The sequence below is a fragment of the Priestia sp. 3CA3 genome (assembly GCF_056836725.1).
Genome location: NZ_JBXENJ010000006.1, coordinates 230,687 through 346,029 on the forward strand (window position 1 = coordinate 230,687; position 115,343 = coordinate 346,029).

The 115,343-nt window shown below is 37.8% G+C and carries 118 protein-coding genes and 1 riboswitch (2 of these 119 running past the window's edge); of the genes, 23 read left to right on the plus strand and 95 right to left on the minus strand.

The window, feature by feature from the left end:
• The 3 genes in view from bshB2 to AC1VNJ_RS17590 are tightly spaced (at most 46 nt apart) and all read right to left on the minus strand, a layout consistent with a single transcriptional unit that may run on beyond the window.
• Positions 1-68, minus strand: the 5' portion of a protein-coding gene (gene bshB2 / locus AC1VNJ_RS17580; RefSeq protein WP_013056715.1) for a bacillithiol biosynthesis deacetylase BshB2. Its footprint begins 595 nt before the window's first position; only the first 68 of its 663 coding nucleotides appear in the window; it begins with the start codon at positions 66-68; its stop codon lies beyond the left edge, outside the window.
• Between the two features lie 23 nt (positions 69-91).
• Positions 92-439 (minus strand): YojF family protein, encoded by a 348-nt coding sequence (locus AC1VNJ_RS17585; RefSeq protein WP_013056714.1) that lies wholly within the window; start codon positions 437-439, stop codon positions 92-94.
• Positions 440-485: 46 nt separating this feature from the next.
• Positions 486-1,373 (minus strand): 5'-3' exonuclease, encoded by an 888-nt coding sequence (locus tag AC1VNJ_RS17590; RefSeq protein ID WP_098626773.1) that lies wholly within the window; start codon positions 1,371-1,373, stop codon positions 486-488.
• A gap of 243 nt (positions 1,374-1,616) precedes the next feature.
• On the opposite strand from AC1VNJ_RS17590, the gene AC1VNJ_RS17595 reads away from it, so the two are divergent.
• A complete protein-coding gene (locus tag AC1VNJ_RS17595) occupies positions 1,617-1,928 on the plus strand; it encodes a hypothetical protein (RefSeq protein ID WP_016763842.1) in 312 nt (103 codons plus the stop codon).
• 50 nt (positions 1,929-1,978) lie between these two features.
• On the opposite strand, the gene AC1VNJ_RS17600 is transcribed toward AC1VNJ_RS17595, so the two are convergent.
• On the minus strand, positions 1,979-2,779 hold the full coding sequence (locus tag AC1VNJ_RS17600; protein WP_028413633.1) for a GIY-YIG nuclease family protein: 801 nt from the start codon (positions 2,777-2,779) through the stop codon (positions 1,979-1,981).
• Entirely contained in the window at positions 2,779-3,708 is a 930-nt protein-coding gene (gene panE, locus AC1VNJ_RS17605; protein ID WP_482641118.1) for a 2-dehydropantoate 2-reductase, read from the minus strand. Before panE ends, AC1VNJ_RS17600 begins: the two co-directional genes overlap by 1 nt.
• Positions 3,709-3,959: 251 nt before the next feature.
• Here panE and AC1VNJ_RS17610 point away from each other — a divergent pair, with 251 nt between their 5' ends.
• Positions 3,960-4,880 carry a CobW family GTP-binding protein gene (locus tag AC1VNJ_RS17610; RefSeq protein ID WP_014460454.1) on the plus strand — a complete coding sequence of 307 codons (921 nt, stop codon included), beginning with the start codon at positions 3,960-3,962 and terminating at the stop codon, positions 4,878-4,880.
• A gap of 32 nt (positions 4,881-4,912) precedes the next feature.
• On the opposite strand, the gene AC1VNJ_RS17615 is transcribed toward AC1VNJ_RS17610, so the two are convergent.
• Complete coding sequence (locus AC1VNJ_RS17615; RefSeq protein ID WP_013056708.1) at positions 4,913-5,071, minus strand: hypothetical protein; 159 nt, start codon at positions 5,069-5,071, stop codon at positions 4,913-4,915.
• 294 nt (positions 5,072-5,365) lie between these two features.
• Between AC1VNJ_RS17615 and AC1VNJ_RS17620 the strand changes: the two genes are divergently transcribed.
• Positions 5,366-5,692 carry a MerR family transcriptional regulator gene (locus tag AC1VNJ_RS17620; protein WP_013082852.1) on the plus strand — a complete coding sequence of 109 codons (327 nt, stop codon included), beginning with the start codon at positions 5,366-5,368 and terminating at the stop codon, positions 5,690-5,692.
• Between the two features lie 91 nt (positions 5,693-5,783).
• On the opposite strand, the gene rarD is transcribed toward AC1VNJ_RS17620, so the two are convergent.
• The 17 genes from rarD to AC1VNJ_RS17705 all read right to left on the minus strand — a co-directional run bounded on the left by rarD (position 5,784) and on the right by AC1VNJ_RS17705 (position 20,040).
• Positions 5,784-6,710: an EamA family transporter RarD gene (rarD, locus tag AC1VNJ_RS17625; protein WP_482641119.1), complete on the minus strand. Its 927-nt coding sequence runs from the start codon at positions 6,708-6,710 to the stop codon at positions 5,784-5,786.
• A gap of 256 nt (positions 6,711-6,966) precedes the next feature.
• Positions 6,967-7,611 carry an alpha/beta hydrolase gene (locus tag AC1VNJ_RS17630; protein ID WP_482641166.1) on the minus strand — a complete coding sequence of 215 codons (645 nt, stop codon included), beginning with the start codon at positions 7,609-7,611 and terminating at the stop codon, positions 6,967-6,969.
• An 85-nt stretch (positions 7,612-7,696) separates the two neighbouring features.
• Positions 7,697-9,655: a transposase gene (locus tag AC1VNJ_RS17635; protein WP_482641120.1), complete on the minus strand. Its 1,959-nt coding sequence runs from the start codon at positions 9,653-9,655 to the stop codon at positions 7,697-7,699.
• Entirely contained in the window at positions 9,648-9,899 is a 252-nt protein-coding gene (locus AC1VNJ_RS17640; protein WP_482641121.1) for a hypothetical protein, read from the minus strand. Before AC1VNJ_RS17640 ends, AC1VNJ_RS17635 begins: the two co-directional genes overlap by 8 nt.
• A 277-nt stretch (positions 9,900-10,176) precedes the next feature.
• Complete coding sequence (locus AC1VNJ_RS17645) at positions 10,177-10,746, minus strand: cob(I)yrinic acid a,c-diamide adenosyltransferase (RefSeq protein ID WP_028413636.1); 570 nt, start codon at positions 10,744-10,746, stop codon at positions 10,177-10,179.
• Positions 10,743-11,168: a bifunctional adenosylcobinamide kinase/adenosylcobinamide-phosphate guanylyltransferase gene (locus AC1VNJ_RS17650; protein WP_033578770.1), complete on the minus strand. Its 426-nt coding sequence runs from the start codon at positions 11,166-11,168 to the stop codon at positions 10,743-10,745. The genes AC1VNJ_RS17645 and AC1VNJ_RS17650 overlap by 4 nt, the downstream gene beginning before the upstream one ends.
• On the minus strand, positions 11,120-11,734 hold the full coding sequence (locus AC1VNJ_RS17655; RefSeq protein WP_028413638.1) for a histidine phosphatase family protein: 615 nt from the start codon (positions 11,732-11,734) through the stop codon (positions 11,120-11,122). The genes AC1VNJ_RS17650 and AC1VNJ_RS17655 overlap by 49 nt, the downstream gene beginning before the upstream one ends.
• Positions 11,692-12,465 carry an adenosylcobinamide-GDP ribazoletransferase gene (gene cobS, locus AC1VNJ_RS17660; RefSeq protein ID WP_028413639.1) on the minus strand — a complete coding sequence of 258 codons (774 nt, stop codon included), beginning with the start codon at positions 12,463-12,465 and terminating at the stop codon, positions 11,692-11,694. The genes AC1VNJ_RS17655 and cobS overlap by 43 nt, the downstream gene beginning before the upstream one ends.
• Positions 12,462-13,022, minus strand: coding sequence for a bifunctional adenosylcobinamide kinase/adenosylcobinamide-phosphate guanylyltransferase (locus AC1VNJ_RS17665; protein ID WP_028413640.1), 561 nt, complete (start codon positions 13,020-13,022; stop codon positions 12,462-12,464). The genes cobS and AC1VNJ_RS17665 overlap by 4 nt, the downstream gene beginning before the upstream one ends.
• On the minus strand, positions 13,019-14,098 hold the full coding sequence (gene cobD / locus AC1VNJ_RS17670) for a threonine-phosphate decarboxylase CobD (RefSeq protein WP_482641122.1): 1,080 nt from the start codon (positions 14,096-14,098) through the stop codon (positions 13,019-13,021). Before cobD ends, AC1VNJ_RS17665 begins: the two co-directional genes overlap by 4 nt.
• Positions 14,073-15,059 (minus strand): adenosylcobinamide-phosphate synthase CbiB, encoded by a 987-nt coding sequence (cbiB, locus tag AC1VNJ_RS17675; protein ID WP_033578767.1) that lies wholly within the window; start codon positions 15,057-15,059, stop codon positions 14,073-14,075. The genes cobD and cbiB overlap by 26 nt, the downstream gene beginning before the upstream one ends.
• 4 nt (positions 15,060-15,063) lie before the next feature.
• Complete coding sequence (locus AC1VNJ_RS17680) at positions 15,064-15,672, minus strand: adenosylcobinamide amidohydrolase (protein WP_048021298.1); 609 nt, start codon at positions 15,670-15,672, stop codon at positions 15,064-15,066.
• Positions 15,673-15,760: 88 nt separating this feature from the next.
• A complete protein-coding gene (locus AC1VNJ_RS17685; protein ID WP_028413644.1) occupies positions 15,761-16,720 on the minus strand; it encodes an ABC transporter substrate-binding protein in 960 nt (319 codons plus the stop codon).
• A gap of 259 nt (positions 16,721-16,979) precedes the next feature.
• Positions 16,980-17,112: riboswitch (cobalamin riboswitch) on the minus strand.
• Between the two features lie 90 nt (positions 17,113-17,202).
• Positions 17,203-17,517: a thioredoxin family protein gene (locus AC1VNJ_RS17690; RefSeq protein ID WP_013056696.1), complete on the minus strand. Its 315-nt coding sequence runs from the start codon at positions 17,515-17,517 to the stop codon at positions 17,203-17,205.
• Between the two features lie 188 nt (positions 17,518-17,705).
• Entirely contained in the window at positions 17,706-18,308 is a 603-nt protein-coding gene (locus AC1VNJ_RS17695; protein WP_028413645.1) for a YpjP family protein, read from the minus strand.
• Positions 18,309-18,688: 380 nt separating this feature from the next.
• Positions 18,689-19,474: a class I SAM-dependent methyltransferase gene (locus tag AC1VNJ_RS17700; protein WP_482641123.1), complete on the minus strand. Its 786-nt coding sequence runs from the start codon at positions 19,472-19,474 to the stop codon at positions 18,689-18,691.
• 128 nt (positions 19,475-19,602) lie between these two features.
• Positions 19,603-20,040, minus strand: a complete 438-nt coding sequence (locus AC1VNJ_RS17705; RefSeq protein WP_013056693.1) for a BrxA/BrxB family bacilliredoxin — start codon at positions 20,038-20,040, stop codon at positions 19,603-19,605.
• A gap of 240 nt (positions 20,041-20,280) precedes the next feature.
• Here AC1VNJ_RS17705 and AC1VNJ_RS17710 point away from each other — a divergent pair, with 240 nt between their 5' ends.
• Positions 20,281-21,165: a polysaccharide deacetylase family protein gene (locus AC1VNJ_RS17710; protein WP_098626770.1), complete on the plus strand. Its 885-nt coding sequence runs from the start codon at positions 20,281-20,283 to the stop codon at positions 21,163-21,165.
• Between the two features lie 30 nt (positions 21,166-21,195).
• Here the strand turns inward: AC1VNJ_RS17710 and AC1VNJ_RS17715 are convergent, their stop codons facing one another.
• The 6 genes from AC1VNJ_RS17715 to AC1VNJ_RS17740 all read right to left on the minus strand — a co-directional run bounded on the left by AC1VNJ_RS17715 (position 21,196) and on the right by AC1VNJ_RS17740 (position 27,915).
• Positions 21,196-22,320: a conserved virulence factor C family protein gene (locus AC1VNJ_RS17715; RefSeq protein ID WP_034269350.1), complete on the minus strand. Its 1,125-nt coding sequence runs from the start codon at positions 22,318-22,320 to the stop codon at positions 21,196-21,198.
• Positions 22,321-22,383: 63 nt separating this feature from the next.
• Positions 22,384-24,282, minus strand: coding sequence for an ABC-F family ATP-binding cassette domain-containing protein (locus AC1VNJ_RS17720; RefSeq protein ID WP_034269353.1), 1,899 nt, complete (start codon positions 24,280-24,282; stop codon positions 22,384-22,386).
• The gene (locus tag AC1VNJ_RS17725; RefSeq protein ID WP_033578763.1) at positions 24,263-24,916 is read right to left on the minus strand and encodes an HD domain-containing protein; all 654 of its coding nucleotides are present in this window, start codon (positions 24,914-24,916) and stop codon (positions 24,263-24,265) included. The genes AC1VNJ_RS17720 and AC1VNJ_RS17725 overlap by 20 nt, the downstream gene beginning before the upstream one ends.
• A 124-nt stretch (positions 24,917-25,040) precedes the next feature.
• Positions 25,041-25,517 carry a glutathione peroxidase gene (locus AC1VNJ_RS17730; RefSeq protein WP_028413651.1) on the minus strand — a complete coding sequence of 159 codons (477 nt, stop codon included), beginning with the start codon at positions 25,515-25,517 and terminating at the stop codon, positions 25,041-25,043.
• Positions 25,518-25,578: 61 nt separating this feature from the next.
• Positions 25,579-26,097: a hypothetical protein gene (locus AC1VNJ_RS17735; protein ID WP_033578762.1), complete on the minus strand. Its 519-nt coding sequence runs from the start codon at positions 26,095-26,097 to the stop codon at positions 25,579-25,581.
• Between the two features lie 129 nt (positions 26,098-26,226).
• Positions 26,227-27,915: a formate--tetrahydrofolate ligase gene (locus AC1VNJ_RS17740; RefSeq protein ID WP_098626769.1), complete on the minus strand. Its 1,689-nt coding sequence runs from the start codon at positions 27,913-27,915 to the stop codon at positions 26,227-26,229.
• 351 nt (positions 27,916-28,266) lie between these two features.
• On the opposite strand from AC1VNJ_RS17740, the gene metA reads away from it, so the two are divergent.
• On the plus strand, positions 28,267-29,178 hold the full coding sequence (metA, locus tag AC1VNJ_RS17745) for a homoserine O-acetyltransferase MetA (protein ID WP_098112517.1): 912 nt from the start codon (positions 28,267-28,269) through the stop codon (positions 29,176-29,178).
• Between the two features lie 205 nt (positions 29,179-29,383).
• Here the strand turns inward: metA and AC1VNJ_RS17750 are convergent, their stop codons facing one another.
• Positions 29,384-30,109, minus strand: a complete 726-nt coding sequence (locus tag AC1VNJ_RS17750) for a hypothetical protein (RefSeq protein ID WP_028413655.1) — start codon at positions 30,107-30,109, stop codon at positions 29,384-29,386.
• A gap of 103 nt (positions 30,110-30,212) precedes the next feature.
• Between AC1VNJ_RS17750 and AC1VNJ_RS17755 the strand changes: the two genes are divergently transcribed.
• Positions 30,213-30,458, plus strand: a complete 246-nt coding sequence (locus tag AC1VNJ_RS17755) for a hypothetical protein (protein ID WP_028413656.1) — start codon at positions 30,213-30,215, stop codon at positions 30,456-30,458.
• 10 nt (positions 30,459-30,468) lie between these two features.
• Here the strand turns inward: AC1VNJ_RS17755 and AC1VNJ_RS17760 are convergent, their stop codons facing one another.
• The 4 genes from AC1VNJ_RS17760 to AC1VNJ_RS17775 all read right to left on the minus strand — a co-directional run bounded on the left by AC1VNJ_RS17760 (position 30,469) and on the right by AC1VNJ_RS17775 (position 32,790).
• Positions 30,469-30,666 (minus strand): hypothetical protein, encoded by a 198-nt coding sequence (locus AC1VNJ_RS17760; RefSeq protein ID WP_482641124.1) that lies wholly within the window; start codon positions 30,664-30,666, stop codon positions 30,469-30,471.
• Positions 30,667-31,267: 601 nt separating this feature from the next.
• The gene (locus AC1VNJ_RS17765) at positions 31,268-31,510 is read right to left on the minus strand and encodes a hypothetical protein (protein WP_014460479.1); all 243 of its coding nucleotides are present in this window, start codon (positions 31,508-31,510) and stop codon (positions 31,268-31,270) included.
• 596 nt (positions 31,511-32,106) lie between these two features.
• Positions 32,107-32,295 (minus strand): hypothetical protein, encoded by a 189-nt coding sequence (locus AC1VNJ_RS17770; protein ID WP_014460480.1) that lies wholly within the window; start codon positions 32,293-32,295, stop codon positions 32,107-32,109.
• A gap of 84 nt (positions 32,296-32,379) precedes the next feature.
• Complete coding sequence (locus tag AC1VNJ_RS17775; RefSeq protein ID WP_482641125.1) at positions 32,380-32,790, minus strand: hypothetical protein; 411 nt, start codon at positions 32,788-32,790, stop codon at positions 32,380-32,382.
• A 160-nt stretch (positions 32,791-32,950) separates the two neighbouring features.
• Here AC1VNJ_RS17775 and AC1VNJ_RS17780 point away from each other — a divergent pair, with 160 nt between their 5' ends.
• Positions 32,951-33,682 carry a polysaccharide deacetylase family protein gene (locus tag AC1VNJ_RS17780; RefSeq protein ID WP_049164204.1) on the plus strand — a complete coding sequence of 244 codons (732 nt, stop codon included), beginning with the start codon at positions 32,951-32,953 and terminating at the stop codon, positions 33,680-33,682.
• A 465-nt stretch (positions 33,683-34,147) separates the two neighbouring features.
• A complete protein-coding gene (locus AC1VNJ_RS17785; RefSeq protein ID WP_013056680.1) occupies positions 34,148-34,312 on the plus strand; it encodes a hypothetical protein in 165 nt (54 codons plus the stop codon).
• Positions 34,313-34,435: 123 nt separating this feature from the next.
• Here AC1VNJ_RS17785 and AC1VNJ_RS17790 read toward each other — a convergent pair whose 3' ends face one another.
• Positions 34,436-35,131: a peptidoglycan-binding protein gene (locus tag AC1VNJ_RS17790; protein ID WP_154991428.1), complete on the minus strand. Its 696-nt coding sequence runs from the start codon at positions 35,129-35,131 to the stop codon at positions 34,436-34,438.
• Positions 35,132-35,266: 135 nt separating this feature from the next.
• Positions 35,267-36,016, minus strand: a complete 750-nt coding sequence (locus AC1VNJ_RS17795; RefSeq protein WP_048021311.1) for a Cof-type HAD-IIB family hydrolase — start codon at positions 36,014-36,016, stop codon at positions 35,267-35,269.
• Positions 36,017-36,261: 245 nt separating this feature from the next.
• On the opposite strand from AC1VNJ_RS17795, the gene AC1VNJ_RS17800 reads away from it, so the two are divergent.
• A complete protein-coding gene (locus tag AC1VNJ_RS17800) occupies positions 36,262-37,104 on the plus strand; it encodes a sulfurtransferase (RefSeq protein WP_482641126.1) in 843 nt (280 codons plus the stop codon).
• A gap of 75 nt (positions 37,105-37,179) precedes the next feature.
• Here AC1VNJ_RS17800 and AC1VNJ_RS17805 read toward each other — a convergent pair whose 3' ends face one another.
• The 4 genes from AC1VNJ_RS17805 to AC1VNJ_RS17820 form a co-directional block, all read right to left on the minus strand.
• On the minus strand, positions 37,180-37,824 hold the full coding sequence (locus AC1VNJ_RS17805) for a FusB/FusC family EF-G-binding protein (protein WP_063247258.1): 645 nt from the start codon (positions 37,822-37,824) through the stop codon (positions 37,180-37,182).
• Between the two features lie 135 nt (positions 37,825-37,959).
• Positions 37,960-38,238 (minus strand): CD3324 family protein, encoded by a 279-nt coding sequence (locus AC1VNJ_RS17810; protein WP_285852074.1) that lies wholly within the window; start codon positions 38,236-38,238, stop codon positions 37,960-37,962.
• A 366-nt stretch (positions 38,239-38,604) separates the two neighbouring features.
• A complete protein-coding gene (locus tag AC1VNJ_RS17815) occupies positions 38,605-38,733 on the minus strand; it encodes a YuzL family protein (protein WP_013056674.1) in 129 nt (42 codons plus the stop codon).
• Between the two features lie 65 nt (positions 38,734-38,798).
• The gene (locus tag AC1VNJ_RS17820) at positions 38,799-39,479 is read right to left on the minus strand and encodes a class I SAM-dependent methyltransferase (RefSeq protein ID WP_482641127.1); all 681 of its coding nucleotides are present in this window, start codon (positions 39,477-39,479) and stop codon (positions 38,799-38,801) included.
• 104 nt (positions 39,480-39,583) lie between these two features.
• Here AC1VNJ_RS17820 and AC1VNJ_RS17825 point away from each other — a divergent pair, with 104 nt between their 5' ends.
• On the plus strand, positions 39,584-39,808 hold the full coding sequence (locus AC1VNJ_RS17825; RefSeq protein ID WP_013056672.1) for a DUF3892 domain-containing protein: 225 nt from the start codon (positions 39,584-39,586) through the stop codon (positions 39,806-39,808).
• Between the two features lie 12 nt (positions 39,809-39,820).
• Complete coding sequence (locus AC1VNJ_RS17830) at positions 39,821-39,967, plus strand: hypothetical protein (RefSeq protein WP_013056671.1); 147 nt, start codon at positions 39,821-39,823, stop codon at positions 39,965-39,967.
• Between the two features lie 303 nt (positions 39,968-40,270).
• Here the strand turns inward: AC1VNJ_RS17830 and AC1VNJ_RS17835 are convergent, their stop codons facing one another.
• From AC1VNJ_RS17835 to AC1VNJ_RS17845, 3 genes are all read right to left on the minus strand, one after another.
• Positions 40,271-41,146: a helix-turn-helix domain-containing protein gene (locus tag AC1VNJ_RS17835; RefSeq protein ID WP_482641128.1), complete on the minus strand. Its 876-nt coding sequence runs from the start codon at positions 41,144-41,146 to the stop codon at positions 40,271-40,273.
• A gap of 248 nt (positions 41,147-41,394) precedes the next feature.
• The gene (gene ribD, locus AC1VNJ_RS17840) at positions 41,395-42,486 is read right to left on the minus strand and encodes a bifunctional diaminohydroxyphosphoribosylaminopyrimidine deaminase/5-amino-6-(5-phosphoribosylamino)uracil reductase RibD (protein ID WP_311265299.1); all 1,092 of its coding nucleotides are present in this window, start codon (positions 42,484-42,486) and stop codon (positions 41,395-41,397) included.
• Positions 42,483-43,226, minus strand: a complete 744-nt coding sequence (locus tag AC1VNJ_RS17845) for a GTP cyclohydrolase II (RefSeq protein WP_033578753.1) — start codon at positions 43,224-43,226, stop codon at positions 42,483-42,485. Before AC1VNJ_RS17845 ends, ribD begins: the two co-directional genes overlap by 4 nt.
• Before the next feature lie 362 nt (positions 43,227-43,588).
• Between AC1VNJ_RS17845 and AC1VNJ_RS17850 the strand changes: the two genes are divergently transcribed.
• The gene (locus AC1VNJ_RS17850) at positions 43,589-43,912 is read left to right on the plus strand and encodes a winged helix-turn-helix transcriptional regulator (protein ID WP_154991431.1); all 324 of its coding nucleotides are present in this window, start codon (positions 43,589-43,591) and stop codon (positions 43,910-43,912) included.
• A gap of 118 nt (positions 43,913-44,030) precedes the next feature.
• Here the strand turns inward: AC1VNJ_RS17850 and AC1VNJ_RS17855 are convergent, their stop codons facing one another.
• The 4 genes from AC1VNJ_RS17855 to AC1VNJ_RS17870 form a co-directional block, all read right to left on the minus strand.
• Entirely contained in the window at positions 44,031-45,242 is a 1,212-nt protein-coding gene (locus AC1VNJ_RS17855) for an MFS transporter (protein WP_154991432.1), read from the minus strand.
• A 273-nt stretch (positions 45,243-45,515) separates the two neighbouring features.
• Entirely contained in the window at positions 45,516-46,571 is a 1,056-nt protein-coding gene (locus AC1VNJ_RS17860) for a tartrate dehydrogenase (RefSeq protein WP_482641129.1), read from the minus strand.
• Between the two features lie 149 nt (positions 46,572-46,720).
• Complete coding sequence (gene zwf / locus AC1VNJ_RS17865; RefSeq protein ID WP_176344177.1) at positions 46,721-48,220, minus strand: glucose-6-phosphate dehydrogenase; 1,500 nt, start codon at positions 48,218-48,220, stop codon at positions 46,721-46,723.
• A 125-nt stretch (positions 48,221-48,345) separates the two neighbouring features.
• A complete protein-coding gene (locus AC1VNJ_RS17870; protein ID WP_098626764.1) occupies positions 48,346-49,257 on the minus strand; it encodes an AEC family transporter in 912 nt (303 codons plus the stop codon).
• 256 nt (positions 49,258-49,513) lie between these two features.
• Here AC1VNJ_RS17870 and AC1VNJ_RS17875 point away from each other — a divergent pair, with 256 nt between their 5' ends.
• On the plus strand, positions 49,514-51,031 hold the full coding sequence (locus tag AC1VNJ_RS17875) for an alpha/beta hydrolase (protein WP_098626763.1): 1,518 nt from the start codon (positions 49,514-49,516) through the stop codon (positions 51,029-51,031).
• 23 nt (positions 51,032-51,054) lie between these two features.
• Here the strand turns inward: AC1VNJ_RS17875 and AC1VNJ_RS17880 are convergent, their stop codons facing one another.
• A complete protein-coding gene (locus AC1VNJ_RS17880) occupies positions 51,055-51,234 on the minus strand; it encodes a hypothetical protein (RefSeq protein ID WP_482641130.1) in 180 nt (59 codons plus the stop codon).
• 120 nt (positions 51,235-51,354) lie between these two features.
• The gene (locus tag AC1VNJ_RS17885; protein ID WP_226313324.1) at positions 51,355-52,044 is read right to left on the minus strand and encodes a DUF421 domain-containing protein; all 690 of its coding nucleotides are present in this window, start codon (positions 52,042-52,044) and stop codon (positions 51,355-51,357) included.
• 139 nt (positions 52,045-52,183) lie between these two features.
• Here AC1VNJ_RS17885 and AC1VNJ_RS17890 point away from each other — a divergent pair, with 139 nt between their 5' ends.
• A complete protein-coding gene (locus AC1VNJ_RS17890) occupies positions 52,184-52,810 on the plus strand; it encodes an NUDIX hydrolase (protein ID WP_482641131.1) in 627 nt (208 codons plus the stop codon).
• A 4-nt stretch (positions 52,811-52,814) separates the two neighbouring features.
• Here the strand turns inward: AC1VNJ_RS17890 and AC1VNJ_RS17895 are convergent, their stop codons facing one another.
• The 7 genes from AC1VNJ_RS17895 to AC1VNJ_RS17925 all read right to left on the minus strand — a co-directional run bounded on the left by AC1VNJ_RS17895 (position 52,815) and on the right by AC1VNJ_RS17925 (position 59,895).
• Positions 52,815-53,213 carry a PaaI family thioesterase gene (locus tag AC1VNJ_RS17895; protein ID WP_098626762.1) on the minus strand — a complete coding sequence of 133 codons (399 nt, stop codon included), beginning with the start codon at positions 53,211-53,213 and terminating at the stop codon, positions 52,815-52,817.
• A gap of 194 nt (positions 53,214-53,407) precedes the next feature.
• On the minus strand, positions 53,408-53,881 hold the full coding sequence (locus AC1VNJ_RS17900) for an SMI1/KNR4 family protein (protein ID WP_482641132.1): 474 nt from the start codon (positions 53,879-53,881) through the stop codon (positions 53,408-53,410).
• 101 nt (positions 53,882-53,982) lie between these two features.
• Positions 53,983-55,131, minus strand: a complete 1,149-nt coding sequence (locus AC1VNJ_RS17905; RefSeq protein WP_482641133.1) for a suppressor of fused domain protein — start codon at positions 55,129-55,131, stop codon at positions 53,983-53,985.
• Positions 55,132-55,161: 30 nt separating this feature from the next.
• The gene (locus AC1VNJ_RS17910; protein ID WP_482641134.1) at positions 55,162-55,629 is read right to left on the minus strand and encodes a DUF6985 domain-containing protein; all 468 of its coding nucleotides are present in this window, start codon (positions 55,627-55,629) and stop codon (positions 55,162-55,164) included.
• 182 nt (positions 55,630-55,811) lie between these two features.
• A complete protein-coding gene (locus tag AC1VNJ_RS17915) occupies positions 55,812-57,965 on the minus strand; it encodes a DNA topoisomerase III (protein ID WP_482641135.1) in 2,154 nt (717 codons plus the stop codon).
• Positions 57,966-58,230: 265 nt separating this feature from the next.
• On the minus strand, positions 58,231-59,529 hold the full coding sequence (locus AC1VNJ_RS17920) for an arsenical efflux pump membrane protein ArsB (RefSeq protein WP_014460502.1): 1,299 nt from the start codon (positions 59,527-59,529) through the stop codon (positions 58,231-58,233).
• Between the two features lie 15 nt (positions 59,530-59,544).
• Entirely contained in the window at positions 59,545-59,895 is a 351-nt protein-coding gene (locus tag AC1VNJ_RS17925; RefSeq protein ID WP_482641136.1) for an ArsR/SmtB family transcription factor, read from the minus strand.
• A 293-nt stretch (positions 59,896-60,188) separates the two neighbouring features.
• Between AC1VNJ_RS17925 and AC1VNJ_RS17930 the strand changes: the two genes are divergently transcribed.
• A complete protein-coding gene (locus AC1VNJ_RS17930) occupies positions 60,189-60,875 on the plus strand; it encodes a hypothetical protein (RefSeq protein ID WP_482641137.1) in 687 nt (228 codons plus the stop codon).
• Between the two features lie 72 nt (positions 60,876-60,947).
• Positions 60,948-61,649 (plus strand): hypothetical protein, encoded by a 702-nt coding sequence (locus tag AC1VNJ_RS17935; RefSeq protein ID WP_482641138.1) that lies wholly within the window; start codon positions 60,948-60,950, stop codon positions 61,647-61,649.
• A 145-nt stretch (positions 61,650-61,794) separates the two neighbouring features.
• Here the strand turns inward: AC1VNJ_RS17935 and AC1VNJ_RS17940 are convergent, their stop codons facing one another.
• Both AC1VNJ_RS17940 and AC1VNJ_RS17945 read right to left on the minus strand, forming a co-directional pair.
• A complete protein-coding gene (locus AC1VNJ_RS17940; protein ID WP_155010198.1) occupies positions 61,795-62,571 on the minus strand; it encodes a YibE/F family protein in 777 nt (258 codons plus the stop codon).
• Positions 62,568-63,560 carry a YibE/F family protein gene (locus AC1VNJ_RS17945; protein ID WP_034264529.1) on the minus strand — a complete coding sequence of 331 codons (993 nt, stop codon included), beginning with the start codon at positions 63,558-63,560 and terminating at the stop codon, positions 62,568-62,570. The genes AC1VNJ_RS17940 and AC1VNJ_RS17945 overlap by 4 nt, the downstream gene beginning before the upstream one ends.
• Before the next feature lie 552 nt (positions 63,561-64,112).
• Between AC1VNJ_RS17945 and AC1VNJ_RS17950 the strand changes: the two genes are divergently transcribed.
• Positions 64,113-64,679, plus strand: coding sequence for a peptidoglycan-binding domain-containing protein (locus AC1VNJ_RS17950; RefSeq protein ID WP_482641139.1), 567 nt, complete (start codon positions 64,113-64,115; stop codon positions 64,677-64,679).
• Positions 64,680-64,903: 224 nt separating this feature from the next.
• Here the strand turns inward: AC1VNJ_RS17950 and AC1VNJ_RS17955 are convergent, their stop codons facing one another.
• The 4 genes from AC1VNJ_RS17955 to AC1VNJ_RS17970 all read right to left on the minus strand — a co-directional run bounded on the left by AC1VNJ_RS17955 (position 64,904) and on the right by AC1VNJ_RS17970 (position 67,889).
• Positions 64,904-65,224, minus strand: coding sequence for a 2Fe-2S iron-sulfur cluster-binding protein (locus AC1VNJ_RS17955; protein ID WP_034264498.1), 321 nt, complete (start codon positions 65,222-65,224; stop codon positions 64,904-64,906).
• Positions 65,225-65,364: 140 nt separating this feature from the next.
• Positions 65,365-65,544, minus strand: a complete 180-nt coding sequence (locus tag AC1VNJ_RS17960; RefSeq protein WP_033578739.1) for a hypothetical protein — start codon at positions 65,542-65,544, stop codon at positions 65,365-65,367.
• A gap of 267 nt (positions 65,545-65,811) precedes the next feature.
• Positions 65,812-67,119, minus strand: a complete 1,308-nt coding sequence (locus AC1VNJ_RS17965) for an MFS transporter (protein ID WP_034264501.1) — start codon at positions 67,117-67,119, stop codon at positions 65,812-65,814.
• A 212-nt stretch (positions 67,120-67,331) separates the two neighbouring features.
• The gene (locus AC1VNJ_RS17970) at positions 67,332-67,889 is read right to left on the minus strand and encodes a YdhK family protein (RefSeq protein ID WP_034264504.1); all 558 of its coding nucleotides are present in this window, start codon (positions 67,887-67,889) and stop codon (positions 67,332-67,334) included.
• A 228-nt stretch (positions 67,890-68,117) separates the two neighbouring features.
• On the opposite strand from AC1VNJ_RS17970, the gene AC1VNJ_RS17975 reads away from it, so the two are divergent.
• Positions 68,118-68,546: a YhfM domain-containing protein gene (locus AC1VNJ_RS17975; protein ID WP_482641140.1), complete on the plus strand. Its 429-nt coding sequence runs from the start codon at positions 68,118-68,120 to the stop codon at positions 68,544-68,546.
• Positions 68,547-68,683: 137 nt separating this feature from the next.
• On the opposite strand, the gene AC1VNJ_RS17980 is transcribed toward AC1VNJ_RS17975, so the two are convergent.
• The 17 genes from AC1VNJ_RS17980 to uxaC form a co-directional block, all read right to left on the minus strand.
• Positions 68,684-71,101 (minus strand): heavy metal translocating P-type ATPase, encoded by a 2,418-nt coding sequence (locus tag AC1VNJ_RS17980; protein ID WP_482641141.1) that lies wholly within the window; start codon positions 71,099-71,101, stop codon positions 68,684-68,686.
• Positions 71,102-71,186: 85 nt separating this feature from the next.
• Positions 71,187-71,393, minus strand: coding sequence for a copper chaperone CopZ (copZ, locus tag AC1VNJ_RS17985; protein WP_482641142.1), 207 nt, complete (start codon positions 71,391-71,393; stop codon positions 71,187-71,189).
• A gap of 14 nt (positions 71,394-71,407) precedes the next feature.
• Entirely contained in the window at positions 71,408-71,740 is a 333-nt protein-coding gene (locus AC1VNJ_RS17990; protein ID WP_014460516.1) for a metal-sensitive transcriptional regulator, read from the minus strand.
• Between the two features lie 113 nt (positions 71,741-71,853).
• On the minus strand, positions 71,854-72,534 hold the full coding sequence (locus tag AC1VNJ_RS17995) for a response regulator transcription factor (protein WP_155008187.1): 681 nt from the start codon (positions 72,532-72,534) through the stop codon (positions 71,854-71,856).
• A 1-nt stretch (position 72,535) separates the two neighbouring features.
• A complete protein-coding gene (locus AC1VNJ_RS18000) occupies positions 72,536-73,912 on the minus strand; it encodes a sensor histidine kinase (protein ID WP_047751142.1) in 1,377 nt (458 codons plus the stop codon).
• Positions 73,913-74,459: 547 nt separating this feature from the next.
• The gene (locus AC1VNJ_RS18005) at positions 74,460-74,879 is read right to left on the minus strand and encodes a universal stress protein (RefSeq protein ID WP_028413689.1); all 420 of its coding nucleotides are present in this window, start codon (positions 74,877-74,879) and stop codon (positions 74,460-74,462) included.
• A 226-nt stretch (positions 74,880-75,105) separates the two neighbouring features.
• On the minus strand, positions 75,106-75,303 hold the full coding sequence (locus AC1VNJ_RS18010) for an IDEAL domain-containing protein (RefSeq protein WP_013082792.1): 198 nt from the start codon (positions 75,301-75,303) through the stop codon (positions 75,106-75,108).
• Between the two features lie 344 nt (positions 75,304-75,647).
• Positions 75,648-77,144: a CoA transferase gene (locus AC1VNJ_RS18015; RefSeq protein WP_098999857.1), complete on the minus strand. Its 1,497-nt coding sequence runs from the start codon at positions 77,142-77,144 to the stop codon at positions 75,648-75,650.
• 243 nt (positions 77,145-77,387) lie between these two features.
• Positions 77,388-77,633, minus strand: coding sequence for a DUF2164 domain-containing protein (locus AC1VNJ_RS18020; protein WP_013082790.1), 246 nt, complete (start codon positions 77,631-77,633; stop codon positions 77,388-77,390).
• Positions 77,634-77,750: 117 nt separating this feature from the next.
• Positions 77,751-79,115 (minus strand): glycoside-pentoside-hexuronide (GPH):cation symporter, encoded by a 1,365-nt coding sequence (locus AC1VNJ_RS18025; RefSeq protein WP_482641143.1) that lies wholly within the window; start codon positions 79,113-79,115, stop codon positions 77,751-77,753.
• 95 nt (positions 79,116-79,210) lie between these two features.
• Positions 79,211-81,160, minus strand: coding sequence for a beta-galactosidase (locus AC1VNJ_RS18030; RefSeq protein ID WP_482641144.1), 1,950 nt, complete (start codon positions 81,158-81,160; stop codon positions 79,211-79,213).
• Positions 81,161-81,770: 610 nt separating this feature from the next.
• The gene (locus AC1VNJ_RS18035; protein WP_482641145.1) at positions 81,771-83,168 is read right to left on the minus strand and encodes a glycoside hydrolase family 28 protein; all 1,398 of its coding nucleotides are present in this window, start codon (positions 83,166-83,168) and stop codon (positions 81,771-81,773) included.
• Between the two features lie 42 nt (positions 83,169-83,210).
• On the minus strand, positions 83,211-84,701 hold the full coding sequence (locus AC1VNJ_RS18040; RefSeq protein ID WP_034264545.1) for a UxaA family hydrolase: 1,491 nt from the start codon (positions 84,699-84,701) through the stop codon (positions 83,211-83,213).
• 12 nt (positions 84,702-84,713) lie between these two features.
• Positions 84,714-86,177 carry a tagaturonate reductase gene (locus AC1VNJ_RS18045; protein WP_049164154.1) on the minus strand — a complete coding sequence of 488 codons (1,464 nt, stop codon included), beginning with the start codon at positions 86,175-86,177 and terminating at the stop codon, positions 84,714-84,716.
• A 117-nt stretch (positions 86,178-86,294) separates the two neighbouring features.
• The gene (locus tag AC1VNJ_RS18050; RefSeq protein ID WP_028413696.1) at positions 86,295-87,308 is read right to left on the minus strand and encodes a LacI family DNA-binding transcriptional regulator; all 1,014 of its coding nucleotides are present in this window, start codon (positions 87,306-87,308) and stop codon (positions 86,295-86,297) included.
• A gap of 102 nt (positions 87,309-87,410) precedes the next feature.
• On the minus strand, positions 87,411-88,793 hold the full coding sequence (locus AC1VNJ_RS18055; protein WP_028413697.1) for a glycoside-pentoside-hexuronide (GPH):cation symporter: 1,383 nt from the start codon (positions 88,791-88,793) through the stop codon (positions 87,411-87,413).
• Between the two features lie 47 nt (positions 88,794-88,840).
• Positions 88,841-90,262: a glucuronate isomerase gene (gene uxaC / locus AC1VNJ_RS18060; RefSeq protein ID WP_223546529.1), complete on the minus strand. Its 1,422-nt coding sequence runs from the start codon at positions 90,260-90,262 to the stop codon at positions 88,841-88,843.
• Between the two features lie 513 nt (positions 90,263-90,775).
• On the opposite strand from uxaC, the gene AC1VNJ_RS18065 reads away from it, so the two are divergent.
• Together AC1VNJ_RS18065 and AC1VNJ_RS18070 are read left to right on the plus strand one after the other, a co-directional pair.
• On the plus strand, positions 90,776-90,970 hold the full coding sequence (locus AC1VNJ_RS18065) for a twin-arginine translocase TatA/TatE family subunit (RefSeq protein WP_033578725.1): 195 nt from the start codon (positions 90,776-90,778) through the stop codon (positions 90,968-90,970).
• Positions 90,971-91,080: 110 nt separating this feature from the next.
• Entirely contained in the window at positions 91,081-92,172 is a 1,092-nt protein-coding gene (locus AC1VNJ_RS18070) for an AI-2E family transporter (RefSeq protein WP_482641146.1), read from the plus strand.
• Between the two features lie 61 nt (positions 92,173-92,233).
• Here AC1VNJ_RS18070 and AC1VNJ_RS18075 read toward each other — a convergent pair whose 3' ends face one another.
• Complete coding sequence (locus AC1VNJ_RS18075) at positions 92,234-92,584, minus strand: VOC family protein (protein WP_028413699.1); 351 nt, start codon at positions 92,582-92,584, stop codon at positions 92,234-92,236.
• Positions 92,585-92,960: 376 nt separating this feature from the next.
• Here AC1VNJ_RS18075 and AC1VNJ_RS18080 point away from each other — a divergent pair, with 376 nt between their 5' ends.
• Complete coding sequence (locus AC1VNJ_RS18080) at positions 92,961-94,391, plus strand: hypothetical protein (protein WP_028413700.1); 1,431 nt, start codon at positions 92,961-92,963, stop codon at positions 94,389-94,391.
• A gap of 900 nt (positions 94,392-95,291) precedes the next feature.
• Positions 95,292-96,431 (plus strand): hypothetical protein, encoded by a 1,140-nt coding sequence (locus tag AC1VNJ_RS18085; RefSeq protein ID WP_108674624.1) that lies wholly within the window; start codon positions 95,292-95,294, stop codon positions 96,429-96,431.
• Between the two features lie 631 nt (positions 96,432-97,062).
• Here the strand turns inward: AC1VNJ_RS18085 and AC1VNJ_RS18090 are convergent.
• The 12 genes from AC1VNJ_RS18090 to AC1VNJ_RS18145 all read right to left on the minus strand — a co-directional run bounded on the left by AC1VNJ_RS18090 (position 97,063) and on the right by AC1VNJ_RS18145 (position 110,553).
• Positions 97,063-97,191 (minus strand): DUF3231 family protein, encoded by a 129-nt coding sequence (locus AC1VNJ_RS18090; protein WP_323874009.1) that lies wholly within the window; start codon positions 97,189-97,191, stop codon positions 97,063-97,065.
• Positions 97,192-97,278: 87 nt separating this feature from the next.
• Positions 97,279-98,439 (minus strand): Ger(x)C family spore germination protein, encoded by a 1,161-nt coding sequence (locus AC1VNJ_RS18095; protein ID WP_482641147.1) that lies wholly within the window; start codon positions 98,437-98,439, stop codon positions 97,279-97,281.
• Positions 98,439-99,962, minus strand: a complete 1,524-nt coding sequence (locus tag AC1VNJ_RS18100; RefSeq protein WP_482641148.1) for a spore germination protein — start codon at positions 99,960-99,962, stop codon at positions 98,439-98,441. Before AC1VNJ_RS18100 ends, AC1VNJ_RS18095 begins: the two co-directional genes overlap by 1 nt.
• Complete coding sequence (locus AC1VNJ_RS18105; RefSeq protein ID WP_482641149.1) at positions 99,949-101,046, minus strand: GerAB/ArcD/ProY family transporter; 1,098 nt, start codon at positions 101,044-101,046, stop codon at positions 99,949-99,951. Before AC1VNJ_RS18105 ends, AC1VNJ_RS18100 begins: the two co-directional genes overlap by 14 nt.
• A 194-nt stretch (positions 101,047-101,240) precedes the next feature.
• Positions 101,241-101,813 carry an HTH-type transcriptional regulator Hpr gene (locus AC1VNJ_RS18110; protein ID WP_048021363.1) on the minus strand — a complete coding sequence of 191 codons (573 nt, stop codon included), beginning with the start codon at positions 101,811-101,813 and terminating at the stop codon, positions 101,241-101,243.
• A 232-nt stretch (positions 101,814-102,045) separates the two neighbouring features.
• Positions 102,046-103,260 (minus strand): cystathionine gamma-synthase family protein, encoded by a 1,215-nt coding sequence (locus AC1VNJ_RS18115; protein WP_063247235.1) that lies wholly within the window; start codon positions 103,258-103,260, stop codon positions 102,046-102,048.
• A gap of 145 nt (positions 103,261-103,405) precedes the next feature.
• Positions 103,406-103,588, minus strand: a complete 183-nt coding sequence (locus tag AC1VNJ_RS18120; RefSeq protein WP_176544759.1) for a hypothetical protein — start codon at positions 103,586-103,588, stop codon at positions 103,406-103,408.
• A gap of 129 nt (positions 103,589-103,717) precedes the next feature.
• Positions 103,718-105,595, minus strand: a complete 1,878-nt coding sequence (locus tag AC1VNJ_RS18125; RefSeq protein ID WP_098626750.1) for a sigma-54-dependent Fis family transcriptional regulator — start codon at positions 105,593-105,595, stop codon at positions 103,718-103,720.
• 264 nt (positions 105,596-105,859) lie between these two features.
• Positions 105,860-107,239 (minus strand): dihydrolipoyl dehydrogenase, encoded by a 1,380-nt coding sequence (lpdA, locus tag AC1VNJ_RS18130; protein ID WP_311265307.1) that lies wholly within the window; start codon positions 107,237-107,239, stop codon positions 105,860-105,862.
• Positions 107,240-107,255: 16 nt separating this feature from the next.
• On the minus strand, positions 107,256-108,482 hold the full coding sequence (locus AC1VNJ_RS18135) for a dihydrolipoamide acetyltransferase family protein (protein ID WP_165635855.1): 1,227 nt from the start codon (positions 108,480-108,482) through the stop codon (positions 107,256-107,258).
• A gap of 25 nt (positions 108,483-108,507) precedes the next feature.
• Positions 108,508-109,542 carry an alpha-ketoacid dehydrogenase subunit beta gene (locus tag AC1VNJ_RS18140; RefSeq protein ID WP_028413711.1) on the minus strand — a complete coding sequence of 345 codons (1,035 nt, stop codon included), beginning with the start codon at positions 109,540-109,542 and terminating at the stop codon, positions 108,508-108,510.
• A gap of 18 nt (positions 109,543-109,560) precedes the next feature.
• Complete coding sequence (locus tag AC1VNJ_RS18145; protein ID WP_375547057.1) at positions 109,561-110,553, minus strand: thiamine pyrophosphate-dependent dehydrogenase E1 component subunit alpha; 993 nt, start codon at positions 110,551-110,553, stop codon at positions 109,561-109,563.
• 456 nt (positions 110,554-111,009) lie between these two features.
• On the opposite strand from AC1VNJ_RS18145, the gene AC1VNJ_RS18150 reads away from it, so the two are divergent.
• Positions 111,010-112,344 carry an ArsB/NhaD family transporter gene (locus AC1VNJ_RS18150; RefSeq protein WP_013082773.1) on the plus strand — a complete coding sequence of 445 codons (1,335 nt, stop codon included), beginning with the start codon at positions 111,010-111,012 and terminating at the stop codon, positions 112,342-112,344.
• A 79-nt stretch (positions 112,345-112,423) separates the two neighbouring features.
• Here the strand turns inward: AC1VNJ_RS18150 and AC1VNJ_RS18155 are convergent, their stop codons facing one another.
• The 3 genes from AC1VNJ_RS18155 to AC1VNJ_RS18165 form a co-directional block, all read right to left on the minus strand.
• Entirely contained in the window at positions 112,424-113,800 is a 1,377-nt protein-coding gene (locus AC1VNJ_RS18155; RefSeq protein WP_049164121.1) for an NCS2 family permease, read from the minus strand.
• Positions 113,801-114,055: 255 nt separating this feature from the next.
• Positions 114,056-114,382: a Na-translocating system protein MpsC family protein gene (locus tag AC1VNJ_RS18160; RefSeq protein ID WP_014460548.1), complete on the minus strand. Its 327-nt coding sequence runs from the start codon at positions 114,380-114,382 to the stop codon at positions 114,056-114,058.
• A 37-nt stretch (positions 114,383-114,419) separates the two neighbouring features.
• A protein-coding gene (locus tag AC1VNJ_RS18165; protein WP_049164117.1) for an NAD(P)-binding domain-containing protein crosses the window boundary here: on the minus strand, positions 114,420-115,343 show its 3' portion. It continues 513 nt past the right edge of the window; the window shows 924 of its 1,437 coding nt (coding positions 514-1,437); its start codon lies beyond the right edge, outside the window; it ends in the stop codon at positions 114,420-114,422.

Genomic DNA, 115,343 nt, shown 5'->3' on the forward strand with positions numbered 1-115,343 from the left:
ATCATTCCTGCTGCTCCATATGCTTCATCGTCAGGATGCGGAAATACAATTAATAATCTTTCTTCCATGTTCTATTCTCCTCTCTTTTCTGTTATGAAAACGGATGTTCACTTAATTGAAGGGCAACTGCTAAACGACCTTCAAAGTCATGCCCTGCTAAAAGAAGTCTGCCTTCTTCATCAATTTCCCAATCTGTTAATCCCTCTGCATAAATCCATCCTAAATCAATTTGAAGACCTACACGATAAGGACCTTCTCCAGTTATCTTTCCGTTTGAAATAGTGACTTTACCATTGCGAATAAAAGCCCCAACTGTCATTACTTTTTCATTTACGTGTGAAGCATATGCACCGTTTGTCGTTTCAAGGTGTACATATACGTCTTTATTTAAAAATGTTTGTATTTTTTTTTGAACTGTTTCTTTATGAATTGGTTGCACGCTTGTTACTCCTTTCTCATGTTCATAAATTGTATTGTACTAAAAATCAGGAGCGAATCCTAATGTTTAGTTCTAGACTTTGAATTTCTTTATTCCATCGTTCATAATCATACATAAATGTTAATTCTCCCCAATTCAACATACTGATTTCTTGAATGTCTATAATAATCTCAGCGAGTTCACGGCTAAGCATACCTAGTTCTTTTCCTTCTGCTAGCTTTTTTTTGTAACGATTAAAAGCTGGATCTAATTGTTCAATTTGTGCATAAATTTCATGGATAGAGCCATATTGTTGAATAAGAGGCAGTGCGGCTTTTTCTCCTACACCTGGAACGCCCGGAATATTATCAGATTTGTCACCAAGCAATGCTTTTACGTCCACCCATTGACGAGGATGAATATTATATTCTTCTTGAAAGTGCTTAAAGCCATAAACAAGATCGCCAACCTGCTTTTTAGCAATAATTTGCGAAATATGTTGATCTAGGAGCTGAAGCAAGTCTCGGTCGTTGCTATAGATGTACCCTGGACTTTGCTTTTCCTTACTCCACTTGCTTGCAAGTGCTCCAATTAAATCATCTGCTTCATAAGAAGACAATGACATTTGATAAATGCCTACTGTATCAAAAAATTGCTTTAACGTTTCGTACTGCTGAATCAGCGGATCAGGCAGCTCTGCTCTTGTTTGCTTATATAAAGCGTATGTATCTTTACGTTTTGTATCCTCGCGTTTAACATCCCAAGCGACGAAAATATGGCTTGGCTCATATTGGTGAATCAATGCATGCATTTTTTGAATCGTTACTCTCAGGGCATTCGTAAATTGGCCCTTACTGTTTCTTGTCAACGCTGCTTCATCTCTTCCATAAGAAGTAGCAAAATAACAGCGGCTTAATAAATTAAATCCATCAATTACTAATAGTGTTTCGTTCACATAGTCACGTCCTTTGAAAACTTTGCTCCTTTAGCTTTTAGAGCAAACATACTATAGCACTTGTTCTTTGCACGCGTCAATGAAGTGCACAAAGCTCAAAACCCGCCCATTTTTTTCTCTCAATGTAAATGTAGTATAAAGATGTTAAATTGTTGTTATGATTTATTCGTTTGACTTTTAGAACTTTTGACTATCCTATAAAATGAGGATGAAAGATCAATCCTACAAATGAAGGTGAAAAAAGTGAATAAAAACACGATGATTAAAACATTAAAAGTTATATCTGTTGTGTCGCTTCTCGCTTTGTTATTTATCATTGCTTATGATCGTTCCATGTCTACATCCATGATTATTTTGTTCAGTTCGCTCATTTTCTTTGTATTTGTACTTAGCGACTTTTTTTTCGATCGCAAGCCGTGGGGATTAAAAGGCCTTCAATTATATATATCACTGATGTTATTCATCATTGCCATTTTTGAAATGCATCAAGTTGTCAGTTCACTTTGCGTTATTTCCATTATGGCTCTACCAAAAGTTATTGACGAATTAGCTTAAGCGCGAATGATAAATGATAAAATCCATGATCACAATGATCATGGATTTTATTACGTTTTGAGTAATTTTTCAGAGATGCGAAGAGCTTCTTCTATACCAAATTTACGCACTAAACTGATGGCTTCCTTTATTTCTCTCTTTTTCAAATCATGAGTCGGATTTAAATTTAACAACACTTGAATAACAACTAAATCCCGCATCGTAAACATCATATTCTTTTTCATATCTCGCTGAAATGTATACTGTTCTTTTAAGAGCCGGTCACTTATTGCTAACACTTTCGACTCCGGAAGATGTAGCTGCGCTCCTGCTTCTTGACAAGACCACAATTTTTTCACTCGATCTTCAGCATTCATATTTGCGACTCGTGCATATGTAATATCGCTGTTTTCTTGGCGAATCTCTATCTCTTTTAACGTTGGCTTTAGCACCGTTTTTCGCTTAGAGACTTTTTTCTTGTTAACTCCTGTATCCCTGAGGACTCTGCCGTGAACGGTGTAAATGTCGTATTCATTTTCTCTTTTTACATCTTGTTTATTGTATTTTGGAAAATAACCATTCACAAGCATCGTTCTCAACATATCTAATTCTTTTTTTAATCCATGAACTTCAATATATCCAACCGCATGAATTTCTTTGTGGAATTTTTTTGTATTGCTAACACCTTTTCCTGCAACGTGAGCTCTTACTCTTTCTGATAGAGAGCCCGTCGTGGTTCCGATATACAAAAGCCGGCCGGGTTCATCAAAGAAAAAATAAATGCCAGGAGCGGAAGGCAATTGTCCCATTTCTGCTGTACTTAGCAGCTTTTGCAATACTTGCATGACTGCTAAATCAATTTTTGCTGTCATTATTTTTGATAACCTTTTAACATTTCTTCATATACTTTTAGATGCGTATGTACAGTTTGAAGAAGCGGTACGTGTATAGACGATTTTTCAGCTAACTTCAGCAAATATCCTTGAAGGTGGTCTCCTTCAATTTGAGAGCTTTTTTCCATGTCGCGCTGCATCGATGACTTCATGTCATACGTCATTTTGTCCATCGTATTCATATGCTGTTCAATGATTCCTTCGGCTAATGGTGCATCGTAGGCCATCATAATATTTTCCACTTCTTTAAAAAGTTCTTGCACAAATTGACGCCCGCCTTTTGCTGCTAAAACTGGTCCAACAGGTGCGCGCATAAGAGTAGTCATGCCTGACATAACCGTAATAAACAAATACTTATGCCACATATCCTGTTCAATATATGAACTTTTCACAAACGAAGCTTTTGTACCACTGAACGCTTGCTCAATCAGTTGTAATCGTTCTGCGTCCTTCTGCTTAAATTCACCAAATACAAGTCTGTGAGCAGGACTCGTCTGGACGACCTCTCCATCTTGGTTTAAAGTAGTTTCAATAAAGCACAGCCCTCCAATGACTTTCTCTTCCCCAAAAGCTTCCTGCAATGGAGCGACGTGAGCCATACCGTTTAACAAAGGTATTACAACGGTCTGATTCCCTACAAAAGGACGGACATCTTCAATTGCTTGTGTAAGATGATAAGCCTTCGTTGTGAACAAAATAACATCATAAGGTCCTTTTACCTCAGATTTTGTAATAGCTTGTACAGGTGAAGTGAAGTCACCGTGTGCACTTTTAATCACAAGTCCGTTTTGTTCCAGCTCTTTTTTTCTGCGTTCTCTGACAAGGAAAGTAACATCTTCTCCTTTTTCCACAAGCCTGCCTCCAAAATAACCGCCAACGCCGCCTGCGCCTAAAACTAATATTCGCATAACTTTTGCTCCCCTTTTCTTTTTCTTTTATTGTAGCACAGCTAGTTTGAAATTTTATAATATTCTTATTTCATTGTATTTTGAGTTTTCTACAAAAGATAGCCATAGCGCTTTTAAAGTTGTTATAATGAATACAAAAAAGCATAAAAATTTACGTTTAGACATTTATCCCCTCTTGGATATACGATTTACCAACCCGTAATCGGAAAAATTCCGATTTAAATAATGTTATTTACATAGGAGAGACTGAAATGAAAACAGAAATCTACATTTTATCTGGATTTTTAGGCAGCGGAAAAACAACGTTGCTTAAACAGCTGCTTCAGCAAGAAAAAGATCGTAATCGCAATATTGCTGTTGTGATGAATGAGCTTGGCCAAGTTTCGATTGACTCAAATGAAGTAGAAGAAGACACGCCGTTAAAAGAATTGCTAAATGGCTGCGTGTGCTGTACGATTCAAGGTCAATTTGAAACGCAGCTTCATTCACTTTTACAGGAGAACACATTGGATGCTATCTATATAGAAACAACGGGAGTTGCCCATCCCATTGAAGTATTAGATGCTTGTATGTCTCCTCTTTTTGCGCATCAAGTTACGATTAAAAGTATTATCACCACACTGGATGCGACAAGATGGAAAGAACGTGGTTCCTTAAGCATTCAACTTCAAAAACTTCTTCAAGAACAAGTAAAACATGGGGATGTAATTTTATTAAATAAAACGGACATGCTGTCTGAGTCAGAAAAGTCTTCCCTGCTTTTTGAGATTCAATCCATTAACGCTAGTGCAAGGACATTATTAACGACATTTTCCCGCGTGAAGCTTGATGTGATTCAAAAAGCTCAGCTGTCTCAAAAACAGCCGCACCATAAGGCTCATGTTGAAGATCATCTTCATTTGAAAACATTTGTATATGAGTTTACAAAAAAAGTGGATCTTGAATTATTTGAAAATTGGCTTCGCCAAATGCCAGATACCATTTATCGCATTAAAGGCTACATGCGCTTCACTCATTCGAATGATACGTATTCGTTTCAATATTCATACGGCATGCCTCTATATATGAAAGAAATGATGAAGCTGCCCACCACTCTTGTCTTTATAGGTGAAAACCTCGATCACGCTAAGATGAAACAAGAATTATTTAATCTTGAACAGCAATCTCATTAAAAATCCCGCTCTAGGCGGGATTTTTTTATTACTTATAAACAGGCATTTTGTACTCTGCGCAAAATTTCATATGCACGATTTCCGGCTAACTCTGTCAATTCTTCAAATTTTTCATCTCTTTTCAAATCGAGTTCAATAATTTCTTTTGCCAGCTCAATAATCTCTTCTTTTTTCAATTGTTGCACAGCCATGTAAAACGCCCTTCCCTTTTAGAATTTATGTATATTCTCACATTTATTTTCTATTCATCATTTTGAAAGCAAGTGATTAACCACAAGGCTTTATCCTGTATGGTTAACCACTTGGGATCGAGTTAATCATTAGTTTATAGGACTCTTTTCCCTATTTCATTATTTATGTCACTTTTTCTCACATAGTAATTCAAAAATATAACATATATATGTTAGAATGTATTACATGTTATAATTTTTTGTATTTTTTTCCTTTATAATAACATACTACTACGTACTCAGGGGTGAGGGAGATTGTCTACGAATGAAGCGTCATATCGAGATAAAAAAGTCATGTCTATTGGGATTGTAAAAGAATTAACCGGTTTATCAGAAAGACAAATTCGCTACTATGAGAAAAGAAGCCTGCTCTTTCCGGACCGAACCAATACGGGTATCCGGAAATATTCGTTTTCAGACGTCGAACGATTAATGGATATTGCCGATCGTATAGAAGAAGGAGTTCAAACGAGTGAAATACGCACAGAACTGGCTAAAAAAGATGAAGCGAGAAAAATGAAAGAAGTAAAAAACCAAATGCTTCAAGGTCAGTTGAACGCTCATTTCAAGCGGAAGCTATAAAGTATACATACGGTGACTTTTCCGTCTCCGTTTTTATTTCTTTACAGCAGACAAAAAAGCGCATATCTAAAGATATCCGCTTTTTTGTCCGTTAAGCTGAACGCCCTTTAAAGAATTTCGGCTGATGAGAACTCATGAACTTAGTTTTAGATAAAATGAACATCACCGATCCGCCCCAAATGAACAAAAAGGCAATCATTTCCATGCTAGAAAACGGTTCGTGATACACGAATACCCCTAATAAAAGCGTCATGGTAGGAGCAATGTACTGCAAAAAACCGACCATCGATAGCGGAATAAGCGGGGCTCCTTTAGCGAAATACAATAGTGGCATAGCTGTAGCAACACCGCCTCCAATTAAAAGAGCGCTCACATCAAGCGACTGAAGGGAAAAACTTGAAGATCCTTTCACTAAAAGAAAAATAAAATAAATAACTGCAATAGGTGCAACCATCATCGTTTCAATCGTTAATCCTACTTTTGCTTCTAACTGAATAGTCTTTTTTACAAGACCGTACAAACCAAAGCTAAACGCTAAGCTTAATGATACCCATGGGATATGTCCGTATGTAACTGTCATAACGATAACACCTATAGCAGCCAATCCAACAGAAGCACCTTGCCAAAAATTAAGCTTCTCTTTTAAAACGACTATGCCAAGCAAAATACTAACGAGCGGATTGATGTAGTAACCTAAACTTGTTTCAATAATATGATTATGGTTAACCGCCCAAATGTAAACGAACCAGTTGATGCTGATTAGCACTGAAGCCACAAATAAAATGACCGCTTGTTTCGTATTACGAAATAATAAACCAAGCGTCTTCTTTAAAGAACTCATTTGCTTTGTCACAAGCAAAAGTAAAAGCATAAAAACAAATGACCATATAACGCGGTGAGCGAGTATTTCATTCGCATTCACCTCGCCAAGAAGCTTCCAGTAAAGCGGAAAAAGCCCCCACATAACGTAAGCGCTGGCTGTATAAACAATACCTGCTCGTTTAGAATCTTGATTCATTTCTCAACCTCTTTTCTTTATCTCTCTGTCTCTTATCATTATAGATGCATTTACCTCTTTTTTATAGCTTTATTTTGCCTATCGAAATAGCTCAAAAAAAAAAAACGATCGCTTTTAGCTTAACGGGTTCGGATTTGAAGTACAAAATTATAAATAACCATCAAAAAAGAGGTGCTATTAGCACCTCTTTTGCATATATTTTAGCAATTGAATTAGCACATAAATTGGTTACCCTTTCGATAATCCCATTAATTTGCTAAATTGTTTTTATTGCTTTTTGAAGTTTTTCCATTACCCTTGATAAAGCTGATATTGAATTTGTTGTCTCAAATTCTCCAATATCTAAGTGATGATTTGCATTTTGGACAACCTCTATCTTTAAATTCGAGCTACTTAATTGGTCAATCTGATTTGAATTGAAATGAGGGTCTTTATCCCCGATAACTAAAAGTCCTTGGTGTTCGCTGTTTAAGATTGAATCAAAAATCGAATCAAACTTTAACAATGGAGTAAGTAAAATCATTTTTGACTTTGTAAATTCATTTCTTTTCATTAGGTCATTCGCAATTGGAATAGTTCCAAGTGATTTTCCTAAAAAAATCGACTCATTGTATTGACCGTTTTTAAAGACTTCCGAAATTACAGGGTTAATATCGTCTATCATTGTTTTGGATACTTCTTCAAGAGACTTTTTCAAAAAATATTCTCCATAGGAATAATGGATATGAACAATATCTATTTTGTTTTGAAGCATTGCCATAGTTGCAAAATAAAATAAGGGCTTATCGTAATTGTAACCTGAGCCAGAAAACATAAAGCAAATTGTTTTGGAACCCATTTCAATATGTGTATAGCTAATTGATTTGTCTCCCGATTGTATATTCTTCTTATTTACTTGCATCATTTTCTCCTCCAATTTTTATAATATTCTAACATAACTTGCCAATTATTTTATAAAAAAATCATCCTGTTTAAAGTAGGATGATTTATCGGAAATAAATTATATCCTTTAAGCTAAAAACCTTTTTAGCGATTCCTAACCGTTGTGCTGGAGTACCAATGACTTCTTGCTTTCCTTCCTTCGTCTTATAAGCCAAACAAAAATTGTAGTAAGTTCGAAGGATTGTCAAAGACATTTGAGCATACTTGGGATTAAAGTTTGAATAAATATAACTTTTTCCATCGCCACGAGCCGTTGTCAGCGGTCTTTCTAAAATGGATAATCTTCTACGGATGTGTTGAATGAATGTGTTCGTTGCATTATCATTCACATTTATAATTAGTGACGCAATATCCTTGGGTTCAAGAAAGGAAACATCCGTTGTGCAATCGACTGAGCGAAATCCTCTATCAGGTGTGGCTAAGGGATGTTCAATTGGATTGTCTGCATACTCGTTATGGGAACTTGTCCCACCCGAAACGATTTTATGGAACTTGTGAGTTTCAAATAATTCTGTTAGATACAGATATGCCAATTTGCGTAATGATTTAGTCCCAATATCTCTTAGAGAACCCCATTCCAATAAATTCGCTTTTGCCTCTTGAAACTCCTCATAGGCTCTTTTTCGGGATTTGGTTTTGTCCGTTTGGCATAGAAAATGATGCCCGTCTGTACGGCGAACCTCTTGCGAGAAAACACGATGAATACAATTGATTAATGATTTATCCTCATCTGTAACAAAACGCCATTCAGAAGCCTTTACAAGTTCTTTAATCAACCAAAAATGAGCGGTAGTGGTGTAGGCTGCCTGAACGTGTAATCCATCAATATACTTTTCCCGACGCTCCATTTTAAGCAGTTCTTGATGGTATTCCGATTGTGTTTGTGTATCGCTCTTTGATGGCGGTTGCGGATATACGGAATATTCATCGAACCGAGCGTGTTTCTTGGCGAATTCGCTTAAATGGTCTTCCTTCATCAATACCGTATCAATAGCTATGTCACTAAAGGTAATATCCCAATCATATGCCACATCACATCGAAACACATAACGAGACAAAACATCAGCGGAAATGACCACACTTGTAGGCAATTGAAGTTCTTCGATGCCATCAAATCGAGAACCACCTTGTCCCTTTTTACGGACATTATTTAGGAAATAGGTCATCTTATCCGTATTCAGCCACATTTCCTTGAATTGAGCCTCTTTTAAAGGTTTGATTTCGTGTTTTTCCAGAAACTCCAAACACCTTCGGTACAGGATTTCAAGTTTATCATAATAGGTTCCTCTACCAATCCCTAAGATTTCACAAGTTCTACTTACTGGTGTTCGGTTAAGCAGAAGTTTGGCATATAACGGCATTATCTCGCTTCGTTTTTGATGGTAGGTGGATGATTGTCTTTGGTTCGGCAATACATTGGTAAACTTCTTGCATACCTTGCATTGATACCGTTGAGATTTTGCGGTACTTTTACCCCTCTTGTAAAACGATTTCGGTTCATTGAAAGGGGTAAAGTCTGAAGCAGCACAACCATCTTTATGAAATTCATATTCAGGTTCAATATCCTGTACTGTTTGAATACGGACCATTCGTTCAATTTCTTCGGCAACTGACCAATTTGAAACAACATATGTCCTTGTATCTAATACTTCTCCATACCCTTTTTTGATAGGGTCTGGGTTACACCTCAATGATTTGTCATCACCTGAACCAGAAAGCCTGTATCGGCTTGGTTTCCCTTTAACATCATCAAATTTCTTTTGAGGCAAACCGTACCACTTACAATATGGATTTAGACATTGATTGAATTGAAACTGATGTGATTGTCCGTTCCAACTAAATTCCACAGGTTTAAATAACAACTCTTTATATTTCGTAGCGAACTGTTTTGGTGTTAATTTGTCATAATCCTTTAAACGGTTCGTCAACTCACTATTCGATAATGGAGAATGAACAATAACAGGATTATCGTCTTTGGTAGCCAATCGTTTCAATTTAACCAATTGCATCTTCCTCAACTGCATCTTCCATTTCTAACTGTTTCACGATACGGCGGTTATTCCGCTTTTTTTCAATCCATTGAACAAAGTCTTTATCATCAAGGATGTTTACCAGAAATTTATCGACTACTTCACTTTCGCTGTATTCCGTATATTCCGCATAGTATTTAACAATGGCTCTTGTCCGTTCCGACAGCAACCAATCAACCTTTTCAGCATTTTTATTTTTTGGCTTGATAAATTTCATCCTTAATCACCTCTCCATTTTGACATAAGTTTTAACACCAAATTTGGATACCATTTTAGCATACATTTCGAACATATGACATTAGCTATTGTCAACTTGTTAATTAGTATGCCAATTATTGTGCTAATTTATACGTCAATTATAGAAAAAACCTATTAAATCAACAAAAACAAAAGGTTCAAATCATATGCGATTTGAACCTAAAATTGATACGCTAATTTAGTTTTTGTACTCTTAAACCGAACTCGTTACTTTTAGCTCGACCGTTTTTTATACATTATTTTTTAGGTTGTTTAAATACTTTGGCACTGCGAATATACTCTACGTCTTGTACATTTTCTCGCGCGTTAGCGATTCGAGCCGCAGCAAAGAAATAATCGGATAAACGATTTAAATACTGAAGCACCGCCACATTAATTTTATGCTCACGCTGCACGCCAACAACAAGCCTTTCTGCGCGGCGTGTAATCGTCCGACAAATATGAAGCGTTGTCGCTGCAGGTGTGCCTCCAGGTAAAATAAAACGCTCAATGGCCGGCGCTTCTGACATATAGACATCAATGCGCTTTTCAAGTACTGCTATCATGTCATTCGTTACTTTGTACGGATGATCATCTTTTGCAAATGCTAAATCACTTCCACAGTCAAAAAGCTCATGCTGAATCGTAATTAGCTCTTCTTTTACATCTTTTAATGTTGCTTCATCCAGCTGATAAATCGCTTGACCTACAAAGCCATTTAGCTCATCAATCGTCCCGTATGCTTCCACTCGAATATCATCTTTATTTACTCTTCCTCCAATTAAGCTTGTCTGCCCTTTGTCCCCTGTTTTTGTGTAAATGTTCATTGTATTTCCTCCTTCAATCGATTAGCAATTCCGTACCAAATGTGATCTACTTTCTGGGCATGTGCCGCCAAATGCTGATACGCATACCCGCATTCATCTCTCCACTGCCGCTCTATTGGATCTAAAGGAACAATGCCTTTGCCGACTTCAGTTCCAATCACTATTAACTGTTCCCATACACCGCTGTCTCTCCACTTCTGTATGACCTTTTTAACAACAAGATGCGGAGCCTCCAGCTCGCTATGTATTAATTCCTTAACATAGTGCTCAAATCCTTCTAGCACAATGTAACTTTCTTCAAACTCAATGGCCGGTAAAACGGGGTCTTCATACAAACAATGCCATTTTATCGACTCACTGGCATACTGCTGCTTCACCCATTTTCTTTTGCCGGTAAATGCACCGCCGAATACGAAATGCATGCTCTTCTCTCCTTTGCCTGTTTGTATGTGCACGTTACTGAAAAACCTTCTCCATAAGAAAAAGAAACATCCCAAAGCGACGCTGTCTGTTTAAAATGGGACGCAAGTAAACGCAGTGGTCCGCCGTGTGAAACAATAGCAATGTGACGCAATTGCTGACTAGCCGCCAAATCGACCGCTTCTTCCCAAGCTTCCCAAACTCGGTTTGAAAATCCTGAGAAGCTTTCACCATTCGGAGGCGTATGTTCTGCCCAGTGATCGATCCAATTTCTATATGCCCGTATGTTTTTTAAATCTTCATACGTCTTCTCTTCCCAATCTCCAAAATGCAGCTCACGCCAACTTTCCCTTTTAATCACCTGAGATTTAGGAAAAACAATTGAACTTGTTTCTAGCGCTCTTTTTAAGTCACTGGAAATAACGAGCTCCGGCTCTAGAGAAAGCTCTTTTAATTCATTTTTCCCTTCTATACTTAAAGGCGGATCACTCCACCCTATATATTTTTTTTGTTGATTTTCAAGCGTCATGCCATGGCGAATACATGTGATAACCAAAGAATTATCCATAAAAACGTTTCTCCTCCTTCAATGGTTGCACCTATAACATCTCCTGTTACGCCACCAAACTGCGAACGATAAAACCGTATCCAGAGCCATAAAAAACCGGCAAAGAAAAAGATAATGAATTTATTGTCTATAAAAACAATGAAAATAGCAACTAAGAATAGGCTCATGACGATAAATGCATAAATAGACCATTTGGTGACTCCTTTTTGAAAATAAGCAGCAAGCCCCGTATCTTTAGCGGGCTTATCTCTCATAACTAAGAAAGCGGCTCCGATTCTTGGAAGTGTAAAGACGGTTATACATGCCCAAACCGATAAAGAAGAAAGAGACGTTAATTCATAGATTGCACTAAAGCGCAGCAGAAGCAGAACAATAAGAGAAAGAATAGCAAAAGACCCAACGTGCGGATCGCTTAAAATCTGCAGTTTCTTTTCCTTTGACTGATGGGAAAAATACGCATCACTTACATCCATCCACCCGTCTACATGAAGACCACCCGTTAAAACAAGCGGCAAAAGCAAAACTAAAATACTGCTAACAATAGCAGTGATAGGTGAATAGTGAAGCAGCTGTAAAAAGCTATAAAACATTAAACCTAGTAATATGCCAATCCAAGGCAGGACAAAAAGTGAGCGTGCCGTTCTTTTTTCAGTCCATTGAACGGTTTTAGCCAGTGGTAAGATCGTAAAAAACTGAAGAGAGATTCGTAGTATGGCTATCCATTCTTTCATTTGCTTACACATTCCTTTCCTTTTTTAAAACGGGAAAGTCCCGCTTCTACACAAATAGCCACATCTGCTTTTTCTACAATATACTGATGTAATTTCCCTAACATATGCATATAGCTATATGTCGGCTCCTCTAACACGCCCGCTTCAAACAGTTCATTAGATACTAGCACGACCGTCTGAGACTGCGCAAACAGCTTATCGAGCGCTTCTATCATCTGACGAAAAACCTCTTGTTTACCTTCTTTTGTTTGCCACCTTTTTTCGGTTAAAAAAAGCTCATTGGCAAGCCAGTTTGTGACACAATCCAAGAGTATAGTATCATCACTTCGAAGGTTTGGAAGAATTTGTTGTAAATCTACAGACTGCTCGATCGTTGCCCAAGGCGTGTTCGCCGCTTGACGTTCTGTTTGATGAAGCTGGATACGTTTTTGCATTTCACTATCTGTTTGCCGGCTTGTGGCAATATAAACAGCGCGCTTTGTACAAAAAGTTTGAACCATGTTCTCCGCTGCACGTGATTTGCCGCTTCGAACCCCTCCGCTAATAAAGATGATCATATTTCATCGAGTCCTTGTTTGATTACGTTAAGTAAATAGTCATTTTCTTCTTTCGTTTTCACAGCCAAACGGATATAGCGTCCATTTAAAAATGGGAAGTTTTCAGTATGCCGAGCTACCACACCGCGGCTTGCTAAATAGATAAGCCAGTCGCGCGTTTTAATAGACGACGGAACGCTGCAAAGATAATAGTTTGTTTGAGACGGAGAAACCAAAAGCCCCCATTCTTCTAGTTGACTCAAGATCCGTTTTCGTTCTTGTTTAATATAATGTACGGTTTTTTTCACAAAATCTTTTTCATCTACACATATCATCCCTACTTGCTGCGACAATCCGTTTACACTCCAAGGAGGTTGTTTTTTAGACATCTTGCTAATGATTTTTTCATTTGCCAAAATATAGCCAAGGCGAAGCCCCGCAATATTAAACATCTTTGTCATCGAACGCACAACAATGAGATGTTCATAGTTTAGAATAAGAGAATCAAATGAAGGCTGATGTTCGACAAAATCAATAAATGCTTCATCAATTATTAAGTATGTACCATGATGAACAGCAGCTTTTACTACTTTCATCCATTCCTCGTGACTATACATAACGCCCGTTGGATTATTTGGGTGACAAATCCATAGTACTTTTATATCCGGAAGAATACTCATAATCAACTCTATATCCCAGCTCCAGCCATTTTCTTCAGCTAAAGGAACGTATGTCACTTCACATCCATACGCTTTACTTGCCTGTTCGTATTCGAGAAACGTCGGCTGTACAATCCCCGCTTTCTCTCCTGAAAATAAAGAAGCAATAAGGAAAAACGCTTCAGCGGCCCCATTTGTGGGCAGCACTTGGGCAGCGGAAACATGATGATGAGCTGCAAGTTTATTTTTTAGTTCTGTTACTTCAGGATCAGGGTAACTAAACGCAGCTTCCTTGAATTCGTTCCACTTTTCGTGAAGAACAAGGGGAGCCCCTAAAGGATTTGTGTTTACGCTAAAGTCTTTTAGATGCGACAAATTCTCGGCCCCTATTGCTTTTAAAAAGACATTGGGGTTAGCTCCATGTGTAGGTAATAGCACTAATAACTCCTCCTAACAAAAGATAGAATAACCACGTAGCATAGACCGTCCTTTTCATAATGAAAACAGCTTGTTCAATATGACCGGCTTGCAGGGGAATGAGTGGTTCGCCCATTTTTGCACGATTAGATTCTATGCCTTTATATGTATTAAGCCCGCCGAGTTGAATACCTAAAAGGGCAGCCACTGCACTTTCCCCGTATCCGCTATTTGGACTTGGATGCTTCTTAGCATCGCGCTTAATCAAACTCGTTACATGCCAAAGAGAATATTGGCTTTTTGCTACATTAACAGCGGTCATCACCACTGCAGTTAACCGACTTGGAATATAGTTTAATACGTCATCGGTTTTTGCACTAAAATAGCCGAACAGAAAGTAGCGGTCATTTTTATACCCAACCATTGAATCGCATGTGTTAATAGCTCGGTAAAAAAAGGCTAGGGCTCCTCCTCCTATAAATGCATAAAAAAGCGGAGCTGTAATACCATCACTTGTATTTTCAGCCACGGTCTCTACCGTCGCTCTGGCAATTTCTCCTTCTGATAAACGATCCGTATCTCGTCCCACAATCATGCTTACTTCATATCTAGCTTTCTCCATATCTCCTAGCTGAAGCGGCTTTTGCACCTTATAAGCAGCTTCGCTTAAGGAACGAGTGGATATAGTAGTCGCAATCATTACGCCCTCTACTAAAACACCTAGTATAAAATGAACTCCGTACAAAGCATGAAGGAATAAAAAAGGAATAACTCCTGCGAGCACCACCATACTTATCACAAGAAGCAATCCTTTGAATCGTTTTCCTGCGCCTTTATTTAATCTGGAATCCATCCAATAAATCCACTTGCCAAACCAGCGAACGGGATGCGGCCAATTTTCTGGGTCACCTATGATTCGGTCAATGAGTAGAGCAATCGTCATGGCTGTCAGGTGTGCAATCATCGCTTGTGCAATACTCATTTCTTCACCTCTTTTCCTTAAGTGCCTGCTCTAAGCTTATTTTTACCAGCTTGGCTACCGCTTGACCTAAAGCGGTCATAGAGCCTGCATATTCATATAATGGTCCTTGCTGAGACGCTGCAACTGAGATACTGTCCGTAGATGTTCCCGTAGCAATCGTCTTTGTAGCTGGATCTATGACACCCAGCTGTGACAGCGTTTTTGTTTTGGCTTCTGTAGCGGCAATAAAAAGCTGTAAAAACGCCGCATCCGTAAGCGTGCCTTCCACGAAAAAAAACATATTAATTGTACCGGGAGAGGAATAAAATGGAACAGCTTCGTCAGCTGTAATATCCACTGCGTTTCCTACTCCAGCCGTTATCACGGAAGCTACTCTTACTCCGTAGCCTTCATAACAGTAAACCGCTCTTTCTTTTAACCAAACCGCTGTCATCAACCCTACGATTTGCTCATGGCGCACATTTTCTTTCATCAAATATTGCTCATACTCTAAAGAAGGAGTATCTGAATAATAGTCTTTATGAACAAATCGATTGTAAAAGGTGTCCGTTTCCATGATGCCTGTTCCTAAAACGCCTGAGCTGTATGTTTTATAAGAAGTCTCGGTTTTCATGATTAAAAGCTCAGGCCGTTCTTCAATTTTAAGATGTGAAAAGGGACCAATCCCCTTTTCAATTCGAACTGGAATATGGTCCCTCTTTTTATTTATTGTACACCTCAGGGTATACTGCTTTTGCTAAGTCCTCTAAGCCATCTACAATACGAGGTCCTAAGCGGTTGATTTTGTTTTGATCAACCTTTTCGATGTTCCCCTCTTTTACAGCAGTCATGCTGCTCCAAGCGGGACGCTTCATAATCTCATTTTTGTCTGCATCATACGTTGCGATAATAACGTCAGGGTTTAACTTAACAACTTGCTCTTCAGAAAACTTAACCCAACCCTTTTCACTAGCCGCTACGTTATCAGCACCGATCATAGTAAGCATTTCGTTCATGAACGTACCTTTTCCTGTTGTATAAATCTCAGGAGCTCCCGATACCTCTATCCATACTTTTTTACGATCTTCTTTTGAAATCGTTTTTGCTTTTTTCTCAATTGAAGCTACTTTTTCTTTCATGTCTTTAATTGTTTGATTAGCTTCTTTTGTTTTACCCGTTAATTTACCAATTTGCGTAATAGAATCATAAACCGTATCAAACGTTGTTGAATCTTTTACAACAAATACCGGAATACCCGCACTTTCAATTTGTTTAAATACTTCATCTGAAACGCCCATACTTGAAGCGTGTGCCAGCACTAAATCAGGATTTAAAGCAATAACTTTTTCTGCATTAACGTTCATATCTCCCACCTGCGCTTTTTTCTTTACGCTTTTAGGATAATCATCGTTGCTTGTGACACCGACTAATTCTTTTTCAAGGCCAAGGGCATATACAATCTCCGTATTACTTGGCATTAATGAAACAATTTTCTTAGGCTGTTTTTTCAACGTAATTTCTTTATCACGCGCGTCTTTTACCTTCACTGGAAACGCAGCTTGTGACGTTTGTTCTGTATCTTGCTTCGTTTTTTTATCACTGTTGCTTTGGCTGCCTGCACCGCATGCAGCAAGTACGATGACTAACAGCGCAATAATGGAATACGAAAGCCATTTTTTCATCTAAATACTCCCCCTATATATTGTTCATTGTGAATACGAAACCTCCACGTTAAAGAAAAAGCAAATGATCATGCAAAAAGCAGCGCTATCCCGTTTTTTCCGCTTTGACTATGTATACTGCTCGGCAGCAGCTTCAAAATAAAAAAGCTTTACTTTCAATTGAAAGCAAAGCAGGTAACGTCAAGATAAGCAGGAAAAGAATCCGTTCACTATACTTGATATGTATGTTCATTACCCTGCTTCACCCTTCCTCGAAGGTTTCACAGCTAACAATAAGGCAGGTCTCCTGACTTACGCACAAAGCGCTTACAGTGGCGGGACCGCGCTGGTTTTTCACCAGACTTCCCTTTTCACTCAATCTTTAAATTGAGACCTTATTGCTTTACGATTATTCACTTGTCCTAGTATACCCCACTCATCGAAAAATGGAAATAGCCATTCTCACAAAAAAAGCTGCGAGAATGCTCTCGCAGCTTAGGGAATTAAAGAGTTGCTAAAAATTCACGGACCGCTTCAGGCGTTTTAGCATTTGCACTGTGCAGGTGCGCAATTTTTTCACCGTTTTTATATACAAGAAGAGAAGGAATACCCATTACATTGTTTTCAGCAGAAAGTTCTTCAAACTCATCCTTGTCAATTTTAAACCATGCTTTATCTGTATTTTCGTCAACGATTTCATCAATAAACATATCCAAACGTTTGCAATCAGGACACCACGTTGTCGTAAAAATCCCAACGCTTAGTGTTTCATTCTTAATTTGTTCGCGAAATTGTTTTTCTTCCGTAAATTGTTTCATTGTGTTACCTCCAGCGTCTATTCGTTCCTTCCTACAATTCTATAGTAAGAAGTCTGACTTCATTATAAACGATTTTTTTATCGTTGTGCTAATGTTTCAGCTTATTTAGACCATAACGGTTTTAGACGTAAAAAAATGCTAGCTTAAAAAAGCTAACATTTCGAAATTGTAGAATGTTGTGTCTATTATCAGCTGAACCACTTAGGCGGCATGTTTCGGTTCCAATAAATTTTCCCTAAATCATAATGCTTTTGAAAATTATCTGCGGCCGCATGATAGTGAAAATTAAACCAGTATCCATCTTTTGGAGGATTTTCACGCCGTACATGAAACCGTATTAAGTCCTGACCGGTTTCCCGGTCATATACATGGAAAATCTTTTCACCGTAGCCAGCAGCAGGGTGCTCGCTTATCTCGAGATTCTGAATTGACTGTTCACGTTCAGTGCCAATGTCGGTCAGCACTTCTTCAATTTTAGGTAACACTGCTTGACGAAATTCATCTTCAATGACAGGACCAATTTTTGTTCCGAATTTTTCCACTGACTGTTTTTCAGCTGATTCCATTGCATACGTAACAAATGATGAAACGTCTTCATATTTTGGTTCTTCATATGGCAAATGAATATCTTCTATAACAGCTGTGACAGGAGTTGTTTCTCTTACATACCCTGCTTTATGTTGCTTGTCCGCTTTTGCATCATCAACGTATAAATATTCTGGTGGAGTGACAAGCCCAAATGTAAATACTGTAATAAATACAATTAGCATTCTTTTTATCCATCTAGGCATTCGTATCTTTCCTTTCTCATCTTTTCCCATATGGTCTTTTCATATTGTAAAATTCATTATCATAACTCACTAGGTATTGTAACATACTTATTAATTTTTTACCTATATTTGCTTATTCATTTATGCTGTCTACGGGCATTTGACGACTTTTCAGTTACCACCTTCCTTCTTCTGTTTGAGGTTGTCACACCGAGCGGAAACCTATACAAGATATTCCTTTTTTGCTGGATGCTTAAACACAAAAGTATTTTTATGTTCAAAAATATATCATACTTTTATGAACTTTAGATGAAATTCATAAAAAAAACTTCCAAAACTTTTTAATTCCTAAAAGGTTTTGGAAGTCTTTTCAATGAGCGTAATTAATTTTACTTTTTTGGTTATTTTTGTATATCAATTGTCCCGTAATGAAATTTTGATGTTTTTCGTTTTTGCACAGTAAATCCATGCTCTTTAAAACGACTGCTTTTCCAATGATCTTTTAGCACGACCTTTTGTTTGGCTACTCTTTTTGCTTCTTGTATAGCCATTGGCGTCAGCGTGGTATACAGTGCTATTGCTTTAATACCGTTAATTCCATTCGATTCCTCAATTTGTTCTTGAAACATAGGATCAAAGTAGACAACATCAAAAGAATTATCTTCACAACACGCCAAAAACGATTCAAAATTTTGATGAACCACGTTTATAAGCTTCATTGCATCATTCAACTCTTGTACGTCACTTTCCCAATTTAAAAGTCCTTGTTTGACTAAATAAGCTACATAGCGGTTGCCTTCTAGTCCGACAACTTTCCCGTTTTTCCCTACTGCTGCGCTCGCCATCATACTATCCGATGCAAGACCAAGTGTACAGTCAAGCACGCTCATTCCTTTTTCTAAACCAGCAGCTTCAATAAACGGATCTCGTTCTCCGCGCAGCCATCTCTTCACTCTAAACATAGCGGAATTTGGATGAAAAAAAATAGGTTCTTCTTCATTTTGGACGTGCAATTCTACTCTATTTTTACCGACAACCAGCACGTCTGCCGCTTCAAGATTTTGAAGATCTGCAACAGATTTCTTCTCTCTTGTTACAAAAGGTATACTTAAATCAGCGGCTACCTGTTTGGCTTTTACAATCATCTGTTCATTTGTTCGACCAGCAGTCGTAACAATCACTTTCATAACTCCCCCTACACTGTTTGGCTATTTACATAAAGAAAAAGGATGCCGATAGACATCCTTTTTCTTATAAAGTATATGCGATTTTTCTTTAAAAATCTATATACTAGATGTGACAAAAGCAGGACATTTTATGAACAGTGCTGCTTAAAGCCATTTAAAATGTTTTCAAAAATAACTTCTAACGGCTGACCTTCAATTTCATGTCGAGGAATAAAATGAACAACTTCTTTTCCTTTTAAAAGTGCCATAGACGGTGATGAAGGCTCAATGTCCCCAAAATATTCACGCATTTTAGCTGTTGCTTCCTTATCTTGACCGGCAAAAACAGTTACCACTTGATCTGGTTTTTGCTCAGACTGTAAGTACGCTTGCGTTGCTGCAGGACGTGCTAAACCAGCAGCGCATCCACAAACTGAATTAACGACAACAAAAGTTGTTCCTTCTACGTTTTCCATAAAATCAACTACGGCTTCCTCTGTTGTTAATTCTTCATAACCAGCTTGAGTTAATTCTTGACGCATTGGTTTAACTAACTGACGCATATATTCTTCATATGCCATTGACATATTAACATTCCTCCTAACAATCATTCACGCTAAAAGCATACTATAAAAACCAGGAAAAATCTAGCTACTCACTCTTCAAATCCTTATCGCTGTCCCGTTCTCCTTTTTCATTTGACAAAAAAGATTAAAACCGGGTCATATCATCTAATTTTTTTCCATAAAAATGTCGATTTTTACTATTAATATTCCATTTTTTGTACTATAGTAGTAAATAGTAGTTTAGTAGAAAGGATTTTCAAATTGAACCAGCGATTTAAACCGAACAAACAATTTAAGCCAAACAAACGATTTTATGCATTTTTGTCTTTAGTGTTAGTGATCGTCGCTTCTTTATTTTTTATTACAGGAGCCAAAGGAAGTGAATCCGCTGCATCTCAGCAAGTCTTAGCATCTACTGCATTGCCGCTGAAAGAAGCTGCATCTTCAGCACAACCTGAGAAGCTGCTTAATACACTTCACCATAATATGTATGTAGGAAATACCGTGAACGATCAAAATCAAGCTCTTACACAGCCTGTTTACCTTACGTTTGACGATGGCCCAACGCCTGATACCCTTCACATTTTAGATGCTTTGCGTCAATATAACGTAAAAGCAACTTTCTTTATGTTAAAGTATCAAATTGACGCTCACCCTGAAATTGCTAAAAAAGTAGCACAGGAAGGACATGCCATCGGCTGTCACGGCGTCTCTCATGATATTCATGTCATGTATAGTGAAGACGGCGCCGCGTTAAAAGAAATGCAGGAGTGTCAAGCGACAGTTAAGAAAGTAACCGGTGTTGACAGTAAGTTAATCCGCGTTCCTTACGGCAGCGTTCCTTATTTAAAAGAGCCGCACCGTACAGAGTTGCTAAGCCACTTTAAATTATGGGACTGGAATGTAGACAGTGAAGACTGGGCACTTCGTTCTGCACCTAGAATTATTCAGGGCCTTGAACCTCATATTCAAGGGGTTAACTCCAACGGAAGAACACCCGTCATTTTATTTCATGACAAATCCTTTACGGCACAGTCTCTGCCGACTATTTTGACTTACTTAAAACAGTCCGGTTATCAGCCTATTAAAATTGATAACACGATGCAGCCTATGCAGTTTCCAACTCCCGCTGCAAAACAGTCATAAAAAAAGATCATTCAAGTGAATGATCTTTTTTTATGCTTTTCTGCTTTCCGTCATTTGTTTCCAAACAGAACCTTTTGCTTCTTCTCCGCCTTCGATACGTTCAATCGCTAGCTTGATTTGTAAATCTACCTCAAATTCTTTGTCATTCTCTGCTGCTTTTAATGCAGGAAGAGCCGTCTCATCCCCTACCTCGTATAAATACATCGCTGCACGCCAGCGCACAAGCTTGTTTTTATCACCAAGGGCTTCACACATTGCCGGAATACCTTCTTCAAAACCTAAATCCGACATGCAGTCTCCAGCAGTACGGCGCACAGTGACTGATTTATCTTTTAATGCTTTGTATAAATAAGGCAGTACCGCTTTTGATTCAATCATTCCTAAGTAGACCGTAGCTAAGCGGCGAATAGATGCTTTTTCATCATCAAGCGCTTTATTTAAAACGTCTAAATCAGCTTCTGTTGGATCCATTTGTTCTAAATGGGCATAGCGCACTGACCAATCGTTGTCTTCTAGCATCTCTTCTGTAACTTTATAGGTTTTACGCGGCTGTACCGTTTTTCCGCCTTCTTTTTCTTCTTGTGCATTGGCTACAAGGCGAGTTAATCTTTCTTGCGGATATGCTGCTGCTAATTCTTCCACTACTTCGTCTCCGATAGCCGCTAACTCTCCGTAACGAACGCCTTGTTCTTTCCATTTCCGTTCTAACACTACATTATCTGAAAAGCTTTGAAGCTCTGCTACCGCTTTTGCGAATCGTTCAGGCAGACCAAATCGCTTTTCTTCATTTCCATCCGTTAGCTTAACTTGCATTGGTACGTTTTTGAACATTTGAACGGACACATTGACCTCACCAAAATGCTCATTCATTTTGTGCTGTTCGCTGCTGCTTTGCAAATCTTCACCAAACGCTGCACGAACTTGCGGCAAAATTTGCTTCCAGTCATATTTAGCATTTCGCTCTACTGCTAAGAAGTCCGCTACGTGATAGACTCCTTTTACCCCTTCTACTTTCAAGATGTCTTGAACAACTTCAGGCGCTGCTTCAGCATTTTTTTCCGTATAGTTATTGCTTTTCCCGCCTGATAGCACTTCGTCTAAATTAATTTTCATTGTATTCGGACTTGGCGTTGGCTCAATTGATTTAATGTTCATATCGTATCGTACTCCTCTCATTAAAATTGTAGCATGTGGCTTATACTCAGTCTAACGACTTGTTTACGCGTTTTCAATTTCTTCAATTAGCTCTGAAAGCTCTGCCCAGCGATCAAGCAGTGCATTTAATTCTTCATTTGCTTTTTCTTGTTCTAACGATAGGTTATGCGCTTTTGTATAATCGCTGCCCACCTGTTCAATTTCACTTGTTAAGCGTTCAATTTCTTCTTCTTTTGCTGCAATATGATCTTCGATTTCTTCCCATTCTTTTTGTTCTTTATACGTTAAGCGACGCTTTTTCGTTTTCTCCGGCTGTTTTGGCTTTTCTTCTTTCACTTTAGCCTGCTGAACCATTGCCTGCTTCTTTTTCACCGCTTCTTCTAATTGATCTGTATAAGCGCCAAAATAAGTCGAAATGTTTCCTTCTCCTTCAAAGACAAGTAAGTAATCTGCTACTTTATCTAAGAAATAACGATCATGCGATACCGTGATAACAACACCTGGAAATTCTTCGAGGTAGTCTTCAAGCACCGTTAGCGTTTGAGTATCCAAATCATTAGTCGGCTCATCTAGCAGTAAAACATTTGGGGATGTCATCAACAATTTCAATAAATATAAACGACGGCGCTCTCCTCCGGACAACTTTTGAATCGGTGTTCCGTGCGTATGTGAAGGAAATAGAAATCTCTCAAGCATTTGCGATGCAGAGATCATTTTCCCATCCGTCGTATGAACAACTTCTGCCGATTCTTTAATATAATCAAGCATGCGTTGATTCAAGTCCATATCATCGCTTTCTTGAGTATAGTAAGCAATTTTAACCGTTTGTCCTCTGTCAATTTCACCGCTGTCCGGCTCAATGCGTCCTGCAATCATATTCAGCAGGGTAGACTTTCCGCTTCCATTTTTTCCGACAATTCCAATTCGGTCTTGTTTTTTCACGATGTGCGTAAAGTCTGAAAGAATGATTTTATTTTCATACGTCTTAGACACATCTTTTAATTCAAACACTTTTTTCCCAAGGCGGCTGCCTGCTAAACTTAAATCCAATGATTCTTTTTCAGAAGAATCGAGTTTTCCCTCTAATTCATCAAATCGCTGAATACGCGCTTTTTGTTTAGTCGTACGCGCTTTTGCTCCTCGGCGAATCCAAGCCAATTCATTGCGATATAAGTTGCTTAATTTTGCTTGAGTTGCTTTTTCCTGCTCTTCTCGAATCGCTTTTCCTTCTAGAAAAGCAGCATAGTTTCCTTTATAGCTATATAAATTTCCACCGTCTAATTCAAAAATTCGGTTTGTAACAGCATCCAAGAAATAGCGATCATGAGTAACAAGCAATACGGCTCCTTGATATTTGGATAAATATTCTTCGAGCCATTTAACCGTCTCATAATCCAAGTGGTTAGTCGGCTCATCTAAAATTAATAAATCAGGTGTTTGAATTAGGCTTTGGGCAATTGACACGCGCTTTTTCTGTCCACCTGAAAGTTCGCCGATTTTTGCACTCATATTTGAAATTCCCAGCTTCGTTAAGATCGACTGTGCGTTAGAATTGGCTTCCCACGCGTTCATCGCATCCATTTTCTGCTGTAAATCATACAGTGTCTGCTGGTTCTTCTCGTTTGCAGAATCTTGCTCTAACGCATATAGAGCTAGCTCATAGTTTTTTAATAAATTAAGAAGGGGCGTATCTCCGCTGAAAACTTGCTCTAAAACCGTTAAGTCTTCATCAAAATCCGGATGCTGAGGTAAATATGTCACGCTGTAGTCTTTAGCATGAACAATATCCCCTTCATCTCCCAGCTCTAGACCTGCGATAATTTTAAGAAGCGTCGATTTTCCTGTTCCGTTTACACCAATTAAGCCGATTCGCTCATTTTCCGTAATTGTAAACGTTAGCTGATGAAACAGCTCTTTTTCTCCATATGTTTTTGTTAAGTTTTCAACAGTCAGCATTTTCATAATGATAATTCCACTCTTTCTTAAATTGAACTAAAAATTCTTTCATATATGTATGTCGCTCTTGCGCTAGAGACCGTGCTGTTTGAGTATTCATTAACGCAGTCAGCTTTAACAACTTTTCATAAAAATGAGCAATAGCCGTTGATTTTCCGTGTCTGTATTCTTCCTCTGTCATCTCACTTCGTACAGCAATGTTTTCGTCATACAGAGCCGTGCCTTTAGAACCTGCATACATAAACGTACGTGCGATACCAATCGCACCAATTGCATCTAAGCGATCTGCATCTTGAACAACTTGACCTTCAAGCGTGGCCATAGCCGGACGGTTTCCGCCTTTAAATGACATCGTTTGTAAAATATGAACGATATGCTTGCAGTTCTCTTCTTCTACGCGCTGACTCTTCAGCCACTCCCGCACTTCTTCATACGCTTTTTCAACATCTTCCACTAGCTTATCATCTACCACATCGTGTAAAAGCGCGGCTAGTTCAATAACTTCCCGGTTGCCGCCTTCTTTTTTATATAAAAGCACTGCATTTCGACGCACGCGATCGATATGCTGCCAGTCATGTCCCGTCGTGTCATGCGCAAGCTTTGCTTGAACCCACTTTTCCGTCTTTTCTATTTTGTTCATTTGCTCACCTCAATTATATCCACCATTATTTTAGCACAAAGTAAGGCGCTCGTCTCACTGACAGCTGAGCACCCTTTGAAAACCCTGGCTGAAAAATAAAAAACAGATGGAGATCCACCTGCTTTTACAGCAATTCTTTTATATCTTTTTGAATATCTTTTGGTGCAGTTTGAGGTGCGTATCGCTTCACGACTTCACCTTGACGATTCACTAAAAACTTTGTGAAATTCCACTTTATCGCTTTAGAACCTAGCAGGCCAGGTGCTTGTTCCGTTAAGTATGCAAATAACGGATGTGCATGCTCACCTTTTACATCTACTTTTGCAAACATTGGAAACGAAACGCCGTAGTTTAACTCGCAAAATTGTTCAATATCATTTGAACTTCCTGGCTCTTGACCACCAAATTGATTGCAAGGAAAACCTAGAACCGTTAGACCGTTTTCTTTTTCTTCTTCATACAGCGCCTGTAAATCTTTATATTGAGGGGTGAAGCCGCATTTGCTAGCTGTATTCACAATCAACAGTACGTCACCTTGATAGTTAGATAGTGATACGTCTTCGTCTTTAATTGTTTTTGCAGAGTATTCATACACGCTCATTAAAACGCCTCCTTTTCCCTATTGTAATTCACTTTATTTCTGAAGTACAACTGAAACGCTCTTATGATTTGTCGTAAAGAACCTTTAGCTGATCAGTCGTTTGCAGCATATAATCAATCATTTCGATTAAATCTCCTACTTGATCTTCGTAAATGAATCGGTTAAAGGTTACCGCAATATTGTTTTCATATTCGTTTCCTCCAACTTCATGAGTAATACGCTGCTTAACCACTCTTGTTGTTCCCCAGATCCTTTCACACATTTCCTGTATGTTTCTAAACTCAGCTTCTTCAAACGGTTTTTGTTTTTTCAGCTGAAAATGAATATAAACTGTACAACCTGGTTTTTCTACACGGGAAGGCGTTAATTCCGCATGAATATTATCTAAGTCGGTTGATAAAGTTAGCGACGCGGTACAGCAAAAATGCTGTTGAAAAGAAATGCGGTACGTTCGAGTAAACTGAGCTAAGTCTACAAAATCTTCGCGATTTGTAACAGATACTTGCCCAGATAAATCAAGATCATAGATCTCTCCTTCTACAACCACTTTTAAATTATCAAATACAATTGGATCAAACATTTCAACTACTTCCTTTTTTATAAAATACGAACAGTCAACTCTTCTTCTTTCTTGCCAAATTAATTCATAACATACCTGTTATTTTGTTTTGTATCATAAGAAAAGCGATGCCAAGGCATCGCTTTTCTCTTAAAAAATACCTAGTGCATGTCCATTCTCGTCAATATCCATATTGAGCGCAGCAGGTTTTTTTGGAAGTCCAGGCATTGTCATAATTGAACCTGTTAGCGCCACGAGAAAACCAGCGCCGAGCGAAGGACGGAATTCCCTCACTGTAATCTTAAAATCAGTTGGTCGCCCCAGCTTCGTCTGATCATCACTTAACGAATACTGCGTTTTGGCCATACAGATCGGCAGGTGATCCCATCCGTTTGCTTCAAATTGCTGTATTTGCTTTAACGCTTTTGGAGCAAAATCTACGCCTTGTGCTCCGTATACGGTTTTAGCAATAGCTTCTACTTTTTCTGGAATCGAAGCTGACACATCGTAAAGAGGAGAAAACTGACTTTCCGTCTCGTTCATGACTTCAAGAATTTTTTCAGCAAGCATGACGCCGCCTTCTCCACCTTTTTCCCATACTTCTGTTAAAGCAACTGGAACATTCTTTGAAGCACACCAATTCATAAGCGCTTCTACTTCACCTTTTGAATCTGTTACAAAACGGTTCACGGCTACAACATAAGGAACACCGAATGCCTGAATCGTTTCAATATGTTTTTCAAGATTTTCAATTCCTGCTTCTAAAGCCTCAATGTTTTCTTCATTTAAACGCTCTTTAGGAACACCTCCATGCATTTTCAGAGCGCGAATTGTCGCAACGATTACTACCGTTTCTGGTTTAATATCTGCCATACGAGCTTTAATATTCAGGAATTTTTCTGCGCCTAAATCTGCTCCAAATCCCGCTTCTGTTACTACGTAGTCGCCTAGTTTTGCAGCCATTTTTGTTGCAATGACGCTATTGCAACCGTGGGCAATATTAGCAAAAGGACCTCCGTGAATGAGGGCTGGAGTATGTTCCAATGTCTGTACAAGGTTGGGCTTAATCGCGTCTTTTAAAAGAAGAGTAAGCGCTCCTTGTGCACCTAAGTCCGTAACCGTTACAGGCTCATTATCCATGTTGTAAGCTACAACAATAGACGCTAAGCGACGCTTTAAGTCTTGTAAATCTGACGCTAAGCAGAAAATAGCCATAATTTCTGATGCAACGGTAATATCAAAACCATCTTCTCGAGGAACACCTTGCATCGGACCACCTAATCCAACGACAACCTGACGCAGCGCGCGGTCGTTTAAATCAACCACTCGTTTCCACGTAATTTTACGTGTATCAATGCGCAGTTCATTGCCTTGATGTATATGGTTATCCAAAATAGCGGCCAGCGCGTTGTTAGCTGTTGTAATGGCATGCAGGTCTCCAGTAAAGTGCAAGTTAATATCCTCCATTGGAAGCACTTGAGCATAACCGCCTCCAGCGGCACCTCCTTTAATTCCCATTACCGGACCAAGAGATGGTTCACGCATGGCGACAATCGCTTTTTTACCTAATCTATGTAATGCCTGAGCTAAGCCAACCGTCACTGTCGACTTCCCTTCTCCTGCTGGAGTTGGATTAATAGCTGTAACTAAAATCACTTTTCCATCTTGTTTTGTGTGTAAACGTTCCATAACGGATAAAGAAAGCTTGGCTTTATAATGTCCATACGGCTCTAACTCGGCCTCTAAAATATCTAGCTGCTCGGCAATCTCTTTAATCGGTTTAATCGTTGCCTCTTGTGCAATTTGCAAATCACTTTTTATTTGCTTCTTAGTTGTCATATAAAAACCCCTTTTCTGCTGAGAATTCTTTTTAAACACTTCATCAAAAAAGGATAAAATCCGTTTTCTGGGGGAGATATGAAGTTTAATAAATACAGGAACAACTGCTCTATAAATTTTACTGAGTTTCAGTCATGCTAAAAAAGCATAGCAATGCTCCAATTTAACCTTATTGTACCATTTCATTTTAGCCATTACGCATATTAATGCTCTTTTTTTTCAAAATTCAATTGCTTAATATTCTGTATATTCCTATAATAGTATATTGTACATAAATGTTGAACCTCATCTTCACGTGAGAAAGAACATTTATACGCGTCATTACTTCGAAATCGAATAGGAGGAATTTTATTGCCTATTAATATTCCACGTGATCTTCCGGCAAAAGAAATTTTAGAAAAAGAGAGAATTTTCATCATGGACGACGTGCGCGCGGTTAACCAAGAAATTCGCCCGCTTAATATTGTTATCCTAAACTTAATGCCGGAAAAAGAAAAAGCTGAAACGCAATTATTACGTTTACTCGGGAATTCACCGCTGCAAGTGCATATTACACTTCTTTACACGGCAAGCCATAAAGCAAAAACAACGAGTAAAAATCACCTAGATCAGTTTTATAAAACGTTTGAACAAATTAAAGAACGAAAATATGACGGAATGATTATTACAGGAGCACCTGTAGAACATATACCATTTGAAGAAGTAAACTACTGGAAAGAACTTCAAGAAATTATGGATTGGTGTAAAACAAATGTGACTTCTACCCTTCATATCTGTTGGGGAGCTCAAGCCGGACTTTATCATCACTTTGGCATTGACAAGCGACCTCTTTCTGATAAATGCACGGGTGTATTTACACATGTTGTATCGAGTGAAGAACCCATTAAGCTGCTGCGAGGATTTGATGATGTCTTTTATTCTCCTCATTCCCGTCACACTGATGTAGACATGAATGAAGTAAAAAATCATCCTGACCTTGAGCTTCTTTCCTACTCTGAAGAAGCTGGTGTTTATATGGCGATGTCTAAAGACGAAAAGTTTGTTTTCGTGACAGGCCACCCAGAGTACGACGTTCAAACACTGCAAGAAGAATTTCTTCGAGATACAGAAAAAGGACTAGAACCAAAGCTTCCGGAACACTATTTCCCAAACAATGATCCTGACAAAAAACCTTTAAAAACATGGCGTTCTCATGCCAACCTGCTGTTTATGAATTGGTTAAACTATTATGTTTACCAAGAGACTCCATATCTGTGGGAATGAAAGAACCGATCTATCCCAGTGTTCAATTAAATTACGCATGCTCTTTTTCATGTTGAAACTGCAGCGGCCTAGAAATAAAATAGAAAACCTGCCGCTCGTTTAGAGCGCAGGTTTTCTATTTTATTTATTTCCTAATTAAAGCTTTTTTTCAGAAATCCAGCTTCGACAACAATGATTTGAGAATCCAAAGTTTTTACTCTCTTCCTCATCCTTCTTCATCCTCGTCTAGCTTTGTTTCATCCATTTCCTTCTTTTGTTCTTCTATCATTGTGTCCAGCCATTCAGGCGGCTTTTCACCTTGGTTTTCATTGTATACTTCTGAAGCATCTTTTTCCTCTAAAGAGGATAAGATGTCATGTATATCATTTTGATTGCCCAAAATATTGCCAAATCCCTGACTCACTTTTTTATGACTTCTAAAATTTGTCGGAAAGTTATTACCAAAGTTTACAGCTGAAGCATCTTCGATTGTACCAATATGAATGTCCCCTATGCTAAAGATTGATTCTAGAGCCTGATTAGACTCCCTCATTTTTTCTGTATGGATTAGTTTGTAAGGGACACTTCTTTCATTAATTTTAACTGATATTTCAGAAGGACCCTTTTCTTTATTTTTTGCTTTATTATTCTGACTACCCGATTTCCGATTAACATCAGAGTCATTTGTTGTTTTTTTACCTTTCTTTCTCGGCGCTTGATATTGATTCGTTTGCGCAGGAAAAGTATTACCAATATTCAAAGTTCCACTAAGTTCCTTTACATCAATATGTTCTAAATAATAAGACAGTTCGTCCAAGTTCAGTGTTTCAACGTTCTTTATATCTAAATGAAAAGATTGGACCTTTTCTTTTGAAAGTTCATTTACGTGTTTTTCTAAGCTTGCGAGCCTTTTTTCAATGTTTTTGAGTATATTCAACACCTTTTCATCCATAGAGTTTGACCCCTCATTTGTTTTAACACTTTTAGCCCATTTACAACATATAGTAGTGTATTAGATAACTTTAATTAATGTCTCATATGTATCGGGAGGAATTATGAAAATAGATCTCCGTTCTCCGCAAATCATTTTTGATGACCTCACCGTAAATACGGTTAAAAACAACGCAGGAGTATTTATAGGAAAAAATATGCAAAAAAATTGGGAAACTACAATCAGCAGCAGCAATTCAGGTTTCGGCACAATTTCGGGAGATGATAATCAACTATCCTACAATACACATCTTGTTCTTGGTGAAGATGATGTAAATGACTCTTTTAAGCAGGCTGCAAAAGAAACTTAACTCTACGATTTTACTCATCATTTTTTTTAGGGGTTTTCGCCACGGTGGTATTATTTAAAATTTTATTAGAATGACCAACTATTTTTCCGAAACCGTCAGAAATTCGACTTTTATGACTCCATTTATATTGAATATTAACGCCATAAAATAGGCCTGAACTGTTTTGGATTTTATTTACTTTGATGGAATGATAGTGAATATTAGACATAAAAACACCTCACAGACAGCAGTTTACTTCATCTGATTCAATATAAAACTGAAAATACATTATCTTATGTTTAAATTCTTATTTGTTCGTCTCAAATTGAACGTCTCTTTAATCATTTAAGCTTTTACGCCTTTTCTATGATACTTACTCCATTTACTATAAAAGTATTCCTCTCATTCCCCTTGCAGTGTATATTAATAGCTTTCCCTCTAAAATAAGCTAGCAAAAAAACCATCTGTATAAAAGATGGTTTAAGCCTGTTACTCATATATCCTCGCCACTCTGCCAAAACAACCGATTGATAGAATGCCTAGTTACTTTTACTTCTTTAACTTTGTGTAACAGGAGCATTGTTGAAATCTATGTGTTCAGAAAAATTGGAATCAACGACGTCATTATCGTTAATAACATTTACCATTTGAGAGGCAAAGTTATTATAGCCGATTATTTCACCAAACCCCGTATTACTTTTCCAATTCACTTCCCAATCTGATTGAGTATTTTCTCCTGTGAAAATACCAGAGTTATTAGAAATATACGTAACATTAAGATTAGTAAATTTTATAATCAACTTTTCTCAACTTCTTTCATCTTCTTTTTCCTAAAACTGAGAAACTGGCTGAGGATTAATATTTTCAGGCTGAGTAATTGGCGTATCACAAACATCCTGATCATTAATAATATTCGTGCTCCCCAATATAGCTGAATTTATAGCAAAACCGTTTCCTAAGTTAAATTTACCTTGGGAATTCCAATCTGGCTGGCTATTTTGACCTGAAGCAATTACTGAATTGGACACCATACTTACCACGTTTATTTGGTTGAAAATGACGGAAACAGGCATTAGTCCATTCCTCCGCTTTCTAAAATTTTAATGTAGTATATGCGTCCGTTTAAAGTATGGTTCAATTGATTTTCTGCAATTAAAAATGTTAGTTAAGTCTACCGTCACTAACTTTATATATTCTTCTCATAAACTCTTTGCATTACCTTTAATCACCAAGCTTAAAATGGGACATTTCTCGATTATCTTTGATAAAGAAAAGTATTTAGGCCTTGCTTCTTTTTTGTAAGCAGCCATGTTTTCTTTTTAATTCGCATTTAGAACATAGTTTTATCAAATAAACAAAGAGATTGAGACATAACGAAATCAATCCAATCCCAGAACGAATGGGATAAATAATTGAGTATGAATCGCCTATGATACAGCTGTTGATTTCCGTGTAATACCTCACTTTTTATGGGATGATGATGAGCTTCCTCGCCGTTTGCGCTCCTTCGGCGAGTTCTTATCTATTTAGCTTTTCTACACCTTGTCCTTCAACCAACCGCTAGAATCAGCTGCATACATAAGGTCTACGTTCAGCCTATCCATGAAAAAATCCGAACGATTCACCGCTCGGATTCTTCTTCAACTAATATACGTTTGTCTCAGCCTCTTTAAAGTTCTTTAATATATTCAATGACCGAATCTGGAAATTCGTTTCGAATTCCGCAATTCCCACAATAAAATCCGCTATATTCGTCTGTCGCAACGTACTGTCTTAAAAGAAACAATGTTAACCTGTTTGGGAGACCGCATTCTGTGCAAAACGCCAAGTACTTGCTGCGCTGTCTGTTTGCTGACATACGTTTCATCCTTTCGATTAACTATAGAAAGCGTTTTCTTATTTATATGGAGCTTTCTTATCAGTTTATGACAGCAATTACCGCCTATCTCCAATTGTTGTCGCGGCGAGAAGAGCGAAAAAAGCGCAGAATTAAATTAATGACAAGCACAATAGCCAAAATGTTAATTAATAACCCAAAAATCCCGCCCAGTGCACCCATATGACCAAGCAAACCGCCAAATAACATCCCTGCCAGACCCCCATAAAGCAGTCCACGAGCGAATCCTCCTCGTTTTGAACGGGTAACGCCTCGATTTACAGTTCCATTTCTGCGATTTGAAAAATTAGATCTCGGCTCATTTTGTCTAACGCTTGGCTGTCTATTAAACGAACGCTTTCCCGAACGATACGACCTTGCACTTGCGTTATAGTCATCGTGATAGGAAATATATTCAGCTAAGGGAGATAAACTTAGCGAAAAGATTAATGCTACAGCGATCAGTATTTTTTTCATCTGTTTTTTCCTTTCTTGACCTAATAGTAACTGTTTATTATAGTGCGCTGTTTCATGCATATCATACGTTTTGGAACAAAAGGGCAATTCAGCTTCATACAAATTTTTTAATCGGGTATCATAACGTTATACTTTGTCCTAGAAAGGAGCGTGCATGTACATGATACGAAGAATTAGTATACTGCTTCTCACACTGTGCTTCTTATTTAATGGAGCCCTTCCTGCACTATGTAAAGCGGAACAAGTAAAAAATATAGCTGTGCGTGACCGTTTGCTTTATCAAGGTAATAACCACCTAAAGCAAACCGCCCTAACATTTGATGATGGACCGGATCCGCGCTTTACTCCACATGTATTGGATCAATTGAAAAAGCATGGTATTAAAGCAACCTTTTTTCTTATTGGGGCAAAAGCTCACGAACATCCTGAGCTGGTGAAGAGAATGGTAGCTGAAGGTCATGCTGTTGGGATTCATACCTATTGGCACCCCAACTTACTAAAAGAATCGACTGAAAAGTTTCACTGGGAAATTGCCAAAACTCAGGCTATTATTAAAAACATTACCGGGTTTGAAACACAGCTGTTTCGTCCTCCCTATGGAAATTTAACGCAAGAAATGATCAGCGAGCTGCCAAATGAAAATGTCTATGCGATTAACTGGTCTTCTGATTCATTAGACTGGAAGCAAATCCCAGAAGCGGAAATCACCAAGAATGTATTTAAGAACATGCACGCTGGAACAATTGTTTTGATGCACGACGGCGGCCATTGGACCATGGATCTTTCCAACACCCCAAAGTCGCTGGACACCATCATTCCTAGACTTAAACAAGAAGGATATCATTTTGTGACCGTCCCAGAACTTTTGCACATCCCTTATCCAAAAAATTAAGCTCCAACGAGTTTCTGATTTAGAAACTCGTTGGAGCTTTACAATTTTCTTTAATAGAAAGTAAATATGCCTCCCCCTACAAAAAGAGCGTGTCAAAAGATCTAATACAAATCCATCTTAAAACTCAAAAATATGCCTTATTCCTTCAAAACGTTATCATACTAAAGATACAAAAGGAGGCATTCTTTTTTTGTTCCATCACTCTACAATAGAGGGAATTTACGGATAACCTCTAAAATAGGTTTTAAGTTGCATAATTAGGAGTAAATATTACTATAACTACTCTCATATTTTTAGACAAGCTGCATATGTATAAAATGAGAGAGTCGAACGCATTCCACATATCCCTAAATTTCTTCTTCTCACAAAAAAATTGACGAACTTTTTTTGTCAACAGGTGCGTATAGATATGATAGAATTCCTATATAATGACCTGGATTCATTTCTAAACAAGGAGTTTTGACTATGATTAATGAACAAGAGACGTTGTTATTTATTAAAGAACTTGGCCGCTTGTTGAAAGACTATCAAAACTGTTCAAACGCCTCTGTAAAAAGTGAAATATATAAAGATATCGTGTTGTTGAGCAATGTTATCCAGTTAGATCACGTGAACGTTTCTTACGCTTAGAAAATCCTTTTTATTTCTTTATAAATTTCAGTTTTTCTACCATAACTACAGAAAAGGAAGAAAGGAGACGATTTCCATCCATCTCTTTTCTTCCTTTTCTCGTTCTCATATTTTTATGGTTATTTAGAACATAGTTTTATTAAAATTTCCATAGAGTTTTTCGAGTGTCTTCGGTCCAACTATTCCATCTACCTGCAAATAAAGTGCTTGTTGAAAAGCTTTTACCGCTTTGAGAGTGGAAGACCCGAATATACCGTCTGCTCCTCCAAAAAGAGAATAGCCTAAGTGAATAAGCATACGTTGAATTAACTGTACTTGATTTCCTCGATCTCCGTATTCAATTAGCACTCTTGAAACCTTTTCCGTCTGTTTCTCAGGTTTTTTTCCACTTCGAAGCTCCGACAAAGATAAACCGAATGTATATTGAAAATGAGGATAATCTTTTAAGCTTTTCCAATCTCCTCCCCATTCCAACCCGATCCTTTTTCCTACCTCTCCCGCTTTGTTCCATCTTCGATCAATGGTCCAGTCAACTTCTCCGTTGTTATCAAGCAGCGCAATATCAATAGCTAGTCCATAATTATGATAAGAATAGCCGCCTTTGGCATTAGTCACGATACTTCCTGGTGTTGTTCGGCCTTGTGAATATAGTTTGCGCTGCTGCTCTATCGATCTAAATCCTTCAGTGATCACAATAAATATACTTTCTTTATATGCTTGCCTAATGAGTTCGTACGCTTTTTCTTGCACTATTTCATGTACATTCTGCAGCTTATTTTCTGCTTTTTTTAACAGCTTGTCTAATGATAAATCGCTCATACTCCCCACTCCTTAACTAGATGGCTTCTCCTTATATATACGTATAAGACGAACTCTAAGGGAGGCATCCAGTATCAGTTTATGCGGAAAGTAGTTAAGTGGTGCAACAGTGACGCCTGCTGTGTAGAGCTGCTGTTATTTCAGTACCCAGTGGCTGATAGCCTTCGCTACTCCGTTATTGACATTTGTATCTGTCACCCAGTCCGCTGCTTCTTTTACAGCTTCCTGAGCATTTCCCATGGCGATTCCACAACCTGCCGCTTCAATCATAGCCATATCATTTAAGCTGTCTCCCATTGCAATGACTTCATCCATTGAAATGCCCAAACGTTCACATACAGTCATGATCCCTTTTGCTTTGTTAATACCAAGTGCATTAATTTCTAGATTCGTTAAACTAGAATTGCTGATTTCAAAATCTGAAATGCCTGCTATTTGTTTCAGCACTTCTTCTCGTAAAGCATCATCTGGAATATCGTAGCCAAACTTCAGCCATTCCTGTGAAGCAATATCTTCTGGAAATTCATCTCTCCATACTTTATCCGTCGTCACAGCCCAGAAGTTAAGCTTATGCTCTTGCGTTAAATTCCACATTTTCTCAATGTGTGAAGCATCAATTAACTTTCGTTCTACAAGCTGTCCAGATTCATCCCAAATTTCACTTCCGTTTACTGTAATAAGGTAAGAAGACAGCTGAAGAGACTGCGCGTATTCACGGCATGTTAAAAGAGATCGCCCCGTGCTTAATACCACATGAACACCTTGTTCTTGAGCTTTAGCAATGGCCGCACGATTTTCTTCAGAAACTTCTTGCTGATTGTTCAGCAGGGTTCCATCCATATCTAGTGCAATCAGTTTAAATTCTTTCTTTTCATTTGTTTGCATCTTTCTCTCTCCTTCTCATCAATAGTAAGTATGACATTGCGCTGAGTATTTAACTTATACTATGTAACTCTTACTATAACTGTAGCACAGGAACATTTCACTCTGCATCAGATAAGCGCTAAAATGGTCAATTATTCTATGGGGAATAATTGAAGGAAAGCAGCATACCTTTGCCGTAATTTATATTTAAAGCTTTTCATTTTTATTTATTTCAACTAGAATTTTGGTAAAAGGATGTGAATGTTATGAACACTATTATTTCACCGGCTGACTTACATACTGCATTACAGCAACCCCAACACTCCATCGTGTTGCTTGACTGCCGATTTACCCTTGGAAAGCCTGAGGCAGGAGCAGATGCTTATCAAAATGAGCACCTACCGGATGCTCATTATTTGGATTTAGAAAAAGATTTGTCCTCTGTGGCTACTTCTCACGGAGGCAGACACCCGCTGCCCGATGTTCAAAAGCTCGCTCAGAAGCTCGGCAGCTTAGGAATTAATGCTGATTCCAGAGTCGTCGTTTATGATGAACAAAACGGAATGATGGCTTCAAGAGCATGGTGGCTACTGCGATATATAGGAATTGAATACGTACAAATTTTAAATGGAGGTTTTACTAACTGGAAAAAATCGGGATATGAAACAACTAAGAGCGTTCCAGCTGCTTCTCCTCAAACTTTTGTACCTTTCGTTCAACAAGACTGGGGACTTGCAGGAGTTGAATACGTAAAAGAGAATCTTCATAATCCTAATGTTGTTCTTGTCGACTCTCGTGAAAAAAAGAGATATCTCGGCTTAGAAGAACCCATTGATTTTGTAGCAGGACATATTCCAGGCGCCATTCATTCTTTTTGGCAAGATGTGTTAACTTCAGAAGGTTTATGGAAAACAGATAAAGAGTGGAAAGAGATCTTTTCTGCTATTGATTCTCATACTGAAATCATTGTATACTGTGGATCGGGTGTATCTGCTTGCCCTAACGTTTTGGCTTTAAAATCAGCCGGTTTTCCAAATGTAAAATTATATACCGGCAGCTGGAGCGATTGGATTAGCTATCGTGACAATCCAATCGAGAAAAACAGATAGATAAAGAAGGCTCAGTCTCACCAAAAGTATAGAGACTGAACCTTCTTTTTTTGTATTTTTCTTATTAGCCGCATGCTATTTACTGAGCCTCAACATAAAATCATGAAGCCGATCTAAGGTAAGCAAGTTTTGATTACACGCTTCGCTATCTTGACAAATATAATTTCCTCGTTGGGTAAATGTTCCTTGAACAGTTCCTTTGATTTCAGCAGTGAACATACCGACTTCCTCGTAGCTGTGGCAAAGTGTGCATATTCCCTTCTGGTTGATAGGCTTAAATGTTCCTTGAATACCTTTTAGCTTCTGAGTATAGAGATCCTGCGCTACGATAAACTTTTTGTTTGAGCCTTTATCGACCCAGCTAACATATGAAATGCTCCCTAGATCAATGGTATCAACTGAAGGAATCTTTAACTTTTTCACTTTCGGAAACAATTTTTTCACGCCAGCTTCTGTAAACGATTTAAATGAAATCACGTAAGGCTTTATCGTTTCTAAAAACACCTCTGCTTGTTCTTTATTTTTAACTTCAGCAACCGGTAGCAATAACTCTTCCTGTTCCTCAGTAAGAACTTCAAACGCGTTTAATACTTTTTCTTTTGCAAGAGCTTTTAAAGCCTGCAGCACATCGGAATTATTCACTGTTCCATACCCATTGATAAGAATTTGCGTTTGGCTTTTGATAAAGTTATATTGATCATTTCTTATAAACGCTTCCACGTTCTTCACTCCTTCTTCAGGTAATCAGCTACTTTTTACTTTACCGTATGGATTCCTTTTACGAAATGTAAAAAATAAATCAGAAATAAACTATACCTAAAAAAGCGCGGGCATTCAGTCGCCCGCGCTTGATTTTTACCGTTGCTTTTTATATACAATTTTTTTGATGGTTTCGGTTGATAAGAAGTATTCACGGGCTAGCTCCTCGATTGAAGCTCCTTTTTTGAACAACGTCTTAATCTGTTCGTTTCGCTCGTCAATCAACTTTCTTCCACCAGAGCAAGTGCCCCATTTCTTCCTTGCCTTCTGCGGCTTCGGAATATAAATGGTTTCTCCTTGAATATATTTTTGAATTTCACTAATCAGCTCTTCAGGTAAAATATTTGTTGCTTTTACATACGTCATTTCTGCCAGCTCCTTATGTGATTTTGCTTATACAATAAGGGGCAAAGCCGTATATATTAGAAATGAGATATGCTCGGTTAGGCGATGTCTATTACTAAACCGTCCACCCCATGCAAAGTATCGCCTCTCTAATATCAGGCTTTGCATGAGACGCTGCAGTATCCGGTAAATATCTTTTATTCACCATTTATTACACCTCCGCTTTACATCGAATGTAAACCAAGCTTGTAGAAAATTACAATTATTGGCTCAGATTTTATTATAAGCTATCTGCAATCTTGCAGACAATACCTTCTTACTTATAAAGATGACACCGTAAATAAAACGAACTTGCAGTGAGCTCGTTGTTCTCCCTGCAAGTTCGTTTTATTTTTGTTATGAACGCTTCTGCTTTTTGTTAGCTGAACTGCTTTGAACACCTTGTTCAGAAGTGGTCGTCCCTTGTCCTTCTACATTTGGTGAACCTAGCTCTGATTTTGAGCGGTCTTTTTTAATTTTACTCATGTCACTCACCTCCAGTTTGTAGTGTACCCTTTGTACAGCTACATATAAGGAGACGCGTGCTGTTTTTATTGTTTCTTGAGCATAAATAGCCATAGAAACGTTAAGGCTTGCTTTAATTCATTTGGGAGCTGTCCAATCAGCTTATCAGTAACATTTCGCTTATATACACCTTCGCCATCGATTACTTCCCATCCATTTTCTTTTGCAACCTGTTCAAACTCCCACGGCATCATCGTATTGCAAATAACGTCTTCCCCATATAGTCTTTGATAACTGTTGGTACGAGGCTGAGCAGTTGGCCCAAGAATACCTACGCATGCATATCCTCCTGGTTTTACAACTCGGTACAATTCCTTCAAAGCTAATCGAGGATGCTCAGTCCATTCTAACGCATTGATTACCATAACCCCTTCTACTGATTCAGAAGACAGCGGGAGCTTCATAATATCAGCTTGAGCGAACGACAAATTTTCACTTTTATGCAGCTGCGATGCTTTTTGAATCATTTCTTCCGATAAATCAAGACCGATTGTTTTGTATCCAGAAGCAGCTAGAAGAGATGTCCCAAACCCATCACCGCAGCCCACGTCTGCCACTATACCACCTGATTTAAGATGTTTTTGAACAAATGGAATCACTGTTTTCCGACTTCCGTTTTTCCACATTTCTTCACTTCGGCTATTCCAAAATGATACTTTTTGGTTCCACTCGTCTTGAGCTTGATCATGCCAATTAAATGTTGTCATTTTTTATCCCCTTTGCACTCTTTTCTTTACCTTATCACTTTTTATAATGAATAAAAACGACTATTTCAGCAACCATATAGATGTAAAGGAAGGTGTTTATTTGTATGAAAGAACGTTTCGTTGCAGTACGTAAAAATGCAGACGGTGACCTCTTAGAATTCCAAACGGCTTCAGGAGACGTTTTAACCTATGAAGAAGCGTTAAAGAAAGTAGAAGCTGGGGACGTTGAGCATGTGAGTACCTTTGTAGGGAAAGACGGCGGTACGTATATTCGCAGCATTCCTGACCATGACAAAACAAATAATCTCGATGCATTGCCATCGTTTTAAAGGAGAATGGATATGACAAAAAAGAATAACAAAGGAAGCGCTAATCAAAGTAATCCAAAAACGCAGCACCACCTTGTTGAAATGGGTGAAGAAATTTCAAGCGGGGATAATTCAAAGGGAAACAAACGCAACAAAGATCAGTCTAGTAAAACACAATAAAAAAAGCCGTGCTTTTTAGCACGGCTTTTTTTATTAATGTTGGCTTGGAAGACCTAATGTTGAAAAATCTCCTGTTGCTACGCTTGTTCCAACTGAAGCAACACCTGCTACTAATGTAAATGCTAATGCCATACCGACTAATACTTTTTTCATAATTATTTCCTCCTCTTTCTTTGATTTGACTCTAGTGTATCACAGGATAAAAGTAGATGAATTCCTTTCTATCAGCATTTATCACCTTAAAACCATGGATTTCCTCCATTTTGATAGAAATTTCTCAAAAATTATAATGATAGGAATATTTTAAACAAATAGAGCTTCAAGTTCTTTTTCTACTAGCTTGACGAATCGCTCGTTTCGCTGCAAGGTGAAAATGGTCATAGACTTTTCCATATATTCTTTACCTTGTTCAATTTTACCTAATTTGATTAAGCTCTCTCCTGCTTGGTAATGAAGTTCTCCAAATAAATACATTGATTCATTACTAATGCACAAATCGATTCCTCGGTTGCTATATATCAATGATTCATCATAGTTACTCATATCTCCAAGCGTTTTGGCAAGTGCATTTAAAATTCTAATTTTTATATTTTCGTCTTTTGTTTGGGGCAGCTCATTTAAGCTTTTGAGTGCTGTTTGATATGTATCTAGAGCCTGTTCATACTCTTTCTCTTCATAAAGAATAATCCCAATGCTATTTAAAATTTCAATTTCTCTTTCTTTATAAAACGTTGCCGATTGCTTAGTAAGCTCGATCGCTTGGTACATTTTAGACAGCGCATCTTCTTTATTATGATGAATGTAATACACGCAAATACCTTCGTGCCACATTAAAAACTGCTTGTTCAGCGGATTTTGAAACAGGGGACTTTCTTTTTCTTTTACAATGATATTATGAATAGCATCATAATCTCTCTGACGAATATATTGACGAATTAACGATTGAACCGCATCTACGTAATCAAGTCGAGGTGATTCTACACTATCAAAAAAGTAGTTAACATCTACGCCAAGGCGCTTAGAAATTTTATAGAGGGTAATGCTTGATGGATATTCTTCACCATTTTCAATTTTGCTGATTTGCGCTTGTGTACAAACGTCTCTTGATAATTCTTGTTGTGTCAACCCTGCCATTTTGCGAAGGTCTCTCATAACACTCCCAATTCTATACTCTCTCATCTCTTTTCTCACCCTTACTTTCACATAATATATTCTCTCTATAAACATATAGTGCTTTTATTTAGATAGTCAACTGTAAACACGTTAAAAATTTATGCAATGTTTCGAAATTGACCATTCCCTATAATAGCAAATTAATCTATAATAGTAAAATAGTGTATTATTTTTCTTCTCTAAAAAATCCGAACGATAAATCGTTCGGATTTTCCTTCAACTAACATATTTTTGTTCCAGCCTCATTTACATTTTCATTTATAAACAGGATATCCAACAAATTTAAAGTCTTTACCAATTGAAGTAACAGAAAGACGCTCCACGTCCACTGCATCCCACATCTTTTCTACGCCTTTTCCTTCTAGAAAAGTAGGAGCTTCTTTTCCTCCTGAAAGCTTTGGAGCCATATACAGCACCAATTTATCAATTAAACGATTTTCTAGAAATGCGGCATTCACTTCGCCGCCTCCTTCAATTAAAAGAGACGACACAAATTTCTCACCTAGTATAGAAAGCATATCTTCAAGATTTACTTTGTGCTCACCGCTTGTGACAAATACTTCGACGCCTTGTTTCTCAAGCTGTTCTTTTTTTTCTTTTGAATAGCCCTGACTTGTAAATACCCATGTTGGGGCTAAAGAATCCGTTGCTAGCTTGGAATCAAGGGGCATACGCAACTTCGAATCCATCACAATACGAATCGGGCTTCGGCCGCCTTCGATGCGAGTTGTCAGCTCGGGGTTGTCCTTAATGACCGTGTTCACCCCTACTAAGATACCCGCCGTTTCATGACGAAGCTGATGTACATCCAAACGAGCTGCCTCAGACGTAATCCACTTGCTGTGAGAAAAAGCAGTAGCTATTTTACCGTCTAACGTAATCGCTGACTTTAACGAAACAAACGGCTTCTTCGTTACAATATACTTATTGAAGACTTCGTTCATTTGACGTGACTCTTCTTCACATACACCTGTTATGACCTCAATGCCTGCTTTTTCTAAAATTTCAACTCCATTACCTGCTACTAAAGGGTTGGGGTCTAAAGTTGCTATGACCACTTTTTTTACACCGGCTTCAACCAGCGCTTCAGCACAAGGACCTGTACGTCCATGGTGTGAACAAGGCTCTAGCGTTACATAAGCAGTCGCTCCTTGTGCTTGTTCGCCAGCCATTCGCAGCGCATGAATTTCAGCGTGAGGCTCTCCCGCTTTTAAATGCGTACCGATTCCAACGATTCGATTATCGTTTACAATGACAGATCCTACAAGCGGATTTGGATCTGTTTGTCCTTTTGTTGCTTTTGCGTTTTGTAAAGCTATATTCATATAAAATTCGTGATTGATCAAAGAAGAACCTCCTCTTTTAAGTGTCCTGAACGTTTAACTTTGGTGTCTAGATACTTTTCATTAAACTGAGATACATCTCCCCAAAGTGGAACGCGCCCTGATAAAAGTGCACCGTTTTTCTCAAGTGCGATTAGCTTTTTCGGATTATTCGTAATCAGCGTAACAGGTTTTTGACGCAGCACTTTTAACACACTGATGGCCTCACTATAGCTGCGAGTATCATCTTCAAATCCTAACCCTTCATTCGCCTCTACCGTATCAAATCCGTTTTCTTGAAGAACGTATGCCATTGCTTTGCTGAATAGGCCAATGCCGCGTCCTTCATGATTCGCTAAATAAAATAGCGCTCCGCTTCCATTTTCGACAATCATTTTCATCGATTGTTTTAATTGAAAACCACAGTCGCAGCGTTTGCTTCCGAATATGTCTCCCGTATGGCAGATACTGTGCATACGAATGAGTGCCTCATGCGATTCTTGAAAATCTCCGTACACAAGAACACTCGATTGCTGCATGTCAGCTAAATTAGCTCCTTGCATTTTTTCAATAAGCTCTTCCGTACTTAAAGATCCTTCTTTTACATTATCAGAACGCAACCATGAATACCAACTAAATACTTGTGTCTCTCCATCTAGATTCACCGGAAGCGTGATAGGTCCTACTATATAAATAAAATGATCATCATTTTTTACTACATTAATTTTATCTTTTAAAATTGAAACAACTTTTTCGTTAATCACAGTCATTTCCTCCTCTTATGTGTCTTTCACTTATCTACTCTTTTCACATTGTGCTCAATCTCTCACATGAACAAATATTTTTTCTAGCACTTCACTACATTTATCTTTTTTAATTGATGTATTAGCTTACTAAAAGTAAGTAACTTTACTTGCTTAAAGTATTATATGACGATACATTTATCTTGTAAAGCTTTTATGTTCTCTTTGTTACTTTTAGTAATTAACTTCTTTAATTATATAAATTATATAATTAAAACATAAAAACGTAAAGTAATTTATGTTCTTTAAGTAATTAAATTACACAACACTAGATAAAATGCTGACTTTGTTTTATAATATAGGAAGAGAATGGAGGTAATAACATGGACGGTTTAGCACTCTGCCCGCGTTTTGAAAAGGCTGTTACTATTCTAACGAAACGTTGGACGAGTTTGATCATTTTTCAGCTACTTTCCGGCTCACAGCGGTTTTCTCAAATGCAAGAAGCACTTCCAGTAAGCGGAAGGCTCTTATCCGAGCGCTTAAAAGAATTAGAGTATGAAGGAATCGTCATTCGTACGGTTATTCCGGAAACTCCTGTTCGAATCGAGTATTCGCTATCCGACAAAGGATTAGCACTGGCGCCGGTAATTCAGGAAATTCAGACATGGTCCAGTGAGTGGATTACAAAAGAAGAAGTGGAATAAAAGAAATCTCTAAAGAAATCAGGAAGGCTTCAATATCGATGTGCTCACAGCCGTTTTCTTTAGAGCTCCATAAATAAAAAAGGCATGCTCCCCTTGAGCACGCCTTTTTTTATTTATGTTATTTTCCTAATGATTCATTTTGAGAAATAATACGCTGTTTCTGGCTTTTTCGGCCGTGCAATACAAGGTATACTGCTATAGCTAAAAGAGCAACAATGGAACAGAATACATACATTCCTTTATATCCGGCTGCTGTAGATAAAATACCTAATAAAAAGGACCCTAACCCCATTCCAGAGTCAAAAAACACAAAAAACGTAGCCGTGGCGACACCTCGGCGATGAGGAGAAGCTTTTTTTACAGCAATGGATTGAAAACTTGATGTAATCGTTCCAAATCCTAATCCAATCAATGCTCCAGCTAATAAAAACACCCAGCTTGTTGTCGCTTGGCTAAGCAAAAAGATACCGATAGCTAGAGATAAAATGGACGGATATACCACGCTGTTTTCTCCGTATTGATCAAACCATTTTCCAGTAAAAGGTCTAGAAGCTAATAAGCACACCGCGTATACAACAAAGAAAAAGCTTGAAGCTTGCGTAAAGCCCATTTCTTTTGCATACATAGACACAAACGAAATAACACTTGCATATGAAAAAGCTACCACAAGGCCAGCAACAGAAATAGGCAGCGAACGGTATTCAAAAAACGCCGCAAGACCTTTAGCTGGCTGTATTTTATTTGTTGCAGAAGAAGCTGGCTCCACCTCAGGTACACGAAGTACTAAACTGCATAATGCTGCTAAAACAGAAGATACAATCGCAACGGTAAAGACCGCTGTATGACCCAAAGTATTTGTTAACGTTAAGCCTACAAACGGACCCACTACCATCGCTAAATTCATGAACGTCGCATAGTATCCCATCCCTTCTCCTTTTCTACGCTCTGGGATTACATTTGCAACAATTGCTCCTGTAGCAGTTGTGCTCATTCCAAAACCAATACCATGAAGCACACGCAGCAGCAGCAGCGCTGATAATGAGTGGATATTCATATATAAAATAGAACCAATTAAAAAGATGAAGACACCTATTAATAGGACTTTCTTTTGTCCTAATGTTGTCATCCACTTACCGGCTAGCGGTCTGAACACAATGCCGGAGACTAAAAAAATTGTCACAATTAACCCTAAGCTTTGCTTACTTGCATGAAGTTCATCCGTTGCAAACAGCGGCAATGTGACAGTTAACATATAAAAAATGACAAAAACAAAAAAGCTAGTCAGTGAGACCGCTAAAAAATCTTTTGTCCATAATTTCGATTTCTGCATGATTTTCCTCCTTTTATCTTTTCATTCGTACCTATTTATTAAAACAAACTAAAGCATAGTCCATAAATAATATGTATACGAATTATCTCAACTCAAACTATTATAGGGTTCATATATGTAAGTGTCAACATGTATTTATCGATTTCATTTTTCTATAGAAACAAATCGATAAATGAAACCTACATTCACCATCACAATGAAAAAATCCGAACGATTAATCGTTCGGATTTCCCTTCAACTACATTACTTTTATCCCAGCCTCTTTTAGAAGCGTCACTTTTTTAAATGAGAAATAATTTGATCCGTTACTTCACCAGTAGTTGCGCTGCCTCCAACATCTGGTGTAATGATACCCGATTCCGTCACTTGCTCAATAACCTCTAACAAATGACTGCCTAATTCTTGTTCACGGAAATGATCCAACATCATTTTAGCCGTCCAAATCTGTCCGATTGGATTTGCAATTCCTTTTCCGACAATATCAGGAGCAGACCCGTGCACCGGTTCAAACATCGAAGGATATTTTCCGTTCACATTAATATTTGCAGCAGGAGCAACGCCAATACTCCCCATAATAGCAGCTCCAATATCTGTTAAAATATCTCCAAATAAATTGCTTGCCACAATGACATCAAAACGACTTGGATTTGTTACGAAGAAAGCCGCCAGCGCATCGATGTGCTGGGAATCTGTTTCAATATGAGGATAACTCTTTGCAACATCTTGAAACACTTCGTCCCAAAACGGCATGGAATGAACAATTCCGTTTGACTTCGTGGCGCTTGTAACTTTGCCTTTTCTTTTAGAAGCTAATTCAAAAGCATAGCGCATCGCTCGTTCTGTTCCTTTTCGAGAAAAAACCGCATTTTGAATCGAAATTTGATCTTCTCCTTGATATATCCGGCCTCCCACTTCACTGTATTCCCCTTCACTATTTTCACGAACAACAATTAAATCAAAGTCTTTTGGGTTCGTTAGTGGAGATGCGATGCCTTTTAGCCTCTTGGCCGGACGAATATTAATTACCTGCTGAAATTCTCGACGAATCTTAATAAGCAGACCCCATAACGACACGTGGTCTGGCACAAGATTTAAATTTCCTACGGCTCCTAAAAAAATTCCGTCAAAGTCTTGAAGCTGCTGTAGCCCATCTTCCGGCATCATTTGTCCGTACTTCAAATAATAATCACAGCTCCAAGGAAATTCTGTAAATTCAAATTTTAATCCCCCGTGAAGCTCTGCAATCGTATGAAGAACTCTAACTGCCTCTGGAACAACTTCTTTCCCTACTCCATCTCCTGGTATATTCGCTATTTTTAACGTTTTCATCAAAAGTCCCCCTGCGTCTTTTTATATAGATCTATACACAATACTTCATGCATTATACTCTTTTGATTATACGCAGGGAAAATAATCATCTCAAGAAAATTCAGAATATACAAACCGTGAAAAAGACATCCCTCAAAGAGATGTCTTTTTCAAATCGGCAAAAACACTCCAGGTGCTTCCCCATGTTCATCGTCATCGAGCCACCATTTAAAGCCTTCCTGTGCAACTAATTTTTGTGCTTCTTCAGGGCCTTGTGAACCAGATGGATATTCATAAAGCGGCAGCATATCAGCTTCAAATGCATCTAATACTGGCTGTACCCACTGCCAAGATAGCTCTACTTCTTTCCAATGGGCAAAAAATGTGGAGTCGCCGATTAATGCGTCGTAAATAATTCGTTCATATGCCTCCGGCACACTTTCTTCTTCTCTTGAAAACGTAATACGAACCGGCTCAATCACACCATTTTTTAATGGATTTTTGCTATTAAGCTGCAAAGCGACGTTTTCGCTTGGGCTAATTTCAATAATAAATAAGTTTGGCGCTACTTTATCATAAGGAGTTTCATACAGACCTTTTAACGAATCTTTAAATTCAATGACGATACGAGTTGATTTTTCTTTCATTCGTTTACCCGTTCGAATATAAAAAGGAACACCTTTCCAAAATGGATTATCAATCCATAAGCGAGCGGCTACAAACGTGTCATTTTTAGAGTTTGCTTCTACGCCGGGCTCTTCTTTGTATCCTTTAACAGATTTGTGATCAATTTCTCCGCTTCCGTATTGTCCTCGTACAACATCGCGAGCTACTTCTTGTGCTGGAATTTTCCTCAGTGACTCCATTACTTTTTGCTTTTCTTCTAAAATGTTTTCTGAGCAAATTCGTTTTGGAAGATGCATGGCTGTCATCATGAGAACCTGCAGCATATGATTTTGAATCATGTCGCGTATGGCTCCCGTATGATCATAATACCCTGCACGATTTTCAACACCGACTGTTTCACTTGCTGTAATTTGGACATTCGCAATGTGTTTGTTATTCCACAATGATTGCAGTACAGGGTTCGTAAATTCAAGCGCTTCTAAATTTTGTACCATCGGTTTACCTAAATAATGATCAATTCGATAAATTTCTTCTTCTTTAAACGTACTGCTTAGCTTTTCATTAAGCTTTCTTGCTGAAGCAAGATCATGTCCAAACGGCTTCTCAATCATAAGACGCTTCCAGCCTCCGGTTTGATCCAAGCCGCTTTTTTTTATATGCAGCGCAATTACATCGAAGTATTCTGGTGCTACGGACAAATAAAACAAACGATTTCCTTTACTTCTATGAGTTGTTTCTTGCTCATTCACAAGATTTAGCAGCTGTTTGTAATCTTCTGTTTTGCTTGCGTCTACTGCTTGGTAATGAAACAGCGACAAAAAATCTTCCTCGTTACTTTCCATTTTCCGTCTCGAAAAATCGTTTATAGATTGCTTTACACGCTCTTTAAAATCCTCATGAGATAGCTGCTCGTACCCTGATCCAATAATAGAAATAGCATCAGGGAGCTTTTTGTCTGTAAATAAATTATAAAGAGCAGGAAAGATTTTTCTTTTTGCTAAATCACCCGTTGCGCCAAATAAAACAAAAGTTAAGGACTCCACGTTTTTTCCTCCCGTCAGGTTGTATGTATGATGGATTTTCTCTTCTCCTAGCTTACCTCTGTTTATTTGGGAATATCCTTTTTTCATCAAAAAGGACGCTCACAAGTGCGAGCGTCCTTTGTTATTCACATTAAAATATTTGTCATTCCCCACAGCAGCAAAAAGCTCAGCAAAATCGTCATATTTGAAACGGTCCCGACAAATTTCTGATCGTATTTGAATTCTACTGCGTAAGGTAAAACGGATCCCGCTACGGGTAGAATGAAACAAACTAAAATTGTATACCGGAACATATCTTCAAATGGAAGCAAGAAAAACAGCGCAATTCCTACGCCAAGTCCGATCACATAGCGAATGCTTAAAAACATGATGATTTTTTTTAAGTAGCTTTTTTGGAACGAAAAATTTAAATATACGCCTAAAAGCAAAAGAGAAAGCGGCATATTCGCTTTAGAGATAATACCTGAGACGTCTAATACATATGATGGTAAATGAAGGCCTATAATCGCAAGAAGACAAATGATTACATAGGTCAGAAGCGGCATCGATTTTAATACTTTGTATAAAATCTTTTTAAATTCAATATCAATATCGTCCCCTGAATAGTAGCTGCCAATTACATAGCATAAAACAAAAATAACAAAAGCATTTCCGACATCAAACATACCAAAGTATTTAAGCCCTTCTTTTCCCCAAATGCCTTCCACTAACGGATAGGCAAACATTCCAATATTAAACCCTGGAATCATCATCGTCAGCATGCCTTTCACCTTTCGCTCATCTTTTCGAAAAACAAAAATTCCGACTGCAGCTAACAGCAAGCCATAGACAATCCCAATAACTAATAGTAAAATAAGCGATCCATCAATTTTAATACTGCTGAATGTAACAATAATCAAGCAAGGCATTGTAATATTAAAAATAATTCTTGCTAAAGCTTCCCCGTCTTTTTGCTGAAGGAGGTTTGTTCGTTTTAGTATGTACCCTAATAGAATAATTGTAATGGAATACAAAAACTGACTGTTAAAGCTACTCATAGACCTACTCCCTTACCTTCTTTTATACTTATTTAATCGATTGTTTTACCCTGTCTTTTTTAATCCTTGTTTCATTATAATATAAGCAGCCTAAAAAGAAACTAGAGAATTGGATGCAGTTTACCTATTTGTCAGACAAAAACAGCTTAGAAACAAACGCAAAAACTTTTTTCTAAATTGATTTTAAAACAGGACATTTTTCTTTTTTATGGAATTTACTTAAAAGGTATGAGTATTTTCATGAGGAGGAAGAAACGTGAAACGAAAAATGATAGCGCTTACTTTTTCTGCTGCTCTTTGTTTTTCCGCTTCAGGATCTCTTGCTGAAGCTGCTAACAAAACAGATGTCATTCCAAATGCTGATCAATCAGCAGAAACCTATTTTGACGGAGCGAACGGGAATTGGCTGACGACTAAAAACCCCGCTCAATATCAGCTGGCTACGCTCTATGGAAACATCGGGCTTACTCCTTATAACTGGGGAAAAGCTGAAGATGAATCAGGCTGGTATCGAATCAATCAGCCCGCTGCGGTTAAAGGAACGCAAGTAAATGGAATTTTTGAAGACGCTCAGTTCGTCATCCGGGTTCCTGATAACTGGAATGGAAAACTTGTGGTAGCCGGCATTCCTGCTACGCGCAACGAAACGTCCACCGATTTATTATTCAGCGATTACGTTCTTAAAAAAGGCTATGCGTTTGCCGCGATTGATAAAGGAACACAAGGAGAAAGTGACCCTACCGATCCTTTTGCTAAAGTAAAAAATGCGCTTGCTAACGATGACGACAGCGTAGCAGAATGGAATATGCGCTATCGTCAAATGACAAAAGCAGCTCAGCAATACTTGACTACTCATTACTCAGACAAACTAATCAATCCGGCTAATCGAAAAAACCCTGCAAGCGATTTGATTCGAAACGATCATAAAGTACCCACGTATGCAATTGGCATTTCAAACGGCGGATACGTTGTCAGATACGCACTTGAACACGACGATCCAAAACAAACCAAAGAGCCTCGTTTATTTGATGGAGGCGTCGATTGGGAAGGCGTATTGTGGAGTGCAAAAGCGCCAAATTTAATCAGCTCACTAACACCGGTTGTAAACAACGCGGAAGAAGCGCTGTACGGAACGGGAAAAGAGCAGAAAAAAGCTATTAAACAAATGTATAAAGCCGGCCTTCCGAAAGGATCAGAAAAACTGTGGAATTACCATGATCAAGTGTACTGGGCGGTTACTTTAAACATTTACCGTGACCATTTTGATCCGACAGCTCCAGGAAGAACAAACTGGCACAACTATTTAAACTTTACTTCATCAGGCCTGCGCGACCGTTCATGGGACTATATCTTTGAAAATTATCGCTATCAAACCCGTCCAAAAAGCGTAAAAGAAAATGTAGCAAAAGTAGAAAATACGGGCGATATCGATGTGCCTCTTATCAGTATGACTGGCTCTCTCGATTCACTTATCTTCCCGTCTATTCACGCCGAAGGCTATGAAAAACTCGTTAAAAAAGCTGGCAAGGCAAATCTTCATCGCCTTTATACTGTGAAAAACGGAAATCACGTTGATAGCTTAGTGTGGAATAAACAAACGGATCCAAATCAAGAGCTTCAGCCCCTGCTCCCATATGCTCATCAATCTTTTGATTTGTTAGTAGACTGGGTAGAAAATAAAAAAGCAGCGCCTGCAAGTAAAGATATTAAAGCACCAAAAGACAGCCTTAAAGTCATCGACATAAAATCTGGACGAGAAGTAGATCCCCGCTGAGGCTGAGACATAACGAAATGAATTCAGCCTAAAGGCGAACAAATGAGATACATGAGCTGGACTGCTTGTGACACCGAAGTTGATTTCCGTGTAAGGCTTCGCTTTCCGCGGGCGGCCGCTGAGCCTCCTCGTCGCTTGCGCTCCTGCGGGGTCTCACCTGATCCGCTTTTTCCGCAGGATTCTTCACCTTGCCTTCCAATCAACTGCTAGAGGGAACGAAACAGATAAAACGATATGTACCATCACAAAAAAAACGAACCACTAATCAACATGTTGATTAGTGGTTCGTTTTTCACTCGGGCTAAAATACGTTTGTCCTAGCCTCAGTCTTCATAATAATCAAGATAGAGATGACCCGCTGAGTCTGCTTGCCCTAAAAATACTTTGTCGACTGCAGCACCTTTCTCTTTGAGCTGTTCTTTAACCCACGCTACGCTATACCCTAGCTCATGAACCGCTTCTTTCATTATATTTCCGTCCATGATAATCGTTTGAGGTAATCTCGTCGCCTCTCCTTTTATTAATAAATCTTCTCTTGTAACGTTCTGCTTTTCTTTTTTTAACAGCACGCTTAATTCGCCGTTTGTTTCGAGCATGGCAAAAGCGACGTCTTCCACATAAAAGATGTCTTTTTTGCGAAGCTGTTCCACGAGCTCATCTACGGTATATTTTTCTTTTTTTACATTTTCCTCAAGAATTTTTCCTTCTTTAATGAGGATTGTCGTCGTCCCTTCCACCGCTTTTCGAAAGCTAATACTTTTTAACGATACGTTTGAGACAAAAATAAGAAACGATGCCCACACTAAAATCGCGACTACCCCATGACTTGCCTGTAAATCTACGTCCATTGAAATGGTTCCCGCAATATCACCAATCGTAATGCCAACGATATATTCAAAAAAAGAAAGTTTGGATAACTGTTTTTTTCCTAACAGCTTTGTAATAAAAAACAAGCCAAGTAAAATCAGCACTGAACGAAGTACTACTTCCATCCAATGATTCAACGCATGCACCTTCTTTACTAAAATTGATGTATCTTTTATTTTGTGCATATTTGTATGTATCAAAGCAGATTTTCATCTTCCATTATTTACATACCTTTCACGGCAGGTTAGAGTAGAAAGAAGTAGGAAAAAAATTGGGGGACTTACGATGAACGATGAAGTGTTAACCATATTTAACAACCAACAGGAGCGCATAGGAACCGCGTCTCGCAAAGAAGTTCACGAAAAAGGCTATTGGCACGAAGCGTTTCACTGCTGGTTTGTCAGCCGCGAAAATGATATAGACTATATTTATTTCCAAATTCGCAGCGAGCAAAAGCAAGATTACCCCGGTGCACTCGATATCACAGCTGCCGGACATTTGCTTCATACAGAAACCGCTGAGGACGGTGTAAGAGAAATTCACGAAGAGCTCGGCGTCAACATTTCATTTGATGAATTGCTTCCTTTAGATGTCTTTAAATACGAAGTATCTCAGCCGCACTATGTTGATAAAGAATTTCCACATGTATTTTTATACTACAGCTCTCACCCTCTTAGTGCGTTTACGTTGCAGCAAGAAGAAGTATCAGGACTTGTAAAAGCGCCTTTTTCTAACTTTTGCGAACTGTGGCTTGGAAATCAAACAGAACTGATCATTGAAGGGATAACAAATGAAAAAGAGCCAATTCACCGTACAGCACATAAAAGTGAATTTGCTCCCCATCCCAAAGCTTACTATAAAACAATTATTGCATGTATTAGTCAGCAGCTGAATTCAGCAGAAAAAGCTTAGAATCCTAAGCTTTTTTTGCTGAAAAAATCATATATGTTGCACTGCCAAGCGCAACAAGCTTGCCGCTGCTGTCTTCAATTTTCACTTCTCCAACAGCAAGCGTTTTGCCGCGGTGAGACAATGTAGACTTTGCAACTAAATATTCGCCTATACCCGGCCTTGTGTAATTTACTTTTAACTCAACTGTACTGGCACTTTCCTCCTCAGAAAGAGAAGAACGCACAGCCGAACCAACAGCCGCGTCGATAAGCGTGGCAATAACGCCTCCATGAACCGTTCCTCTTCCTTGCAGAAGCTGCGGTTGAATCGTAATTTTCAACTCTGCATATCCTTTTTCAAGCAGCGTTTCTTCAATGCCAATATAATCCCAAAACGGAATCATCCCTTTACTCGTTCGTTTCATTAATCTCATCCTTTACATAAATAAGCTATGTAGGAAATTCTAGAAAGGCTGGAAAACTCCTGTTTTTACATACAAAAAGCGCCTGCTCTTTATCTTTAGCAAGCGCTTTTTATCCCTCTACTTTTCAAATAAAAACTGCACTTTGTTTTCTTTCCATACGGGTGATTGTAAAAAGCTATTTGGGTTAGTTTAATTCATATTTTAGGAAAAGATAATTCGTTGACAAAGTCTTGAAAATCCTTTGAGATGACTCTAATAAACTCTTCTTTTAATTCATTATCCTCTTCAAAATAGTCTAAATCACAATAATAGACATACCCGAAATCATCCCCTTTTATTGCCAAACAGATTAAACTGTCTCCCGGGTCTATACCTATAGGAAGGAAGTTGCTCGGCACTATACTTCCTGTATTATAAAAAGAATACATGCTTTCAAGGTTGTTTTCTATTTCTGAAGATAAAGGGAAAAATAGCATAATCGAAGATGTAACAGTTCCCTCTTTATTTTCATCAGAAGTCGTAAATCTTCTTCTATCAGTCTTGCCTCCATTATGTGATAATAAAAAATTTTTATAACTTTCAGGCAACTGAACGTTATATTTGAATTCAAAATTTTTAATATCCTGTCCAGTAATATCTCTGTAAGAATACTCAAATTTAATTTCCAATTAAACTCACCTCATATTATAAGTAACTTAGCTTTATTCTTCTTTAATACCCAAAACATCTTCTGGTTGACTGGCTCATCAGAAAAAGCCACTTCACACTGTTAATCACCAACATTTATCCGATGTATGTCCAAAACATCGGTGATTCCTTTCTCATTCATTCTTTCTAACAGATACTCATACCCTTTTTTCAGTGCAAGATTTCTTTCTTCTTCATAGATAGGAACAAGTGTATAAATATTTATGTTTTTATCTCTAGTATGAACGCTAGCCAGTCCGGATTCTTGGGGACGACACACCATTATGCATGATAACTTTGTATTCGATGCAAATGGCTGAGGAGGTTCTCCATTTGGAAGAATAACCCCTTCCTCAAGCCACCCATCATAAAGGTGTGGAATATGAGCCACTTTCCTTAACCACCCAAGGGGCCAATAATGATTTTGGTCTTTCATATTGTCCTTTTCGATTATCCAACTTGAAGGTAATTTTAGTAACAACTCTGCATACTTAAACGTTCTTTCTTCATCTGAATAATCCATAGGCTCATCACTCATACCGGTAGTTACAAGAGTTACGAAATCTTTATTCATTGACGGAGGGATTATGTGAATATCAACTGCTACTCTACTACCTGGAACAGTTTCACTTATAGTATTTTCAACAGAGCCAAAGTACTTAGTAATATGATCTAAAATCTCAACATGATGGTCCTGATCATTATGATTTGTTGTAGTTCCAGCAGTAGAGAGCCCTCTCTGACTTTCTAACAACTTAACAATTGCTTTTTGTCCTTGTTCCTTTGCAAAAGTCAATGCGTCTACCTCTCTCATAGATTCACCACTATATGTAACATTCGTATCTATACCACTTTCAATTAATAGTTCTGCAATAGTAGCATGGCCATTACTAATTGCACCAAATAATGGATTTCTTTCTGGATCGCTTACATCCATATCTGCTCCACAAGATAATAGATACCTGACTATATCAATATGACCTGCAGAAGCTGCTTCGTTCAATGCTCCGCCACCATACACTCCTCCAAGTACATTAACATTTGCACCGAGTTCGATTAGTTTCTTAACAATATCTAACTCTCCTCTAGAAGCTGCAACATGAAGCCACGTTCCAAAAGGAGTCATCATATTTAATCGTTCAGAATTAGATTCGATTAATTCAACTACCTTTTCAATATCGCCTTTTTTTATGGCAATACGAATTTTTTTTGCAACTGAGTTACTATTCATTCCTTATTACCTCCTAGCGAGTGGTTCTACTTATATTGCAACATCTTGGTAGCCTACTTCCACCACTTTTTCATTTAATAGACGAATGCCTAATCCATTTTCCATATCCCATGTACAATGAAATGTCATTCTAATATCTCGCCCTTCGAAAATATCCGCATATGGAACAACAATTCCATCTAAAGTTATCATGTCTAGTATTCGATTCGCTGTTTTAATTAAAGGATAATGTTCATTTAATCTACTATCATAGCCTAGTTCATGTTGCTTCTGTTTGTAATAATCTACTATTGATTGCAATATACTTGGCTGTAAGTTATCCCAATTTTTTATGAATGATTGATATGCTGCATACTGATTTTCATCAAAATTGCCATCTTCTTCACCATCTATCATCAAAGTTATTTGAGTTTCTTTTCCAAAAAGACAAATAGTGATGTTCTTAACCCAACTATATTCATACTCAAGCTCACCAAAAATTGGATCGTTTATAGTCATTGTAAAACCTCCTCTTTTTGTTCATTAGCATTTTTTTCATTTTCCACATAATTCATCGTATACAAAGAAAGAGACTAGAACATAACTAGCCTAAAATATGAAAAAGATTCCCCTCAACCAACTTTGGTGTGGGGAACCTTTTTTTGATTGACTAGCTTTTGTCTTAACCTCTTTTTATCCCTCTACTTTTCAAATAAAAACTGCACTTTGTTTTCTTTCCATTCTAACTTAGCGTTAAAAGTCTTGTCGACTTTTTTAAAACCTTCAATCAAATCTGTCTGTCCTTCGCTTAACAGCTTTTTTAAATTAGCTTGAGTAACTGTTTTACCTAAAATCTTTTTTGATACGGTAAATGTGCATTTTGTTTTTGCATAGTTTAAGCATCCGTAAAATGAACCTTTATCGACTACTTTTCCGTCGCAAAGCTTACATGGACCAAACGATTTAGAAGAAAAACTTTTACCTTTTCCCTTGCCTTTTCGCTGAATGGATTCAGTGTCGTATCCGCTGAAATTCCACTTGCTTTCTGCTTCGACAGCGTCTTCGATAATTTTAGCTGAAAGTTTCTTTGTTTGTTCCATAAAAGTAGCGGCCGATGCTGCTCCTTGCCCAATTTCAGCTAGACGCTGCTCCCACTTAGCCGTCATTTCTGGTGAAGCTAAAATTTTATCTCCAATCGCGTCAATCAATACCTTTCCTTTATCAGTCGCAAACACTTGGTTTTTTTTCACATCAATATATTTACGATCTTTAAGCATTGTAATGATTCCAGCACGCGTTGCTTCCGTCCCTAACCCTTCTGATTTTGCTAAAATTTTCTCCAGCTCATCATTATCTAAATGCTTACCTGCTGTCTTCATCAATGTAATCAACTGACCTTCGGTGTAGCGTTTTGGAGGCTGTGTTTTGCCTTCTTTTACGTCTACCTTAATAACTTTACCTTCTTCGCCTTCTTGAACATTCGGAAGAATGACATCGTCGTCTTTCTCATTTTGAAAAATTACCTTGCGCCAGCCTTCTTGAATTTGCTGCTTTCCTTTTGAAATAAAAGCTGCTCGCTTTTCCACAAGTGTCGTAATCGTTGTGTAGTCGAAAATCGCTTTTTCGTAGTGTGCCGCAATTAGCCGTCTTACGACTAAGTCATAAATTTTCTGTTCGTCTCCTGATAGTTTGCTAGGGTCCTTCACTTGTTCCGTTGGAATGATCGCATAGTGATCGCTCACTTTTTTTGCATTTACGTAGCGTTTATTTCCTAAAATTGAAGGGTAAGGAAGCGGAAATAAATGCTCATATTCAGAAAAAGCACTCAGCTTTTCTAAAATCTCAGGAAACGTTTCCGCTTCGCCTTCTGTTACGTAGTTTGAGTCTGATCTTGGATAAGAAACAATTCCTTTCTGGTACAGCCCTTGCAGCACATCAAGCGTCTTTTTAGGTGAAAACTTAAACGCTTTATTCGCCGTTGCTTGAAGTGATGATAAGTTAAATAATAAAGGCGGCTGGAACTCTTTTCGCTCCGTTACGAGTTCATGAACTTGTGCGTCTTTTCCTTCGCAAAACTGAGCAATTTTATACGCCATTTCTTTTTCTTTAAGACGCGACTCTCCGTCTTGATGCCATTTGCCTTCATACTTTTTTCCTTCAATATCAAACTTAGCAAGCACTTCCCAAAAAGGCTCTGATTTAAAATTATCAATTTCCTTTTCACGCTTTACAATTAAAGCAAGCGTTGGTGTCTGCACGCGCCCTGCTGAAAAAACATCTGACATGCCATGCTTTTTCAATAAGATACTATACACGCGTGAAGCATTCATCCCAACGACCCAATCCGCGCATGCTCTTGTATAGGCTTCATAATAAAGGTTGCGCGTGTCGCTTTCGTCTTTTAACTGTTGAAACCCCTCATAAATGGCTTTTGGCGTTAACGAAGAAATCCACAATCGCTTCATCGGCTTATGCACACCTGACAGCTGAATGATATTACGAACGATTAATTCTCCTTCGCGCCCCGCATCTCCCGCATGTATAATTTCTGTGACCGTCGGCTTTTTAAGCAATTTTTTTACCACTTGAAACTGCTTTGCTTTTGAGCGCGTCACTTCATATTGAAAACGGTCTGGAATCATCGGCAGCGTGTCAATTGACCACTTTTTCCACTCCGGCTTATAATCTTCCGGGCTCACAAGCTGACATAAATGCCCCACTGCCCACGTTACATATGCTCCGTCTGTAAACACTTCATTCGGTGGAATCTCTAAATAGCCGTCGTGACGCTTCGGCTTGAACTGTGAAGCGAGCGTCGATCCTTGATCCGGCTTTTCTGCAATAATTAACTTCATGTATTTAATCACCTTACATTTCAAATTTCCATGTGAAACTTATTCAGTTTTATTATTTTATCATAGAAAGAGCTGTTGGAGTATGAATGGGGAGAAAAGTAGTTTCAATGAGAAATACATATCCCATTTTAAAAGCGTGTCAGTGTCCGTTATACTTTTTCAATAAAAAAGCTGTAGATTATTTTCTACAGCTTCGATACACATCTAAAATTTTCTAATAACAGCGATTATCTTATTGACTGAAACACATCTCTTTTAGGACATGTTATGAAATAATCACCAACCAAATATACAAACCAACAAGCGTAATAAACAAGGTCGGAATCGTTAAAATAATACCCGTTTTAAGATACGTTCCCCAAGAAATTTTCACGCCTTTTGTTGACAGAACATGAAGCCATAAAAGCGTCGCTAAAGAGCCTATTGGGGTAATCTTCGGGCCTAAATCTGATCCAATAACATTTGCATAAATGAGCGCTTCCTTGATCGTTCCGGCTGCGTGTGTTGCATCGATTGCCAGTGCATCAATCATAACGGTTGGCATATTGTTCATAATCGATGAAAGAATAGCCGCAGTGAATCCCATACCAATTGTTGCTGCAAACAGTCCATGGCTGGCTGTTGCTTGGATCACGTCAGCCAGAATTTCTGTTAAACCAGCATTACGCAAGCCGTATACAACGACATACATGCCGATAGAGAAAAAGACAATCGCCCATGGAGCTCCCTTTAGCACTTTTTTTGTATGAACCGCTCGGCTTTTTTTTGCCATCATCAAAAACAGGATAGCGATAATACCTGCGATGATCGAAACAGGGACGCTAAAGAATTCTCCAATTAAATAGCCTAGTACTAACAAAACTAAGACAATTCCAGATAGCCGGAACATCTTTTCATCTTTGATGGCATCCACTGGCTTCTGCAAATTTGCTACATTGTATTTCTTAGGGATTCTTTTGCGGAAATACACATACAAGACCATAATACTCGCAAACAGAGAAACCAAATCTGGAACAATCATGCGGGATGCAAATTCAGAAAAGCTAATACCAAAGAAGTCGGCCGATACGATATTCACTAAATTACTAACAACAAGCGGCAGCGAAGTTGTATCCGCAATAAATCCACTTGCGATAATAAACGGAAAAACCATTTTTTCGTCGAACTTTAATGCTCGAACCATGGCTAAAACAATGGGTGTTAAAATCAACGCTGCTCCGTCATTAGCAAATAGCGCTGCTACAACGGCTCCAAGAAGAGATACGTAGACAAACATACGCACGCCATTCCCTCCTGCAGCTCTAGCCATATGAAGCGCTGCCCATTCAAAGAAACCAATTTCATCTAAAATTAAAGAAATAATAATAATAGCAATAAATGTAAGAGTCGCATTCCACACAATGCTCGTTACCTCAAGCACGTCTTGAAAATCAACAACGCCTGCCAGTAAAGCAAGAATAGCTCCCCCGCAAGCCGACCAGCCGATTGATAAATTCTTCGGCTGCCAAATGACAAAAATTAATGTTACTAAAAAAATCAATGATGCTAGTACAACTGATGCCACTTTTTAAACCTCCAATTATTCACAACAACTAATACGCAGTCCTTGTTTTTCTAGCTCTTTTAAACGTTCGTCCTGACTTGGTACAGATTCAAGTATACCCAGAACAAATTTATAGTACTGGCTTTCCTTATTAAGAGAATAAAAAACCCATTGCCCTTTTCTTCTTTCCTTCACAAGCTCAGCATCTCTTAATTTTCGTAAATGTTGACTAATTGAAGGTTGGCTAGCTTGATAGATATCTACGAACTCACACACACAGCATTCATTGTTCGCTATTAATTTCACCATCGAAAGCCTTGTTTTATCTCCCAGTAATTTTAAGATTTGGGCTGCCTTTTCAGTACTATCTATAGATTTTGTTCTCATTACTGAATACCTCCTACTCCCTTTCAGTTGATAGATAATAATGTGCTTATGTATTAATGCTTCATTACTATAATTGATTTTTAACTGATTTACAATTTTTTAGTGAACTAAGAGTGATTTAGTAGTTGTTTAAGGATTGGATTTAAGAAATTATTTTTCCCTACTAATTTAAGTCAAATCTAACATACGATAATATAGATATGTTTTCTCGTAAAAATGCTACTAATGTCCTTGGACAAACATACATACTTATTTTGTCTATCTGAATAAAATATAGAGAAAAATAAGAAAGGATGATTACGATTAAAAAACATTATTCCTATTATAATCCGCAAGATGGTAAATATTATGTAGACAAGCCTTACTCTCTTAGAGACGATAAAGTATCCCCCTCTGCTGCCCCTAAAATGCCTTTAAAAAATACAGCCGACAGAGCTTATAAAATTCCTGTATTCCTCAGCCACCCTTCTATGCTTAATGCTACTCAAACAAGATTTCTTAATCGTTTAATTGATGAAATTGAACGTGCTCTTCTTTTCCCTCGTACACTGCCTGATACGGAGCAATATCCTAATAAAACGATTACAAGCGTTCGCCGAATGATCCTCTCTAGCTATGGATTGATTGCGGTGAATATGCAGCAAGTCTTCGCCAATTATACCATGACGAATATTCCCGGCGGTACACCTCCGCCACCATCATGGGAAGGTGCTCCATTTTTACAAATAGAGCCAAGCATGGGTTACCAACGAGGCCTGCCTTTACTTCTTGTCAAAGAAGCAGGTGTCAATAGTATAGGCGTATGGAATCCATCAGTAGTTCCGTTCTTTATCATTGAATGGGATTCTTCAAAGCCGCTTGATGAGTTTTTTAACCGTGTTGAATGGAGAGAAATATTTCAAAACTGGGTAGCTCAAGTACGAAATGGCTATTTTATTCAAACACAGCCTTCCTATCAATATGGCCCGGATGATCTATAGAAATCACTTCAAACGAAGAGTACTTTCGAAAGCTATTTCTATAAACAACGTTGAAATGTGAGGTGAATATAATTGACTCTAATTACTAGTGGGACATGCGTAGGAGTTCTATATCGAGCTAATGCCGGTGCATCATGCAGAAACGGGTACTGTGTTCATAATGGAAGATTAGTAGGCGGCGTCATAAGCTCAAATGCCGGTACCTTAACGGTTACAAGAAGCATCGATAACACAAAGTTACAGACCTATAATGATATTCTTCTAAGTCACCGAGCCGTAAATCGAACGACAGGGCAAGTCACGCAGCAATATTTGTATTTTAGAAAAAATCAATTGGAAAAAGTAGAAGTTACGCCTTATACGCAATATAGTGACCCTAGTTGTCAAAGAGAGAATCATTATAACATCCCTGATGTTATCTATCCCGGTGAATGTGTAGGAATCAGATACCGGGCAGGTGATGAATGGCATATAGGAAACGGGCGATATCTATATTGGACAGGCCAAGTGAATCACTGTATATTTAATGAACGTCCGCAAAGTACAAATAGACAATTTTTACGGCAGATTTGGTACGTACACTGGATACTTGACCCAAACAATGAGCGAAATATTATACCTCAAAAGACCTCCAGAGGACCTGGATCTCCAAGAGGTGAACGTAGAATTTATGCTTTTAAAAATGTAATTCCAGCTAACGGTGAGACCGTCCTTGTAAAAGCTGCTTCTCCTGTAAATTCTGCTTCTTGGCCTTTTCGTATTATTTATCAGTGAGAAAAATAGAGAATAATGCTTCGTTCAACTATAACTTCCAGCCTCCATCAAGTTTCTTTTCAACATTCCACAAATAATGTGAATGCCCATCCAAATATTACTGACTACCAGTTAAATGGGCATTTTCTTATGATTTTTCTGTTTTTTATTTGTACATATGGTTCGCTTTTTCTCTTTTTTGTAAAAAAATAGAGGCACTAATCCAAGAAGTAATTGGAATAATAATGGCTACACCAATACCTCCGCTTAAGATAGAAATGACTTCTGCACAAAAGGTTTTTGAATTGATAATATCTCCAAACGAATACGACAATCTCTTAAACCATATAATTAAAGTCAAATATCCCCCTACAAATGCAAAATACAGTGTATTGGTTGTGGTGCCTAAAATATCTCTTCCAATTTTCAGTCCTGAATTAAAGAGACTTTTTTTAGTTACGGACGGATCATGAACAAATAATTCATTCATAGAAGATGAAATAGATAGCGAAATATCAATAATCGCTCCTATGGCTCCCATAATAATTGTACAAATGGCTATTTTAGCAAAGTCAATTCCCACGTAAAGTGAAAAAGCGTTAATTTCTTCTTCCTGTTCTTCTCCAAATCCTTGAATCATTGCATGATGTTCAATAATAAAAATAAAGAGTACTAAAACAGCTAAGGTAATAATCGTTGAAACAAACGCAGCAAGCGTTTTATGATTGAATTTATTAATATAAAATAAATTAATGCAGCTAATGATTGTACAGGCGATTAACGTAACAACAATCGTATTTTTTATAGACAGCATAAAGAGAATGGTGAGAAAAATAACGCCAAAATTCAAGAACAGCGCAAGGAAAGACCGGATTCCTTTTTTTCCGCCCACAATACTCATCAGAATAAATAAAATAAGAGCAAGCAATAGTAAAACGTTCACTTTCTGTTCCCCTTTCTAAAAATAAAAAGAATCGAAAGATAGAGTGTAATGGGAATCGTTAAAACAATGCCAATGCTGCCAGTAAGAGCACGGATTAACTCCAAGGAGAAATTCATCGAAAACGTATATCCTAAAGGAGAGCCATTCTTTAAATAAAGAAGAACCATTGGGATTGTTCCGCTTATATATGAAAAAAATAAAATATTCGTCATAGCTCCCATGATGTCTCCGCCAATTTCTTTGCCTGATTTCAGCAAATCTTTGCGCGCGATCTCTTTATTTTTTTCATATAGTTCATAGACAGAAGAAGTAATCGTAATCGCTACATCCATAACAGCTCCTAAAGATCCTATTAATACCTCACTCATAAATATTTTTTGAGGAGGAATCGTCACAAACTCCATTCCTTCATAATGAAGGCCATTAGAATCTGTCAGTTGCATGACACCATACGCGATTAAAAGCGAAACAAATGTACCTATTAAAGTTGAAATAATTGCTACATGCGTTTTTTCTTTATTACCGCTTACTAATAACAAAGAAATAACCGTAAAAAGAACGACCGCAACAATACATACAGCTAGCAAGCTCACATTTCCTAGTGCTAAATATACATTGAGGGCCCCGATTAAAAGAACAATATTAATAAATAAGCTAATGATTGAATAAAAACCTTGTTTTCTTCCAATAGCCAGCAAAATTAATATAAATAAACCAGCGACAGCGGTAACCTGCTTGTCCCGCTTCACTCCTTCAATCGTTCCATTTAGAGCATGCTGTGAATTCTTTTCTAAGGAGACAAAAAGATCTGTTCCGACAGTATACTTTTGATCATAAGCACCTGAGTATGAGTACGTATTCTCTAAATGGATAAGCCTTCCTTTATATTTTCCGTTCATTATTTTAGCAACAATTTCCTGAGAATATACGGTATCTTTATTATGATTTAAATCAGCAGATTTGTTTTTTTCTACAACATTCGTCTTCACTACCTCAGCTATTGGTTTTTTATAAAGAGAATAATTGTGGTTTGTTACCATTAGCGCTATACACAAACAGCAAATCCCTAATATGTAGAGAAAAATTTGTTTCCGTGATGATTTATTGGACTTTATTTTCGAAAAAAGGTTCCTTATGTGCTGAGCATACAAAGTAGACATAAATACTTTCCTTTCTGGTTATCAGTTGAACGCAGAGCTTTTGAACATGAAGAAACTGCAAAGAGATCCAAATTCCCTTTGCAGTCTTTTCATTCGTTTATTATGAGCGTTATAGAGCAAGACATACTCCAGGTACACAAGACGCTTAAACCTACTGTTTTTTTCCCTTCCGTACTGTATCAGAGAAAAATGAAATTATAGTGAAAACATAGAGCGATTTATCTACTTCACTAGTTTTTTGTGACTATTTTATATAATCATAGGAATATAAAAACAAATAGAAAACTGCCTGCGCTATAATAAGTTGACTTTATAGCTACTAATTAGTTATAAAGCTCATGAAAAGCGACAAATAGTTGCTAAAAACAAGGAGGTTATTTCATGTTAACGAAAAAAACACTTGTCATGCTTTCTACTCTTACGCTTGCAACAACATGCGTAGCATTCAGCACTTCAACTACTGAAGCAGCTGCTAAAGATGCCTACTCACAAAAAATTGAAGCTAAAGCAGAAACGAGGCCTACGCTTCGTAAAGGTTCCCACTCTAGCTACGTAAGAGACTTACAGCAAAGTTTAAAGGATGTGAAGTATAACACATCAGTTGATGGAATTTTCGGTACGCAAACGCAAAATGTAGTAAAAGAATTTCAAACCGATCACCGCTTGTCTCCAGATGGTATTGTTGGCCCCTTAACATGGGCAGCTTTAGATGAGAACAAGGTAGAAAGAAAGCAATTTCCTGTCAGCACGGCTATTGCATTCGGTAAAAAAGAACTCGGTGACAACATTGTCTTCAGTACAGACGACCGCTTACGGAAAGATAACAACGATAAAGCTTACTATAGATTCGTAGCAAAAAATAAAGACTGGATGGATCAAGGGGGATCAGGTACCATAGGCTGGTATCATATTTACAAAAGTGGAGATGTGATTGAAGAATCCAATTAAATCTATTTGCAGATAACCGTTCGAAAAAAGCCTTTATAATCACTCTTTTGAGTGATTTACTGCCCGCCTTACAGAATGCTAAAATTTAAAGGAATCATTCCGTAGGTATTTTACTTGAACAAGAACAGCTGCTACTCCCCTTAGCTGTTCTTGTTATTTTTTTAAGTAAACATACAAAAAGCAGCATGTAAACATTCCACACGCTGCTTTTTGCAATTACATGACTACTCTGCGGGCCGAGGTCCTGCTTCTCGTCCTGAGCTTTCTACCGTTAGTATTGGCCGAACGGTGACATCTTCATTTACACGAATTTGGCACGATAAGCGCAAATGATCTTCAATTGAACTTTCTGAGTATGCATTTTTCTCCGCGTGTGTTAAATCACAATATTCACCTTCGAGCACTTCTACCCTGCAAGTCGTGCATTTAGCTTTCCCACCGCACCGATGAAGAATATTTATACCGTTGTCTTCGAGTGCCAAGACAAGCTTTTTTCCTTTTGCCACTTCAAAACTGCCGTATCCTAAAACGGTTACTCTTGGCATATATCTCCCTCTTTCCCTCTACTGTATCCAAGCGATTTGAATTACACTCTATGCAGTTTTTTTGTTGCATGCCTAAGTTGCAATCCATTATTTCTACTGATTGCGACGTCTGTTGTACGTTATAAGCTCCTTTTACATGCCTAAATCCAATTAAGAAGACCATCATTTTGTAATACGGCCACTAAAACGACAAGCCCAAGTATAATAACAGGTATCAGTGCCTTTAAAATTTGATACTTAGATAATTCTATGCGCTGAGGCTCCTTTAACAAATGACTTTGATTTAACTCAGTATTGCTTTCACTTTCTTTATGATTCATGTTCCTCTGCCTTTCTATTTTTTTATAGTGCGGTTCGTATCTACTTCTGCTGAAATAACAAAACTAGACACAAGGTTTCTTCATAAAAACCATCTTAACCTTTTTAAGAACATGCTATACTAACAATTCTGTTTTAAAATAAGTCTCTATCATATGTTTTAAACAAACAAATTTACCTTATTTCCCTTCTTAATAGCGTTTCTCACATCGCTAAGCAAGGTCGTTATTTATAATCAAAAGTAAAACCCCATAACGAGTCATGGGGTTTTACTTCGTACGTTGATTTTTTGGAATTTTAATTTGTTTAATATCTCCTAGCACATAAATATAAAAAATTAAGCCTAGCAACAATACAATTCCCGCTACCATAAAGCTTAGGTTAAAAGAACCTGTTTTATCTAAAAGGTACCCTGTTAAAGCTGTAGCTATAATTCCTCCAAACAAATTATTAGCTAAATTAACAATAGAACTAAGAAGGGAAATAGAGCCTGCAGGTGCAATTTCTGCAGAAATAGACCAGCCGATTGGTGCGGTTGCAGATATACCTGCCAGTCCAATCGAGATACAAATCATCGCTAAGACGACACTATTAGTGAAAATAGAGCCTAAAAAAACAAACCCTAAGCATAATCCTATAACAATGATGGTGCGATATACTTTTTGACTGTCATAACCTTTTTTTATGAGGTAATCAACAAGCCACCCGCCTACTAAAATGCCAGCAAATGTAGCAATTAGCCAAGGTACTGCCGTAAGCAGGCCCGATGACATGATATCCATACCGTATTTTTCTTTTAAAAAAGTTGGCAGCCACGTTAACAGTAAATTAAACGTATATCCATAGCCTGTAAACCCAATCATTAGCCCCCAAACTTTTCGATTCGTAAATAATACTTTCAAGGTATGTAAAAATTTTGATGTTTGCTCATCGTTTGCATTTAAATTATTTTCTTGAATATACTTCAGCTCATCATCTGATATGCGTCTATGCTTTTCTGGCTTTTCGTAATAAAACCAAAACAGCAGCGTAAACAGCACGTTTATAATTCCAATAGATAAGAATGCTGTGCGCCAATCAAATTTGGTGATGAGAAACGCTACAAGAGGCGCGCCAAGTACATTCGAAAATTTGGCCGCTGAATCAAACAAAGAATTTGGTAAGCTTCTTTCATTTGGAGGAAACCATAGCGACGTAGCTTTTGATGCTGCCGGAAATGCAGAAGCACTCATTATTCCTATTAAAAATCGGACAATATAGAGAAGAAGTTTTCCTTGCAAAAAGGCCATCGACATCGTTAATAAACTCCAAATCACCATACCGACTCTTGTCACCCATGCTACTCCGAACCGATCAAGCAAGCTTCCCGCAGGTATTTGCATGATCGTATAAGAATACGTATAAATAGAAAAGACAATTCCAAGCTCTGTTCCCGTTAAGTGAAATGCATCTTGTATTGCAGGAGCGGCCACTGACACCGCTACACGATCAAAATAGTTTAAAATAATCATACTGCTTAACAAAGATGAAATGAACCATCGTGTGCGTCCTGTTCGCTTTACTGTATGTTCACTCATAGCTAGCTCCTTTCATCAGTAGTTTGTTCGTTTTATTACCGTAGCATTCTACTTAATACCGCAGCTAGAAGACACTACATAAAACCTAAGCTCACCCTACCCATAAAAAATCCGAACGATGAATCGAGATTCTCAATCAAGAATCTTGATTCATTGTTCGGATCTTCTTTCACCAAAAATACTTCTGTCCAGCCTTTTTTCTCGCTAACAGTCTATTTTGCTGAAAGCTCATCTTCCGTTACCCACTTATGATTTTTCACTTTCTCTCCGCCTGTAGTCGGCGTGTAGTCTACCATATATACCGTTGTTTTTTCGGCTGAATCAATCGTTGCTTTTGCCCCTTTCATACCTTTCATATGATCTGCTTCAAGCGTCACTTCGCTGCCTGGCTTTAACTGCTCGTTACCCGCATCTTTTATTTCTTCTTGAATAACCCACTTATGATTTTTTACTTTTTCCCCGCCAGTCTTTGGCTTATACGAAACGGTATAGGCCGTAGTATCGTAAGCACCAACAATCGTTGCTTCAGCCCCGTTCATGCCTTTCATATGATCAGCTTTCATAATGGCTTTATCTCCAACTTTATATGTTGGATTTTCAGCTTGCTTTAATCCTTTTGGAACCTCTCCTGAACTAGAGTGATTCATCTCTGAGTGATCGTGCATGGATTCATTTTTGTCAGCTGAAGGTTTTTCATGACTAGAATCGTTTCCGCATCCGCTTAGTCCAATAATGACAGATGCACCAAGAATAAATAGCTGTTTTTTCATGACAGTCCCTCTTTTCCACCTAATAAATTTTAAAATAAAAATCCTTTAATCCTTAGAAACAACTTATCTTTGCATACTCTTCTTCTTTTCTTTATTGTAGCCAGACTTTGTGCAGATTTTGTGAAGATGAAGGTAATTAGGTACGAAAATTTCCTATGCCTAAAAAAGGCCTTCGTATGAAACACTTACCACTAGGAAAAAGTATAAAAATAAAAGGAGGAAAGAAACATGCTAAAAATACGCTTTGCTCTATCCTCACTCTTACTTGTAGTTAGCTTGGTGATGGGAGTCCCCTTTGCTTCCGCACAGTCCACGCTCTCACCTAGCGTACAAAAGATAGAAGTAACGTCCATTAAAATGAAAACGCTCAAAACGTTTATCGATGAACAAGATATGAATACATTCACCAATAGTATAAAAAAGGCTGAGCGCATGAAACTTCTCTTAGATGAAGAGTCTGCTGGGAGCATCGATTGCAAAATGACCATTACCTATGGAGATGGTTCTAGCCGTCATTATTTCATTTGGATTATGGATGATGGACGTGATGTGTTAATTGCTCAGCAAAAGCATCCAGAAGACCTTCATCTTAAAGGGTATGAATTGAATCAAAAAAATTCCTTGCACCTGACAAAGCTGCTAAAGAATATTCTTTAGCAGCTTTGTTTTACATCACTTTCACCGAAAATGGCTTGGTGACCCAAATATTTTTCACTTTATATTTCCCACACAGCATATACTGCTATAACGGCAAGCACGTACAAAATAGCTGAGATGATCCACTTTTTCATACCTTATAGCCTCACTCTCTGCAATCGCAGTGCATTTAATACAACCGATACAGAACTAAAAGCCATCGCGGCACCAGCAACCCAAGGAGCTAACAGCCCAACTGCTGCAATTGGAATACCGAGCGTGTTATAACCCATCGCCCAGAATAGATTTTGCTTGATATTAGAAATCGTTTTTCTACTCATTTCAATCGCATCTGCAATGCTCATCAAGTCTCCTCGCATCAGCGTAATATCAGCGGCTTCCATCGCTACATCCGTTCCTGTTCCGATGGCCATTCCAATATCAGCTAACGCAAGTGCAGGAGCATCGTTAATACCGTCTCCTACCATTGCGACTTTTTTACCTTGCTGCTGAAGCTTTTTCACTTCTTCTGCTTTGCCTTCTGGCAACACTTCTGCTATAACGTGCTCAATACCCGCTTGCATCGCAATAGCCTGAGCTGTTTGACGATTATCTCCGGTAATCATCATCACTTCTAAGCCCATCTCTTTTAACCTAGAAACTGCTTCTTTAGAAGTCTCTTTAATAGTGTCTGCAACAGCAAGCATGCCGGCATATTTTCCGTCAAGAGCAACGAGCATGGCCGTTTTTCCTTCTCGTTCTAAATTTGTCATTTCTTCTAAAGCTGCATCAATATTCACTTTATGTTGGTTCAGAAGCTTTCTTGTTCCTACTAACAGCTCTCGTTCTTGTACAGTTGCCCTTACTCCATGCCCTGGAATCGCTTCAAAAGATAACGGATCTTGAATTTCTATACCTTTATTTTTTATACCTGCTACGAGTGCTTGAGCTAGAGGATGCTCCGATAAACGCTCAGCTGATGCAACTAACTGTAATAGCTCATTTTCTTCGTAGCCCTGTGCAATACGTACATCGGTTAGCTCAGGCGTTCCATTTGTAACAGTTCCCGTTTTATCTAAAAGAATCGTATCGATTTTATGCGTCGCTTCTAAATGCTCGCCGCCTTTAAACAAAATACCAAATTCTGCTGCGCGGCCCGACCCCGCCATAATGGAAGTTGGAGTAGCTAAACCTAATGCGCATGGACATGCGATCACTAATACGGCGATAAGCTTTTCTAAAGCCGGTGCAAATTCGCCAGGCACAATCCAAATGTACCAGACAAAGAACGTAAGAAGAGCAATTCCAACCACAATTGGCACGAATATACCTGAAATATAATCAGCTAATCTCTGAATAGGGGCTTTAGACCCCTGCGCTTCTTCTACTACTTTAATAATTTGCGCAAGCGCCGTCTCTTTTCCAACGTTTGTAGCTTTTATTTTTAGAAAACCATTTTTATTGAGTGTGGCTCCAATTACTTTATCTCCAATGCTTTTATCTACCGGTACGCTTTCCCCTGTCAGCATGGACTCATCTAAAGCCGATTGTCCTTCAATAATCTCTCCGTCTACAGGTACTTTTTCACCGGGTTTAATAAAAATAACTTCGCCTTTTTGCACTTCTTCCACTGGAATTTCAATTTCCGCTCCGTCTCTTACTACAACGGCCGTTTTAGCTTGTAAACCCATCATCTTTTTAATTGCTTCTGAAGAACGGCCTTTGGCATTGGCTTCAAATAATTTCCCTAAAAGAATCAGCGTAATTAATATAGCACTCGTTTCATAGTAAAGCTGAGTAGTATGAGCAGATGAGCCAAGCGATTTAAGAGAAGAGTATAAACTATAGAAATAAGCTGCGCTTGTACCTAGTGCTACTAAAACATCCATGTTGGCACTTTTGTTACGAAGAGCTTTAAATGCACCTATATAAAATTGCTTCCCTACGACGAATTGAACAGGCGTAGCTAAAGCGAGCTGAACCCATGGATTCATCAGCATATGAGGCAAAGGAATAAACGACGTAAACGTAAAATGACTAACCATTGCCCATAATAACGGTACGCTTAAAATAAATGAAAACCAAAACTTTCCTTTTTGTTTACTCACTTCTTTTTCTCTGTAGCTTTGCTCTTCTTCTTTTTCTTCTGACTTTAGCTTGGCTCCGTATCCAAGCTTTTCAACTCGCTGCGTTATGTCTTGCGGATCTATTTGAGAAGGGCTGTATTCAACAGAAGCCGTTTCTAAAGCAAGGTTAACACTTGCCTTTGTCACGCCTTCTAATTTGTTTAACCCTTTTTCAATACGAGTCGAACAAGCGGCGCACGTCATGCCCGTAATAGCAAATTCGGCTTTTTCACTTACAACTCCGTACCCAAGCTTTTCGATTTTTTCTTCAAAGGCCTGTGGACTTGTTTTAGACGGATCAAATATGATAGTAGATCTTTCCAAAGCCAAATTCACGTTTGCTTCTTTTACACCTTCTATTTTTTTTAATCCTTTTTCAATCCGGTTAGAACACGCTGCACATGTCATACCCGTAATTTGCAAGGTGGCTTCTTTTTGTTTGTCACTCACCGCGTTTCGCCTCCTGTTATATACCTACAAGGGGTATATTTTTCTCCTAAATCAAGCGTGCGAAGGTATTCGCACGCGATGCTGTTTATGCTACGTCATAACCTTGGTCATCAATAGCTTCTTTAATATCTTCGACCATTACTTGACTTGGATCAAATGCAACCGTTACTTTTGCATCTTCTAAGCTTACTTCTACGCTTTTAACGCCATTAAGTTCGCCTACGCCGCCTTCAACAGCTTTGACACAATGACCGCAAGACATTCCTTGTACTGATAATGTTACGTTTTCCATTTCTAGCATCTCCTTTATTTCATTAATCGTTTAATGGTTGTTAATAATTCATCCACTACTTCTTCATCACCAGCTTGCACACGTTCTACAATGCAATGCTTCAAGTGACCTTCAAGCAAAATTTTACTTACACTATTTAAAGCAGACTGCGCAGCTGCGATTTGAGTAATCACGTCGTCACAATACGTATCTTTTTCAATTAATCCTTTAATTCCTCGAATTTGTCCTTCAATTCGATTTAATCGGCTCGTTAGATTTTTTTTCACTTCTGGAGAATGGTGACTTTTTCTTTCACTATTTATCGTACAACATTTTTCTTCACTGTTCATGTGATTCGCTTCGACCATCTAACATCCTCCCTTCATGACTCCATCATACTGTACCCCCCTACCCTATGTAAAGGGAAAAGGTCGCTTACTTTATCTTTCCACCAATTTCGATAGCTATGCTCATATCATTTTCAACTAACATCAACCCACTTATAGCCTATTCCCCATACGGTTTGCAAGTATTCGTCTACGGGAAAGCCCGCTTTTCTAAGCTTATCCCGAACATTTCGCACATGGGAGTCAATAGTACGGTCTCCAATCTCCGCCTCATATCCCCACACTAACACAAGCAAGTCGTCTCGGCTGAACACACGATTTAAATGCTGAAGAAGTAACCCCACCAATTCAAACTCTTTAGGCGTTACTTGAATCTGCTGATCTTTATATTGTAATACGTGATTTTCCTTGCTCCATACTAACCCTTTATAGGTGATTTCATTCTTTTCTTTTGAGGAGCGTCTAAGAACCGCGCTGATACGTGCAACCAATTCTTCTTCGCTAAACGGTTTGGTAATATAGTCGTCTGCCCCTATATTTAATCCTTTTACTACATCTAACGTTTGGCTGCGGGCTGTGAGCATAATGACCGGTAGATCAGACATTTTTCTTACTTTTTGACAAGTCTCCCACCCATCTTCGCTTGGCATCATAATATCTAATAACATCAAATCTGCTTTGTTACCTTCATAAAGATAGCGCAGCGCTTCTGTGCCTTTTTCAAATTTTATACATGTAAATCCATTGGGCAGCAGATAAAGTTCTAGTAAATCCAGCATCCTTGCTTCATCATCGACTAATAAAATAGTTGCCATCCTATCCATCCTCTCTTAATACAATCTCTACAGTCGTACCTTTTCCCGTCTCGCTTGTGATTGTTATTTCTCCTCCATGAGCTTCTACAATCTCCTTTACAATTGATAAGCCTAATCCGTAGCCTCCGCTTTTTCTCGAGCGGGATTTTTCCACTCGATACAGCTTGTCAAATACGTAAGGTAGATCTTTTTCTGGAATGCCTATTCCTTGATCTTTAAGAGTTATTGTCAATGATTCAGCTGATTTTTTTACACTTAAATCAATTTTGGTCTCTTCTTTTGAATAGTTCATTGCGTTATCAAGTAAATTGATAATCACTTGCTGAAATCTTTCAGGATCTAGTGAAACGTAAAGACCTTGAGGGCAGCTTATCTCCAGCTCCATCTCCTTTTCTTTTAAAGCTAAATGAAAATGCGCGCATACGGTGTGCAAATACGTAGCTAGCTCTACTTTTTGTTTTTGAATAAAAAATGTATGCTGATCCAGCTGCGCCAGCTGAAACAAATCTTTGACTAACTGTGAAATTCTTCCTGCTTCTTCTTCCACAATAGCAAGATACTTATCACGTTCTTGCGGTGTATTAGAAGGCCTTCTTGCTACGTCTGCATAGCCCTTTAAATACATCAAAGGCGTTTGAAGTTCATGTGAAATGCTGCTTAAAAATTCATTTCTCTCTTTTCGTAACCGCTGCAGCTCATTCGCTAACGACTGAATGGACATTCCTAATTGTCCAAGTTCATCTCTTGAATGAGCGCCAAGTTTCACAGACAAATCTCCTTGACTCAGCTTCTCTGTTGCTTTTTTCATTTTGATTAAAGGAGCGGTTATAAATTTAGACAGAGCAAAAATAGTCACAATGGAAAATAAAACGGACACAGCTCCCGCTACGTAAAAATGATGCTGTAGTCTCGCAATCATTTCGTGAATATCCTTTGTGTTTTTGAACATATAAACCGTTCCGAACTGTTGATGGCCTTCTTTAATAGGTGATGCCGTGGCGATATAAGGTTTGCTTTTCCAGTCGCCTTGCATAATTTCACCTTTATATGTAAGAGACTTTCCTTTCCATTTCTCTACTGCTTTTCTTGCACCTTGAATTAAAGGTCTAGATGAACTGATAATTTTTCCTGTTTTATCCGTTATGATAACATCAGTTTCTGCTTCTGATTCCATCAGTGCAACATGGTTAAGCGTAGCAGAATCATGATGCTTCTCTAATACTTCCCGGTGACTGTTTCCTCTTAAACGCAAGCTTTGCAGCTCCTCTGAAATTCGTGTATTGGCAAGACCGCTATATAAATAGAAAAAGAGAGCGGCTTCAATTAGTAAAATGAACATTAAAAACAAGAGTCCAAGCTTAATAGAAATACGATTCATTTATTCACATCCCTTGCTTTCATTATAAAAGTAATAAATGAAGAAACTGTGCAGAATAAAACATACCTAATTAAATAACGATTATTCTTTGACATTTTACCATGGGTATCTGACAGCTTAGCGTATGAAGTAAGTTTATCATACAGCAAATTTCGAACTTACGAAGCGTGCAGCAATACATAATCCAAAAGCAAAAAGAGATTGAGACATAACAAAATCACTCTAATCTAAAGACGAACGAATTGGATAAGGGAGCTAGTATAAATTAATGGTCACACCGCAGTTGATTTCCGTGCAAGACTTCGCTTTCCGCGGGCGGCCGCTGAGCCTCCTCGTTGCTTACGCTCCTGCGGGGTCTCACCTGTTCCGCTTTCCCCGCAGGAGTCTTCGTCTTACCCTCCAATCAACTGCTAGAAGCAACTATATACATGAAACCTACGTTCACCATACCAATAAAAAAATCCAAACGAGTTGGATTCTTCATCAAGAATCTCGATTCATCGTTCGGATTTTTCTTTAACTAAACTACTTTTACCCCAGCCTCTTTTTATTTAACAATAATAACAGGACATTCTGCGGATTGAGCAACTTCGTGACTTACACTTCCTAGAAAGGTCTCTTTAACAAAGCCCTTTCCTCGGCTTCCTATTACAATGACGTCTTGTTGATTGTCACGTGCGTATTCAATAATTTTCTTTGAAGCAGTGCCTTCTACACCGTATGCCTCATATGGAATACCTGATTGAGTTAAATGATTGTGAGCTTCAGATAAAATATCGCGGTTTTCTTCTTCTATCAGTGCGTCCAAGTCAACGCTAAAAACAGGCTGCTGCAAGTGAATTCTTTCCTTAATATGTACAATTGTCAGCTTATTAGCATTTACGCTTTCAGCTAGTTTACTTGCATGTTGAAGAGCACGAATAGAAGGTGCGGAACCATCAAAGGCGACTAAGATTTTGTTATACATATCAAGAACCCTCTCTCTTTTTGTTCTTTCATGATGTATTACCATCTAGATGCTGTAGATGATAAAGCAAAAAATAATAAAGTAAGAGACTTCTTGATTTTTGCTTTATCATCCATACTATACTTTTACCGCTTTCAGAAAAAACAAAACATTTATCCGTTTTTTTCCATATGAAAAACCTTTGCTCACTAGAAGCAAAGGCTGATTGTTTATGTTAGTAGGTTATTTAACAAACTTCTTTTAACTCTTCAGTTAAACGTAAAAAAGTTTCTTTATCTCTTTTTTCTAAAGACTGATCGATTTGCAGTAAAAGCTGTGCTTTTTTAAAGTCACGAAGAGATTTGTTTAGCACTAGTTGAGCTGCTGTCGCGTCTGATACTTTTACTTCTTCTCGTGTCATTTTGCGGGACGTATAGTTTTCCATTACAAGTCAACTCCTCATCCTTTTCGCTATTATATAAGAAATCATATAATTATTCAAATATTTTTTCTTATTTTTCATTTTAAATTTGACCCCCAAAAACCGAGATTAAGACATAGCGAAATTAATTCAATCTAAAGACAAACAAATTGGATACATGAGCTGAACCGCTTGTGACACCGCTGTTGATTTCCGTGCAAGCGCTAGAAGCATCTACCCACATAAACGAAACCTACGTTCATCACAATAACAAAAAAATCCGAACGAGTTGGATCCTTTATCAAGAATCTCAATTCATCGTTCGGATTTTCTTTCCACTAAAATAATTTTGTCTCAGCCTCTTGTTATCACAACCACTCTGGGCGTGAAGAACCTCGAGGAACGAGAACCGTCTTATATTCCCCTGGAGTTTCCGACATTTCGATTTGTTCTGTAAGCCCTTGGTACAATCCTAAAGGTGTTTGGGCTGTAAAGAGATCCGGTGCAATGTACTCATGCTTCTCTGACGAACCAGCTGTTTGATGGGCGTATGTTTTGTCATAGATGCCCATTGATAAGATCCATAAAGATACGCGATCTAATGATACACGCACGCGGTAGCTGCCTCCTTCTTTTGCTCTTCTTTCTAGTGCCATTAAAGCACCAACTTCAAGCAGCCAAGAAACTGCATAATCATTGACAACTACAATAGGAGGCAGCTGAGGATTTTCTGGCGACCCTTCTAACGCCATGACTCCCGTTACGCTTCCCGCTGTCTGGTCAAATCCATTTCTTTTTGCCCACTCTCCTTGCGTCCCGTGCAGGTTAACGGTGCAGTGGATGATGCCTGGTTTTAGTTCTGCACACTCTTCAGCTGTTAGACCGTATCTCTCTAGAAATCCGTAGCGACGGTTCGCAAAAAAGATATCGGCTTCTTTTAGAAGTTCAACCATTTTTTCTTTTCCTTCTTTTTCACCGATATCCAGCGTTGAAGAGCGCATACCGACATTAGACGTAGCGTAAATCGTATCATGCTCCCAATCCGTTGGCTTCCAAATATTTAAGACGTCCGCACCGTGTAAAGCGAGAGCTCTACCGAATCCTGCTCCTGCAATAACGTGACCAAGACCTAATGCTCGAATACCATCTAGCGGCGTTTTAGGATTCTTGGAAAAAGGAATCGGCTCACTTTCTCCAATCTTTTCAATTTCAACTAAAGGAAGCTGAGCTATTTCTTCATACACGGCTTCTTTCATAAACTCTTCAATTGTCCGCACAACAGGCATGATAACTCCTCGCTCCGCTGCAGCTTTTTCCAATTCTTCTGCATTCCATCCGCGAATCGCTTTTGCCACTGCATCAGGGTCTTCTATACAATTTAATAGCTTGAGCGTTTCATGCTTAGAGCGTGGATACGGATTCAGCGGCATTACCCATTTGCCGTCTTTTGTTTGATAAAAGCGAAAGCCTAATGGATTATAAGGATCATTTGCTTTACTCGGGGCATACCCATTAAGCTTTTCCCATTTTTTATCGTAAAAAGGTGATAATCTTCGGATCGCTTTTCGTAAATCCATATGAATATCTTGACCTTTTCCTCCGCGTATTCTCCAAATTTTTGAGACAGCTACTGACTTAGCAACCAGTGCAATAGCTGCTGCTGAGGCAAGTCGCAGCGTACTAGGAACAATCGGATCTTCTCCGTAAAATGTAATGTTTCCTCCGCTGTCTTTTGCTGATAAGCCGACTCCTTGAAGCACATTTTCCAGCTCTTGATAGATATCAAAATCACTATTATCCGTTAAACGATTTTCATTTGCTTTCACAATAGATTTTGTTAGCTGACCTTTCGTAATGTTGCTCATGTGTAGTCCCTTCTTTCCTCATATAATTACCTCATTATGTCCCTGCTTGCTGAAGTTATGCCCTCATCAAGTTAAATCAAAACACTTTAAATATAACCTTTACGTTAACGTTAATATTATCTTAAAACGAATGTATCATATATCACTTGGGCGAACAAATAATTTGTTTCATAAACAAACAAAAGCGCTTTATGTTTTTGTACATAAAACGCTTTTTTCCTATTTCATATTTTCTTTTTCGAACTACTTTTCGATTGGTTTTTTTAATGCATGTAAATTTTCTTCTGCAGAAAGCATGACCTGGTTCATAATATCTTCCGCATCTTTAATGGCTTGGTTATAAAAGTGAGGACCTATATGTTCTTTAATAAACTCCAATACATTTTCCGCTGCAAATTCACTGATTTCTTCATCTCGTTCGTTATAAAAAAACGTTTGAATTTCATTCAGCATTTTATCTTTGTCTTCTTTTGAAAAATTAATAAACATAAACAAAACTCCTCTTTACATTGATATCTGTCTACCTGACATCATAGCAAGAGGAGCTGAGAAAATGCAGTCTTTTTTTCTTGTGATTTTTGTGTACAATGCTTGTGTTGATTTGAATTAGCTAGACACTTTCATAGCCGGTTTTCCTTTTATGCGGCTTGAGCGTTTTTTCATATCCTGTAAAATCTCTAAATATCTCTTTTCCGTCAACTCATATTTTACGAGTGGGACAAGTGATAACAAGCAAAGAATACCCGGAATAATCGTAAAGATTAAAGCAATCCAAATGAGCGTGCTGTGTGACTGAATTTGATTTGGCACGTACCCTACTGCTGAAAGGATGTACCCACCTACTGCTCCACCCACTGCTGAAGCGACCTTTGTTTTGAAAATATTCGTAGAAAACACCATTCCTTCTGCTCGGTTCCCCGTTTTCCATTCGCCGTATTCTACACAGTCAGCGAGCATAGATGTTTGAGCAATGTTACTAACCCCACCGCCAAAAGAAGCTAAAAAGCTTAAAATCATCACTGGCATAACGTGGAAACCCGTTGCAAACATTGTAAGAGTGGCTACAGCATTTAGGGCAATTCCCCCTATTGCTGCACGTTTCTTTCCAAATTTATTTGAAATGAAAGGAGACGCGATCGCTCCTACAATTTGTGCTGTGAAAAATAAGGTTAAATAAAGAGACGCGATGTTCTCTGCATTTAAATTGTATTTAAAATAGTAAATAGAAAACGTAGTTCGAATCGTTAAAATTGTTTCAACTAAAAGCATTGAGAAAATCAGGTAGCGCAACGGTCTATTTTGAATAAATAAGTTCCAAACTGCTTTTGGCGTCTGCTTTTCCTGTCTTTTTACGGTATAGTTTTCTTTTACTCCTGAAAATGTGATGATCATTGTAATCATTAAGATACACGCATAAATAAGACTAAGCATAAACCAGTTTCCAAAATAATGAGCTAGTGGAAGAGTTAATAAACTAGCAAATAAAGACCCTACTGCTGCAATGGTTCTAGGAAAAGCTACAACTTTATTTCGTTCTTTTACATCTTGTGTAATCGTTGCTGAAAGCGACCAATAAGGAATATCCATGATAGCAAAGCTTGTTCCCCACGCGATATAAGTGATATAAGCATAAATTAATTTTCCTGTGTGAGAAAGATCCGGACTAATAAAACACGCGACTGTAGCAACAGCTGCAAAAAATCCGCCTATTAAAAGATAGGGCCTAAACTTACCAAATCTCGTTTCTGTATTATCAACAATCATTCCGATAATAATGTCTGCAATTCCATCCCATATCCTTGCAATAAGAAATAAGGTTCCTACGGCTGCAGCATTTAATCCTACACTATCCGTATAAAAAATCATTAAATATGTACTTGTTAATGCATAAATAATATTGTTTCCAAAACTCCCCATTCCGTATGATAATACGGTTTTGAGAGAAACTTTTGACTGTACCCCCATGTTCATGTAACCTAACTCCCTTCTCCTATAAAACGCTTTCATATCATATTATGAGTGACTAGAATCTCATTGCTTTATGAGATTCTAGTGTCCTGTTGCTACTACATGTTTTCTACAACTCGACTTTCGTAAGGCTGCAGAACAATATCTTTAAATACTTTTACTTCTGGCGTATGGTTCATAAGGAAGTAATAACTTGTCTCTCCAAGCTTGCGAGGATATACTTCAACTCCATCTTCACTTTCCGTATGCTCAATCTTCTGCTGTTTTACAATATCAAGCGCCATTTTTTCAAACGTTTGCCCTTCAATTCCACAGCCTACATAATAGACCGTCCCGCGACCAAACTGATTTTTTGTTACAGCCGCTTGATTATAAAATGGATCATCATACTCATACAGCACTTCAGCTGTTACAGGTGTGATAATGTCTCTCCACACGGACGCACTTGCTTGTTCTCCTTCATACGGTACTTTTCCTTTAATAGCTGCTTTTTGAGTAGAAGACAGTGCTTCCACTTCATGAATTTCAATCCCTGTTATTTCTTTTACATATCCGGGCAGCGTCTGTTTAAAGTGAATATTATTTTGTTTGTCTTTAATGCCGGTTCTAAACGTAAAAACGATGACGCCTCCGTTTTCAGTAAATTCAGTAAATCTTTTACCTAGTTCTTTATCAATGATTTGCAAAGCCGGAACAACCAGTACTTTATAGCTTGAAAAATCTCTTGTAGCAGGAATAACATCAATTGGTGTATTCAACTTATAAAACGGGGTATATCCTCTAAGAAGCTCCTGCGTAAAGTCAAATCCTTCACTTTGCTGCTGAAAACGCCATGACCATATATTTTCATAGTCATATAAAACGGCAATCTCCGATTTAATATCAGACTCAAGCACATGTTCGTAATGAACGATTTCACTAAATAACGACTGAACTTCTTTGTAACGTTTTCCATAGTGATTATCGTGACCTACAATTCCGTAGCAGTATTGCTCAGCTCCTCTTGTCATTCCGCGCCAGCGAAAATACAGCATATTCGTGCATCCATGAGCAAAAGCTTGATAAGACCACATTTTTGCCTGATTAGGTCGCGGTAGATAACCGATGATATCATGACCTTGAGCACCCATTAATTCCTCTACAATCCAGAAATTTTTATGTAACAAGCCTCTATTAAAATCATGACCTAGTGCAATATGAGCCGGGGTAATCGGCTCTGTTTGACCGCCCCATACCGGATAATTATCATAGGATACAAAGTCCATTACTTCTAGGTTTTCTTCATGATCGAACCATTTATCAAAAAAGCCTCCTGATACGTTCGTGGTCAACAGCTGGTGATCACCTTTATATTTCTTCACAATCGCTGTTTGTTCGTGAGCGTATCTGTTTAACGAAAAAGAGCGAAAGCGGGCCCAGTCTAGCTTTAACGAAGGACTGTGTGTCGTAATTGTTTTTACAGGCATAGGCACTTCGGTAAAGTCGTTATACGTTTGTCCCCAGAAAATAGTGCCATACTTTTCATTTAACTCATGAATATCTTTATATTTTCTTTCCAAAAACTGCTGAAACTCTTTATGACATTGTTCGCAGTAACACATATCACTGCCTTCATGGCCAAATTCATTGTCAACTTGCCATGCTACGATTGCTTCTTCTGAGCAGTAGTGCTTTACTAGTTGTTCTGTAATCTGAGCGCTATACTGCCGGTAAAGAGGAGAATTAAAACAATATTGACGTCTTCCTCCAAATGCTCTGACCGCCCCATTTTCATCTTTTGATAAAATAGAAGGATGCTGCTTCGCAAGCCAAGCCGGAAAAGTGGCAGTAGGGGTACCAAACATAACGTCAATACTCTGTTTTTTAAGCTTATTGATAACGCTATCAAAAAAAGAAAAGTCATATTGCCCTTCGTTAGGCTCCATAAGATGCCAAGCGAACTCCCCTATTCTCACCATATTTGATCCTAACTCTTTAATACCTTGGATATCTTCTTCTATCATATTCTCTGGCCAATGTTCAGGGTAATAATCGACGCCGATGTACATTTTTCTCTACTCCTATCTATTTCTTTATTTCATTAAATGAACGTTTTGCTGTTACTTGTGAAGGTATTCTTGGAAACGGTGATCAAAAGCAAAAAAATCACATTTCCTGTCTTCATAAATAATTCTCTATTCAACTTTTAAGATACATACTTTCTAATCTTTTAAAACGCTTACAAGTTTATTTTATGAACTTTATTCAAAATATTCAATGGTAAAAATTTAGAGAAAAACATCCTTTTTTTGCTCTTTATTAAAATAAAGAATAAAACGCTTACAAAGACAAATGTTTTTATAATTCTTTTATATATCTTCCCTCACACTCCCCACATCCACATTTAGGTAATAAATTGCTTAGAAAACAATCTTCAAAAGTCATTTCTTTCATACATGTTATCTATCAATTAGTAAGAGTCATTTGACTTATCTATAAAATAGTAAAAATTCCAGAGCAGGTTTTTACCATTATTAACACATTGATCCTACGTTCACCATCACAACAAAAAAAAGACCGCACAATGAATCGATAATCTCGATTCATTGTGCGGATACTTCTTGGGCTAAAATACGTTTGTTCTACCTCTTACTTGCAGCTGATTATGAACACGCCCTTTTACGGATTTGTATTCATGCAGCTTCCATTTATACAAAACTCTTCAAACACAGGGTTCTTTACATTCTCCATTAACAATGGGGTTGCAACATGCTGGAAATTAGAATGACGAATTGTTAGGTTTGTAACGGGAGAACGTTCATAGGCTCGAATCCATAAGCCGTATTTCCCTCCATTACTTTGCAAATTTTCTATGTTGATATTACGAACAACGGGCGTAAAATTCCCTGTGTCTCCTTCTTCATAGTACATGTCTATTTGAATCACTTCACTGCCAACGCTTTTGACCGTATTGTTGCTAAAGTCGATATCTTCAATCGTTCCGCCGCGAACTGAATTTGTTTTAATACGCAGCGCCCGGTCTAGATTGGGACTGTCCATAACATTGTGCTGAGCAAATACGTTCCGGACGCTTCCTGATATTTCGCTGCCGATCACAACGCCCCCGTGGCCATCTTTCATTTCGTTTCCTTCAATAATAATATTTTCACTTGGTACGTTGATTCTTCTTCCATCTGCATTACGCCCCGACTTAATCGCAATACAATCATCTCCATTGTCAAAATAAGAATCTTTAATAAGCACATTTTCACTCGATTCAGGGTCTACTCCATCATTATTAGGACCATGACCTATAATTTTTACATCATCAATTAAAATGTTCTCGCTTAAGACAGGGTTGATTTGCCACATGGGCGAATTTAAAATGGTTACACCTTTTATCATGATATTTTTGCTGTGATAAGGCTGAATAAAACTAGGTCTCAAATAGTGCCCTTTGCCAAATACGCGCTCTTTAACAGGAACTTTCTCTTCTGCCATTTTAAACAGCAAATCGCGATCTTGCTGTTGATTGGGCTCTCCTACTTTCCATCCAAACTCCTTTTTTCCTTTCCAGGGCCACCAATGTTCGTTATCACCCTGTCCATCTAACGTACCTTCTCCTGTAATCGCAATATTTTTTTCGTTATAAGCATAGATAAGCGGTGAATAATTATATAGCTCCACGCCTTCCCATCTTGTTAAGACAGCAGGTAAGTATTTGTCAGGATTTTGACTAAACTTAATGGTAGCTTTTTTCATTACATGAAGATTTACGTTGCTTTTTAAATAAATCGCACCGGTAACATAAGTTCCTGGTGGAACAACAACGCGCCCTCCTCCTGCTTTGTTAGCCGCTTCGATTGCTTTTTTAAAAGCAGCCGTTGAATCAGACTTTCCATCTCCTGCTGCTCCGTACCGCTTAATATTAAACGTACGGTTCGGAAATGAAGGAGGCTGAATTTGTTCTTTAACTGCTGTTATTTTTTCACTTGCTGAAAGAGCTTCTCCTTGGGCAGAAAACGGTAAAATAAGCATCAGAGTCATCACAAACAAAGAAAGCACATATTTTTTCACTAGCTTTTCCCCTTTCGTTTAACAATCTAGTAACCGACTTATTTATAAAGTAACGCCTGTTTTAAAAATGGCCATTTCTTTAAAATCATTTTTTTCGTTATTTACAAGCTCTCCGCTAGAAACCCCGATCATGTACTCAATAAAGCTTTCTAACGTAGCTTCTTCTGTGTCACCTTCAACCAATACCCCTCCATTAAAATCAATCCAGTGCGGCTTCTTGTTATAAAGAGCGGTGTTTGTAGAAATTTTTATAGTGGGCACAAACGTTCCAAACGGCGTTCCTCGTCCCGTTGTAAACAGTACAATATGACACCCTGAAGCCGCTAAAGCAGTTGAGGCAACTAAATCATTTCCAGGAGCACTTAGTAAATTTAAACCGTTAGTTTGTAAGCGATCTCCGTAATTTAACACGTCTACGACTGGGGCCGTGCCTGCTTTTTGAGTACAGCCAAGTGATTTATCTTCTAACGTTGTAATGCCGCCTGCTTTATTGCCGGGAGAAGGATTTTCATACACCGGCTGTTTATGATTGAGAAAATACGTTTTAAAGTCATTAACCAGATGAACAATTTTATCAAATGTTTGTTCATCAACAGCTCTTTCCATTAGCAGGGTTTCTGCACCAAACATTTCAGGTACTTCTGTTAAAACTGTTGTGCCTCCTTGAGCAATGAGCCAGTCAGAGAATTTACCGAGCAGCGGATTTGCTGTAATACCAGATAATCCATCTGACCCACCGCATTTAAGACCTACTTTCAGCCTGGAAATATCAACGTCTTCTCTTTTATCATCTTTAGCAGCAGCATAAATTTCTTTTAACAAAGTGACTCCTGCCTCAATTTCATCCTCGACGTCTTGAGATTGTAAAAACTTCACTCTGCTTTCATCAATTGTACCTAGCGCTTGTTTAAATTCTGTTAAGCTATTATTCTCACATCCAAGCCCTAATACTAATACGCCTCCAGCATTTGGATGCTGTACCATTCTCGTAAGCATGGTTCTTGTATTAAGGTGATCATCACCGAGCTGAGAACATCCGTAATTGTGTTTTAAAACGGTTACATGTTCAAAAGGCGAGATATCACCTATTTCTTTTTGAAACTGTTTAATCATTTGTTCGGCTATACCATTTACGCACCCTACCGTTGGAATAATCCAAAGCTCATTTCTAATTCCAATGTCTCCGTTTTTGCGGCGATATCCTTTAAACGTTAGCGATTGTTTTTTTTCTTTAGGAGCTGCTAACTTTTGATGAAATTCATATTCGTTAACATTATTTAAATTTGTTTTTGTGTTATGCGTATGTACCCATTCACCAGGTGAAATAGAGTGCGTCGCATGCCCGATTGGAAAACCATATTTTATAATGTTGCCGCCCGCTGAAATTGGCGTAAGAGCTATTTTATGGCCCCGTTTCACTTCTTCTTTTAGAGAAATTTCTTTTCCATCAACCATAAGGTTCTCTTGTGCCAAAAAATCTCGTAAAGCTACTGCTACATTATCTTCCTCATGAATACGAATTACTTCTTTCATATGCTTCACCTCTTACTGTTTAGTTGCGGTTACATAGAGAATTTCTTTTATTGCCTGTTTCATTCCGAGAGTTTCAATGGCTAAGACTCCATTTGTTACGGCTTCTGTTAAGCTAGGAATCGTATTTAAATTCTCTCCCCAATGCTCTTTATATCCCAGTACTTCTTTTACAATGTAAGAAATGCTTTTTTCAGTACCGTCAAACGTATTCCAAAGAGATTCATACATTTCTAGAACTGCAGGGTCATCTGATAGTTCAATTTTTTCTCCTTCTCTTTTTCCTTTATAAAAAGAAATGAGGGCACTGAGAGAAAATGTAAGCAAAGCCGGCAGCGCTCCTTGCTTTTCAACGTACTCTTTAAGAGTTGGGATGTTTCGCGTTTTAAACTTTGTCATGCTGTTCAAAGAGATGCTCATTAATGCGTGGTGGATAAACGGATTTTGAAAGCGTTCTAATGCAGATTTAGCAACTGGCAAAGACTCTTCTTCCGAAACTGGTAAACTAGGAATAATTTCTTCATACAGACACTTTCGAATAAACGTTCCGATTACATCATCTTCGACTGCTTCTCTGACCGTATTTAGTTCCGCTAAATACGCAACAGGCATCATAGCAGTATGAATCCCATTTAAAATTCTGACTTTCTGCAGCGCATATGGTGCAATGTCGTTCACAAATTTCACATGTAAACCAGCTTCTTCCGTGGGAAACTCTTCTTTTACCCACTCAGGTCCCTCAATAACCCATAAGTAAAATGGCTCTGCGATCACAAAAAACTCATCTTCATAACTCAGTTCATTGAGCAGATTTTCATCGTTTGGATAACCTGGCACAATTCGGTCAACAAGCGTGCAGCAAAAAGCATTTGCTTCGTGTATCCATTCGGTAAACTTTTTCTCTAAATTCCATTTGTCGGCATAGCGCAATACCATTTTCTTTAACAAATCCCCGTTTCGCTCCACTAATTCACAAGGAAGGATAATAAGTCCCTTTGTTGGATCTCCTTGAAAAGCTTGAAACCGCTTATATAGAAATGCCGTAACTTTACCAGGAAAACTCGTTTGCGGTGCATGTTCCAAGCGGTCTTCTTCTAAAAATGCGATACCTGCTTCTGTTGTATTAGAAATAAGAAATCTTAGCTCTTCTTTCTCCGCTAATTGCATATACGCCTCATAATCTTCATATGGATTTAGACCGCGGCTAATAGATTCAATTACTTCATGTTCTTTGACTGCTTTACCGTCTTGAATTCCTTGAAGAGAAACCGTAAACAAACCGTCTTGCTCATTCAATTTACCTGCATTTCCCGTAATTCTCGGATTGATAGCTACTATACTGCCTTTAAATGCAGTGCGTTTGTTCATTTGATGAATTTGCCAATCAGCAAACCCTCTTAGAAATACGCCTTCTCCAAACTGCAGTACTTTTTCTGGGTATATACGTGTGTTAGCTTGCATCTGACGGTTTAACTTCATGTTAGCATCTCCTTCTTTGCACACATTAACATTGTTATTTTTATAGCTTTTTATATTGTTTTATTTCTTAAAAATGTTAACGTTAACATTTTTGGGCCGGTTATACTAAATAACCGGCTACATAGATGAGCGTGACTTTACAGACTGGCGAACCATTAATTCGGTATTAATTAAAACTTTATTTTGCAGCATCTTTTTGTCATCTTTGTCCATTAATGATAAAACTGCTTCTGCTCCAGTCATGCTGATTTTCTCGATTGGTCTTTTAACGGTTGTGAGTGAAGGAGTGGTGTATTTGGCTAATTCAATATCATCAAATCCAATAATTGAGATATCACTCGGTACGTTTAGCCCAGACTCGAATGCGGCGTTCATAGCACCGATTGCCATATCATCATTTGAACAAAAAACAGCAGTAGGCGGCTGCTTTAACCTTAACAGTGCTTTCATTCCTTCATATCCGCTTTGCATATCGTAATTTCCTTGAATCATATACTCTTGGCGAATGGAAACATTGTGATCAATTAACGAGTTAAGAAATCCTTCCTTACGCTGTTGAGTTGATTTAAAACCTTCTATTCCTTCTATGATTGCAATATGCCTGTGACCTAATTCAATCAAATATTCGCCGGCTTTGTAGGCTCCTTCTTTGTCATTTGACAAAATATTAATAATCGATGAATCGTCAACTTGACGGTTGAGCACAATCAACGGGATGCCTTTTTCTACTACGTTATATATAAAAGTGTTATCACGGTCGCTTTGACTCATTAAAATAATCGCATCAAAGCGTTTATTGTTGATGTACGTATAATCATCATAATCGTCAATGCCTCTTACAAATAAATTATACTGAACATCAATTACTTTACTTACCCCTCTAATACTATCTACTAAAAAACTTGGTGACGTACCGTTTGCCATGCTCGTAAAAAACAATCCAATTGTATGAGATTTTTGAAGCACTAAATTTTTCGCATGATAATCAGGAATATAGTTAAGCGTATTTGCAATCTCTAAAATTTTCTTTTTTGTTTTTTCTTTAATAAGCGGACTATTGTTTAATGCACGTGAAACCGTTGTATGTGATACGTTTGCTAGTTTTGCAATATCCTTAATTGTAACACCCATTTCATTTACCTTCCTTTAATGAATCAGTATCGATTTTTATTATAAGGATATCACAAGTTAGTAGGAATAATAAGCAAATGGTGAATGTTATGACAGTTTTGACTAAGACCTAGCATGAATATCTTGGACAATCTCCGCGTGTTTCTTATCCGTTAGCTTATACATAAAACCAATAATCACTGCAGCAATGGATAAAGCAATAGCAGGATATAGTAACAGCAAACTTTTAATTCCCACTAATGTACCTGCCTTTTGTGCCACGTTTGGGATATACCCAACTAACCCTAAACCAATACCTGATAAGAAGCCGGATAGCGACTGAGCAAGCTTTCGAGAAAAGTTGAACAATGAATACGTTGTGCCTTCTTTTCTTTCGCCTGTTTTCCATTCACCATAATCAATAATATCTGATACAAATGCCCATGTAATCCCGTTAGGAATGCTGATACCTATAAAAGCAATACTTGCTAAAATCGTAAAAATTACGACGTTAGAAGGCATAAAGAAATTTACTGTGTCCGCTGCAATACTGATTCCTAAACCAATCATTGCAGCTTGCTTTTTTCCAAATCGGCTAACAAGCTTTGGCAGCATAATGACTCCTAGAAAGGATGAACCAATAATAATAAAGTTCATGTAAGCCATCAATTTAACATTTCCTAAATTATACTGTGCAAAGTAAATAAGCATAGCTGATTTAATATTGTAAGCTGAAATGGTAAATACCGTCATAAACACTAAAATTAAAAGAGGTTTGTTACTTACAAACGTTTTAAAAATAGACTTGACTGATAGTTTTTCTTTTGGACTCTCTTTTACGACAATGCGTTCTTTGCAATTGCGATAGCATACATAAAAAGCGATGATTCCAATGACCGACATAATTCCCATAACAACAGGATAACCGATTTTTTCATTTGGAAATAACAGAATGAGCGGTACAACAGCAATGCTGGTTACAAACAGTGCACCTAGCGATCCTGTTTGACGAAAAGCAGCAAGAGACGTGCGATCAGAAGTATTTTGAGTCATGGATGCGCCTAGCGATCCGTATGGAATATTGACAAATGAATAGCCAATTCCCCAAATCATATAAGAAGCGTACGCATAAATTAATTTACCCGCCGGTGAAAGATTTGGCGAAATAAACGTGAGTACGGTTAAAATGGCTAACACCATACTTCCGAATAGTAAATACGGCCGGAATTTCCCTTTAGCTCCGATGTTTTTTCGGTAATCAATGGACGAACCAACAATGGGATCACAAACTGCTGCAAATAACTTACTTACTAGAAAAATCCCTCCCGCAGCCGCGGCAGGGATGCCTGCCACATCTGTAAAGAACTTCAACAAATAAAGCTGCCCTAAATCAAACATGAAACCGTTACCAAAATCACCCATACCATAAGATATTTTTTCTTTTACACTAAGATTTTTCTTTTCTACTTTTATTTCAACCTTTCTTTCTGTTGCCACAACACTCATGGTAATCCCCCTTCTCCCCTTGCAATTCTTTAAACTATTTTGCCCCTTTATTTTTGCAGCGTATAGGCTGGGAAGCTAAAGTAGTCTTTAGCATTTTCATAACATATTCCTTTTACAATTTGCTCAAGCAGCTGCTGGTCATTAGGTACTTCCCCTTCTTCCACCCACGTACCAATTAAGCTGCATACTAATCTTCTGAAATATTCATGCCTTGTATATGAAAGAAAACTTCGAGAATCTGTCAACATACCGATAAACCGACTAAACAACCCAACATTTGATAACGCTTTCATTTGTTCTAACATACCTTCTCGTTGATCATTAAACCACCAAGCCGTACCAAGCTGCAGCTTGCCAGGAATACCGTCTCCTTGAAAGCTGCCAATTATACTTGCTAATACATAATTATCTTTTGGATTTAACGAATATAAAATCGTCTTTGGCAAACTATTTTGTACGTCCATTTGATCAAGAAGCTGTACGAGAGGCTCTGCCACTTGTCCGTCATACATCGAGTCATACCCTGTATCTGGACCTAACTGACGAAACATTTTGGTGTTATTGTTTCTAAGAGCATGAAGGTGAAATTGCATTGCCCAACCTAGCTCATTATACAGCTTCCCTAAAAAGATTAACGTATATGACTTGTATTTACTTTCTTCTTCAGTACTTACGCCTTCACCTTTTAAGGCTTTTAAGAAAATCTCCGAAACTTCTTCTTTCGAAGTCTTCGTATATACCATTTTATTTAGTGCGTGATCAGATAAACGCCCTCCCATGGAATGGAAAAAACGAGCTCGACTTTCAAGAGCTTTTAACAAATCATCATAGGTGTGAATGGAGCGGTTTGAACAATCTTGCAACTTTGCAATCCAGCTCTTAAACCCTTCTTGGTTGATTTCAAGCCCTTTATCCGGACGAAAACTTGGAAGTACTTGGGTCTCAAAACCTTGGACATCTCTTAGTTTCATATGATACTCTAATGAATCTGTTGGGTCATCCGTTGTACAGATAACTTTTACGTTAGAACGTGTAATAAGATCTCTTGCACCAAACTTACCGCTGCGTAATTTCTCGTTTGCTTTTTCCCAAATAAACGGTGCCGTCTGTTCATTTAATATTTCATCAATATCAAAGAAACGCTTTAACTCTAGATGCGTCCAATGATATAGCGGATTCCCAATCGTCATTGGAACTGTTTTAGCCCACGCGAGAAATTTTTCATAGTCACTCGCTGATCCTGTTATCTTTTCCTCTTCAATTCCGTTCGCTCTCATCAGTCTCCATTTATAGTGATCTCCATCTAGCCAAACGTTAGTTAACGTTTTAAACTGTTTATTCTCATAAACTTCCTGCGGGTTTAAGTGGCAATGATAATCAATAATCGGCATATCTTTTGCGTAAGTATTATACAAGTGTGCTGCTGTTTCATTTGTTAATAAAAAATGGTCATCCATAAAATTTTTCATTTCCATTCACTCCTTCGCTTTTTTGTTAACGTTAACAAAATTAGATAAATTGATGAATAATCTTATTTATAGATAACTATATTAATAAGTTATAATCTTCAACAACAAAAATGTTAACGTTAACATTTTATTTAATTCTATTACTTATTTCTAAATTTTACAACAATTTATCTTTATATTTTTTCGTTTTTTTTCTTTTCTTGTTTTCATATACTGATTCTTCATTTTAAAAAACAGGATTTATGACATGTTTCCATAAGAATTAAAGCAAGTTTTTTCACATAGGGCTTATACAAGAGTAATAAGGCGAACGGCTGTCTTTAATGCTATAATAAATTTCATATGCAAAATATCACTACTAGCATTTAAATTATACATAGCCGCTCCACCTTGTTTTCGTATCATTTAAAATAAAGGAATTTTAAAGAGAAAAGTGAATAGTATAAACATGCACTTTATTTACTATCTCTTTTTAATTTTCATATATTCATTGCTTTTAAAGGAGAGGATATCATGCCAGGAGCCACAAGCATGGTCGTAATCGGGATTACTGCCTTAATTGTATTTGGACCAAGTAAATTGCCGGACATAGGACGAGCATTTGGACATTCCCTGCGAGAATTTAAAAATGCAGCAGAAGGAATTATACAAGATGACGACAAAAAAACTCCAGAGGATACCACTGAAGATAAAGAGGAAAAAGCCTAATTTTTATTTAAATGAAAGTTATACAGACTAAAAAAGCCCACTTTTAACGTGCAGTGGGTTTCTTTTTTGATGTATGATAGTAAAAAATAGTAAAGAAAGAGGGTAACTTTTTGTTTAAATCGAAACTGCATTTTTGGACATTAGAACTATTAATGATTGCTTTACTGATTTACATTTGTAAACATATTTCGTTTGTTTTTCTACCAATCGGTGTGTTTATCTCCACTTTGTTTTTCCCTATTCTTGTAGCTGGTTTTCTTTTCTTTTTATTCGAACCAATTGTGTCATTTCTCATAAGAAAAAAAGTGCCAAAAACACTGGCCATTTTACTATTATACGTTGTTTTTATCGGCGTAATTGCTTCTATTGTGGGCGGTGTGGGACCTACCTTATCTAAACAATTAACTGATTTGGCTAAGAATATTCCGTCTTACATTGTAGAAACGAGAGAGTACATAAATGATTTATCTAACTCAAGATGGTTTAACTGGCTGGTTGAACAAAAATATGTGTCGCTCGATCATATTGAAGAGTCACTTTTAAACTACGCGTCTACTTTACCTACGAATCTCACAAACAGTATTTCATCTGTTTTAAGCGTCGTAACAAATATTACACTTACGGTTGTAACCGTTCCTTTCATTCTTTTTTATATGCTCAAAGACAGCCATAAACTTCGTAAAAATACGCTGCGTATGGTGCCTGCTTCTTACCGAAAAGAAACGTTGCGTACAATGAAAGAAACAACAAATACGCTAGCTACTTATATTCAAGGCCAAATGCTCGTTTGTTTGTTTGTCGGTATTAGTACATTCATTGGTTACCTCATCATTGGGTTGCCTTATGCATTAATACTCGCACTAATAGGAGCCCTTACTAATATTATCCCGTACGTCGGCCCTTTTATTGGCGTAGCACCCGCTTTAATCGTAGGCTTATTATACTCTCCTACAAAAGCGATATTAGTAATTATCGTCGTCGTAATCGTTCAACAGCTCGATGGGAACATTATTTCTCCGCTGGTAATTGGAAAGAAATTAAACACTCATCCTTTAACGATTATTATTTTATTGCTTGTTGCGGGTAATATTGCAGGAATACTCGGAATGATCTTAGCGATTCCGGCTTATGCTGTAACAAAAACAATTGTGATAAATATTGTGAGAATGATTCAATTCAGAAACAAATCTATCAAGTTATAAAATGCAAAGGCAATACAATAAAAGGACCTTCTCTTGAAGGTCCTTTTATTATTCCATAGGTTCAGCATTCACACACCATAAGATGATTTCCATCTGGATCTTTAAATATAAACCAGTGATCGTGTTCAATTCCTGTCGTTAGCTCTACTTTTTTCTGTTTCATATACTCATAAGCTTCTTTGATATCGTTTGTATTCAAATGAAAAGCCGGTGTTTTAAAAAGCGTATTTTTTGAATAAGTTTTGCTATCTAATACAATTCCTGTTCCATTCATAGGTATCACATATAAATGATCATATAAAATGTCTCCATCTGCCGGCAAACCTAGCACGTCACAATACCAGTCTCGTGCTTTTTGTATATCTTCTACAGGAATAAAAATCGTGCCTACTTCATTTAATATAGGGTTCATTCATGACCTCCAGGGTATGTTTAGTAGTTTTAGAAAGTATTCTCTTTTAACCGCTGATATCCTTTTATTTTAAATTGCTTGCTATTCATCCAGTAAACTCCGCAGCAGAATTAGCAGTCTTGCGAACAGAGTTATCCTTCTTACATAAGCTACACAGCAAATGTATATACTTCATGACCAAATTTGGATTGCGAAAAAAGAAAATAAGAAAATCTCCCCCTTCGCCCCCTTTGCACGTGTATAATGAAAAATAGACTATAGATAGTAGCCGTCTTTTGTTTGTGGCATCGAACTTTCGTGCATTACAATAGATTTAAAGCTACTATCCAACTAAGAATTAAAATGACTAACTTAAGATTAAGGAGGTTAGATGTGTATGGATTATTCATCTTTACTCATACGCGAAGTCATTGATAGAGTATCTAAATTACGCCTCTTATCTGTTTATAACGAAAGTATAAAAGGTGATTTAGAGAGCACCATCCTCCCTCTTTATCAGCAGCACTTTGAAAATAAAGATGTAAACGAAGCGTTGAGGATTTTAAAAAAAGACTTTCTCAATCGTACGAAACGCAGGTGGTTAGATGCTGCTATACGCGACTATGAGCAAAAAAAGCCCAAGAAGAATAAAGAGCTGATTGGGGAATACAGAGCGCTAACAGCTTATTATAAAACAAACGGAAAAGAACTCTTTTGCAAACAGTTTGAAAACATACCGTCTCCGGAAGAAGTCATTAATAAACGAATTGATATCCTACGTGAATGGAGTCAAGAAGATAGCTTCTTCTTAACTGATTATCCTTATATTCATCAAAAAACCAAAACGCAGCGAGAAAAAGCAATCCATACGGATATATCTATTATTATTGGGCTGACTATACTGGACCCTAGCTTCCAAAACGGAAACCATAGTATTATTGAAAGCCCTTTTTCAACTGTAGAGAACCCTTTTTTCTCTAACTCAAGAGCAAAGCTTCTCGTCGAGCAACCCCTATTAGAGAAAGAAGGAAAAGAATATTTCTTAAGTACTTATAACTCTGAAGACGGGACAGATTACGAATTGTTAATAGAAAAAGAATACGCTGAAGAAAATGGAAATAAAATTAGTGATTTAGATCGGTTTGATTATAAAGTGTTTTTAGAGATCATGAGCCAACGCGACGAGTTGTTCGCTACACAAAAAATCATTAATGTAAAGATTGGTGACCTTGTGAAAGCACTTTATAAAACAGACAGTAAGCGCAATTACCAGATGATAGAAGAAAGAATTACAAAAATGAAGCACTACAGCATGTCAAAAGTACAGCATAATAAGACAATTGCCTATGGTATTTTTGACTTTGTGGATATTACTACGATGCCAAACGGAACGCGAATTGCTGAAATTCACGTCAATGAAGTGATATATAGAGACTATATTCAACGCCAAACGGTGCGTATTTACAAAAATAAAGTAGAAAAATTAAGTTTAGACGCCGCTTACCATTTGCTATTCGTTATGCAAAAAGAGCGTCTCATTTGCTATGAAACAAAATCTTCATACAATGTCACAAGAGATTATTTATATTTTTCGACAAGAGTCCGCTTTCGAAAAAGACGCAAAAAAGAAAACCTTGTCGAAATTGAAACAGCCTTAGATGAGCTAGTCGAACAAAAACTAGCTGTCCAATCTTATAAAAGAGTGGGCCAAGTGTTTCAGATCACCTTTATTCCTGTGGGAGAAAGTGAAGTAAAAGACTTATTAGCCGGTGATTACGAATATGCTCCCCTTTCTATCTATCAAAACGTAACAAGTTCTATAGGCTAAAAAAAGAATGCTCTTATGATCTTTATAAGAGCATTCTTTTTATCTGCCTACCATTAGTTACTGCATTTTTTGCTCCACATTTCCGTGCAAAAGTGTTTTTTTGCTCCAATTCTCCATATAAACATACTATTTCCCCTGCTGATATAGTTATTAAACTTCACCTTCCCTATCATTTTGTGAACTTTTTGTGTCTAAAAGAAGTGTTATAACTAATTTTTGCTCCAGGTTCCCGTGCAAAAGTGTCGTTTTTCTTTCTATACTGCATTTACTATAAGTTTGGCTCCAATCTTCCGTGCAAATATGCCACTTTTACATAATTTTTCTTGAGACAGCGACTTTCCCCCTTCGTTTTCTGCATTTTTTGCTCCAAATCTCCGTGCAAAAGTGTTTTTTGCTCTAGATTTCCGTGCAAACATGCCACTTTTTTAAAAAAGCGCGATTTTTTCTGCAAATGTTCATTTATTCTTTGTAAAAATGTGAACTTTCTGTGTCTAAAAAAGGGCATTTTTTTGTTTTATGTCCCTATTTTCCGTGCAAATGTGTCACTTTGTTGCCCAAATCTTTATTTTTATCATTTTTGCTCCTATTCTCCGTGCAAATATGTCATTTTTACATCAAATTTTTTTTTGAATTTGTCACATTACGTGTATTTCATCCGTCATAATACGACATTTGTCTTAAGAATGCTGTTTTATCAACGTTTATGAAATGTAACGCTATTTTTGCTCCACATCTCCGTGCAAATATGTCACCTTGTAAATAGATGTCTCGTCCCTTGGTATCACTAGTCTTTTAAAAAAATGCACCATTTTTCCGTGCAAATATGTCATTTTACAGCCTATATGACTGTGTCTATACTGTAAAAGATGACGTATATAGTTTTGGAAAGGAGGTAACTACATGAGTATACAAAAGCTGGCACTAAAACGGCACACTCTGATAGCAAACAAGCTGCTGATTGTCATGAGTGGTTTAAATAGAGAGACGAAACGAGACAACAGCTATTACTATGAAAAACATTCATTTGGTCTAGCAAAAAACTTTGTAGACATAAAGTGGACGGGTTCTCTGATGAAGCAAATTTTAGCTTACGTAGCCAAATGTAACAGCCAAGGTCATATTTCAATTATTTCTGAGCAAGAACTGGCTAATACAATCCAATGTTCCGTTCGGACCGTTCAAAATAATAATAAGCTTTTAGAAGACTATGACATCATTCGCTGGGATCGTTTATGGGGAGACTATATTCAAGTTTCTTTAAACAACTATTTAGAGGATTTTTTAGATTTACATATAAAAGAAGCTGCTGATGCTCAAAACATATCATATACTCCGGAAATGCTTGATAAAGATCACAATACATATACTTCAAAAGGTGGTTACACTTCTGTTTCAATGGAAGTGATTTATCAATTGCTGGCTATCAAAAATATTAACATGCTGCGCCTGGCTTTACGTGCTTTGTATGTATACGAATCTGATGTAAACGTAAAGAAAGATTCAGAAGCCCTTTTATCTTACACCGAGGTAAAACACATTCTTCCGAAATACATTGGCTATAAAGCTGCTATTAAAGAAATGGCTAGTAAATTAAGTGAAATTTTCCGTATCGATGTACTAGAAAAAGATGATTGTGTCAAAACATTATTAGAAGAAAAGCAGCCAAGAAAATCGATTATTGAAAAAATCAAGGATGGTTTTATTTTAAGTTTCAATTTAACTGGTGCTCATGATAGTAAAAAACAAAAAGAGATCGAAAAAATCCGTGGAGAGCATGCATTTGCTCAGTTTAAGAATTTCTTTAAATCTTTTGGCCATTATTCTATTAAAAAAGAAGATATTCATTCCATTGTGCATGAGTTCGGTTTAGATATAATCGAAAAATCATTAACGTCCGTTCAGCGTTACCTACAACAAACTTACATAGAAGAAAGTATGGATGCATTTCGCCCTCTTGTGCATGAAATGGAGTCAAACTTCTTTACGTATATCCGCAAAATTGCCAACGGGTATTATCAGGCAAAAATTAACGCTCTATAATACTCTTTTTTGTTATGCCTTTTTTTCCTCATCTCTACTCTATTTCCCTCCTACTCTTCTTTTCTCTTTAACTTACTAAAACATATTTGTCTCTCAGCTATAATAAATCTCTTTAAATGATAATGATTTTCGTTTTCATGAAAAAAATCAACTAAATGAACAAAAAATACAATAAATAAACGTTATTTTCCGATCGACTGCGTAGAAAATATAGCTGCTATAAAAAAATCCTATATTTTTTCGTGAAAATTCTTGTAGTAATCTGCAGTTTTTTTGATTGCTTCATTCCCTATAACCTCAGTCAGCAGAAGGCTTTTGTCCATATAAGTTTTAGCAATGTTTATAATTTCTTTAATTTCTTTTTAATCTCTTATAAATGTATAGTAATTTCTATAAAATAATGAGCAGCAAATAAATAACATTTTTTATACATAGAGACATTAAGCTCATATACAAATTGTAATCATAAATTGCTTTAGTTTAATGATCATCAAATATAAAAACAGGATTTACAGCTTTTTTCTCTTCAAATAAAAAACACACAAAATTTGGAGATTTGTTTTGTGTGTTTTTTACTCATTCAAGCTATATAGGTTAAGAGCTTTTACATATTCTAAGACAAGTCATTTAATTAGTTGGAGTTTAAATGATTTCTATCTACGGCTGCCGGTGGTGTTTCCATCCAGCCATTTTCCATCATAATATCCGCTGCATCTTTTACAAACCTCGAGATATTTGTCATTGATTTTCCATATTCGATTTGTTTTTAGGTCGGTCTTTTCTATTTTATCTATTCTTCCACTTTTGATTTAACATTATTAGGTGAGAAATGCAGGTTTTCAGTATTTTAGTCTATAGTCGGACCTATTCGCTGTTTGTTTCCGTGCTTAACCTGTACATTGACCTTCACGTTTATTGAGTCTTTTGTTAGAGGAATAGCCCTGTTGCTTTGAACAGCTTTCCATTTACGCAGTTCTTTTTTGTAAAGAACATGAGAAAGCCTGTAAACATCGCTGTTTATACTTAAGCCTTGCGCGTACGTTTCAATAATTTGTTTCTTAATTTTCTGTTCAGCTTCTTTTTTTATAGTTGATAGTTTTTCGTGCTGCGGCATAACTAAAATCGTTGCTTTTGCCCGAACTTTTATATTAAATGTTAGATTACTACCTTTTAGAACAGGTTCGATCTTTACTTTTTTCTTGTCTACCACAAGATCAATATCGGAATGATCAGGTAGCCTTACCCGTAAACCAGCTCGTACAAATTCATCAGTTATCCATCTAAGCCCTTTGATTTTATTTTCAGAAAAAACTCCTTTTAATTCAGATGATGTAATAGCCACTGCTCCGTTTACTTGAATAGCTGTTTCACTTTTTTGATCCGTTGTTAAATGTTCTTTAGTCTGAACTAGAGGGATGTTTACTTCGTGACTTGGTTCATTAAGATGGATAATGAGCTCCCTTAAATCAACTGGTGGAATAAAGGAGTTTTGCTTGAAAATCACTTTAGGATCGCTCAAGCGAGAAAGAGCATTCGATACTTCGAACATCGGCGTAGCTAACAGCGTTTTTTTCAAAGGGCTTTTCGTAGCATACATCCAAATGTTATATCTCGTTTCCCGATAACGATCTAAAAAGTCCACCGCAGATTTGACAGCACCATGCTTTAACGCATCGTCCGTTAGAACAAGGAAAGCTAAGTGCCCAAAAAAGATTCTGCGCTGAGAAATTTGATAATATCTAAAAATAGCTTCATCAATGGTTTTTCCTGTTGCGTAGCCAACTTCTACTTTGACTTGACCCGCGCCAGCACCGCTTGCCTCAGATTTTGCCAATAAACTTAAATTGATTGTCTGCAGGTAAAGAACGTAACGATTATCTTTAAAATCTACCCCCATTCCCTGTGCGTATACCATTTGTTCCGGTTCATTCGTATCCCAGCACCCCGAAAGAAACAATAAAAAAGAGCTCATAGCAAGTATAAGTAAGTTCCTTATGGTCCTTTTCACTAACTTCCTCCTTCTTCGCGGGTGGAATCGCTGGGGTTAAGCATACTAGCTCTCGTTGCTTTTTTACTTTCGGGCAGGCGGAAGAGAGATTTTAAAATATTTTTCGTATCTAATCGGGTTGCTAATTCGAAATATGGCACACCAAACGTTCGAATGTTTGTAATATAGATCATGACTAAAAAGATGGAAATAAAAAAGCCAAAAAAACCTAAAATGCTAACACAGATAATACTAAAAAAGCGGATCAGTGAAATTGTTCCTATAAGGGACTGATTTGCTAGCGTAAAGGTAGCAATCGTAGAGCCTGCAATGACAACCAGCATGGCAGGACTTGTTAAACCGGCTCTAATGGCTGCATCACCGATAATAAGCCCTCCGATTACACTGAGTGTCTGCCCGACAGAAGTCGGGAGTCTAAACCCTGCCTCTCGAAACAATTCAAATAAAAGGAGCATTAATATTGCTTCAAGAGAGGTAGGAAACGGGACACCTCTTCTTGCTTCAACAATCGTAGCTAATAAGCTGAGAGGAAGCTGATTTTGATGAAAAGCCGTCATTGCAACCCAAAAACCGGGCAAAAAAGCAGCGATAGAAAGCCCGAAGATTCGAAGAATACGCTCAAAAGAGCTGTATAAATATGTATTTTCTTTATCCTCAGATCCTTTTAATAAGTAAAAAAGGTTAATAGGTGTAACATACGCATATGAAGTGCCATCAATTAATATAATGAACCGGCCATTTAACAGAGATTGAACCGCAAAATCAGGTCTCCCTGTATAAGCGTGGCGAGGAAAAAAGCTATACGGATTTTTATTAATGAGCTCTTCTAGCTGTGTTCCGCTGAAAATACCGTCGATATCGATATTCCCTAACTTCTCCATAATTTCGTCAAGTATCTTCTTATCAGCTACGTCTTCCATGTATAAAATGCTTACTTTTGTTTTTGTTCGTTTTCCAATTTCTAAAGATTTTGTTAACAAGGAAACCGATTTAAGACGCTTACGAATTAAAGCAATATTCACAGGTAAGTCTTCAATAAAATTATCTCTAGGACCCAATATGGTTACTTCATTTTTCGTTTCTTCTGGACTTCTTTGAGGACGGTCAGAAATATCGATAGACACAACAGCGTTCGGTAATCCAAAATCAATGAATAATTTCCCAGAAAAAATTTCCGAAACTGCCTGTTCTTCATTTTGAACGATAGAAACTGAGGGAAGGTTTAATAATTTTATGATCTGGTCTCCTTCTACTTCCCCCTCTAACTTAGCGCAGCATTCCTCTAATCTTTTAGGGATCATTCCATATAGCATTTCCGTACTCACTAAACCGGTACAATAAATCATAAGTACTCGTTTGTTATAGAAATAAACGGTCTCGAAGTTAATATCGCCGCATTTTCCAAATAAATCTCTTAACGTACGCTCATTGATGATCTGAGAACAAGAAGAACTTTCTTTTAAAAGACTTTCGCTCTCTTGTTTTTTAGAGCTGTAGTCTTTTTGCTTCTTAAAAAGTTCCACTTTTACCCCTCCTTGTTTTATGAGAAATTAGAAAGACTATGACTACTAAGAAAAGAGAAAAAGCAACAAACAGCCAGAAAGTAGCCGGTATGATTGTAAAAAATAAAAGATTTGAAAAAGTAAAGTCTGTTATAGGAGCCAGCGTGCATACAGTGATAACCACTAAAATGAGTAAAAGAAACCTTTTGTGGCCTTTTTGAAATGGAACTAATTCTTTCATAATAAAAAGAAAGGTCGAAATGCGGATGAAGGTACCCGACAGCCACTGATAAATAGATAAAAAGTCGATATGCTCTATAAACTTTCCAAGCGATGCAATTCCCCATTCTTCATAGGGAGGGAAACGTTGCTTAGAGGCTTCTACAGGACCAAATTCAGTAATTGCCCCAATGAGAGGCCCAATTGTAAGGCCTGTTAAGAGAATTCCTGCCACCGCTAAATGCTTATAGCGTATAGGCTGCGGTACTTTGTGCTGCAAGAAAAGCAGCAGCAGCAGCTCTACCATCCCTGATCCTTGAAATACAATACTTTTGATAACCGGAAAATAGCCATTTTCTAAAACAGGCTGCAATAAAGAATAATCTTTAAATTGAAAGTTTGTAAAAGAAACAAAAAAACCTAATAGTACAATAAAAAATAAAAGAAACACGTTTACAATACTAATCGTTCTCATGCTCGTAGCGGCAAGTAAGCAACAGGTAAAACCAAATAATAAAACGAGTATAATTAAAGGTGTTCGCTGAAGAAAAATAATATTGATCCACGTAATCGTCTCTCGTAAGGTGGCAATTTCCATAATGGCCAAATAAGCGATTATAAGAAAAATAACAACGTTGGTAAATGACTTATTCATATGTTTTTTCATCCATTGAAAAAGATGTTCGCCGTTTGTTTTTTTATTTACATATACGAGTAAAGGAACCCATATGAGTGTTAAAAGACAAGTAAGAAGAACAGTGATCCAAGCATCGCGCCCTGCCGTTTTAATTAATGGAGATATAAGCATCACATGAGTTTTTAAGCCAATAAACGTCATCGAAAGAAGGATCAGCTGAAAAACAGAAATTGAGTCTGACTTATTCATGGTAACCACTCCTTCTCTCCGGTAAATTTACTACTGGTAGCTTATCCTAAATTTCTCATAATATAATGGAGAATCATTATTCACAAAATAAAAAAGAGCTGTTTTATACGTGAAGTTTCTCACGGATAAAACAGCTCGGTCGGTTATTCACTTATTTTCACGAAGCCCTATTCTCTGCCCATTATTCAGCGCGTTCAATTACTAGTTAGCTGGACTTCTTTCTTATCTTCATTTTCTTCTATTCCCGCTTCTTCTATATTCACAAAAGGTTGATCAGCAACGGTCACTAGGTCGCCGCCGCAAACGTGACGAACAACGGTTACGAGCTCTGGAAAATCGGGGAATTTTCCGTATAACGTTTTTAAAGGAAGTGCGCCTTTGCACACCTTACTGTTATGTGGTTCATACCCTTTGAGCGTGTCAAGCAATAATTGTTCTCCCTTTTCAGTCAGTTTGATGTAGGTATTTCTTTTATCATTTTCTCTTTTGGATAGATGCAGATACCCTTGATTTTCTAATTTTTTCGAAAAATTAAATGCTGTAGAGATATGCATAGCGCCTAAGTTAGCTAACTCTGACATAGAGATTTCTCCCGTGCTGCTAGCCAAACATAAAATATGATGCTCATTTACATTCAGACCATAAGGTTTCACCCATTGCTCCCAATCATCTTCTGCAGCTCGCCAGATGGCTTTACTTACCTGCATTAATTTAAATCCAAACAATGATGCATCTTTTATTGTGTATTCATTTTCTTGTTTCGACATACTATCATTCCTTATTTGTAGGCTATTGTAAGTTAGTTTATTTTTAAAGCGTGTAAAAACATTTTTATTTCATCTAATTTATCAGTATACCTACAAAATCAGACGAAAAAATACACGTGCAGTTTAATTTCTCAGCTTTATTCCACAATATCTCTGCAATTTTGAAGAAACGTCTACCAACTAAAAAGAGTTGCTTACCTTATTTTTATTTAAAAAAGTAATACATGTCTTTTTAATTACTAATAGGTGATGCAGATTCTAAGTGAGCAAATGCTTGTTCTAAGTCTGCAATTAAATCTTCCGTATCTTCAATTCCTACAGATATGCGAACCAGTCCTTCGGATATTCCAAGAGCTTTACGTTCTTCAAGCGTACATTCTACGTGACTAGTCGTTCTTGCCGGACCGTAAATCGTTTCAACTGCTCCTAAATTACCGGCTTTATTTGCATACGTTAACTTTGGCAGCAAAATTTTAATAGCTTCCATTTCTCCTTTTAACACAAAGCTTAATATTCCGCCAAAGCCTTTCATTTGTTTTTTGGCAATATGATGATGAGGGTGTGTTTCCAATCCAGGATAATAGACGGCTTCAACAGCTTCTTTCTTTTGAAGAAATTTAGCAATTTCCAAAGCGCTTCGTTCTTGTTGACGTATACGCAGCTTTAACGTCTTCATTCCTCTTAAAATAAGATACGCTGACATAGGGTCCATGGTCGCGCCATTGATCTCACGGTAGTGATACACATGCTGCATTAATTCTTTAGAGCCGCATACTACCCCGCCTAAAGCATCGGCGTGTCCGCTTAAAAATTTTGTGGCGCTGTGAATGACAAGATCTACTCCTAATTGAAGAGGGTTTTGGTTAATTGGTGTCGCAAACGTATTATCAATAATGACCACTGCCCCTACCGATTTTCCTGCTTTCGCTATTCTTTCAATATCAATAATTTTCATCGTAGGATTTGTAGGTGACTCTAAATACAGCACTTTACATCCTTTATTTACTTCCGCTTCAATTTCTTCATGATTTCCCGTATTACATAAGGTTACATCCACTCCAATGTTAGGAAGGAACTCAGTGAAGATTTTATTTGTTCCTCCATATGTATCTTTTACCGATACGACTCGGTCTCCGGGTTTTAAAAAAGTGTACAATGTGCTGCTAATAGCCGCCATGCCGGAGGAAAATGCGACCGACTCTTCTGCTTCTTCAAGTATCCTTACTTTTTCTTCAAAAGCTTTAACCGTAGGATTACTCATGCGATTATACGTATAGCCTGGTTTGTTTCCTAACGCAACTTCTTGCCATTCATCTACATCATCATAATTGTAAGCTACGCTGAAGACGACGGGAACTTGAGTGGCATTGTAAGCAAGCGATTCTTTTTCTCCTGCCCATACCGCTTTTGTGCCGTCTTGTACATTTCTAAACTGTTTGTCTGTCATTCACTCATCACCTCTGGTTTTGTTAATTAGATATTGATTAAATTATATATTGTATACAATATACTGTATATAGTACAGAATAATCTGATAATAAAATATGCGTACATTCTTCATTAAATTTAAAAAAGATCGAGATATAACGAAATCAATTCAATCTAACGACGAACAAATAGGATACATGAGCTGAACGCTCGTGACAGGTCAGTTGGTTCCGTGCAAGACTTCGCTTTCCGCAGTCGGCCGCTGAGCCTTCTCGTCGCATACGCTCCTGTGGAGTCTCACCTGTTCCGCTTTTCCCGCAGGAGTTTTCGTCTTGCCCTCCAATCAACTGCTAGAAGGGTCTAAACAAATCGAACGTACGTTCACCCTAAAAAAAAAACGAACCACTAATCGAAAATCTTGATCAATGGTTCATTTTTTACTTCGTCTAAATTTAAAACAGCTAAAAACTCTCAGCTTATAAATTGAATTTTTTTAGTCTGTTATAAAATGTACTTCTTGGTATATCTAACAGCTTAGCAGCAAGCGACACATTTCCCTGCGTTTTACGTAAAGCATCCATCATCAAGTCTTTTTGAACTTTTTCACGAAATGTGAGTGCGGATAGGGACGTAAAACCGTTTTCTTCTATTTCTTGTGAAGTATCAGAGTGAGAGATGTCCCTCTGACCACCAAGATGTAAAGAACTCAAATAACTCAATATTGTCTCTTTTTCTGTGTCCGCGTTTAGTGAAATTTTCAAGCGTTCAAGTACATTAAATAATTCTCGAACGTTTCCGGGCCACTGGTAATCTATCAATTTATCTACTAGTTCCTTGGGGAAATTCATATTCCAATCATTCGTTTGACAAAAGTACCGCATAAGATGCGGAATATCTTCTTTTCTTTCCCGTAAAGGTGGAACATGCACGGGGTACACGTGAAGCCGGTAGTATAAATCTTCTCGAAACTTCCTTTCATTGACAAGTTGGCGAAGATCTCGATGAGTAGCGGTAATAATCCGGATGTCTACTGGAATTTCCTGATTGCTTCCCACAGGCGTGACCTTGCGCTCTTGCAATACTCTTAACAAAGAAACTTGCATAGAATGAGGAAGCTCACCTATTTCATCAAGAAAAATCGTACCATGATTAGCCTGTTCAAACTTCCCTTGATATCCTTGACGCCGTGCTCCTGTAAAGGCTCCTTCCGCATAGCCAAATAATTCACTTTCCATAAGTTCCTTCGGAATGGCACCACAATTAAGAGCAATAAAAGGCCCGTTTTTACGCGAACTGTTTTCATGAATCGTTCTCGCCACTACTTCTTTTCCAGTACCTGTTTCCCCTAAAATATAGACCGTTGTATCCGTAGGAGCCGCCTGCTTTATTTCTTCTAATGTTCGCTGAAAGGATCGGCTTATGCCTGCTTCTCCTTTAAAACAAAATGATTGAGCAGAGATCTGTTTAGTTATTTGGTTATGAGTCGTTTCTTCTGATAAGTAAACAATCTTTCCAATAGAATGACCGTGTCTTTTTGAAATGACAGGCACTTCCATCACTATACGAAATCCCTGTTGTACAATCGTATTCAACTGTTGTCCTGACCATTTAGGTATACATTCCCGAACGGTTTTACTTGCTCCTACAATCACTTCTTTGTAATTGCAAAGCAGCAAGAGCTGCTTGCTATCGACAAAATTCATAGAAGCATGAACCAACTCAATTTCGTCTTTGTGCATTCGAATGCTTAACTCCCGTTCGATTGTATACGCAATGGACGTAACCATTCCAAGCATATAAGGATGCGCTCTGTTTACGGGACAGGAAATATTAATAATCCCAATTAAATTTCCGTCGTCATTTCGAACAGGCGCCGCCGAACAGCTCCATTGATGCGAAGCAATCGAATAATGTTCTGTACCTGTTATCATAATGGGTTCTTCCGTTTGCAGAGCCGTCCCGATTGCATTTGTTCCTACTTCTTTTTCTGTCCAACAGGCACCTTCCACAAAATTAATTTTTCTTGCTTCATTCAGTGTAAGTCTATTTCCTGTAATAGATAAAATATAGCCTTCTGGGTCAATTAATAGAGCAACCATTCCTAAATCTGCCGCTGATTGTCTGATTCTTTCTAAGTGCGGCAACGCCGTTTCAAGAAATAAAGAGTTCATTTGTTTTCGAGAATGAAAATCTTCGTTTCTTAAAATCGATCTGCCTTTATCTAGGTAAGGGTTAACATCTGCGCTTTTACAGCGGTGCCACGATTTTACAATGATGTCGTTTAACCTTGAAGATTCAAGTGCTCCTTCGTTTACAAAACGTTTCCATGTGTTTAAAGAAAGTGTGGATTCCATTTCTTACCTCTCCCCTATAAACTTAATTGAATATAGTAAATCAAGGCTTGTTACTATTATTATAAATCACAAAGAAAACGTTATCATTACCAAAGATAGATTCTTAAACTCACGTTATGTAAAAATTAATAGAAAAACTAGACGAGGATGCAGGAAAATCCCTATCCCTCTTTCATGATTCCTTCATCCTCTAGTTTACCTTTTTGAATCATTCATTTTTACTTTTCATTCTTAAAGAGCTTAATAACTTGAGCACTTGTATAATCATGAGTGAACGGCCTGACCCGCTGAATGCAAAAGAGCTTCATGAATCGCTTCGGATAATGTAGGATGAGCAGCGATAAAGTCTTCCATTACATCCGTGGTCAACTCCCCGTGCAGCATGATAGTTCCTTGTCCAATTAATTCTGTAGCATGTGCACCTACAATGGAAAGCCCAATAATTTCATTAAACTGCGGTTCTACGATTACTTTCACTTTTCCAACAGAATCATTTGCAATCATCGCTTTGCCGTTTGCCGTAAACGAAAATTCTCCGATACGAACATCACCGTATTTTTCTTGGGCCTGTTTTTCTGTCAAACCGACACTTGCAATTTCAGGATGAGTATAGATGCAGCGTGGTACAGCTCGGTAATTCACGCTCTTATCTTTTCCGCATGCATGCAAAGCAGCAACTGTGCCTTCATGAAAGGCTACATGAGCAAGCTGAATTCCGCCGACTACATCTCCACAAGCATAGATATTAGGTATATTCGTTTGCATATGCTCATTAACATCAATTCCTTGTTTTGAAAAATGTATGCCAAGCTTTTCTAAACCTAAACCTAGCACTCTAGGCTTTCTCCCAATTGAAATTAATGCATAGTCAGCCTGCAGTTCATGCAGTTCTTCTTTATGTTTAAATAGAGCCGTTTTATCTTCTGGCTGCATTTTTGTTAGCGAAGCGGATGTATAAATCGTTACGCCTTTTTTCTCTAACTCTTCCTGCAACATAAAGGCGATATCGGCGTCTTCACCAGAAAGCAGCTGATCTGCCGCTTCCACAATCGTTACTTTTGTTCCCATTTGACTGTAAATGCTTGCAAATTCACACCCAATTACCCCTCCTCCTACTATCAAAAGAGATGAAGGGATAGCAGGCAGCGACATCGCTTGTCCACTGTGAATGATCCACTTTCCATCAAACGGAGCAAATGGCAGGCTAGCAGGTTCTGAACCTGCAGCAATAATAAACTGTTCAGCCTCTATTTCTTCTACTTGATTTTCATTTCGCACGGCTAGGCGATGATTTGTCAAAAAAGAAGCTTCTCCTTTCATGACTTTAATACTGTTCTTTTTCATCAAATAGCCAATTCCCCTGACCAAGTTTTTAACAATGATTGTTTTATGATGCTGAACGCCATCCCAGTTAATTTTCACTTGTTCTAAAGGAAGAGTGATGCCGAATTGCTCAGCTTGCTTTATTTTCTCATAGGCTTCCGCGCTTGCTAATAATGACTTTGTTGGCATGCAGCCCTCATTTAAACATGTTCCACCTAAATCTTTTTGTTCGATTAACGTAACTTGTTTTCCTTGCCGGGCGGCAGTGATTGCCGCCACATATCCTGCAGGACCGCCGCCAATGACAACTAAAGGTTTCATGGAATGCACCACCTTTCTATAAGAGTAGTAAAATAGGTTGCTCTAAGTATTGTTTAATAGTTCCAAGGAAATTAGCTGCAGGTGCTCCGTCCAGTACGCGATGATCAAACGTCAGGCTTAAAGGCAGAACGTTTCTTCTTTGTAAATTCTCTCCTATATACATAGGTACATCTTCAGTAGCTCCCACACCAAGGATTCCTGTTTCAGGCGGGTTCAATACAGGTGTAAAATACTCTACTCCGTAGGCACCGAGATTAGTAATAGTGAATGTGGAACCTTGCATGCTATCAGTACTCAACTGACCTTGCCGAGCATCTGCTGCTCGTGTTTTTATCTCTGCAGCTAATTCAACTAACGGCATTTTTTCAGCATGTTGCACAACAGGAACAACTAGCCCATTTTCTAAAGCCACGGCCATTCCAAGATGAACATGATGATAGAGATGAATTTCGTTATCGATATACGCACTGTTCATTTGCTTGTGTTCTTGAAGTGAAAGAACAACAGCGCGAGCAATAAAATCAGTTAGAGAGATTTTCACCTTATGGCGTTGTTGAATCACTTCTTTAATTTCTCGTTGAAGAGACAGCAAATCCGTCACGTCAGCTTTCATATTAATCGTTAATTGAGCACTGTTTAGTAAGCTATTATGCATTCGGCCTGCAATGACTTTCCTCATCCCCGCTACTGGAAGCGTTTCTTTTTTTGTAGCTTTATCTATTTCAACTGGTGGATGACTTGTTTCTGAAGCTTTTTCTGTCAGCACTTTCTCTACATCCGCTTTTGTGATTCTTCCTTTTGGTCCCGTGCCTTTAATCATTTCAATGTCAAGGTTTTCAGATTCTGCTATTTTCCGTGCAATTGGTGAAATGCGCACAGTTTCTTTGCTCTTCTTTGATGAAGCTACGTTTGCTGGTGGCTCTTCTAAAGAGATAGTGGCGGCTACCTCGTTTTTAGGAGCCTGAAGCTCATTTGCTGAACTGCTTTGCTCAGTAAGCTGCTCGTTTGGATTTCCAACATAACAGATAATCGTTCCAGGAGGCACACCTACATCTTCTTGCACAAGGATATCAAGAATCACACCGTCCTGCGGTGCTTCAATTTCCATTTCTATTTTTTCAGAATTAATACTTGCAATCATATCTCCTTTTGAAACGGAGTCTCCCACTTTTTTATTCCATGTCGAAACGGTTCCTTCTTTCATTGCCATACCTAGTTTTGGCATTACAACCTCTGCAGCCATTTGCTTCCTCCTCCTTTCTCTTTACTTACACGCTTAGAAGCGATTTATCTCCTAGCAACTCCGATACAACTTCAATTACTTTTTGCGGTGTTGGCAGATAAATATCTTCTAATGGAGGTGAAAATGGTACAGGTGTATGTGGTGCTGTAATTCGTTTAATAGGTGCATCAAGCATATCAAATCCTTTATCAGCAACTAGCGCAGCAATATCTGTTGCGATGCTGCATCTTGGGTTAGCTTCGTCAATAACAATTAATCGATTCGTTTTTTCTACAGAAGAAAGAATCGTCTCTTCGTCAAAAGGTGATAGACTTCTAGGATCAACTACTTCTACGTCAATTCCTTTGTGAGATAATTGATCTGCGGCTGTAAGTGCAGTATTTACTTGTTTGCCAATCGCTACAATAGTTAAATCTGTTCCTTCGCGTTTCACGTCTGCTTTTCCTAATGGAATCGTATAATAGCCTTCAGGAACCTCACCTTTCATGTTGTACAATGTTTTGTCTTCAAAAAAGATAACCGGATCATTGTCTTCAATTGCTGCTAATAATAAACCTTTTGCATCGTAAGGGGTAGAAGGCACCACTACTTTAATGCCAGGAATGCTAGTAAACAAAGCATACAAGCTCTGAGAATGCTGAGCCGCAGCTCTGAATCCAGCTCCATGAGTCGTTCGAATCGTGACGGGCACTTCTGCTTTTCCTCCGAACATGTATCTAAATTTTGCGCCTTGATTCAGCACTTGATCTAAGCAGCAGCCAATAAAGTCATTAAACATTAATTCTGCAACCGGTCTTAACCCCGTAGCTGCCGCTCCCATTGCAGCTCCTATATAAGCTGCTTCTGAAATAGGCGTATCAAGAATTCGTTCACGTCCAAATTCTTGTACAAGTCCCTTTGTCACTCCAAGGACACCGCCCCAAGCCTCATCATCTTGCAGGTGGTCAATTTCCGCTCCGCCAGCTACATCTTCTCCCAGCAGAATCACATTCTCATCTTTTCGCATCGCTAGTTTCATTGCTTCATTGATAGCTTCAGACATACTTAATTTTCTAGTCATTTTCTTTTCCCCCTTTAATTAGTAAGATACATAAACATCTGTTAATAGTTCGGAAGCATCAGGATAATCGCTTGTTTCTGCTAGCTCAACTGCGCGTTTTACTGCTTTTTCTACGTCACTTTCAATATCTCTAAGCTCTTTTTCTGTTACTACTTGTTCTGAAAGCAAATAGTTTTCAAAAAGAGCAATCGCATCTTTTTCCTGAAGATGTTCTTTCTTTTCACTGCCTGATTTATACGTTTGTGCGTCGCCTTCGAAATGCCCGTAATTTCGATACGTTACACATTCAATTAACGTTGGGCCTTCCCCTCTGCGAGCTCGTTGAATCGCTTCAGCAGCTGCTTCATAAACAGCCATCACGTCTTTTCCATCCACTCGTACGCCTGGAATATTGTAAGATGCGGCACGGTCTGCAATCGTGCTGCAGCTTGAAGCATAAGAAAAGGGAGTTGCCTCTCCGTAGCCATTATTCTCAGCAACAAAAACAACAGGCAGTTTCCAAATGGCTGCTAAGTTAGTTCCTTCATGAAACGTTCCTTCATTGCCCGCTCCGTCTCCAAAAAAGCAAACGCTTACATCTTTTGTCTTTTTATATTTAGCAGTTAAAGCAGAACCACATGCAAGCGGAAATCCTCCTCCTACAATTCCATTTGCTCCTAAAATTCCTTTATCTAAATCCGCGATATGCATAGATCCGCCTTTTCCTTTGCCTAACCCGGTTACCTTCCCAAATAGTTCAGCCATCATTCCATCTAAATCGCCGCCTTTAGCAATACAATGACCGTGTCCACGATGAGTGCTCGTAATACTGTCACTGTCATTAAGGTGAGCGCACATTCCAACCGCTATCGCTTCTTCACCTGCATACAGATGAACAAAACCAGGCAGTACACCTTTTGCAAAAATTTGATGTACTTCATCTTCAAACTTTCGAATTTCTACCATTTTCTGATACATCCAGCTGGCTTTTTCTTTCGTAAGCTTTTCTGTTTTATTTTGAGCAGTTTTCATTATGGTAAGCCTCCTCATTTGATTATCAAACTTCACTTAATTACTCTTGCAAGTACCGTGCCAACATGAAAACCGCTTTATCTTAGCAATCCATTGTTTTATTTGCTCTCACAAAGTTAGACAAAATTGGACACTGTTCCAACTTTGTCTAACTTTGTCCAATTTTAGAGGAATCAATTATGTAAACTGAATTTAAGGTGCATAATAAGCGTGTGGGTTGAAAATTACATGAATAATTAGCAAGAAAGCTTTTATGTAAATATGATATAATGCTGAAGGAATCGTCTTCATTTTGAAGAACACCAAAGCTTTTAAAGGAGGTTGGTTAAAGGAAAGCGGATTTTATAGAAGTTTCACCGTAAAGTTGGATGTAAATTAAACGATGAAAGATGAGGTGAAAACCTGGACAACATCCAAAGTTCTCGTCACTAGATGACATATCGCCAGGTTACTGTTATGCACAATGCAATTCAACACATTACAAGTTTTCATGTATACGCAGCCATTATTATATTTATCATTACATATTTTTTGATTATGACCGAGAAGATCAATCGCGCTTCAGCAGCTCTTTTAGGTGCTATATTAATGATTTTGTTAGGTATTGTCGATTTTAATAATGCTATTACCGAACACATTCAGTGGGAAACAATTGTCCTTCTTATGGGTATGATGATTTTAGTCGGCATCACAAACAAAACAGGCGTGTTTCAATACGCAGCCATCAAGTCTGCTAAAATTGCTAAAGGTGATCCGGTTCGAATTCTAGTTATTTTATCGATTTTAACAGGCGTCGGATCAGCTTTTTTAGACAATGTGACAACCGTGTTATTAATTGTTCCCGTTACATTTTCGATTACTACTATCTTAAACATTAATCCTTTTCCGTTTCTTATATCAGAAGTGCTGTTTTCAAATATTGGAGGAACGGCAACTTTAATAGGCGACCCGCCTAATATCATGATTGGGGCAGCGAACCCTCACCTTGATTTTAATGCTTTTTTATTAAATTTAACTCCTGCAGTACTGATTATCGGTGTTGTTACACTGGGGATTCTTGTTCTTATCTATCGTAAAAAGTTAAAAGTAGAAGATAGTAAAAAGCAAGAGCTAATGAGTTTAAATGAAAAAGATTATATTCAAGATTCTGTTTTAATGAAAAAATCGTTAACTGTATTAGTATTAACGATTCTAGGTTTTACCCTGCATTCTGTTTTGCACATTGATGCGGCTATGGTAGCCATTACAGGTGCTGCTGTACTACTGGTAATTGGATTAAGAACTCATGATGAAGTAGAAAGCGCATTTGATTCTGTTGAATGGACAACCATTATTTTCTTTGCAGGTTTGTTTGTTCTTGTCGGAGGCTTAATCGATGTAGGCATTATTAAAAAGCTGGCTGCTGGCGCGTTGAACGTTACAGACGGCAATATCGCACTGTCAGCTTATCTCATTTTGTGGATTAGTGGCATTGCCTCAGCTGTTATTGATAACATTCCTTTTGTTGCTACAATGATTCCACTTATTCAAGATATGGCTCATGGAATGGGAATGAGCCCTGATTCTGCTCAAATCAATGTACTATGGTGGTCATTGGCTCTAGGAGCATGTTTGGGAGGAAACGGTACGTTAATTGGAGCATCTGCCAACGTCATTGTAGCTGGCATGGCTGTAAAAAAAGGACATAAATTTTCGTTTATGGATTTTTTGAAAATTGGAGCTCCAATTATGCTTGTATCTCTTTTGATTTCAACGTTATATATCTTTCTTCGCTACCTTTTATTCCTGTAAAGAAAGAGCAATTAAAATTTACATGAACAGTAAAAAGACTTCTCAGCTGAGAAGTCTTTTTTGCTCTAGATATATGCGTTCAAGCAGCCCAGATGAAGTTGATAATAAAAGCGGCGCTAATGATGTACATAATCCAGTGGATTTCTTTCGCCTTGCCGGCTAACAATTTAACGAATGTATAAGATAAAAACCCTAGCGCTAAGCCTTCGCCGATACTAAATGTTAACGGCATCAAAATAATGGTGCAAAAAGCAGGTACAGCATCTGTTATTTCGTCGAGAGGAATGTTTTTAATTTCTGTTAACATGAGAGCTCCAACCATAATTAAAATAGGTGCTGTAGCAAAAGCAGGAATAATGCTGATCAATGGAGTGAACAAAATACTGACTAAAAACAGCATGGCAACAACCAGTGCTTTAAGACCAGTTTTGCCTCCTTCTGCAATTCCCGCAGCGTTTTCTACATACGCGTTCATTGCGGTAGATCCCATAGCAGCACTGGCTACAGTCGCAAGAGAATCTGCCATAAGCGCTTTATCTAACCCTTTAATTTCTCCTTTTTCATCCATTAGTCCAGCTTTTTTAGATAATCCAATCATCGATCCTAAATTATCAAATAGCTCCACAAGCGTAAATGAAAAAATAATAGAGAAAAGACCGTAATGGAGAGCAGATTTAATATCCATTTGTAAAAAAGTTTCTGACATGCTTGGCATTGAAAACGACACAACGCTGCTGATGCTTTTAGGTGCTTCTACTATGCCCAGCGCCATCCCTGCAATTGATACTAGTAAAATACTAATCAAAGCAGCTCCTTTAATTTTTCGAGCAGTTAATACAGTTACCGCGATAAAACCTAATAAAGCAAGTAATGGGCCCGGTTTTGTCAGTTGTCCAAGCGCTACTAAATTTTCTTTGTTGCTTACAATAATTCCAGCTTGCTTAAAACCGATAAAAGCAATAAATAGACCGATTCCAACGGAAATAGCACTTTTTAAAATAGCGGGTATCCCTTCAATAATCTTCTTGCGTAAGCCTGTTATGGTTAAAATAAAAAATACAACCCCTGAAATAAATACGGCTCCTAAACCTGTTTGCCACGTTAACCCTTCACCCAATACCACTGTATACGTAAAAAAAGCGTTTAGTCCCATTCCTGGTGCAACTGCAATAGGCATGTTCGCCCACAGTGCAAACAAAAGAGTTGCAAAAACAGTGGCAAAAATTGTTGCCGCAATTGCCGCTTCTTTTGGAATGCCTGCATCTGCTAAAATCGTCGGATTAACAAAGATAATATAGCTCATTGTCACAAAAGTCGTAATTCCCGCAAGAATTTCTGTTTTTACATCTGTTTTACGTTCTGTTAAATGAAACAGCTTATCTACCCATGAAGGATTAGGTGCTGATTTTTTTGTTAGTTCCATATGCTGAGTTTCCATTTTTTCATTCATCGCCACTTGCTTTTCACTCCTTTAATGATCGATTGGATTTTTTTAACTAGTTTTTACAGCCGCTTTATCAACAAGTGTATATTCAGTCATTTCCCCACTCCTTTTTTATGAAAATATGTATAAAAAGAGCCGTGAAAACAGAAGGAAACCCTTCTATCTTCACGGCTCTTTGCTTCTGTAAACAGAAGATAAGCATCCGTCTTTTACGTTTTTTGCAAAACAAACGATTTCATCGAACGTTTTGCCATTTATATAGAGAAGTTATTTAAAGCAAATAACCGTACAAGAATTCTCAGTAGCAGGATCATAATCTCTAAATAAAGAAGTGACCTGGATATCGAATAATAGCTCCACTTTTTGCTTTAGCATTTTTTTATATTTAGTCGACAAAGCCGCATCAAGAGACATCACTAATTCTTTATATTCTTCACTGAGGGCGTCTAGCGCTGGCATTCTTTTTGATTGAGCTAGTATAAGAATTTTATTATCAATAATATCTATTTTTTGAGTATTCACGCCTACATTAAAAATTTCTTGGCTAATTTGAGTATACAAAGTAGCTATCTTCTTTTTAGAGATCGGCTCCATATGCTTCACCTTTTTCATTGTTAAAAATGTAGTTTTATTATGTTGTTTTCACTTGATTAGCGTCTTTTGACCAGCTGCCGATAAATTCAGGCTCATTATAGTCAAAGAAATTGGTTAAATTCTCATGGCGGTTATCAATAAAAAGCTGATTGGCGACTTCTGATACGAGCTTTGGTATCGCATATTTCAGCCCTGAAAGAGCGGAAGCAGAAATTCCACAGCTAATTAAAGCAGAATAATTAAAAGCAAAAAGGCCATATACCATTTTTTGACCTTCCCCATTGCAATTTGAAAAAGCAAAGCCATTACTAAGGTAAGGGTGGGCATCCAATACTGGATTGGCAATTTCATGTGGTGCTTTGTAATGATCGCTCCAGCGGGCGATGTGTTTTTCAACAAGACGTAATTCTGGACGAAGAGCCGGATCTGTTAGAAGGCCTGTGCTAATAATTAAATAGTCAAATGTAAAGACTCCCTGAGGAGTTGTTACAACTGCTTTGTCCTGTTTTCCCTCGACATCGAGCCACGGTGCATGTACGTGCAAATGAAAACCTGGCCATGAGGAAGCGCGTCCAAATGTATCATTCGTAGGCGGCTGATTGTATTCGAAAAAATGAGCCATTACTTCATATTTTTCAGCATCTGACAGAGCATGAAAACGCTCAATCATTCCTGAAGCTTCCATTTGTCTGATTGGATTAATACGCGGAAGTTCTTTTCGTCGAACAAATACATGAGCTTCAGCAACTCCTTCGGAAAGCGCATAGTTGGCGTTATCAAACGCCGAAGCTCCTCCTCCTAAAACAGCTACTTTTTTGTTCTTTAACGTAGTAAAATCAATCGTTTGTGAAGTATGAGAATAAAGATGAGGCGGCAATTTTTCAGAAATCATAGGCGGGACATGCCACTCTCCTCCTCCTTGAATTCCTGTAGCTAGTATAACTTTACGTGCCATCAGTGT

What these genes read in the sequence shown, in the direction of transcription:
- AC1VNJ_RS17600 (WP_028413633.1), bottom strand. Translation starts at nt 2,779, where the DNA reads ATGACAGCAAAAATTGATTTAGCAGTCATGCAAGTATTGCAAAAGCTG.
- panE (WP_482641118.1), bottom strand. Translation starts at nt 3,708, where the DNA reads ATGCGAATATTAGTTTTAGGCGCAGGCGGCGTTGGCGGTTATTTTGGA.
- AC1VNJ_RS17610 (WP_014460454.1), top strand. Translation starts at nt 3,960, where the DNA reads ATGAAAACAGAAATCTACATTTTATCTGGATTTTTAGGCAGCGGAAAA.
- AC1VNJ_RS17615 (WP_013056708.1), bottom strand. Translation starts at nt 5,071, where the DNA reads ATGGCTGTGCAACAATTGAAAAAAGAAGAGATTATTGAGCTGGCAAAA.
- rarD (WP_482641119.1), bottom strand. Translation starts at nt 6,710, where the DNA reads ATGAATCAAGATTCTAAACGAGCAGGTATTGTTTATACAGCCAGCGCT.
- AC1VNJ_RS17630 (WP_482641166.1), bottom strand. Translation starts at nt 7,611, where the DNA reads ATGCAAGTAAATAAGAAGAATATACAATCGGGAGACAAATCAATTAGC.
- AC1VNJ_RS17640 (WP_482641121.1), bottom strand. Translation starts at nt 9,899, where the DNA reads ATGAAATTTATCAAGCCAAAAAATAAAAATGCTGAAAAGGTTGATTGG.
- AC1VNJ_RS17645 (WP_028413636.1), bottom strand. Translation starts at nt 10,746, where the DNA reads ATGAACATTTACACAAAAACAGGGGACAAAGGGCAGACAAGCTTAATT.
- AC1VNJ_RS17650 (WP_033578770.1), bottom strand. Translation starts at nt 11,168, where the DNA reads ATGCATTTCGTATTCGGCGGTGCATTTACCGGCAAAAGAAAATGGGTG.
- AC1VNJ_RS17655 (WP_028413638.1), bottom strand. Translation starts at nt 11,734, where the DNA reads ATGGATAATTCTTTGGTTATCACATGTATTCGCCATGGCATGACGCTT.
- cobS (WP_028413639.1), bottom strand. Translation starts at nt 12,465, where the DNA reads ATGAAAGAATGGATAGCCATACTACGAATCTCTCTTCAGTTTTTTACG.
- AC1VNJ_RS17665 (WP_028413640.1), bottom strand. Translation starts at nt 13,022, where the DNA reads ATGATCATCTTTATTAGCGGAGGGGTTCGAAGCGGCAAATCACGTGCA.
- cbiB (WP_033578767.1), bottom strand. Translation starts at nt 15,059, where the DNA reads ATGAGTATTGCACAAGCGATGATTGCACACCTGACAGCCATGACGATT.
- AC1VNJ_RS17680 (WP_048021298.1), bottom strand. Translation starts at nt 15,672, where the DNA reads ATGAAAACCGAGACTTCTTATAAAACATACAGCTCAGGCGTTTTAGGA.
- AC1VNJ_RS17685 (WP_028413644.1), bottom strand. Translation starts at nt 16,720, where the DNA reads ATGAAAAAATGGCTTTCGTATTCCATTATTGCGCTGTTAGTCATCGTA.
- AC1VNJ_RS17690 (WP_013056696.1), bottom strand. Translation starts at nt 17,517, where the DNA reads ATGAAACAATTTACGGAAGAAAAACAATTTCGCGAACAAATTAAGAAT.
- AC1VNJ_RS17695 (WP_028413645.1), bottom strand. Translation starts at nt 18,308, where the DNA reads ATGCCTAGATGGATAAAAAGAATGCTAATTGTATTTATTACAGTATTT.
- AC1VNJ_RS17700 (WP_482641123.1), bottom strand. Translation starts at nt 19,474, where the DNA reads ATGAAAGTGATTGTTACGACTGCTGGTCGAACAAATGAACAGATGATT.
- AC1VNJ_RS17705 (WP_013056693.1), bottom strand. Translation starts at nt 20,040, where the DNA reads ATGTCAATGGCATATGAAGAATATATGCGTCAGTTAGTTAAACCAATG.
- AC1VNJ_RS17715 (WP_034269350.1), bottom strand. Translation starts at nt 22,320, where the DNA reads ATGAACATTAAATCAATTGAGCCAACGCCAAGTCCGAATACAATGAAA.
- AC1VNJ_RS17720 (WP_034269353.1), bottom strand. Translation starts at nt 24,282, where the DNA reads ATGAAAATGCTGACTGTTGAAAACTTAACAAAAACATATGGAGAAAAA.
- AC1VNJ_RS17725 (WP_033578763.1), bottom strand. Translation starts at nt 24,916, where the DNA reads ATGAACAAAATAGAAAAGACGGAAAAGTGGGTTCAAGCAAAGCTTGCG.
- AC1VNJ_RS17730 (WP_028413651.1), bottom strand. Translation starts at nt 25,517, where the DNA reads ATGAGCGTGTATGAATACTCTGCAAAAACAATTAAAGACGAAGACGTA.
- AC1VNJ_RS17735 (WP_033578762.1), bottom strand. Translation starts at nt 26,097, where the DNA reads ATGTTTGATCCAATTGTATTTGATAATTTAAAAGTGGTTGTAGAAGGA.
- AC1VNJ_RS17740 (WP_098626769.1), bottom strand. Translation starts at nt 27,915, where the DNA reads ATGACAACTAAGAAGCAAATAAAAAGTGATTTGCAAATTGCACAAGAG.
- AC1VNJ_RS17750 (WP_028413655.1), bottom strand. Translation starts at nt 30,109, where the DNA reads ATGGATGAAAAGGTGTTGAATATACTCAAAAACATTGAAAAAAGGCTC.
- AC1VNJ_RS17755 (WP_028413656.1), top strand. Translation starts at nt 30,213, where the DNA reads ATGAAAATAGATCTCCGTTCTCCGCAAATCATTTTTGATGACCTCACC.
- AC1VNJ_RS17760 (WP_482641124.1), bottom strand. Translation starts at nt 30,666, where the DNA reads ATGTCTAATATTCACTATCATTCCATCAAAGTAAATAAAATCCAAAAC.
- AC1VNJ_RS17765 (WP_014460479.1), bottom strand. Translation starts at nt 31,510, where the DNA reads ATGCCTGTTTCCGTCATTTTCAACCAAATAAACGTGGTAAGTATGGTG.
- AC1VNJ_RS17770 (WP_014460480.1), bottom strand. Translation starts at nt 32,295, where the DNA reads ATGTCAGCAAACAGACAGCGCAGCAAGTACTTGGCGTTTTGCACAGAA.
- AC1VNJ_RS17775 (WP_482641125.1), bottom strand. Translation starts at nt 32,790, where the DNA reads ATGAAAAAAATACTGATCGCTGTAGCATTAATCTTTTCGCTAAGTTTA.
- AC1VNJ_RS17780 (WP_049164204.1), top strand. Translation starts at nt 32,951, where the DNA reads ATGATACGAAGAATTAGTATACTGCTTCTCACACTGTGCTTCTTATTT.
- AC1VNJ_RS17785 (WP_013056680.1), top strand. Translation starts at nt 34,148, where the DNA reads ATGATTAATGAACAAGAGACGTTGTTATTTATTAAAGAACTTGGCCGC.
- AC1VNJ_RS17790 (WP_154991428.1), bottom strand. Translation starts at nt 35,131, where the DNA reads ATGAGCGATTTATCATTAGACAAGCTGTTAAAAAAAGCAGAAAATAAG.
- AC1VNJ_RS17795 (WP_048021311.1), bottom strand. Translation starts at nt 36,016, where the DNA reads ATGCAAACAAATGAAAAGAAAGAATTTAAACTGATTGCACTAGATATG.
- AC1VNJ_RS17800 (WP_482641126.1), top strand. Translation starts at nt 36,262, where the DNA reads ATGAACACTATTATTTCACCGGCTGACTTACATACTGCATTACAGCAA.
- AC1VNJ_RS17815 (WP_013056674.1), bottom strand. Translation starts at nt 38,733, where the DNA reads ATGAGTAAAATTAAAAAAGACCGCTCAAAATCAGAGCTAGGTTCACCA.
- AC1VNJ_RS17820 (WP_482641127.1), bottom strand. Translation starts at nt 39,479, where the DNA reads ATGACAACATTTAATTGGCATGATCAAGCTCAAGACGAGTGGAACCAA.
- AC1VNJ_RS17825 (WP_013056672.1), top strand. Translation starts at nt 39,584, where the DNA reads ATGAAAGAACGTTTCGTTGCAGTACGTAAAAATGCAGACGGTGACCTC.
- AC1VNJ_RS17830 (WP_013056671.1), top strand. Translation starts at nt 39,821, where the DNA reads ATGACAAAAAAGAATAACAAAGGAAGCGCTAATCAAAGTAATCCAAAA.
- AC1VNJ_RS17835 (WP_482641128.1), bottom strand. Translation starts at nt 41,146, where the DNA reads ATGAGAGAGTATAGAATTGGGAGTGTTATGAGAGACCTTCGCAAAATG.
- AC1VNJ_RS17850 (WP_154991431.1), top strand. Translation starts at nt 43,589, where the DNA reads ATGGACGGTTTAGCACTCTGCCCGCGTTTTGAAAAGGCTGTTACTATT.
- AC1VNJ_RS17855 (WP_154991432.1), bottom strand. Translation starts at nt 45,242, where the DNA reads ATGCAGAAATCGAAATTATGGACAAAAGATTTTTTAGCGGTCTCACTG.
- AC1VNJ_RS17860 (WP_482641129.1), bottom strand. Translation starts at nt 46,571, where the DNA reads ATGAAAACGTTAAAAATAGCGAATATACCAGGAGATGGAGTAGGGAAA.
- AC1VNJ_RS17870 (WP_098626764.1), bottom strand. Translation starts at nt 49,257, where the DNA reads ATGAGTAGCTTTAACAGTCAGTTTTTGTATTCCATTACAATTATTCTA.
- AC1VNJ_RS17890 (WP_482641131.1), top strand. Translation starts at nt 52,184, where the DNA reads ATGAACGATGAAGTGTTAACCATATTTAACAACCAACAGGAGCGCATA.
- AC1VNJ_RS17895 (WP_098626762.1), bottom strand. Translation starts at nt 53,213, where the DNA reads ATGAAACGAACGAGTAAAGGGATGATTCCGTTTTGGGATTATATTGGC.
- AC1VNJ_RS17905 (WP_482641133.1), bottom strand. Translation starts at nt 55,131, where the DNA reads ATGAATAGTAACTCAGTTGCAAAAAAAATTCGTATTGCCATAAAAAAA.
- AC1VNJ_RS17910 (WP_482641134.1), bottom strand. Translation starts at nt 55,629, where the DNA reads ATGACTATAAACGATCCAATTTTTGGTGAGCTTGAGTATGAATATAGT.
- AC1VNJ_RS17915 (WP_482641135.1), bottom strand. Translation starts at nt 57,965, where the DNA reads ATGAAGTTAATTATTGCAGAAAAGCCGGATCAAGGATCGACGCTCGCT.
- AC1VNJ_RS17925 (WP_482641136.1), bottom strand. Translation starts at nt 59,895, where the DNA reads ATGAGAACAAAATCTATAGATAGTACTGAAAAGGCAGCCCAAATCTTA.
- AC1VNJ_RS17930 (WP_482641137.1), top strand. Translation starts at nt 60,189, where the DNA reads ATGATTACGATTAAAAAACATTATTCCTATTATAATCCGCAAGATGGT.
- AC1VNJ_RS17950 (WP_482641139.1), top strand. Translation starts at nt 64,113, where the DNA reads ATGTTAACGAAAAAAACACTTGTCATGCTTTCTACTCTTACGCTTGCA.
- AC1VNJ_RS17955 (WP_034264498.1), bottom strand. Translation starts at nt 65,224, where the DNA reads ATGCCAAGAGTAACCGTTTTAGGATACGGCAGTTTTGAAGTGGCAAAA.
- AC1VNJ_RS17960 (WP_033578739.1), bottom strand. Translation starts at nt 65,544, where the DNA reads ATGAATCATAAAGAAAGTGAAAGCAATACTGAGTTAAATCAAAGTCAT.
- AC1VNJ_RS17965 (WP_034264501.1), bottom strand. Translation starts at nt 67,119, where the DNA reads ATGAGTGAACATACAGTAAAGCGAACAGGACGCACACGATGGTTCATT.
- AC1VNJ_RS17970 (WP_034264504.1), bottom strand. Translation starts at nt 67,889, where the DNA reads ATGAAAAAACAGCTATTTATTCTTGGTGCATCTGTCATTATTGGACTA.
- AC1VNJ_RS17975 (WP_482641140.1), top strand. Translation starts at nt 68,118, where the DNA reads ATGCTAAAAATACGCTTTGCTCTATCCTCACTCTTACTTGTAGTTAGC.
- copZ (WP_482641142.1), bottom strand. Translation starts at nt 71,393, where the DNA reads ATGGAAAACGTAACATTATCAGTACAAGGAATGTCTTGCGGTCATTGT.
- AC1VNJ_RS17990 (WP_014460516.1), bottom strand. Translation starts at nt 71,740, where the DNA reads ATGGTCGAAGCGAATCACATGAACAGTGAAGAAAAATGTTGTACGATA.
- AC1VNJ_RS17995 (WP_155008187.1), bottom strand. Translation starts at nt 72,534, where the DNA reads ATGGCAACTATTTTATTAGTCGATGATGAAGCAAGGATGCTGGATTTA.
- AC1VNJ_RS18000 (WP_047751142.1), bottom strand. Translation starts at nt 73,912, where the DNA reads ATGAATCGTATTTCTATTAAGCTTGGACTCTTGTTTTTAATGTTCATT.
- AC1VNJ_RS18005 (WP_028413689.1), bottom strand. Translation starts at nt 74,879, where the DNA reads ATGTATAACAAAATCTTAGTCGCCTTTGATGGTTCCGCACCTTCTATT.
- AC1VNJ_RS18010 (WP_013082792.1), bottom strand. Translation starts at nt 75,303, where the DNA reads ATGGAAAACTATACGTCCCGCAAAATGACACGAGAAGAAGTAAAAGTA.
- AC1VNJ_RS18015 (WP_098999857.1), bottom strand. Translation starts at nt 77,144, where the DNA reads ATGAGCAACATTACGAAAGGTCAGCTAACAAAATCTATTGTGAAAGCA.
- AC1VNJ_RS18020 (WP_013082790.1), bottom strand. Translation starts at nt 77,633, where the DNA reads ATGTTTATTAATTTTTCAAAAGAAGACAAAGATAAAATGCTGAATGAA.
- AC1VNJ_RS18025 (WP_482641143.1), bottom strand. Translation starts at nt 79,115, where the DNA reads ATGAACATGGGGGTACAGTCAAAAGTTTCTCTCAAAACCGTATTATCA.
- AC1VNJ_RS18030 (WP_482641144.1), bottom strand. Translation starts at nt 81,160, where the DNA reads ATGTACATCGGCGTCGATTATTACCCTGAACATTGGCCAGAGAATATG.
- AC1VNJ_RS18040 (WP_034264545.1), bottom strand. Translation starts at nt 84,701, where the DNA reads ATGAAAGAAGTAATTCGTATTCATGAGGAAGATAATGTAGCAGTAGCT.
- AC1VNJ_RS18045 (WP_049164154.1), bottom strand. Translation starts at nt 86,177, where the DNA reads ATGAAGTTAAACCGTCAGATGCAAGCTAACACACGTATATACCCAGAA.
- AC1VNJ_RS18050 (WP_028413696.1), bottom strand. Translation starts at nt 87,308, where the DNA reads ATGGGTGTTACAATTAAGGATATTGCAAAACTAGCAAACGTATCACAT.
- AC1VNJ_RS18055 (WP_028413697.1), bottom strand. Translation starts at nt 88,793, where the DNA reads ATGAGTGTTGTGGCAACAGAAAGAAAGGTTGAAATAAAAGTAGAAAAG.
- uxaC (WP_223546529.1), bottom strand. Translation starts at nt 90,262, where the DNA reads ATGAAAAATTTTATGGATGACCATTTTTTATTAACAAATGAAACAGCA.
- AC1VNJ_RS18065 (WP_033578725.1), top strand. Translation starts at nt 90,776, where the DNA reads ATGCCAGGAGCCACAAGCATGGTCGTAATCGGGATTACTGCCTTAATT.
- AC1VNJ_RS18075 (WP_028413699.1), bottom strand. Translation starts at nt 92,584, where the DNA reads ATGAACCCTATATTAAATGAAGTAGGCACGATTTTTATTCCTGTAGAA.
- AC1VNJ_RS18080 (WP_028413700.1), top strand. Translation starts at nt 92,961, where the DNA reads ATGGATTATTCATCTTTACTCATACGCGAAGTCATTGATAGAGTATCT.
- AC1VNJ_RS18085 (WP_108674624.1), top strand. Translation starts at nt 95,292, where the DNA reads ATGAGTATACAAAAGCTGGCACTAAAACGGCACACTCTGATAGCAAAC.
- AC1VNJ_RS18105 (WP_482641149.1), bottom strand. Translation starts at nt 101,046, where the DNA reads ATGAATAAGTCAGACTCAATTTCTGTTTTTCAGCTGATCCTTCTTTCG.
- AC1VNJ_RS18110 (WP_048021363.1), bottom strand. Translation starts at nt 101,813, where the DNA reads ATGTCGAAACAAGAAAATGAATACACAATAAAAGATGCATCATTGTTT.
- AC1VNJ_RS18115 (WP_063247235.1), bottom strand. Translation starts at nt 103,260, where the DNA reads ATGACAGACAAACAGTTTAGAAATGTACAAGACGGCACAAAAGCGGTA.
- AC1VNJ_RS18125 (WP_098626750.1), bottom strand. Translation starts at nt 105,595, where the DNA reads ATGGAATCCACACTTTCTTTAAACACATGGAAACGTTTTGTAAACGAA.
- lpdA (WP_311265307.1), bottom strand. Translation starts at nt 107,239, where the DNA reads ATGAAACCTTTAGTTGTCATTGGCGGCGGTCCTGCAGGATATGTGGCG.
- AC1VNJ_RS18135 (WP_165635855.1), bottom strand. Translation starts at nt 108,482, where the DNA reads ATGGCTGCAGAGGTTGTAATGCCAAAACTAGGTATGGCAATGAAAGAA.
- AC1VNJ_RS18140 (WP_028413711.1), bottom strand. Translation starts at nt 109,542, where the DNA reads ATGACTAGAAAATTAAGTATGTCTGAAGCTATCAATGAAGCAATGAAA.
- AC1VNJ_RS18145 (WP_375547057.1), bottom strand. Translation starts at nt 110,553, where the DNA reads ATGAAAACTGCTCAAAATAAAACAGAAAAGCTTACGAAAGAAAAAGCC.
- AC1VNJ_RS18150 (WP_013082773.1), top strand. Translation starts at nt 111,010, where the DNA reads ATGCACAATGCAATTCAACACATTACAAGTTTTCATGTATACGCAGCC.
- AC1VNJ_RS18160 (WP_014460548.1), bottom strand. Translation starts at nt 114,382, where the DNA reads ATGGAGCCGATCTCTAAAAAGAAGATAGCTACTTTGTATACTCAAATT.